The 114,134-nt window shown below is 54.9% G+C and carries 119 protein-coding genes, 3 tRNA genes, 1 other RNA gene, 1 pseudogene and 1 riboswitch (2 of these 125 running past the window's edge); of the genes and pseudogenes, 99 read left to right on the forward strand and 25 right to left on the reverse strand.

Annotation, left to right across the window (positions count from 1 at the left end; genetic code table 11):
* Both CBW65_RS07245 and CBW65_RS07250 read right to left on the reverse strand, forming a co-directional pair.
* A protein-coding gene (locus tag CBW65_RS07245; protein WP_087456301.1) for a polyprenyl synthetase family protein crosses the window boundary here: on the reverse strand, positions 1–484 show its 5' portion. Its footprint begins 326 nt before the window's first position; the window shows 484 of its 810 coding nt (coding positions 1–484); the start codon lies at positions 482–484; its stop codon lies beyond the left edge, outside the window.
* A gap of 35 nt (positions 485–519) precedes the next feature.
* Complete coding sequence (locus CBW65_RS07250; protein WP_157721824.1) at positions 520–1,554, reverse strand: YaaC family protein; 1,035 nt, start codon at positions 1,552–1,554, stop codon at positions 520–522.
* Between the two features lie 137 nt (positions 1,555–1,691).
* On the opposite strand from CBW65_RS07250, the gene guaB reads away from it, so the two are divergent.
* The 7 genes from guaB (at position 1,692) to CBW65_RS24555 (ending at position 8,830) form a co-directional block, all read left to right on the forward strand.
* A complete protein-coding gene (guaB, locus tag CBW65_RS07255) occupies positions 1,692–3,152 on the forward strand; it encodes an IMP dehydrogenase (RefSeq protein ID WP_087456303.1) in 1,461 nt (486 codons plus the stop codon).
* A gap of 140 nt (positions 3,153–3,292) precedes the next feature.
* Entirely contained in the window at positions 3,293–4,543 is a 1,251-nt protein-coding gene (locus CBW65_RS07260; protein WP_087456304.1) for a D-alanyl-D-alanine carboxypeptidase family protein, read from the forward strand.
* Positions 4,544–4,565: 22 nt separating this feature from the next.
* Complete coding sequence (locus tag CBW65_RS24790) at positions 4,566–4,700, forward strand: DUF2621 domain-containing protein (RefSeq protein WP_232463460.1); 135 nt, start codon at positions 4,566–4,568, stop codon at positions 4,698–4,700.
* Between the two features lie 108 nt (positions 4,701–4,808).
* On the forward strand, positions 4,809–5,693 hold the full coding sequence (gene pdxS, locus CBW65_RS07265; protein ID WP_087456305.1) for a pyridoxal 5'-phosphate synthase lyase subunit PdxS: 885 nt from the start codon (positions 4,809–4,811) through the stop codon (positions 5,691–5,693).
* Between the two features lie 10 nt (positions 5,694–5,703).
* Positions 5,704–6,294 (forward strand): pyridoxal 5'-phosphate synthase glutaminase subunit PdxT, encoded by a 591-nt coding sequence (gene pdxT, locus CBW65_RS07270; protein ID WP_087456306.1) that lies wholly within the window; start codon positions 5,704–5,706, stop codon positions 6,292–6,294.
* An 88-nt stretch (positions 6,295–6,382) separates the two neighbouring features.
* Entirely contained in the window at positions 6,383–7,456 is a 1,074-nt protein-coding gene (locus CBW65_RS07275; protein ID WP_087456307.1) for a glycoside hydrolase family 15 protein, read from the forward strand.
* A 210-nt stretch (positions 7,457–7,666) separates the two neighbouring features.
* Positions 7,667–8,830 carry a DUF5667 domain-containing protein gene (locus tag CBW65_RS24555; protein ID WP_198299778.1) on the forward strand — a complete coding sequence of 388 codons (1,164 nt, stop codon included), beginning with the start codon at positions 7,667–7,669 and terminating at the stop codon, positions 8,828–8,830.
* Positions 8,831–8,950: 120 nt separating this feature from the next.
* Here CBW65_RS24555 and CBW65_RS07285 read toward each other — a convergent pair whose 3' ends face one another.
* Complete coding sequence (locus CBW65_RS07285; protein WP_087456308.1) at positions 8,951–9,631, reverse strand: deoxynucleoside kinase; 681 nt, start codon at positions 9,629–9,631, stop codon at positions 8,951–8,953.
* Positions 9,624–10,268, reverse strand: a complete 645-nt coding sequence (locus CBW65_RS07290) for a deoxynucleoside kinase (RefSeq protein WP_087456309.1) — start codon at positions 10,266–10,268, stop codon at positions 9,624–9,626. Before CBW65_RS07290 ends, CBW65_RS07285 begins: the two co-directional genes overlap by 8 nt.
* A 165-nt stretch (positions 10,269–10,433) precedes the next feature.
* On the opposite strand from CBW65_RS07290, the gene CBW65_RS07295 reads away from it, so the two are divergent.
* The 17 genes from CBW65_RS07295 (at position 10,434) to CBW65_RS07430 (ending at position 26,912) form a co-directional block, all read left to right on the forward strand.
* On the forward strand, positions 10,434–10,697 hold the full coding sequence (locus CBW65_RS07295) for a hypothetical protein (RefSeq protein WP_087456310.1): 264 nt from the start codon (positions 10,434–10,436) through the stop codon (positions 10,695–10,697).
* Between the two features lie 100 nt (positions 10,698–10,797).
* A tRNA-Ser gene (locus CBW65_RS07300) sits at positions 10,798–10,888 on the forward strand.
* A gap of 4 nt (positions 10,889–10,892) precedes the next feature.
* Positions 10,893–10,969 (forward strand) — tRNA-Arg (locus tag CBW65_RS07305).
* Between the two features lie 72 nt (positions 10,970–11,041).
* The gene (gene tadA / locus CBW65_RS07310; protein ID WP_332457838.1) at positions 11,042–11,506 is read left to right on the forward strand and encodes a tRNA adenosine(34) deaminase TadA; all 465 of its coding nucleotides are present in this window, start codon (positions 11,042–11,044) and stop codon (positions 11,504–11,506) included.
* Positions 11,507–11,524: 18 nt separating this feature from the next.
* A tRNA-Ser gene (locus CBW65_RS07315) sits at positions 11,525–11,614 on the forward strand.
* Positions 11,615–11,638: 24 nt separating this feature from the next.
* An RNA gene (ffs, locus tag CBW65_RS07320) (signal recognition particle sRNA large type) lies at positions 11,639–11,902 on the forward strand.
* Between the two features lie 162 nt (positions 11,903–12,064).
* Positions 12,065–13,165: a two-component system sensor histidine kinase NtrB gene (locus CBW65_RS07325; RefSeq protein WP_198299779.1), complete on the forward strand. Its 1,101-nt coding sequence runs from the start codon at positions 12,065–12,067 to the stop codon at positions 13,163–13,165.
* Between the two features lie 130 nt (positions 13,166–13,295).
* Positions 13,296–15,113 (forward strand): DNA polymerase III subunit gamma/tau, encoded by a 1,818-nt coding sequence (dnaX, locus tag CBW65_RS07330; protein WP_087456312.1) that lies wholly within the window; start codon positions 13,296–13,298, stop codon positions 15,111–15,113.
* A gap of 26 nt (positions 15,114–15,139) precedes the next feature.
* Entirely contained in the window at positions 15,140–15,451 is a 312-nt protein-coding gene (locus CBW65_RS07335) for a YbaB/EbfC family nucleoid-associated protein (RefSeq protein ID WP_087456313.1), read from the forward strand.
* Positions 15,452–15,462: 11 nt separating this feature from the next.
* Positions 15,463–16,065 carry a recombination mediator RecR gene (recR, locus tag CBW65_RS07340; RefSeq protein WP_087459153.1) on the forward strand — a complete coding sequence of 201 codons (603 nt, stop codon included), beginning with the start codon at positions 15,463–15,465 and terminating at the stop codon, positions 16,063–16,065.
* Between the two features lie 166 nt (positions 16,066–16,231).
* Positions 16,232–23,428, forward strand: a complete 7,197-nt coding sequence (locus CBW65_RS24135; protein WP_198299780.1) for a polymorphic toxin-type HINT domain-containing protein — start codon at positions 16,232–16,234, stop codon at positions 23,426–23,428.
* Between the two features lie 2 nt (positions 23,429–23,430).
* Positions 23,431–24,066: an SMI1/KNR4 family protein gene (locus tag CBW65_RS07405; RefSeq protein WP_087456314.1), complete on the forward strand. Its 636-nt coding sequence runs from the start codon at positions 23,431–23,433 to the stop codon at positions 24,064–24,066.
* A gap of 113 nt (positions 24,067–24,179) precedes the next feature.
* On the forward strand, positions 24,180–24,590 hold the full coding sequence (locus tag CBW65_RS07410; RefSeq protein ID WP_087456315.1) for a hypothetical protein: 411 nt from the start codon (positions 24,180–24,182) through the stop codon (positions 24,588–24,590).
* Entirely contained in the window at positions 24,550–25,002 is a 453-nt protein-coding gene (locus CBW65_RS07415; protein WP_232463461.1) for an Imm30 family immunity protein, read from the forward strand. Before CBW65_RS07410 ends, CBW65_RS07415 begins: the two co-directional genes overlap by 41 nt.
* A gap of 44 nt (positions 25,003–25,046) precedes the next feature.
* On the forward strand, positions 25,047–25,688 hold the full coding sequence (locus tag CBW65_RS07420) for an immunity protein Imm33 domain-containing protein (RefSeq protein ID WP_087456317.1): 642 nt from the start codon (positions 25,047–25,049) through the stop codon (positions 25,686–25,688).
* A 28-nt stretch (positions 25,689–25,716) separates the two neighbouring features.
* Complete coding sequence (locus tag CBW65_RS07425) at positions 25,717–26,184, forward strand: SMI1/KNR4 family protein (protein WP_087456318.1); 468 nt, start codon at positions 25,717–25,719, stop codon at positions 26,182–26,184.
* Between the two features lie 23 nt (positions 26,185–26,207).
* A complete protein-coding gene (locus CBW65_RS07430) occupies positions 26,208–26,912 on the forward strand; it encodes a hypothetical protein (RefSeq protein ID WP_087456319.1) in 705 nt (234 codons plus the stop codon).
* 129 nt (positions 26,913–27,041) lie between these two features.
* On the opposite strand, the gene tnpC is transcribed toward CBW65_RS07430, so the two are convergent.
* The 3 genes from tnpC to tnpA are packed head-to-tail and all read right to left on the reverse strand — an operon-like array spanning position 27,042 to position 29,360.
* A complete protein-coding gene (gene tnpC, locus CBW65_RS07435) occupies positions 27,042–28,640 on the reverse strand; it encodes an IS66 family transposase (protein ID WP_087456260.1) in 1,599 nt (532 codons plus the stop codon).
* Positions 28,641–28,698: 58 nt separating this feature from the next.
* Positions 28,699–29,055 carry an IS66 family insertion sequence element accessory protein TnpB gene (gene tnpB, locus CBW65_RS25340; RefSeq protein WP_087456259.1) on the reverse strand — a complete coding sequence of 119 codons (357 nt, stop codon included), beginning with the start codon at positions 29,053–29,055 and terminating at the stop codon, positions 28,699–28,701.
* Positions 29,049–29,360, reverse strand: coding sequence for an IS66 family insertion sequence element accessory protein TnpA (gene tnpA / locus CBW65_RS07445; protein ID WP_087456258.1), 312 nt, complete (start codon positions 29,358–29,360; stop codon positions 29,049–29,051). Before tnpA ends, tnpB begins: the two co-directional genes overlap by 7 nt.
* Positions 29,361–29,490: 130 nt before the next feature.
* Between tnpA and CBW65_RS07450 the strand changes: the two genes are divergently transcribed.
* The 7 genes from CBW65_RS07450 (at position 29,491) to CBW65_RS07480 (ending at position 34,916) form a co-directional block, all read left to right on the forward strand.
* Positions 29,491–30,420: an Imm30 family immunity protein gene (locus CBW65_RS07450; protein WP_087456320.1), complete on the forward strand. Its 930-nt coding sequence runs from the start codon at positions 29,491–29,493 to the stop codon at positions 30,418–30,420.
* 109 nt (positions 30,421–30,529) lie between these two features.
* A complete protein-coding gene (locus tag CBW65_RS07455) occupies positions 30,530–30,826 on the forward strand; it encodes a YaaL family protein (RefSeq protein WP_198299781.1) in 297 nt (98 codons plus the stop codon).
* Positions 30,827–31,267: 441 nt separating this feature from the next.
* Positions 31,268–31,534 (forward strand): pro-sigmaK processing inhibitor BofA family protein, encoded by a 267-nt coding sequence (locus tag CBW65_RS07460; RefSeq protein ID WP_087456321.1) that lies wholly within the window; start codon positions 31,268–31,270, stop codon positions 31,532–31,534.
* Positions 31,535–31,667: 133 nt separating this feature from the next.
* The gene (locus CBW65_RS07465; RefSeq protein ID WP_198299782.1) at positions 31,668–31,874 is read left to right on the forward strand and encodes a sigma factor G inhibitor Gin; all 207 of its coding nucleotides are present in this window, start codon (positions 31,668–31,670) and stop codon (positions 31,872–31,874) included.
* 378 nt (positions 31,875–32,252) lie between these two features.
* On the forward strand, positions 32,253–32,723 hold the full coding sequence (locus CBW65_RS24795; RefSeq protein ID WP_087456323.1) for a DUF6431 domain-containing protein: 471 nt from the start codon (positions 32,253–32,255) through the stop codon (positions 32,721–32,723).
* Positions 32,724–32,767: 44 nt separating this feature from the next.
* The gene (locus tag CBW65_RS07475) at positions 32,768–34,123 is read left to right on the forward strand and encodes a DDE-type integrase/transposase/recombinase (protein ID WP_087456324.1); all 1,356 of its coding nucleotides are present in this window, start codon (positions 32,768–32,770) and stop codon (positions 34,121–34,123) included.
* Complete coding sequence (locus CBW65_RS07480) at positions 34,116–34,916, forward strand: ExeA family protein (RefSeq protein WP_087456325.1); 801 nt, start codon at positions 34,116–34,118, stop codon at positions 34,914–34,916. The genes CBW65_RS07475 and CBW65_RS07480 overlap by 8 nt, the downstream gene beginning before the upstream one ends.
* A 307-nt stretch (positions 34,917–35,223) precedes the next feature.
* Here CBW65_RS07480 and CBW65_RS07485 read toward each other — a convergent pair whose 3' ends face one another.
* Together CBW65_RS07485 and CBW65_RS07490 are read right to left on the reverse strand one after the other, a co-directional pair.
* Entirely contained in the window at positions 35,224–35,751 is a 528-nt protein-coding gene (locus tag CBW65_RS07485) for an ImmA/IrrE family metallo-endopeptidase (protein WP_087456326.1), read from the reverse strand.
* Positions 35,741–36,082: a helix-turn-helix domain-containing protein gene (locus CBW65_RS07490; protein ID WP_087456327.1), complete on the reverse strand. Its 342-nt coding sequence runs from the start codon at positions 36,080–36,082 to the stop codon at positions 35,741–35,743. Before CBW65_RS07490 ends, CBW65_RS07485 begins: the two co-directional genes overlap by 11 nt.
* A 216-nt stretch (positions 36,083–36,298) precedes the next feature.
* Between CBW65_RS07490 and CBW65_RS24560 the strand changes: the two genes are divergently transcribed.
* Positions 36,299–36,469 (forward strand): hypothetical protein, encoded by a 171-nt coding sequence (locus tag CBW65_RS24560; RefSeq protein ID WP_198299783.1) that lies wholly within the window; start codon positions 36,299–36,301, stop codon positions 36,467–36,469.
* A gap of 292 nt (positions 36,470–36,761) precedes the next feature.
* Positions 36,762–37,451: a hypothetical protein gene (locus CBW65_RS07495; protein ID WP_087456328.1), complete on the forward strand. Its 690-nt coding sequence runs from the start codon at positions 36,762–36,764 to the stop codon at positions 37,449–37,451.
* A 53-nt stretch (positions 37,452–37,504) separates the two neighbouring features.
* Here CBW65_RS07495 and CBW65_RS24140 read toward each other — a convergent pair whose 3' ends face one another.
* Positions 37,505–37,681 (reverse strand): hypothetical protein, encoded by a 177-nt coding sequence (locus tag CBW65_RS24140; protein ID WP_157721826.1) that lies wholly within the window; start codon positions 37,679–37,681, stop codon positions 37,505–37,507.
* 17 nt (positions 37,682–37,698) lie between these two features.
* Positions 37,699–39,129, reverse strand: a complete 1,431-nt coding sequence (locus CBW65_RS07500) for an NAD-dependent malic enzyme (protein WP_087456329.1) — start codon at positions 39,127–39,129, stop codon at positions 37,699–37,701.
* 194 nt (positions 39,130–39,323) lie between these two features.
* On the opposite strand from CBW65_RS07500, the gene CBW65_RS07505 reads away from it, so the two are divergent.
* From CBW65_RS07505 to CBW65_RS07565, 13 genes and pseudogenes are all read left to right on the forward strand, one after another.
* Entirely contained in the window at positions 39,324–40,724 is a 1,401-nt protein-coding gene (locus CBW65_RS07505; protein ID WP_198299784.1) for an aminotransferase class I/II-fold pyridoxal phosphate-dependent enzyme, read from the forward strand.
* 24 nt (positions 40,725–40,748) lie between these two features.
* The gene (gene tmk / locus CBW65_RS07510) at positions 40,749–41,378 is read left to right on the forward strand and encodes a dTMP kinase (RefSeq protein WP_232463462.1); all 630 of its coding nucleotides are present in this window, start codon (positions 40,749–40,751) and stop codon (positions 41,376–41,378) included.
* 16 nt (positions 41,379–41,394) lie between these two features.
* A complete protein-coding gene (locus tag CBW65_RS07515; protein WP_087456332.1) occupies positions 41,395–41,724 on the forward strand; it encodes a cyclic-di-AMP receptor in 330 nt (109 codons plus the stop codon).
* Positions 41,725–41,754: 30 nt separating this feature from the next.
* Complete coding sequence (locus tag CBW65_RS07520; RefSeq protein ID WP_087456333.1) at positions 41,755–42,201, forward strand: YaaR family protein; 447 nt, start codon at positions 41,755–41,757, stop codon at positions 42,199–42,201.
* Positions 42,202–42,220: 19 nt separating this feature from the next.
* On the forward strand, positions 42,221–43,192 hold the full coding sequence (gene holB / locus CBW65_RS07525) for a DNA polymerase III subunit delta' (RefSeq protein ID WP_157721827.1): 972 nt from the start codon (positions 42,221–42,223) through the stop codon (positions 43,190–43,192).
* A gap of 5 nt (positions 43,193–43,197) precedes the next feature.
* Positions 43,198–43,839 (forward strand): annotated as a pseudogene (locus CBW65_RS07530) (PSP1 domain-containing protein); the annotation flags it as partial.
* Positions 43,840–43,920: 81 nt separating this feature from the next.
* The gene (yabA, locus tag CBW65_RS07535; RefSeq protein ID WP_087456336.1) at positions 43,921–44,253 is read left to right on the forward strand and encodes a DNA replication initiation control protein YabA; all 333 of its coding nucleotides are present in this window, start codon (positions 43,921–43,923) and stop codon (positions 44,251–44,253) included.
* 39 nt (positions 44,254–44,292) lie between these two features.
* Positions 44,293–45,543, forward strand: coding sequence for an MFS transporter (locus tag CBW65_RS07540; RefSeq protein ID WP_087456337.1), 1,251 nt, complete (start codon positions 44,293–44,295; stop codon positions 45,541–45,543).
* A gap of 61 nt (positions 45,544–45,604) precedes the next feature.
* A complete protein-coding gene (locus tag CBW65_RS07545; protein WP_157721828.1) occupies positions 45,605–47,335 on the forward strand; it encodes a GAF domain-containing protein in 1,731 nt (576 codons plus the stop codon).
* A gap of 45 nt (positions 47,336–47,380) precedes the next feature.
* The gene (locus CBW65_RS07550; RefSeq protein WP_157721829.1) at positions 47,381–47,752 is read left to right on the forward strand and encodes a tetratricopeptide repeat protein; all 372 of its coding nucleotides are present in this window, start codon (positions 47,381–47,383) and stop codon (positions 47,750–47,752) included.
* Positions 47,753–48,026: 274 nt separating this feature from the next.
* Positions 48,027–48,683 (forward strand): hypothetical protein, encoded by a 657-nt coding sequence (locus CBW65_RS07555; RefSeq protein ID WP_087456340.1) that lies wholly within the window; start codon positions 48,027–48,029, stop codon positions 48,681–48,683.
* Between the two features lie 77 nt (positions 48,684–48,760).
* The gene (locus CBW65_RS07560) at positions 48,761–50,599 is read left to right on the forward strand and encodes a hypothetical protein (protein ID WP_087456341.1); all 1,839 of its coding nucleotides are present in this window, start codon (positions 48,761–48,763) and stop codon (positions 50,597–50,599) included.
* The gene (locus CBW65_RS07565; RefSeq protein ID WP_087456342.1) at positions 50,592–50,876 is read left to right on the forward strand and encodes a hypothetical protein; all 285 of its coding nucleotides are present in this window, start codon (positions 50,592–50,594) and stop codon (positions 50,874–50,876) included. Before CBW65_RS07560 ends, CBW65_RS07565 begins: the two co-directional genes overlap by 8 nt.
* A 55-nt stretch (positions 50,877–50,931) precedes the next feature.
* Here the strand turns inward: CBW65_RS07565 and CBW65_RS07570 are convergent, their stop codons facing one another.
* Positions 50,932–51,264, reverse strand: coding sequence for a hypothetical protein (locus tag CBW65_RS07570; protein ID WP_087456343.1), 333 nt, complete (start codon positions 51,262–51,264; stop codon positions 50,932–50,934).
* 114 nt (positions 51,265–51,378) lie between these two features.
* Between CBW65_RS07570 and CBW65_RS07575 the strand changes: the two genes are divergently transcribed.
* Together CBW65_RS07575 and rsmI are read left to right on the forward strand one after the other, a co-directional pair.
* On the forward strand, positions 51,379–52,140 hold the full coding sequence (locus CBW65_RS07575) for a tRNA1(Val) (adenine(37)-N6)-methyltransferase (protein ID WP_087456344.1): 762 nt from the start codon (positions 51,379–51,381) through the stop codon (positions 52,138–52,140).
* Positions 52,140–53,042: a 16S rRNA (cytidine(1402)-2'-O)-methyltransferase gene (rsmI, locus tag CBW65_RS07580; protein WP_087459156.1), complete on the forward strand. Its 903-nt coding sequence runs from the start codon at positions 52,140–52,142 to the stop codon at positions 53,040–53,042. Before CBW65_RS07575 ends, rsmI begins: the two co-directional genes overlap by 1 nt.
* Positions 53,043–53,149: 107 nt before the next feature.
* Here rsmI and CBW65_RS07585 read toward each other — a convergent pair whose 3' ends face one another.
* Positions 53,150–53,389, reverse strand: coding sequence for an AbrB/MazE/SpoVT family DNA-binding domain-containing protein (locus tag CBW65_RS07585; RefSeq protein ID WP_038088386.1), 240 nt, complete (start codon positions 53,387–53,389; stop codon positions 53,150–53,152).
* Between the two features lie 517 nt (positions 53,390–53,906).
* On the opposite strand from CBW65_RS07585, the gene metG reads away from it, so the two are divergent.
* The 10 genes from metG to CBW65_RS07630 all read left to right on the forward strand — a co-directional run bounded on the left by metG (position 53,907) and on the right by CBW65_RS07630 (position 64,467).
* Positions 53,907–55,976, forward strand: a complete 2,070-nt coding sequence (gene metG, locus CBW65_RS07590) for a methionine--tRNA ligase (RefSeq protein ID WP_087459157.1) — start codon at positions 53,907–53,909, stop codon at positions 55,974–55,976.
* Between the two features lies 1 nt (position 55,977).
* A complete protein-coding gene (locus CBW65_RS07595) occupies positions 55,978–56,769 on the forward strand; it encodes a TatD family hydrolase (protein WP_087456345.1) in 792 nt (263 codons plus the stop codon).
* Between the two features lie 101 nt (positions 56,770–56,870).
* On the forward strand, positions 56,871–57,890 hold the full coding sequence (locus CBW65_RS07600) for a hypothetical protein (RefSeq protein ID WP_157721830.1): 1,020 nt from the start codon (positions 56,871–56,873) through the stop codon (positions 57,888–57,890).
* A complete protein-coding gene (locus tag CBW65_RS24145; RefSeq protein WP_157721831.1) occupies positions 57,887–58,051 on the forward strand; it encodes a hypothetical protein in 165 nt (54 codons plus the stop codon). The genes CBW65_RS07600 and CBW65_RS24145 overlap by 4 nt, the downstream gene beginning before the upstream one ends.
* A 156-nt stretch (positions 58,052–58,207) precedes the next feature.
* Complete coding sequence (locus CBW65_RS07605) at positions 58,208–59,404, forward strand: FtsW/RodA/SpoVE family cell cycle protein (RefSeq protein ID WP_157721832.1); 1,197 nt, start codon at positions 58,208–58,210, stop codon at positions 59,402–59,404.
* Between the two features lie 53 nt (positions 59,405–59,457).
* Positions 59,458–60,036, forward strand: coding sequence for a ribonuclease M5 (gene rnmV, locus CBW65_RS07610; RefSeq protein ID WP_408646536.1), 579 nt, complete (start codon positions 59,458–59,460; stop codon positions 60,034–60,036).
* Positions 60,033–60,899: a 16S rRNA (adenine(1518)-N(6)/adenine(1519)-N(6))-dimethyltransferase RsmA gene (gene rsmA / locus CBW65_RS07615; protein ID WP_087456348.1), complete on the forward strand. Its 867-nt coding sequence runs from the start codon at positions 60,033–60,035 to the stop codon at positions 60,897–60,899. The genes rnmV and rsmA overlap by 4 nt, the downstream gene beginning before the upstream one ends.
* A gap of 73 nt (positions 60,900–60,972) precedes the next feature.
* On the forward strand, positions 60,973–61,452 hold the full coding sequence (locus tag CBW65_RS07620) for a ribonuclease H-like YkuK family protein (RefSeq protein ID WP_087456349.1): 480 nt from the start codon (positions 60,973–60,975) through the stop codon (positions 61,450–61,452).
* 220 nt (positions 61,453–61,672) lie between these two features.
* Positions 61,673–63,247, forward strand: coding sequence for an esterase/lipase family protein (locus CBW65_RS07625; protein WP_087456350.1), 1,575 nt, complete (start codon positions 61,673–61,675; stop codon positions 63,245–63,247).
* Positions 63,248–63,351: 104 nt separating this feature from the next.
* On the forward strand, positions 63,352–64,467 hold the full coding sequence (locus tag CBW65_RS07630; protein ID WP_087456351.1) for an acyltransferase: 1,116 nt from the start codon (positions 63,352–63,354) through the stop codon (positions 64,465–64,467).
* A 31-nt stretch (positions 64,468–64,498) separates the two neighbouring features.
* Here the strand turns inward: CBW65_RS07630 and CBW65_RS07635 are convergent, their stop codons facing one another.
* Positions 64,499–65,521 carry an anti sigma factor C-terminal domain-containing protein gene (locus tag CBW65_RS07635; protein ID WP_087456352.1) on the reverse strand — a complete coding sequence of 341 codons (1,023 nt, stop codon included), beginning with the start codon at positions 65,519–65,521 and terminating at the stop codon, positions 64,499–64,501.
* A complete protein-coding gene (locus tag CBW65_RS07640; RefSeq protein ID WP_087456353.1) occupies positions 65,508–66,011 on the reverse strand; it encodes an RNA polymerase sigma factor in 504 nt (167 codons plus the stop codon). The genes CBW65_RS07635 and CBW65_RS07640 overlap by 14 nt, the downstream gene beginning before the upstream one ends.
* A gap of 137 nt (positions 66,012–66,148) precedes the next feature.
* Here CBW65_RS07640 and CBW65_RS07645 point away from each other — a divergent pair, with 137 nt between their 5' ends.
* A complete protein-coding gene (locus tag CBW65_RS07645; RefSeq protein WP_087456354.1) occupies positions 66,149–67,084 on the forward strand; it encodes a DMT family transporter in 936 nt (311 codons plus the stop codon).
* Positions 67,085–67,252: 168 nt separating this feature from the next.
* A complete protein-coding gene (locus CBW65_RS07650) occupies positions 67,253–68,185 on the forward strand; it encodes a DHH family phosphoesterase (RefSeq protein WP_087456355.1) in 933 nt (310 codons plus the stop codon).
* A 53-nt stretch (positions 68,186–68,238) separates the two neighbouring features.
* Here CBW65_RS07650 and CBW65_RS07655 read toward each other — a convergent pair whose 3' ends face one another.
* Entirely contained in the window at positions 68,239–69,030 is a 792-nt protein-coding gene (locus CBW65_RS07655) for a glycosyltransferase family 2 protein (RefSeq protein ID WP_157721833.1), read from the reverse strand.
* Positions 69,031–69,132: 102 nt separating this feature from the next.
* Between CBW65_RS07655 and yabG the strand changes: the two genes are divergently transcribed.
* The 32 genes from yabG (at position 69,133) to CBW65_RS07810 (ending at position 98,022) form a co-directional block, all read left to right on the forward strand.
* The gene (yabG, locus tag CBW65_RS07660) at positions 69,133–69,993 is read left to right on the forward strand and encodes a sporulation peptidase YabG (protein WP_087456357.1); all 861 of its coding nucleotides are present in this window, start codon (positions 69,133–69,135) and stop codon (positions 69,991–69,993) included.
* Between the two features lie 191 nt (positions 69,994–70,184).
* Positions 70,185–70,472 carry a biofilm formation stimulator Veg gene (veg, locus tag CBW65_RS07665; protein ID WP_087456358.1) on the forward strand — a complete coding sequence of 96 codons (288 nt, stop codon included), beginning with the start codon at positions 70,185–70,187 and terminating at the stop codon, positions 70,470–70,472.
* A gap of 112 nt (positions 70,473–70,584) precedes the next feature.
* Positions 70,585–70,767, forward strand: coding sequence for a small, acid-soluble spore protein, alpha/beta type (locus tag CBW65_RS07670; protein WP_087456359.1), 183 nt, complete (start codon positions 70,585–70,587; stop codon positions 70,765–70,767).
* 166 nt (positions 70,768–70,933) lie between these two features.
* Complete coding sequence (locus CBW65_RS07675; RefSeq protein ID WP_087456360.1) at positions 70,934–71,782, forward strand: cyanophycinase; 849 nt, start codon at positions 70,934–70,936, stop codon at positions 71,780–71,782.
* Positions 71,779–74,430, forward strand: a complete 2,652-nt coding sequence (gene cphA / locus CBW65_RS07680) for a cyanophycin synthetase (protein ID WP_087456361.1) — start codon at positions 71,779–71,781, stop codon at positions 74,428–74,430. Before CBW65_RS07675 ends, cphA begins: the two co-directional genes overlap by 4 nt.
* A gap of 122 nt (positions 74,431–74,552) precedes the next feature.
* Positions 74,553–75,401, forward strand: coding sequence for a 4-(cytidine 5'-diphospho)-2-C-methyl-D-erythritol kinase (gene ispE, locus CBW65_RS07685; protein ID WP_087456362.1), 849 nt, complete (start codon positions 74,553–74,555; stop codon positions 75,399–75,401).
* 24 nt (positions 75,402–75,425) lie between these two features.
* The gene (locus CBW65_RS07690) at positions 75,426–76,142 is read left to right on the forward strand and encodes an NTP transferase domain-containing protein (RefSeq protein WP_087456363.1); all 717 of its coding nucleotides are present in this window, start codon (positions 75,426–75,428) and stop codon (positions 76,140–76,142) included.
* A gap of 40 nt (positions 76,143–76,182) precedes the next feature.
* A complete protein-coding gene (gene purR / locus CBW65_RS07695; RefSeq protein ID WP_087456364.1) occupies positions 76,183–77,010 on the forward strand; it encodes a pur operon repressor in 828 nt (275 codons plus the stop codon).
* Between the two features lies 1 nt (position 77,011).
* Positions 77,012–77,392 carry a RidA family protein gene (locus tag CBW65_RS07700; RefSeq protein WP_087456365.1) on the forward strand — a complete coding sequence of 127 codons (381 nt, stop codon included), beginning with the start codon at positions 77,012–77,014 and terminating at the stop codon, positions 77,390–77,392.
* Positions 77,393–77,608: 216 nt separating this feature from the next.
* Positions 77,609–77,893, forward strand: a complete 285-nt coding sequence (gene spoVG, locus CBW65_RS07705; protein ID WP_087456366.1) for a septation regulator SpoVG — start codon at positions 77,609–77,611, stop codon at positions 77,891–77,893.
* Between the two features lie 199 nt (positions 77,894–78,092).
* Positions 78,093–79,478, forward strand: coding sequence for a bifunctional UDP-N-acetylglucosamine diphosphorylase/glucosamine-1-phosphate N-acetyltransferase GlmU (gene glmU, locus CBW65_RS07710; RefSeq protein WP_087456367.1), 1,386 nt, complete (start codon positions 78,093–78,095; stop codon positions 79,476–79,478).
* 14 nt (positions 79,479–79,492) lie between these two features.
* The gene (locus tag CBW65_RS07715; protein ID WP_087456368.1) at positions 79,493–80,446 is read left to right on the forward strand and encodes a ribose-phosphate diphosphokinase; all 954 of its coding nucleotides are present in this window, start codon (positions 79,493–79,495) and stop codon (positions 80,444–80,446) included.
* A gap of 215 nt (positions 80,447–80,661) precedes the next feature.
* Positions 80,662–81,291: a hypothetical protein gene (locus CBW65_RS07720; protein ID WP_157721834.1), complete on the forward strand. Its 630-nt coding sequence runs from the start codon at positions 80,662–80,664 to the stop codon at positions 81,289–81,291.
* A gap of 102 nt (positions 81,292–81,393) precedes the next feature.
* Positions 81,394–82,014, forward strand: a complete 621-nt coding sequence (locus CBW65_RS07725; RefSeq protein ID WP_087456370.1) for a hypothetical protein — start codon at positions 81,394–81,396, stop codon at positions 82,012–82,014.
* 112 nt (positions 82,015–82,126) lie between these two features.
* Positions 82,127–82,777 carry a 50S ribosomal protein L25 gene (locus CBW65_RS07730; RefSeq protein ID WP_232463465.1) on the forward strand — a complete coding sequence of 217 codons (651 nt, stop codon included), beginning with the start codon at positions 82,127–82,129 and terminating at the stop codon, positions 82,775–82,777.
* Between the two features lie 81 nt (positions 82,778–82,858).
* Positions 82,859–83,422, forward strand: a complete 564-nt coding sequence (gene pth / locus CBW65_RS07735; protein ID WP_087456371.1) for an aminoacyl-tRNA hydrolase — start codon at positions 82,859–82,861, stop codon at positions 83,420–83,422.
* A 111-nt stretch (positions 83,423–83,533) separates the two neighbouring features.
* Positions 83,534–83,767 (forward strand): anti-sigma-F factor Fin, encoded by a 234-nt coding sequence (locus CBW65_RS07740; RefSeq protein WP_087456372.1) that lies wholly within the window; start codon positions 83,534–83,536, stop codon positions 83,765–83,767.
* Positions 83,768–83,855: 88 nt separating this feature from the next.
* On the forward strand, positions 83,856–87,401 hold the full coding sequence (gene mfd / locus CBW65_RS07745) for a transcription-repair coupling factor (RefSeq protein WP_087456373.1): 3,546 nt from the start codon (positions 83,856–83,858) through the stop codon (positions 87,399–87,401).
* 60 nt (positions 87,402–87,461) lie between these two features.
* A complete protein-coding gene (locus CBW65_RS07750; protein WP_087456374.1) occupies positions 87,462–87,737 on the forward strand; it encodes a hypothetical protein in 276 nt (91 codons plus the stop codon).
* Positions 87,738–87,977: 240 nt separating this feature from the next.
* Positions 87,978–88,520: a stage V sporulation protein T gene (gene spoVT / locus CBW65_RS07755; protein ID WP_087456375.1), complete on the forward strand. Its 543-nt coding sequence runs from the start codon at positions 87,978–87,980 to the stop codon at positions 88,518–88,520.
* Positions 88,521–88,662: 142 nt separating this feature from the next.
* Complete coding sequence (locus tag CBW65_RS07760; protein WP_087456376.1) at positions 88,663–90,285, forward strand: putative polysaccharide biosynthesis protein; 1,623 nt, start codon at positions 88,663–88,665, stop codon at positions 90,283–90,285.
* 25 nt (positions 90,286–90,310) lie between these two features.
* A complete protein-coding gene (yabN, locus tag CBW65_RS07765; protein ID WP_408646537.1) occupies positions 90,311–91,777 on the forward strand; it encodes a bifunctional methyltransferase/pyrophosphohydrolase YabN in 1,467 nt (488 codons plus the stop codon).
* 123 nt (positions 91,778–91,900) lie between these two features.
* Positions 91,901–92,173 carry an HU family DNA-binding protein gene (locus CBW65_RS07770; RefSeq protein ID WP_087456378.1) on the forward strand — a complete coding sequence of 91 codons (273 nt, stop codon included), beginning with the start codon at positions 91,901–91,903 and terminating at the stop codon, positions 92,171–92,173.
* A 3-nt stretch (positions 92,174–92,176) separates the two neighbouring features.
* Positions 92,177–92,476: an RNA-binding S4 domain-containing protein gene (locus tag CBW65_RS07775; RefSeq protein WP_087456379.1), complete on the forward strand. Its 300-nt coding sequence runs from the start codon at positions 92,177–92,179 to the stop codon at positions 92,474–92,476.
* A gap of 115 nt (positions 92,477–92,591) precedes the next feature.
* Positions 92,592–92,891, forward strand: a complete 300-nt coding sequence (yabP, locus tag CBW65_RS07780; protein ID WP_087456380.1) for a sporulation protein YabP — start codon at positions 92,592–92,594, stop codon at positions 92,889–92,891.
* Positions 92,892–92,915: 24 nt separating this feature from the next.
* Positions 92,916–93,605, forward strand: coding sequence for a spore cortex biosynthesis protein YabQ (yabQ, locus tag CBW65_RS07785; RefSeq protein ID WP_087456381.1), 690 nt, complete (start codon positions 92,916–92,918; stop codon positions 93,603–93,605).
* An 18-nt stretch (positions 93,606–93,623) separates the two neighbouring features.
* Positions 93,624–93,968, forward strand: a complete 345-nt coding sequence (locus tag CBW65_RS07790; protein WP_087456382.1) for an FtsB family cell division protein — start codon at positions 93,624–93,626, stop codon at positions 93,966–93,968.
* Between the two features lie 88 nt (positions 93,969–94,056).
* The gene (locus CBW65_RS07795) at positions 94,057–94,557 is read left to right on the forward strand and encodes a S1 domain-containing RNA-binding protein (RefSeq protein ID WP_087456383.1); all 501 of its coding nucleotides are present in this window, start codon (positions 94,057–94,059) and stop codon (positions 94,555–94,557) included.
* A 224-nt stretch (positions 94,558–94,781) separates the two neighbouring features.
* Positions 94,782–94,976: a hypothetical protein gene (locus CBW65_RS07800; protein WP_087456384.1), complete on the forward strand. Its 195-nt coding sequence runs from the start codon at positions 94,782–94,784 to the stop codon at positions 94,974–94,976.
* A gap of 173 nt (positions 94,977–95,149) precedes the next feature.
* Complete coding sequence (locus CBW65_RS24150; RefSeq protein ID WP_157721835.1) at positions 95,150–95,287, forward strand: hypothetical protein; 138 nt, start codon at positions 95,150–95,152, stop codon at positions 95,285–95,287.
* Between the two features lie 417 nt (positions 95,288–95,704).
* Positions 95,705–96,244, forward strand: coding sequence for a DNA-directed RNA polymerase subunit delta (rpoE, locus tag CBW65_RS07805; protein WP_087456385.1), 540 nt, complete (start codon positions 95,705–95,707; stop codon positions 96,242–96,244).
* 170 nt (positions 96,245–96,414) lie between these two features.
* A complete protein-coding gene (locus tag CBW65_RS07810) occupies positions 96,415–98,022 on the forward strand; it encodes a CTP synthase (RefSeq protein WP_087456386.1) in 1,608 nt (535 codons plus the stop codon).
* A 44-nt stretch (positions 98,023–98,066) separates the two neighbouring features.
* On the opposite strand, the gene CBW65_RS07815 is transcribed toward CBW65_RS07810, so the two are convergent.
* Both CBW65_RS07815 and CBW65_RS07820 read right to left on the reverse strand, forming a co-directional pair.
* A complete protein-coding gene (locus tag CBW65_RS07815; protein ID WP_087456387.1) occupies positions 98,067–98,246 on the reverse strand; it encodes a hypothetical protein in 180 nt (59 codons plus the stop codon).
* Positions 98,247–98,307: 61 nt separating this feature from the next.
* A riboswitch (cyclic di-GMP riboswitch) is annotated at positions 98,308–98,409 on the reverse strand.
* Positions 98,410–98,523: 114 nt separating this feature from the next.
* Complete coding sequence (locus tag CBW65_RS07820; RefSeq protein ID WP_087456388.1) at positions 98,524–98,901, reverse strand: helix-turn-helix domain-containing protein; 378 nt, start codon at positions 98,899–98,901, stop codon at positions 98,524–98,526.
* A gap of 310 nt (positions 98,902–99,211) precedes the next feature.
* On the opposite strand from CBW65_RS07820, the gene CBW65_RS07825 reads away from it, so the two are divergent.
* The 6 genes from CBW65_RS07825 to CBW65_RS07850 all read left to right on the forward strand — a co-directional run bounded on the left by CBW65_RS07825 (position 99,212) and on the right by CBW65_RS07850 (position 103,668).
* Positions 99,212–99,742 (forward strand): hypothetical protein, encoded by a 531-nt coding sequence (locus CBW65_RS07825; RefSeq protein WP_087456389.1) that lies wholly within the window; start codon positions 99,212–99,214, stop codon positions 99,740–99,742.
* Between the two features lie 21 nt (positions 99,743–99,763).
* On the forward strand, positions 99,764–100,339 hold the full coding sequence (locus CBW65_RS07830) for a signal peptidase I (RefSeq protein ID WP_087456390.1): 576 nt from the start codon (positions 99,764–99,766) through the stop codon (positions 100,337–100,339).
* Between the two features lie 103 nt (positions 100,340–100,442).
* On the forward strand, positions 100,443–100,958 hold the full coding sequence (locus tag CBW65_RS07835; protein WP_087456391.1) for a TasA family protein: 516 nt from the start codon (positions 100,443–100,445) through the stop codon (positions 100,956–100,958).
* A gap of 79 nt (positions 100,959–101,037) precedes the next feature.
* A complete protein-coding gene (locus CBW65_RS07840) occupies positions 101,038–101,922 on the forward strand; it encodes a TasA family protein (RefSeq protein WP_087456392.1) in 885 nt (294 codons plus the stop codon).
* A gap of 117 nt (positions 101,923–102,039) precedes the next feature.
* Entirely contained in the window at positions 102,040–103,044 is a 1,005-nt protein-coding gene (locus tag CBW65_RS07845; RefSeq protein ID WP_087456393.1) for a hypothetical protein, read from the forward strand.
* On the forward strand, positions 103,045–103,668 hold the full coding sequence (locus CBW65_RS07850; RefSeq protein ID WP_087456394.1) for a class D sortase: 624 nt from the start codon (positions 103,045–103,047) through the stop codon (positions 103,666–103,668).
* Between the two features lie 26 nt (positions 103,669–103,694).
* On the opposite strand, the gene CBW65_RS07855 is transcribed toward CBW65_RS07850, so the two are convergent.
* The gene (locus tag CBW65_RS07855; protein ID WP_087456395.1) at positions 103,695–105,833 is read right to left on the reverse strand and encodes a 5'-nucleotidase C-terminal domain-containing protein; all 2,139 of its coding nucleotides are present in this window, start codon (positions 105,831–105,833) and stop codon (positions 103,695–103,697) included.
* Positions 105,834–106,070: 237 nt separating this feature from the next.
* Between CBW65_RS07855 and thrS the strand changes: the two genes are divergently transcribed.
* Entirely contained in the window at positions 106,071–108,014 is a 1,944-nt protein-coding gene (thrS, locus tag CBW65_RS07860) for a threonine--tRNA ligase (RefSeq protein ID WP_198299786.1), read from the forward strand.
* A gap of 57 nt (positions 108,015–108,071) precedes the next feature.
* Here thrS and CBW65_RS07865 read toward each other — a convergent pair whose 3' ends face one another.
* The 6 genes from CBW65_RS07865 to CBW65_RS07890 form a co-directional block, all read right to left on the reverse strand.
* A complete protein-coding gene (locus tag CBW65_RS07865; RefSeq protein ID WP_087456396.1) occupies positions 108,072–108,944 on the reverse strand; it encodes an ABC transporter permease in 873 nt (290 codons plus the stop codon).
* Positions 108,916–109,881: an ABC transporter ATP-binding protein gene (locus tag CBW65_RS07870; RefSeq protein WP_087456397.1), complete on the reverse strand. Its 966-nt coding sequence runs from the start codon at positions 109,879–109,881 to the stop codon at positions 108,916–108,918. The genes CBW65_RS07865 and CBW65_RS07870 overlap by 29 nt, the downstream gene beginning before the upstream one ends.
* An 86-nt stretch (positions 109,882–109,967) precedes the next feature.
* Entirely contained in the window at positions 109,968–111,155 is a 1,188-nt protein-coding gene (locus CBW65_RS07875) for an anti-sigma factor family protein (RefSeq protein WP_087456398.1), read from the reverse strand.
* Positions 111,152–111,676 carry an RNA polymerase sigma factor SigX gene (locus CBW65_RS07880; RefSeq protein WP_232463466.1) on the reverse strand — a complete coding sequence of 175 codons (525 nt, stop codon included), beginning with the start codon at positions 111,674–111,676 and terminating at the stop codon, positions 111,152–111,154. Before CBW65_RS07880 ends, CBW65_RS07875 begins: the two co-directional genes overlap by 4 nt.
* Before the next feature lie 114 nt (positions 111,677–111,790).
* Entirely contained in the window at positions 111,791–113,122 is a 1,332-nt protein-coding gene (gene dinB, locus CBW65_RS07885) for a DNA polymerase IV (RefSeq protein ID WP_332457834.1), read from the reverse strand.
* A 31-nt stretch (positions 113,123–113,153) separates the two neighbouring features.
* Positions 113,154–114,134, reverse strand: the 3' portion of a protein-coding gene (locus CBW65_RS07890) for a YheC/YheD family endospore coat-associated protein (RefSeq protein WP_157721836.1). It continues 72 nt past the right edge of the window; only the last 981 of its 1,053 coding nucleotides appear in the window; its start codon lies off the right edge, out of view — the gene reads right to left on this strand; the stop codon is at positions 113,154–113,156.

Here is a 114,134-nt window from a genome sequence, read left to right on the forward strand (position 1 = left end):
CCGCAAACAGCGCCGACCGCGAATAGGCCCGCTCCAGATACGCCCGCTCCGTCAGCTCCGGCCAAGCGCCGTGCTGCTGCCGCGTCTTTTCCTGCAGCAGCTGCCGGCACAGCTCCGCAAACGACTGCACCACGCCCGGCGGCAGGTCGGCGCACAGCGACAAGGCCTCCGTCTGCAGAAAACTCCCTGCCAGCAGCTTCCCGCGCGCCGCCATTCCGTCCTCCGCCGTCTCCTGTCCCTTGATCGCCAGCATCAACAGCTCCATGGAGACCGAAGCGAGCAGCGCCTCCTCTTCCCGCGCCTGACCCGCATCGGCCGTCAGCATCACAAGCAGCGCGTACAGCCCGCACTTCGGATCGGACAGCAACTCCTGGGCCATGCTCTGCGGCACGCCCGCCACACGGCCAAGCGCCGTCTGCAGTTCCTCCTGAATCACCAAGAGGCGCGAGGCAAACGGATCGTGCAGGTTGATACACATCGCCATGAAGAGAAGCCTCCTTTGCGACAGTATTTGCAAACTTAATGCGGATGATGAGGCGTGTAAAAAATCGTCCGCTCTCGGCACAGCTGATCGAGGATCAGATTCGGAAACTTCCGCATCGACACATTTAGAAAATCATTGATCACAAACGTATCGTGCGACGAAAAGGTCAGGATCATCTCGCCCCACCGCTCCGTCTCATAACGGCAGAGCATGCCGAGCACAAACATGATCATGTAGTGCACCGTCAGCTCCGGCAGCAACAGATCTTCCCCGTGCGGAAAGCGCAGATGCGGCCGTCCGGAGAAATCATACAAGATCAGCGGATGCCCCGCGTCTTCGCCTTCCACCGCCACGGCGAACATCCCGGCTTCCTCCCCGTCCTCAGGATAGAAAAAGCGGGTCTCTTCCCCGCTGTACCGGTTGAGGATGTCGACCAGCTCATCGCGCGTCTTGTCACACCCTGCGACGAACGTCCGCTGCAGCTTCCACCGTGCGCGCCGCTCCTCTTCCCGCAGGATATCCAAGGTGCCCACCTTCGCCTGGCCGTACAGCCGCTGATAGGTCGGGATCAGCTCCGGAATCACCGCCAGCAGTTCCTTCATCGCGAACCGCTGCTGATTTTCCAAAGGCGGTCCGCCCAGCGTCTTGTGCAGCACGTGAAAAATGCCGTCCTTCTGCACCCGCACCTCATCGTCGGCGAATGCGTACTCCTCGCGCTTCAGCTTGCGGGTGGACAGCCCGTGCTTGAGGACGCTGGTCGTCGACGGGTAGTCCGGGTCGTGCGAGGTGATCAGCGCCTTTGAAAGCGCCATCATTCCGTAATAGAGCAAAAGAGGCTTTGTCAAAATGTCGCACGCTTCTGCCGCCCGGTAGTATTCTCTCGCCTGCTTGATGGAGAAGATAAACTTCGGGGTGGCCTGGTACACGTGCTTCTGGACATTTTCAAAGCCGGATTCCGTATAGCGATTTCGCAAAAATTCACTTGTTGTCTGTTCGTTCTCAAAATACACGAACGTATCCCATAGCTTGCGGTAAGGCTGTTCCGTCGGAATGCGGACCGTGGCCTGCATCGAATTCACAGACCTCCTCTCTCCAAGGGATAAGATTAGTAAACACGGCTTGACTGCGAAATAGGCTCTTGCTAAACTAGCCATAATATCCACGGTCAAGGGAAAAACTATACAAAAAGTTGGGGGTAGAACACGGAATGTGGGAAGACAAATTTGGCAAGGAAGGCCTCACGTTTGACGATGTACTGCTGATTCCTGCGAAGTCGGAAGTGCTGCCGCGCGATGTGTCCGTGGCAAGCCGCATCACACAAAAGGTCAGAGTGAACACGCCGATCGTCTCGGCCGGCATGGACACCGTCACCGAGTCGAAAATGGCGATTGCGATGGCCCGCGAAGGCGGCCTCGGCATCATTCACAAAAACATGCCGATTGAAAAGCAAGCCGAAGAAGTCGACCGCGTCAAACGCTCCGAATCGGGCGTCATCACCAACCCGATCTTCCTCTCTCCGGACCACCATGTCTATCACGCAGAAGAGATGATGGCGAAATATCGCATCTCCGGCGTGCCGGTCACCGATACGGACGGCAAGCTGGTTGGCATCATCACCAACCGCGACCTGCGCTTCGAGACCAATTTCAACCGCAAGATCTCCGAGGTCATGACGAGTGAAAATCTGGTCACCGCTCCTGTCGGCACCACGCTGCAAGAAGCGCAAGGCCTTCTGCAAAAGCACAAAGTGGAAAAACTCCCTCTGGTCGACGAACACAATCACCTCAAAGGCTTGATCACGATCAAAGACATCGAGAAAGCGATCAAGTTCCCGAACGCTGCGAAGGACGAAAAAGGCCGCCTCGTTGTTGGCGCTGCTGTCGGCGTAACCAAGGACACCTTTGAGCGTGTGGAAGCGCTGGTCACGGCCGGCGTCGATCTGATCGTCGTCGATACCGCACACGGCCACTCCCTTGGCGTCATCAACACCGTACGTGAAATTCGCGCACACTATCCGGAGCTGCAGATCGTCGCCGGCAACGTGGCGACGGGCGAAGCGACCCGCGATCTGATTGAGGCAGGCGCATCGGCCGTCAAAGTCGGCATTGGGCCGGGCTCGATCTGCACCACCCGCGTCGTGGCAGGCATCGGCGTGCCGCAGATCACCGCGATCTACGACTGCGCATCGGTGGCGCGCGAATACAACATCCCGATCATCGCCGACGGCGGGATCAAATACTCGGGCGACATCGTCAAGGCACTGGCTGCCGGCGCTGACGTCGTCATGGTCGGCTCGCTCCTCGCCGGCACGGAAGAATCACCGGGCGAAATGGAGATCCACCAAGGCCGTTACTTCAAAGTCTATCGCGGCATGGGCTCGATGGGCGCGATGAAAGAAGGCTCCGGCGACCGCTACTTCCAGGAAGACGCGAAGAAGCTCGTTCCGGAAGGTATCGAAGGCCGTGTGCCGTACCGCGGCGCTTTGGCTGACATCATCTATCAGATGGTCGGCGGCATCCGCGCAGGCATGGGTTACTGCGGCGTAGCGACGATCGACGCGCTGAAGAGCGACACCCGCTTCATCCGCATCACCGGGGCCGGCCTCAAAGAAAGCCACCCGCATGACGTGCAAATCACCAAAGAAGCACCAAACTACAGCCTTTCTTAATGAAAACTTTTGTCTATCGAGTGAAACCGGAGTCTTTCAGACTCCGGTTTCTTTTTTTCTGTGTTATAATCAAATTTGCATGTTTATGATCAAAAAATAGGGAAAACGAAAATAGAAGAAGAAGGGACGAGGAACGCAACATGAAAAAATCGGGTTTCTGGAAAAAAAGTGCCTCGGGTGCCCTGATCGCAGCAATGCTGCTGGCATCCTCGCTGCCGGCTGCCCAGCCGGTTGCACCGCTCTCCTTCGTATCGATCGCACACGCGGAAGGCGAAGTGAAACAAGCGGCCAAACTTGAGATCCAATCCCCGGTCGGCCTCTTGATGGACGCGAAGACCGGTCAGATCCTCTGGGAAAAAGAGATGCATGCCAAGCGCTTCCCGGCATCGGTCACCAAGATCATGACGATGATGCTCGCTTACGAAGCGGTGGCAAAAGGTGAAAAGCAGCTCACCGACATCGTGCCGATCTCCGAAAACGCCTACCTCGTCGAAGGCTCCAGTGTCTGGCTTGACCCGAACGAGAAGTTCACCTTGCAGGAGATGCTCGAATTTATCGCCATCCAGTCTGGCAACGATGCCTGCGTGGCGACCGCCGAGTTTATCGCCGGCAGCGAAGATGCGTTTGTCGCCCGCATGAACAAAAAAGCGCAGGAACTGGGCATGAAAGACACGCATTTTGCCGACACCAACGGCTTGCACCACCCGGAACACTACACGTCCGCGCATGACATCGCAATCATGGCGCGCGAACTGATCACCAAGTACCCGCAGGTGCTCGATGTGACCAAGATGCAGAGCAAGACGATCCGCGACGGCAAGTTCAAGCTCGAGAACACCAACCACGTGCTTGGCACGTATGACGGCCTCGACGGTCTGAAGACCGGCTTCACCGATGAAGCGGGCTACTGCCTGGTCGGCACTGCTGAGCGGGGTGGCTTCCGTCTGATCTCGATCGAACTTGGTGCGCCTAACGATGCGGTGCGCGTATCCGACTCGGTGAAGATTCTCGACCACGGCTTCAACAACTACAAGTCTGAGCCGGTGATCAAAAAAGGCGAGGCGGTAGCCGAACTGGCGCCGATCACCTCCGGCAAAGAAAAAGAGATCGGCACGGTTGCCGCCGGCGATCTCAATGTGGCTGTGCTCAAAGACGGCGGCGCATTCACCAAAAAAGTGGTGTACAATGAAGTCACCGCGCCGGTGAAGAAAGATGCGGTTTTGGGACAGCTGCAAGTGGTGCAGAATGAAAAGGTCATCGCAAGCGTCGACCTGCTCGCTGCGCAAGATGTAGAAGAAGGATCTTGGATTCGCCTGATGTTCCGCGGAATCGGCAATTTCTTTGGCGGCTTGTTCGGAGCGATCGGCGATTTCTTCGGCGGTTTATTTTAAATCTGACAAGTGAGGGATCGTCATGTATAACGTTCCGTCTTGGTACCTGATCACGTCGCTGATCTTGTTTATCATCCTGATTCCCGGGGGCTTCTTTATGTTCCGCGCATTCCTGCGCCGCATGGCTCCCGAGAAGCCAGATCAAAACCAGGGGTAATTCCCCTGGTTTTTTGCGTTTCCTTGTCACTCTCTCTTCACTCATGTAAAATGGGACTTAGTTGTGTTTTATTTAAATCGTACTAAGCGGCACAGGAGGAACTTCCAAATGATCGAAACTGGTACCACTCGCGTAAAACGCGGTATGGCAGAAATGCAAAAGGGCGGCGTCATCATGGACGTTGTCAATGCAGAGCAGGCGAAAATTGCTGAAGAAGCGGGCGCAGTAGCAGTTATGGCGCTGGAGCGCGTTCCGGCTGACATTCGTGCAGCGGGCGGCGTAGCTCGTATGGCAGATCCGACCATCATGGAAGATGTCATGAACGCGGTCTCGATCCCGGTTATGGCGAAAGCTCGTATCGGCCACTTTGTAGAAGCGAAGATTCTGGAAGCGATGGGCGTTGACTACATCGACGAATCTGAAGTGCTGACTCCGGCTGACGATAGATTCCATATCAACAAGCGCGACTTCACCGTTCCGTTTGTCTGCGGCTGCCGTGACCTTGGCGAAGCGCTCCGCCGCATCGCAGAAGGCGCATCCATGCTCCGCACGAAAGGCGAACCGGGCACTGGCAACATCGTAGAAGCTGTTAAGCACATGCGTATGGTGCAAGCTCAAATCCGCAAAGTCGCTGCGATGGCAGACGACGAGATCGTAGCAGAAGCGAAAAACATCGGCGCTCCGGTTGAACTGCTCCTGCAGATCAAAAAAGACGGCAAGCTGCCGGTTGTAAACTTCGCAGCAGGCGGCGTCGCAACTCCGGCTGACGCAGCTCTGATGATGCACCTCGGCGCTGACGGCGTATTCGTAGGCTCCGGCATCTTCAAGTCGGACAACCCGGCGAAATTCGCAAAAGCGATCGTAGAAGCAACCACGCACTACACCGACTACAAACTGCTCGCAGAACTGTCCAAAGACCTCGGCGTCGCGATGAAGGGCATCGAACTGTCCACCCTGCGCGAAAACGAGCGTATGGCAGAGCGCGGCTGGTAAGCAAAAGCGTATGAAAATCGGCGTATTGGCGTTGCAAGGTGCCGTTGCTGAGCATATCAAAAGCTTGCAGCAGGCCGGTGCTGACGAAGTGGTTGCGGTCAAATGGCCGCAAGACCTCGAAGGCCTCGACGGTCTGGTGCTGCCGGGCGGCGAGAGCACGACGATCGGCAAGCTGATGAACAAATACGAGCTGATGGAGCCGGTTCGCGAGATGGCGAAGCGCGGCGTGCCGATGTTTGGCACCTGTGCCGGTCTCATCCTGCTCTCGAACCGCATCAACGGCCAGGACTGGGCGCACATCGGCGCGTTAAACGCGCTGGTCGACCGCAACTCGTTTGGCCGCCAAGTGGATTCTTTTGAAGCGGACCTGAATGTGCGAGGGCTGGAAGGGGAGGAGCCGTACCCGGCTGTCTTCATCCGTGCGCCGCACATCATGGAGGTAGGCGACAACGTCGACGTGCTCTGCACGTACAACGACCGCATCGTCACCGCGCGCCAAGGCAACCTGCTCGGCGCGTCGTTCCACCCGGAACTGACCGACGATGTCCGTCTGCACAAGTATTTCCTCGGCATGGTGCAAGAGGCGAAAGCAACCGTATAACCCAGCATCAAAAAGAGAGGAGCGTCATTTCGACGCTCCTCTTTTCGTATAGTTAACCATCCTGCGTTTGGAAACGGAGGCTGGGATGATGAACTTATACGAATTCAGCGTGGGGCTGATCAAACAACACCAACAGGAAAACGGCTCGTTTCCGGCGTCGCCCGCCTTTTCCACCTACCAGTACTGCTGGCTGCGCGACGGCACGTTTACCGCCTATGCGCTCGATGTGGCGGGCGAGGGGGAAGCGGCAGCCAACTACTACCGCTGGGTTGACAAGACGATCATCCGCCACCTGCACAAGTTTTACACGTTGCTGGCGAGACGAGAGCGCGGGTGGCCGCTGCACTCGGATCTCTTTTGGCACTGCCGGTTTACGATCGACGGGCAGGAAGGCTCCGAGCCGTGGGGCAATTCTCAGCTGGACGGCTATGGCACCTATCTCTGGGGAGCGGCGGAGCATCTGCAGCGCCGGGAAGATAGGGACGTGTTCCTCGCCGAGATCAAAGAGAGCCTGGAGATGACGGTGGCGTACCTGCTGGAATTTTGGCAAGAGCCGAACTTCGACTGCTGGGAGGAACATGGCGACCGGGTGCATCCCAGCACGCTGGCGGCTGTGTACGGCGGGCTGCAGGCGATCTCCGGTGTCTTGCCCAACCCCGATCCGCGGATCGAAAGGACTTGTGCGGAGATTCGCGCGTATGTGGAGCTTCATGGCGTGGCGAACGGGCGGTTTATCAAGTCGGTGGAGAACCCTGCGGTCGACGCCAATCTGCTCTGGCTGACCGTGCCGTTTGGCATGTTTGCGCAGGGTGATGCGCGGATGGTACGGACGGTGCAAGCGATCGAAGCGGAGCTCTGCACAGGCGGCGTGCACCGCTACCGGGACGATGTGTTCTACGGAGGCGGCGCGTGGCCGCTCCTGACGGCGTGGCTGGGCTGGTACTATCTGCAGGCGGGACATAGAGCGCGGGCCGAAGAGCTGCTGCACTGGGTGGAAGCGCAGGCGGATGAGCAGGGCTGTCTGCCTGAACAGGTGCCGGAAGGGCTGTTTTTCCCTGAGGAGCGTAAACGGTGGGTCGAGACGTGGGGAGAACCGGCGCAACCGCTGTTGTGGTCGCATGCGATGTATGTGGTTTTGAAGAATGGGTTTATGATAGACTAGGAAAAGCTTACAAATCTGCTCCTGACCATTGCGGCGGAAGACGGCTCGGTGCTGATTCCGTATATGGGCGGCGTGAAAAAGATCGAGAAGAAACCCCTGTAAATCAGGGGTTTTTTATTTTTTTCAGAAGGTACACCCACAAACTCGCAGACTATTCTCGTAGTTATAAGCGACAAAGACAACGCATGATTGAAAGGATGAACTCTTACTATGAAAAAATCGAAAGCTCTGCTTACTTCTTCCGTACTGATCGCATCTCTGGTGCTCTCGCCGATGGCTGCATTCGCAAGCGGCGACGCAAACACCACAACGACGACGACCAGCACCACCACAACTGACACCACTTCGACCGACACCACGACGTCCACCGAAACCGAAGTGACCGAAGAGCAAGTTGGCCTCACCCCGGACAACTTCTTCTACTTCTTCAAGCAACTGATCCGTGACGTCAACCTGATGTTCACGTTCGACGATACGAAAGAAGCGGAACTGCTTCTGAAATACGCAAACGAGAAAGCGGCTGAGCTGAAAGTTCTGGCTGAGCAAGGCAACACCGAATACGACGCTGAGCAAATGAAAGAGATCGAAGAACTGCTCCTCGAAGCATCTGCCCTGATCGGCGGCGAAGAAGACGGCACGACCACTGAAGACGGCACGACCACCGAAGACGGCACGACCACCGAAGATGGCACGACCACCGAAGACGGCACGACCACCGAAGACGGCACGACCACCGAAGACGGCACGACCACCGAAGATGGCACGACCACCGAAGACGGCACCACCACCGAAGACGGCACCACCACCGAAGATGGCACCACCGCACCGACCGAAGAGCAGCAACCGGCTGAAGAAGCACAATATGGCCCGCACCATGCGCTGGAAGTGCTGAAAGCCCTGCTCGACAAGTTGCCGGAACAAGGCCGCAAAGGTGTAGAAAACGCGATCAAGCACATCGAGAAGAACATCGAGAAGCAAGAGAAGAAAAAAGCGAAACACAAGAAACACCAGGAAGAGCAAGCGCCGACCACCGAAACTCCGGCACCGGCTGAAACCACTCCGGAGCAAGACGGCACCACCGAACCGCCTCCGACCACCGAGCCGGCAACTGAAACCGAAACCACGACCGATGGCACTGTAACCACCGAACCGGTCGTCATCCCGGCTCCGGTGCAAGCGAAAGAAGAAGTCCTCGTTCCGCAAGCAAAAACGACCGTAGAACCGAAGAAAGAGCAATCGAACAACGGCAACCACTACGGCCAGCAAAAGCAAAAAGAGCAGCCGAAAAAAGAAGACCACAAGTCTTCCCAAAACAAAGGCAACAACGACAGCAACAAAGGCAAGTCCGAAGAAAAAGGCAACGGCAAGAACTAAGCCCAAGCCGATCCTATAGAAAAGACGGTCATCGCAGCAGATGACCGTCTTTTTTACTGCTCATATGCACGATACAAAAAAGCACCGGAGGGGCTCCGGTGCTTCGCTATTGCTATTTGCTTATACCCGTACGGTCTGGCGAACTTGGCCGATGCGCTGTGCCACTTTTTCCAGCACATGATGGATCGAGTCCTTGTCCTTCAGCACGTCGTATTCGTTGATGTTCAAACGAATCACCGGGCAGGCGGTGAAGTTGTTGATCCACTCTTCATAACGCCCGTACATCTCTTCCCAGTAGGCGATGTCGGTGTTCTGCTCCATCGGACGGCCGCGCTCCTTGATGCGGGACAGCACATCATCAAACGTGCCTTCCAGGTAGATCAGCACATCCGGGTGCGGGAAGTACGGCGTCATCACCATCGCTTCGAACAGCGAAGTGTATGTCGAGTAGTCGGTCTGGCTCATCTTGCCCTGATCAAACAGCATCTTTGCAAAAATGCCGGTGTCCTCATAGACCGAACGGTCCTGCACAAAGCCGCCGCCATATTCAAAGATGCGCTTTTGCTCCTTGAAACGCTCAGCGAGGAAATACACCTGCAGATGGAAGCTCCACTTCTCAAAGTCCGCGTAAAACTTGTCCAAATACGGGTTGGTATCCACTTTCTCCAGCGACGTGCGGAACCCGAGCGAGTCGGCCAGCGCCATCGTGATTGTCGATTTGCCAACGCCAACCGTACCGCCGATCGTGATGACCGCGTCGCGGGGGATGCCGTATTTTTCGCAAAGGGAATGATTAAGCATGTTCGAGTTGCTCCTTGTTCATAGTTTCTTCAATCATACGGAACACGTATTCCATATCTTCCGGACGCTCCACAAAATCCAACTCGTCCCCGTCCAATTGCAAAATTGGCACATCAGGGTGCAGGAGGCGGTAACGCTCCAAGAACAATTCATAGTCATCGCGCAAGTTGCGAATGTAGTCAGGATCGATGTTATTTTCGATGACGCGCCCACGCTTGGCGATGCGCTTCATGATCGTCTCCACGCTGGCATTCAGGTGGATGATCAGCGTCGCCTTGGGCATGTCACAGGTGAGGATGTCGTAGATCTTTAAATATTTGTCCAGCTCCGCCTTGTGCAGCGTGCGCTGTGCAAAGATCGTATTTTTAAAGATATTGTAGTCCGAGACGACCGATTGCCCTTGTTTTAAGTAGAAGTTCGAGATATCAGTCAATTGTTTAAAGCGGTTGCAGAGAAAAAACATCTCGGTCTGGAAACTCCATTCCTCGATGTTGTCATAAAAGCGGCCGAGGAAAGGATTTTCCTCTACAATCTCTTGAAGGAGATGGTAACCGTACCGCTGGTTGACGGCCCTGGCAAGCGAAGTCTTGCCAATTCCGATCGGCCCTTCAACCGTGATGAATTGGGGTAAAGGCATCGAAGTCCCTCCTGCAAACGTGATCAGAGTGCAATTGTAACACATTTCATAGACACATAGAATGGCTTGGCAGAAAATGAAAAGTCGTCAAACTCATTCGCGGCATCCTGCAAAAATGTGTATAATAGTCAAGGTAGATTGTACGGCAGAGAGGAAGGTTTACGCATGAGTCCAAGTACACTTTTTGTGATCAACATCATCGTGTTTATCATTTGCATCCTGCTTCAATATAAGGCATTCCACCGCAAAGCGTTCAATCGCGGCCTGTTTATCCAGATCTCGATGTTCGTCGTCACCGGCCTCATCTACATCGCGCCGAGCGCGCCGCGCTGGTTTGTCTGGCTGCTCTTTATCGTGATTTGGGCCTTTACGCTGCTCATCACGTCTTCTTCGATCCGCCACCTGATTCACAACGGCAAGAAGAAGTAGTTGTATGGAAAAGAGCAGCGGAAGATGCCCGCCGCTCTTTTCTTGTTTTTGGGACTTGCAAGAAGCGATGTTTTCGGATATGATAAATACTGTTCTTCACGGAGAAGTGGCCGAGTCGGTCGAAGGCGCTCCCCTGCTAAGGGAGTATACTGGAAACAGTATCGAGAGTTCGAATCTCTTCTTCTCCTCCATTTTGTGCCCATAGCTCAGCTGGATAGAGCGTTTGACTACGAATCAAAAGGCCGGGAGTTCGAATCTCTCTGGGCACGCCACTTTTACAAAACACAGACCTCACCTTCTGCTTCTTGCTCAGGTGAGGTTTTTTGCAACCTGCTCCCCTGGAGGTGTCCGCCGTGCACGAGTCGTACATGCGTGAAGCGATGAAAGAAGCAGAGCTTGCCGCCCAGTACGGCGAAGTGCCGATCGGCGCGGTCATCGTTCGCGACGGCGAGATCATCGCCCGCGGCCACAACATGAGGGAGATCTGGAAAGACCCGACCGCCCATGCCGAGCTGATCGCGATTCGCGAAGCTGCCCGGGTGTTAGGGGGCTGGAGATTGACAGATTGCACGCTTTATGTTACCTTAGAACCATGTCCGATGTGTGCTGGCTCGATCATTTTATCCCGTGTGGATCATGTGGTGATCGGTGCGATGGACGCCAAGGGCGGCGCCGTTGGCTCGGTGACGAACATCGTCGAGACAGACCTGTTCAACCATCGACCAGAGGTTACCACTGGCGTTTTGGCTGAAGAATGCGGTATAATGTTGAAGGAGTTCTTCCGTGGACTTCGCAACAAGCGCAAGTGATCTGAATAATTTCGTTACGGAGAGATGTCTGAGTGGTCGAAAGAGCTCGCCTCGAAAGCGAGTGTGCCTTTGCGGGTACCGTGGGTTCGAATCCCACTCTCTCCGCCATTTTTATGTTTGCAACCAAGTTTGTCGTGCTAGACGGGGAGGTAGCGGTGCCCTGTAACCCGCAATCCGCTATAGCGGGGTTGATGTCTGGCCGAGGGTCTTCGTTTGTGGAACGGTCGGTCGTAAGTGGTGTTGAGGATCGGGTCCTGCGCGACCAAGCCTCCTGAACCGTGTCAGGTCCGGAAGGAAGCAGCACTAAGGGAATCGCTTGTGTGTGCCGCAGGGGTGCCTGGTCTGAGCTAACTGCTGCCGACTCTTCATCGGCGGGATTCGAAGCCAGATGCACGGCTATAATTTTAATAGAAGTTCTCTCAAAAAGACTCGTGCTTTCGCACGGGTCTTTTTCTTTTTTGTTACAAATGCCGCTTCGACAGAAAGAGACAACGTTCATCAAAGGAACTTCCTGCTTCCAAGGAGAAGTTTCCTGTAATGACAGGGGGGACTTGGGAGATGAAACAAACCTCCGAATTGGACGAAAGAAACGCAGGGCTGAAAGCGCCAGATTTTCGTGTGGAAGGGCTCAATGTCGAGTCGTACCATGACGGCGTGCTTGTGCTTGATTTTGCGATGAATGTGCTGTCTGTGAACAAGGCGGCTGCCGATTTCCTGCCCGGCGACTGGTCGGGCGAGTTTCCGAAGCAGCTGGGGGAAGTATTCCCGGAGATGACCGAGGAGTATGATTGGCTGTCGCGTCTGGTGCGGGAGCGCTGCTGTTTCCGCAACCATATCATCAACTTGTCGCGGGACGGCAAAATGCGCACGCTGTTGACCGACAGCTCGTTTTTGCGGGGACCTGACGGGGAGCAGGAAGCGATCTGCCTGTTTTTGAAAGACATCGGCAACATCGTGTCGCTGGAGCAGAAGATCCAGCACAACGAGATCCTCGCCACCGTCGGGAAAATTGCGGCCGGGGTCGCGCATGAGATTCGCAATCCGCTGACTTCGATCAAAGGATTTCTGCAGATCATGCGCCATGAGCTGGACAAACAGGGGATGCAAAAAGAGTTTAGCTACACCGATGTGATGTTAAGCGAGATCGACCGGGTCAATGAACTGGTCGGCGAACTGCTTTTGCTGTCCAAGCCGAGGGAGCTGCGCATGGAACAGTTGGAGATGGAAGAGCTGATCATGGCGATGGCGCCGCTGATCTCGTCGGAGTCGATTTTGAACAACATCGAGTTCCACCTCAGCCTGAAGTCGGTGCCGAAGGTGTATGCCGACCCGGAGATGCTGAAGCAGGTCTTCCTCAACCTCGTGAAAAATGCGATCGAGTCGATGAACGAAACGGAAGGCGGCAAGATGGTCATCGCGACCGATTACATGCCTGCCGAGCGGATGGTGCGGATCGATGTGCAGGATTCGGGGCCGGGGATTCCGCATTATTTGGTGGATCGGATCTTCGATGCGTTTTTTACGACGAAAGAGACGGGAACAGGCCTTGGCCTGCCGATCTGCCAGCGTTTGGTCAACGACTTGGGCGGGCGGATCAAGGTCAAAACGAAAGGCTACGGCACGACGTTTTCCGTGTTTTTGCCGGCGATGGCGGAGTAGATTTTGGGACGGTCGATACATCGAAAAAAGGGGCTCTTCACGCGAAGAGCCTCTTTTGCGTTCGTCCAAAAACTGTGATACTCTTAAAGTTGAACATCTATGTGTTTTACTAGGGAGGGGTTCGCTTACTATGGCTTATATTGCGTTATATCGGGAGTGGCGGCCCCAACTTTTTCGAGATATTGTCGGGCAGGAACACGTGACGCGAACGCTGCAAAATGCGATTCGGCAGCACCGCTTTGCCCACGCCTACCTGTTTAACGGTCCGCGCGGGACGGGGAAGACGTCGGCGGCGAAAGTTTTGGCCAAAGCGATCAACTGTGAGCTGGGGCCGGCTGAAGAGCCGTGCAACGAATGCCACGCCTGCCTTGGCATCACCAAAGGCACGATCATGGACGTGATGGAGATCGACGCCGCGAGTAACCGCGGGGTGGATGAGATTCGCGACCTGCGTGACAAGGTGAAATTTGCGCCGACCGAAGTGCGTTATAAAGTCTATATCGTCGACGAGGTGCACATGCTGACGACGGAGGCGTTCAACGCGCTGCTCAAGACGTTGGAAGAGCCGCCGCATCACGTGATGTTTATCCTTGCGACCACCGAGCCGCACAAACTGCCGGCGACGATCATCTCGCGCTGCCAGCGTTTCGATTTCCGCCGCATCTTGGGGCGCCAGATCGTCGACCACCTGCGCCACGTCGCCGAGCAGAAGGCGGTGGAAGTAGAAGAGGAGGCGTTTTGGCTGGTCGCGCGCGCCGCTGAGGGCGGGATGCGCGACGCCTTGTCCATCTTTGATCAGATGATCTCCTTTGGCGACGACAAAGTGCGCGCCAGTGACATCATCGCGATGGTTGGCGCGATCGGCACCGACGTTTTGGCCCGCCTCGCAGAAGGCGTGGCGGAGCATGATGCGCCTAAGGCGCTGGGCATCATCGGGGAGCTGATGGACAAGGGCAAGGATGTCGGGCAGTTGCTGAATGACATCGTGATCTATTTCCGCGACCTTTTGATGTTCAAGACGGTGCCGCATCTGGAAGAAGTGCGCGACCGTGCCAACTACGACCGTGATTTTGTCGACGTGGCCGGGAAGTTTGAAACAACGCTTTTGATCCAGCTGATCGAGCAGATGACACAGGTGCAAAACGAGCTGAAGTGGCAGTCGCAAGGGCGATTGCTGCTCGAAATGCTGATGGTGCGCCTGTGCCAGATGCAGTCGGTTGATCCGGAATCGCTGTTGAAGCGCATTCAGGAGTTGGAGCAGAAGATCGCGAACGGCCTGCCTGCCGCGCCGATGGGACAGCCGATGGGCGGCCACATGCAGCAGATGCAGCCGCCGCCTGTGCAGTCTGCACCGCCGATGCAGCAACAGGCACCGCAACAGCAAATGCAGCCGCCGATGCAGCAACAGCCGCCGCGCCCGGCACCGGCTGCCATGCCGCCGCAGCAGGCAGCGCCCGCACCGACCGCAGCTGCTCCGGCGCCTGCACCTGCGCCGCAGGGAGGCATCCTGTCCGGCGGTTTGGATAAGGTTGTGACACATCCAAGCCCCGAAGCGCTCGCCCACGTGCGCCAGTTCTGGCCGCGTGTGCTCGACGATGTCAAAGCGCGCAAGATCACCGCACAGGCCTGGCTGCTCGCCGGCAATCCGGTCGCAGTCGACAACGGGTATATCGTGGTGGCGTTTAAGAGCCCGATCCACAAGGAGACGGTGATGAAGCCGATCCACCGCGAGATCATCGAGCCCGTCTTTACCCAATTGATGAACGGAACGCCCCACCAGCTGTTTGCCGTGATGGAGACGGAGTGGGACAAGTTCCAGGCCCATTTCCAGGCGAACGCTCCAGCCGAAACGCAGGAGCCGGCAGCCGCTCAGGAAGAAGCGAAGGACGAACTGGTCGAGAAAGCCCAGGCGCTTTTTGATTCTGAGCATCTTGAAGTGGTCGAATAACATAATCTGTTATGAGGTGACATGAGATGAAAAACATGCAACAGCTGATGAAGCAAGCGAAGAAAATGCAAGACGACATGATGAAAGCACAAGAAGAACTCGGCAACAAAACGGTCGAAGGCTCCGCTGGCGGCGGCGTTGTGACCGCTGTTGTCACCGGCCACAAACTGGTGCAGGCGATCAACATCAAGCCGGAAGCGGTCGATCCGGAAGATGTGGAAATGCTGCAGGACCTGGTGCTGGCTGCCGTCAACGATGCGATGAAGAAAGTGGACGAAATGACCGCTGCATCGATGGGCAAATACACCAAAGGCATGAACATGCCGGGCCTGTTCTAAGCTGACCCATGCTGTATTATCCGGAACCGATCTCCAACCTGATCGACGGGTTCTCCCGGCTGCCGGGCATCGGGCCGAAGACGGCCCAGCGCCTCGCGTTTCATGTGCTCGGGATGAAGGAAGATGACGTGATGGATCTGGCTAAGGCGCTGGTCAATGCCAAGCGCCACCTGCATTACTGCTCGGTCTGCCAGAACATCACCGACATCGACCCGTGCCGGATCTGCTCCGACCAGAGCCGCCGCCGCGAAGTGATCTGTGTCGTGCAAGACCCGAAAGACGTGGTGGCGATGGAAAGAACCCGCGAATTCGGCGGACTGTACCATGTGCTGCACGGGGCGATTTCGCCGATCGAAGGGGTTGGCCCCGATCAGATCCGCATCGCCGAACTGCTGCGCCGTCTGCAAGACCCGGAAGTGGAGTGCGACGAGATCATCATGGCGACTAACCCGAACATCGAAGGGGAAGCGACCGCGATGTACCTCTCCCGCCTGCTCAAGCCGGTCGGCATCAAAGTAACCCGCATCGCCCACGGCCTGCCCGTCGGCGGCGACCTCGAATATGCGGACGAAGTGACGTTGTCCAAAGCATTGGAAGGCCGACGCGAGTTGTAAGAATTTATTTAAATGAAATGAAAAAGAGCCAACTTCTGTGTGTGAATGCAGAGTTGGCTCTTTTTTTAATTTGGCTAATTTTCTAGTAGGACTTTGTCACCCCATGACGAAAAAGATAGTAGGCATTATTACCTATCTATACCTAATCATGGGAGGGACAAAAGGAATGGGTAAACGACTCAAACGGCAGGTCTTGTCGGTCTTTTTGATCGTGACGCTTGTCGTGACATCCCTGCTCCAGGGCTTTGCCACACCGGCCAGCGCTGCGGCAACGGGAGGCGAGTGGGACCCGCTGCTCGATTGGCTGCCGGAAAACGGCCAGACTTTCGACCCGGCCGGAGAGATCATGAGCTCCGCTGTCAGCGGACAAAACCACACCACCGGCGGCACGGGCAACACGCCGATCGTCGATGTGGCAGATCCTGCGCCGGTGACGCCGCAGGAGCCGGTCAACATCGCCACCGGGGCGTTGGTGCTGACCGAAAAAGATTTTTCCTATACGTCGTATGGGCCGGTGCTGGAAATCGCCCGCTCGTACACCAGTGACAAGACGGACAACGAGACGATGTTTGGCCACGGCTGGTCGATTCCGCAGGAGCGCCGGCTGCAGATCTTCGCTGATTTTGCGATGGCCGACTTGCAAGCGAACGGCACGACCGAATCGTACGTCTACACGAAAAACGATCCCGACATGATCGTCGAGACGTATGACGGCGACGACACGATCTGGTATCCGCTGCACCTCGGCAGCTATGCGGCGCAAGACGCCTCCAACAAAAAGGAGCTGGTCCGCCGCGGTCCGACCGACTATCTGCTCCGCGAACCGCTGGGCGGCACGAACTACGCATTCCACGGCTACTACGCCAAGTGGCGCACCGACGCGCCGAAGACGGCAGGCAAACTGCTGCGCTATGCGGACAATGTGACCGGTCTGACCATGTTCATCGACTACGATGCAGAAGGCCGGATGAAGAAACTGCAAGGCAACACCCGTCCGTCCCTGGCGTTTGGCTACCAGGGCGCTTCGTCCCTCGTCTACAGCGTCACAGACCTCGGCGGATTGGTTTACTATTATGGCTATGACTCCAATGAAAACTTAACGAAAGTCACCCGTCCGGACGGCTCGAAGGTGGAATACACCTACGATGGCAGCCACCGCATCACCTCGCGTGCGGAAAACGGCGTGGCGACCTATTTCGAATACAGCGGCGGCAAAGTCTCCGCGATCAAAGATGCGAAAAAACGCACGATCTATTCCTACGCCTATGCAGGCAACCAAGTGACCCGCACCGATTTTGACGGACATCGCACTCTCTACACGATCGGCGCGAACAAGAAAATCGCGCAAAAAGTCGATCCGGACGGCACGACCACGTCCTACGCATACAACGCGGACGGCAAAGTCACAACGCTTACGACACCCAAAGGCACCACAACGATGGAATACGATGCGAAAGGCAACATGACCCGCCGCGTCGAGCCGATGGGCCGCGAAACGCGCATCCAATACCATGCGGTGTTCGACAAGCCGACCCGCGTCGAACAGCCGGGCGGCGGAGTTTGGGAATACACCTACACCGACCGCGGCGCTGTGCAGTCGGTCAAAGAGCCGAGCGGCAAAGTCACGACCAACGAAGTGTCGTGGTTCTGGCAGGTTGTCTTGTCCCGCACAGACAACGCCTCCCGTGTAAGCACATTTGACTACAACGACTATGCCGAACTGTCCGACATGACCGACCCCAAAGGGCAGGTCACCACTTTCCTGTACGACAATTCCAACCGTCTGAAGGAAGTGAACTACCCGGGCGGCAAAAGCTTAACCATGGAGTATCAAGGCGGCAACCTCAAGCCTTCCGTCACCACCGGCCCGATGGGGCTGAAGACGCGGGCCGAGTATGACAAAGGCCGTCTGGTCCGTGAGTACGATGAGCAAAACAACGCTACCGAGTATGAATACAACGACTTGGGTCAACTGGCGAGAAAAATCGAACCGGGTGACCGCACCACCTCGTACACCTACACGCCGCTGGGGCAGCTGGCTTCGGCCACCTATCCGGGCGGACGCACCGTCACTTACAAATGGGATGAAAACGGCCGCCTGGAAAGCAAATCCGGCACCGGCGTCATCGCCACCACTTATGAGTACGACATCTACGGCAACGTTGCCGCGCTCACCACGCCCAAAGGCACCACGCGCTACGAGCGTGACGCGCTGGGCCGCGTGACCAAAGAGATCAACCCGCTGCAGCAGGAGACGAAATACGCCTACAACGCGGCTGGTCTCGTGGAGACGGTCACCGATGCCAAGAACCAAAGTGTTTCCTTCACTTATGACGCCGACGGCCAGGTGCTGACCAAGAAAGACCAGGCCGGCCGCACCGAGACCTACACCTACGACGATCTCGGCAACCCGCTGACCGTCACCGATGCCGAAGGGCGAGTGACCAGCTACAAATACAACGTCATCGGGCAACTGGAGTCGGTCACCGATCCGCTGAACCGCACCACGACATACACGTATGATGTGACGGGGAACAAGACCTCCGAGACATTTGGCGGCTTAACCACCCGTTACGAATACGACGAAGCCGGCCGGATGAAAAAGCAGATCAACCAAGCCGGCGGCGAGACCGAGTATGCGTATGACAAAAAAGGGCAGCTGCTCTCGACCAAAGACCCGCGCGGGAAAACGACGACCTACACGTACAACCCGTCCGGGCAGATGCTCACGCAAAAAGATCCGCTGGGCAACGTCTACACCTTTACCTATGACGATGCCGGACGTCTCTCCGGCGTGGAAGATCCGAAAGGGCACAAGGTCACCTACAACTACGACCTGACCGCCCGCACCACCGAAGTGGTCAAAGACGAAAACCTGAAAGTGCGCTACCAATACGATGCAGTGGGCAATCTGGTGTCGTTCACCAACTCGCGCAATCATGAGACGCGCTATGAATATGACGCAGCCAATCGCCTGACCAAAACGGTCACGCCGGACGGCGAGATCGCGTTTGCTTATGACGCACTTGGCCAGCTCACCACAGAAACCGACCTCCTGAAACACACCACGCGCTACACGTATGATGCGCTGGGCCGCGTTTTGACGGTGACCGACAAAGAGAACGGCGTCACCACTTACACGTATGATCCGCAAGGCCGCTTTACCGAAGTTCGCTTGCCCAACGGCGCGACCGAACGCACCGAGTACAATTTGGTCGGGCAAGTTATGCTGCAGAAAGACGCGGGCAACGGCGAGACGAAATTTGAGTATGACACGCTGGGCCGTCTGACCAAAAAGACCAACCCGCGCGGCCATTTTGCCCAGTACCAGTACGATGCGCTGGGCCGTCTGACCGAAGTGACCGATCCGAAGGGCTACAAGACGGCGCTGACGTATGACAAGAACGGCAACCTGCTCACCCGCACCAACGAGCTGGAGCAGACGTGGAGCTACGTCTATGACGATGCCAACCGTCTGACCGCGGTGAAAAATCCGCTCAACCAGCAGACGACATACGAATACGACAAAAACAGCAACCTCACCCGCATCGTCGACGTGATGAACCGCGAGACGAAGCTGGCGTATGACAAGCTGAACCGCCTGACCGCAACGACCGACACGGGCGGTTTTACCACCAGCTACGAGTACGATGGGGAAAACAACCTGCTGCGCGAGATCGACCATGACGGGGTGGCCAAAGAGTACACCTACGATGCGTCCAACCGCGAAGTGGCAGTGAAAGACCGCGAAGGCAAGGTCACCACCACCTCCTATGACGCCATGGGCAACGTGACAGGCATGGTCGATGCCAACGGCGTGGCAACGTCCTACGCGTATGATGCACTGGGTCGCCTGACCACCGTCACCGATGCGAAAAAAGGCGTCACCGCCTACCGCTACGACGCGATGGGCAACCAGACCGAGCAGATCGACCCGCTCGGCCAGACCACCGTCTGGACGTATGATGCGATGTCGAACGTCACGTCTGAAAAAGACGGCGAAAACGGCATCACCCGTTTTGAGTATGACAAAATGGGCAATCAGACCGCCCGCATCGACGCGCTCGGCAAGCGTACCGAGTATGTGTACGATGAGCGCCAACTTTTGACTCAGATTCAAAACCAGAGCAAGACCCCGTCCGTCTTCGAATACGACGAGATCGGCCGCCTGACCCGCGCGAAAAACGGCGCGCTGGAAGAAGTTTACGCGTATGACCAGCTCAACCGCATCACCGCAGTCACCAACCCGCAACTGAGCAAAACGGTTGCCTACGAGTACGACGCAGTTGGCAATCGCACGAAGCTCACCGACCCGGAAGGCCGCGTCATCGCTTACACCTACGATTCGCGCAGCCAGATCCAGTCGATGACCGACCCGGAAGGCCTGGTCACCTCGTACACGTACGACCCGTACGGCCAAGTGACGGAGATCAAAGGCGGCGACCAGACGGTCACCTCCTACACCTACGACCACAACCGCCGTCCGACCAAGATCCACACGAAGACGACGACCGGCGTGCTGTCGACGTTTAACTACACCTACGACGGTCTCGGCAACATCCTGACCCAGACCGAAGAAGACGGCGCGGTGACCCAGTTCACCTATGACGAGCTGAACCGCGTGGTCGAAGCGCTCTACCCGATCGAAAAAATCAAAACCATTCGCAACACCTACTACACCCCGCCGCTGAGCAAGCTCTTCCCGGTCGGCGCAGACGGTTCCGGCGATGTCGACACCGCAGCTCCGACCGTCCCGCAAGCAGCCAAAGGCGGCAACAACGCTGGCGAAGTCAAAACCCCCGGCGGCGGCAAACCTGACACTGGCACCAACAACGGCAACGGTGGCGGAAACGGCAATTCCGGCGGCAAACCCGACACGCCGGGCAATGGCAACGGAAAAGGCAATGGTAACGGCGGCGACAAAAATCCGAACAGCAACGGCAACGGCCATGCGTACGGCAAAAACAAGCGCACCGGCACCGACATCAGCGATTACTCGCCGCAGATCCTTCAGGAGCTGGGCTATCCGGCCAACTACGTCCCGGAAGACCCGGACTTCTTCCTGAACCCGGTCGAGCGCGTCACCTACACCTACGACGCAGCAGGCAACCGCACCAGCATGACCGACGACTACGGCCTTGTCACCTACAGCTATGACAAAGCCAACCGCCTGACCGACGTCGACGGTGACAGCTACACCTACGACGCCAACGGCAACCTGACTTCGAAAATGACCGCGTACGGCCAGGTCAGCTACAAATACAACGCGGACAACCTGCTCACCGAAGTCAACTACCCGGATCAGACGTACGTCCACTACGACTACGATGCATTCGGCCGCAAAGTGTCCCGCGAAGAGCAGTACTACGACCTGAACGGCCCCGGCGCCTCGATGGGCCAAGGCGGAACGGGCACGGCTGCCGGCGGAGCTGGCAACAACGGCAACGCCTACGGACATGACAAAAATCCCAACCCGGGCAACGGCAAAGGCAACGCCAACGGCCGCGGCAACGGAAATGGGAACAACGGCAACAGCAACGGAAGTGGCAGCACTACCACCGCAGGCACAGGCGGTGTGATCAAAAACTACCACCTGAAGCAAGAGCTGACCAATTACCTCTACGACGGTAACAACCTGCTCAGCGAGTACAACGGTGCGACCGGCGAGACATTTGCCCAGTACTACCGTGGTGCGGATGACCAAGTCGTCTCCCGCATGATGTTTGGCTTCCAAGGCCGCAAAGAGCAAGGTTACCTCGGTAACCTGCGCGACCGCGGACACCACCTGTTCTACCACTATGACGGCATGGGCAATGTCACCGACCTGACCGACTACCTCGGCAGCGAAGTGCTGAAGTACCGCTACGATGCGTTCGGCGGCGTATTCACCCAGCTTTGGACGCCATATAACCAAGTCGGTCTGACCGGCAAAAGCTACGACATCAAAGCCAGCCTGATGGACTACAGCGCCCGCTGGTACAGCCCGTCTGTCGGACGTTTCACGACGCAAGACAGCTGGACGGGTCTCGGCGACCTCCCGCAGACGCTGAACCGTTATGCGTACGCCCTGAACAACCCGATCAACATCACCGACCCGAGCGGCCATGCGCCGTGCTACGAAGACGACAACGGCGACCTCCGCTGCGGCTACTCCCCCAACCCCGACGACTGGGGCAACCGCGGAGGCGGCGGTGGTACAGGCAGCAACGACGACGGCTGGTATCCGCCACCACCCCTGCCGGACAACCCGGACGAAGTAGAGCCGCCGCCACTTCCGGCTTGGATGAACAAAGACGGTCGTATCGCGTCTCTGCTCGAGAAGGCAGGTATATCACCTCAACAGATGTCGATCATTCTCCAACTGCTATCTGCAGGTGTAGATTCGATCCCAGTCTTAGGCAACATCAAGTCTGCCATCGAAGCGATCACTGGTTACGACATCATCACCGGTGAAAAGCTCGGCTTCTGGGAACGCGCCGCCTCCGGCGTCACTGCTCTCATCCCAGGCGGAGGAGCCTTAAAGAACGCGCTCTCAGCCGGAATGAAGTCAGCCAAAGCCCTCGACAAAGCGGTGAGTCTGGAGAGGAAACTAGACGACGTCCCCATAGGCTGCGGCAACTGCTTCACCGCCGGTACCCTGATCGAGACGGAGAACGGCCAAAAGCCGATCGAGGAAATCGACGTCGGCGACAAAGTCCTATCAAAAGACGACGCCACCGGAGCCGTCACCTACAAAGAAGTCAACGGCACCTTCCAAAGAGATGCCGAAGAGATATATACTATCCAAGTAGGCACAGAAACGCTGACCACCACCGGCGAGCACCCCTTCTACGTCCACAACCACGGCTGGGTGCGCACCAAGAACCTCAAGGTCGGTGACCAGCTCGATACGGCTTCGGGTATGACGCTTGAAGTAAAGGACATTCAGGTGAAGCAAGTGACCACCCGTGTCTATAACTTCAGTGTTACGGACTATCATTCGTATTTTGTGACGGATATAAAGATCTGGACGCATAATACAGGAGTTTGCCCAATTGGTCAGGAGATTTTATTACTACCAGAGCCTACAAAAGTTGCAGACCATCATATTATTCCAAAGTTTAGAGGAAAGAGTAAGCCATATGCTGATTTCATTGCAGAAAGAGGTATCGATGTAGATCAGTACACAGTAACTCTTTCACATGGTAAAGCGAGTCACCATCTGAAATTTATCCATGGTGACGCAAAATGGAATCAGAAGTGGATGGACTTTATTGATGGAAATCCAAATGCAGGGGCAGAGGATATCTATAAATTTGCTGGGAAGATGATGGATGATCATGGGCTCTCAGGAATTACAATACATCCTTATGGGAAGAGGTAAATATGAACTATCTTGATCATTTAGAAAGTGTTGTGAGAGGACTACGGGAAATTGATGGGATCGAAATTGAACGTTTGGTGATTTCTGATCCAACAAACCTTGATGAAATTACGAATGTTGAAAACAACTTAAGTTTTCGCCTACCAGAATCACTAAGAAATCTGTACTTAGAGAACGCTGCCTCAATTCATCTTGTCTGGACTGCCGAAAAAGAGGTATTTGGAAGTGAATGTAAAAGGGGTGAAATTCGATTACTTTCACCGAGTGAGATTTACGAGTATTATCAGGACATGATTGCAATTGTCCAAGAGTACACCTTACACGACAATGAGAACAGTGAAGGTGTCGAGGCTTTAATAACCGATTGGCCCGGGTGGCTCCCACTCTTTATTTTCCCAAATGGCGATTCCTTCTGCCTTAAAAAGGACGGTGGGCAAGTCATGTTTCTAGAGCATAATGTGATGGACGATGGGCCAAATTTGCATGGGTTATTAATCGCTCAAAGTTTTGAAGAACTAATGAAAAAATGGGGAAGTGTAGGATACGTTGATCTATACGATTGGTATGAGGGAGTGGATGACTCAGGAATTGATTTGGGCAAAGGTATCTACTCTAAGCTGATTGAAAAATTACACTAGAACCATCGAAATGAGGGGTGCTGAGAATTCAGTGCCCCTTTTTTAAATGACAACGACCTGATCACCGGCGAAAAGCTGAAGAATGACAGAATTTAGAGCAAAAGAGGTGTGTTATGGAGTTCGCAATTACTGCTTATCGTAGTGCTGGCCCAATTCAATTTGGTATGCCGAGGGCGGATGTCCGTCGGGTACTGAATGAGAGTGTCTCCGAATTCAGAAAATCGGAGCCCTCTGTGGCTTTGACCGATGCGTTTGAATGGTGTCATGTTTACTATAAATCTTCAGAACTATGTGAAGCGGTTGAATTTTTCGAACCTGCTGACCCGACTTTTATGGGGCGAAAGCTGATCGGTCGACCGTTTAGGGAAGTAAGAGAGTTTTTTCAAGAGATTGACGATTCAATCGAAGTTGATGAGTCGGGTTTCATTTCTTTTCGGTATGGAATCGGGGTGTTTGTAACACTTTTATCGCAAGAGGCTCCAATTGACGGGGTTATTGTTTTTGAGGATGGGTATTACGACTGAAGAGCTATATTTGAGGGACTTTGAAGTAGCCATCGAGTCAATGATGAATCTCGGTGAAGAGAGTTTGATCTCGGATCTGTGTTTGGGTTTTGATGACTCAGCCGAACATGATGAAATAATGTTTGGGCTTGTTCATGCGATCGAGTGCTTAGATAGAGTTTTTGGACAAGAGGTCGCGCTTAGAAAACTGGCCGTCTCATTGCCAACGTTGTTTCCTCATGCAAAAGGTTGGGCAGTGATCCTTAACAAAAGAATCTTAAATCACGCTCCAAGTCTAATCATCTACGCGGAAGTGGTAAAGAATCTTGATCCTGATAAAAAAGAGTTAATTACTAGTTTGATTCGCGAGATTAGAGATGAACCTTCAAGAAAGTTTGAAACAAAAGGGGCTACATTCATCGCGTACATGTAAAACGATTGAGCTCTCATATGTTTTGAGCGGGGGAAGGGTGCGGTATGAGGACTGTTTATCGAGAAATAGATGTCTACTTTGAGAACCGGTATATAAAAACAAATGGTCTACTAAATTGCATTGGTAGGGAATTGAAAGTAGTCGTTGGGAAAGAAGAGGGTCAGGATTATATAGAAGTATTAAAATACTTAGTGGATTATATACTCGACTACAATCCTACGATAAAGCCTGATCAGACAATCGCGTACTATTCGTGGATTTTGAAATTGAATTCTGATGATGCCCCCTTCTATAACCTTTGGGAGGCCGACAGCAATGGAGATGGTTATATTCAAGGTGTCGATTACTCAATTCAGGTCATTAGGGAGCAAGGAGAGGAGTGTAAAAAACACAATGTTACTCCGAGCTTCCCAACTTTCGCACAAAATATTGTTATTTCGAAAGGGGTATATGAAGGGCTTGCAGTTGATGCCGTAAGGTATCCTTCACCTAGTCACATGTCAGGGTGGTGGATCACAACTGATCTATACGATGACAACATAGATTCACTAATGAATGTGCATTATTACCACTTGGCTTTTAAGAGGCCGGATTTACTTAAGTATCTTGCCTTACCGTATGGTTTTAGGTTCTATATTTCTGAACGAGAGAAAGATGTATGGTTTTCTCAAGATGTACTAGAGTAGTTTTTTCAAATAGGAGGTCGAGACCCGGATGTCCGGTTTTTTCTTTCTTAGAAAATATGTGTTGCACGAGGGAGAAGACAATGCCAGCCAGGGGAATCATTCTTTTTACAGTTTAGAAGAATCTGAAGTTCTTGAGGCTGAATCACGAATTTCTCGAGAATTCCCAGAGGAATTACGTTCATTTTACCTAGAAATAGGGTATGGATTTTTATGTATTCAAAGCAAACAAGGCATTAATAGGATCATGGATCCAATGAGTGTGGCTGATTTTAGACTCGGTGAAGACATTTATGAATTTGATCCAGATCGTGAGCTCTACGATAATGTAAACTCACTTGTCTTTTTCGAGGTTTCGGAAGGAAGCTATTTAACCATGGATGTAAGCCAAGAAGAACATAATGGCGAATGCAAAATTTATTATTTCGGGAAAGCAATCGCAAACAACTTAGAAGAATTTCTAAGACGGATGGATGCAGAGCCGAACTACTTTATTTAGCTATAGTATTAGAGGTGATGATCATGTTAACGGAAAAATGCCGTCTTCTACTGCTCGAACAAGGTGAGGAAACGCAGGTAGAGATACATACCTCCTTTATAGGAGGAATCCCACATATCCCTTCAGACTATGAATTGCCCATTTGCCATTTGTGTGGAGAGCAGCAGACCTTTTATTTTCAAGTAGCATTTCCAGATAGCCATTTATGGGCTGGCCGTACAATGGCTTTATTCTCCTGTACATCGTGTGCGCATAAAGATTATTTAATACCTGAGATGTTGTCCGGAGAATTAACTGGAGCAGATATCCCTGCAGGATTTCTGGAAACATACCAGAAAAACTTTAGAATACTAATTTACAAAACTTCATCAGGTACAAAACGTGATGACTATAAGGAAAAGATAAAGTACAAGAAAATCAACCTTGTAGAAAATGCCGATCAGTATATTGATGCAAACAAAATAGGTGGTTGCCCAAATTGGATTTTAGACGATGAGGCGCCTGCCACGTATAACAAGGATCTAGACATGTTCTTCCTGATGCAAATATTAGAGGGGGCCACGTTCGAAATAGTCCCTGGCGCTCCTTCTCAAATAGTGTTAGGGCTATCGGGGGAGCCAGAAGCTTCGAATTCGGGATATTATGAATTATTTCTTGGCAATAACGTCTATTTCTTCGGAACAGAAAGCAAGGAAAATAAGTCGGTATATATCATTACACAAATCTAGGAAAGAAAGACTGAATCCATCATACAGTATTATTGTAAGCGTAAAACAGTCCCCACCTTGTGTCGTTTGCCGAAAGGTGGGGACTGCTTGAAAGATATTCATCGTAAACAAAACACGAATAACCTTCAGCTACGCAAGAACTGAAGGCGATTCGTGCTTTTTATTAAATACTCGGCAGATGAGCGGCAGCGTGTCCGACCACGGGAGCAAGCGATCCAGCTCATGGTGATCATGAGGGTTCGCAAGGTTGGGCAGGGTCTCGAAGAGATAGGTCAGGTAGACCAGCGGATTTACCCCGTTCGCCTTCGCCGTCTCGACAAGACTATAGATCACAGCGCTTGCCTTTGCGCCGCGTGGAGTATTGGCGAACAGCCAATTTTTCCGTCCAATCACGAATGGTTTGATGGCGCGTTCACTTCGGTTGTTGTCGATCTCCAAACGCCCATCGAGCAAAAACGCCCCCAATGCTACCCATTGGTTCTGGCAGTACTTTATGGCCTGCCCCAGTGCGCTCTTCGGTAACGCGCGGGATTTTTGAGTCTGTAGCCATACCGAAAATTCCTCCAGTATGGGCCGACTACGCTCCAAACGGGCCGTGTATCGTTCTTCCGGCGAGGCATCTTTCATCTCGCGTTCGATCGCGAAAAGACGATTGCAGAACTCGAGCCCTTCTTTCGCGGTTACAGCTGCGGTTCGGCTGGAGGCCGGCAATGCTTTCAGAGCCTCGTCGAACTTGCGGCGAGCATGTGCCCAACACCCGACCAGGGTGACGTTAGGGATCTTCTTATACCCCGCGTATCCGTCCACATGCAGGTAGCCGTGAAACTCGGACAGGAACTGTCGCGGGTGTTCGCCTGCTCGTGTCGGCTGGTAGTCATACACGATGATCGGATGACTGTTGCGCCCGGTACGGTAAAGCCAGAGATACGATGTGCTCTTGGCTGCCCGACCCGGTTCACGCAGTACTTGCAGGGTCGTTTCATCGGCATGCAGAATGTCTTGCTTCAGCATGTGCTCTCGCATACGATTCTCCAGCAGGCTCAGCCAGCGGTCAGCTGCATAGATCATCCAGTTGGCCATCGTTTGTCGCGACAGGTTTACTCCGAGAAGCATGAGTTGCTGCTCCTGACGATACAAGGGCAAGCCTTCCCCGTACTTTTGATTCATGATAAAAGCCAATGCGGATGGGGAAGCCAAACTGCCAGGATATACAGGTTGCGGCATGGGAGCTGTCAGCACGGGAGTGCTGATCTCCTCACGCTCACAACGGCGGCACGCATACACATAGCGAACATGCTTCAACACTTTTACTTGAGCCGGGATGATTTTCAGCTCTTGGCGAACCTCCGTGCTCATTTCATGGGTAGGACCACCGCAGCACGAGCAGACCTGCTCGTCTTCCGAGAGACGGTATTCCACCGTTTCAACCGGCAGGTTTTCAAGCAATTCTTCTCGCTGTCCACGTTTCTTCTTGCGGACGTATTGAATCGTTTCTGCGGTCGGCTCTGGCACGGCTGTGGAGGATTCGGATTCCGCTTCGTTGAACAGTTCCAACTGATCCGCGTTTGTCCGCTCACTTGAGGCACCGAAACGCTTCTGTTGGCTGAGACGAAACTGTTGTTCCAACCAGTTGAGCTTAGCTTTCAACTCTGCGTTTTGTATTCCAAGTTGTATGTTCTGTTTTTGAAGTTCTTCAATGGTGGTTGGGATGGCTATTGTAGGTTTCATACTTTTTTCTTCGCCTTGAAGCTCTCATTCTCCTAGTGAGAACAAGAATTTTTTCATACTAAATCACCGTCTGTGCGGTGAGTTTCGGGTGTGCCTTTCGTTGCTGAAGCGACAAGCCATCCAGAAGCCACCGCAACTCTCTTCGACTGATCTGCATCGTTGGACCAGATTTCTTTTGCGGCCATTGGAAGGTTCCTCGCTCTAAGCGGCGATAGTAGAGCCAAAAGCCGTTATGCTCCCAGTGCAGGATTTTAAGTTTGTCTCGTTGCCGATTGCAAAAGACAAACAGGCATTGGGAGAATGGATCCAGTTCGAAACTCTCCTGAACCAAGGCGGCCAAACCGTCTATCGACTTGCGAAGGTCCGTGTGGCCGCTGGCTATGTAGACACGAGTTATGTCGGTTTCGTTTAACATATCGTTTGCAAGGCAAGGACGACATCCGCCAACAGGTCTCGATTGAAACCTGGCTTGACTTCGATCACGGCAGAGCCAATTTTGACCTGCAAGCAGGAGTCGGTTTCGTTACTTGGCTGTTGGTCTGCGCAGACCTCCAACCAGCGAGGTGAAGGCATCTCAGTGTTGGAGAGCTTGCGCAGCCAATAGTAGTACTGGCGAGAATTGATCTGATGAGCTGTACACCACGCCGCTACACTTTGACCGCTGGCGCGGCAGTCAGAGATTCGAGATTCCCATACAGCTCGAAGCTCGCTTCGAGTCATAAAAAATTCCTCCTCATTTCCGTCTGAGGAGGATTATCTCATGCTCTATGTTTCGTGTGGAGGTGGGGAGTATTAGACGCTTACGTATTATTTGGCTGGAAGAATCTATTTTCGTATTGAGGTGTGAACAATGACCAGCGAGAAATACGAACACACAACCACAATCGTATTGTACGGTGAATTGGACGAAAAGGACGGCCAAGGTTGGTTGAACTGGTTGGAATATGCACAAAACTTATCTGGGAGACTTGGATTTCCAGCAAACTATGTAGGTGTGCGCGGGGAGACCTTCAAATCTGGGAAGGTGCTCACCCTTAAAAGAACGGTGAAGCGCATTCAGAAGGCAGTAGAAAATAACGAGCAAATACAAAATATCTCTTTCTATTCTTTGCCTGATGATTTTGGGACTGCGATATTCGATTATGATGTTTACCTCTCAAGGTGTAGCGATTATGCTCAAGTGCTGGTTACGATGAGCAGTGAACGGTATGCTCGCATTGATTCGCAGGAAGTGATTGATGAACTCAAGCAGCATATTCGATTCAGCTCGGGCGAGGTGTTTACGATGTCCAGAAGAGATGTACCATCACTTTATGCTGCAAAACTAAATCCTCCGGGCACACACAAATCTGTTCAGGTGATCGACCGTATGTACAACAGCGATTTGGTGAACCGGTTGTACGCGTGCCGGAAACTTCGCACTGAATTAGAGATTGCTGACTTTGAAGAGACTGTTGAGTCACTTTTGAGTCTTGGCGGGGACAATCTGACTCGTGATTTACTTGTGGGCTTCGATGATGAGACGGAACACACCGATGTGATGTTTGGACTTGTACATGCAGTGGAATCACTCGACCGGATCGTAGGAACCGAGAAAGCCCTAACAGATTTGGCTGAAGCGATGCCAAGCATTTTGCCGCATGCGAAGAAGTGGGCCATCCTGCTGCACAAACGAATTGCAAATCATGCTCCAAGCCTCGAAGTATATCAGAAGATTGTATCTCAACTGGATCACACGACGAACACAGTGGTGAGCGCTCTGTTTGAAGAAGTTCAATGAACTCCTTTATCCAAGTCTAACCGCTCTAAAAACCTGTCATATCTCCCCCAACGCTTGACTATACTTCTACTAATCTTAAAAAAGTTTAGGCAGAAGAGGAGGGGCGCTGGTGTCGAAGGAAGGGGCCGGGGGGAACTGGAAGAAGGTCGTGGATCTGATTCGGGGTCGGAGGCCGGTAGAGGAAGGGCCGACGGAGATGGAGAAGCTGCAGGTGGAGATCGAACAGGCACGGGAAGAATGGGCGATCGCGCAGCAGCACATCGATCACGTATCCGATCCGGAACTGATCGACCACGCGATCTACTACCTGGAAGCTGCAGAACGTAAATACGGGTATCTGCTCCGCGAAGCCAAGCGGCTGCAGGCGAAAGCAACTCCGCATCAGGCACAAGCGCTCCTTGAATAAAGGGGCGTTTTTGCTTGATTTTCCGTTGCGCTCCAAGGGCTGGATATGATAAGATAGCAATGTAAGGATTTCGTGAAACTACGGTAAAGATAAATTATAAATTGTGTATACAGTTTATAGAAGAGCATTTTGATCGGACTACTCATATAAAAAATGAACCTGACTTAACGGATTCCTAAGTATTAAAAAGGGCCGTTCTTTAGCCTACCTAGAATTTTGTAACATAATGGTAACATTTAGTCCTGCATATTTCGTCGAATTTCTGATATACTAGAAAGTGACCACCAAAGTTTAACATTTTGGATGGCCTCCCAGGGCGATGGCGAACGAGCCTCGCTCCATTGAGACGGTGACATTTGTCACCGCTTTTTTTTTTGCCCCTATCATGTTCCGAACTCCCTGCGCATAGAGTAGGAAGGAGGACAAGGAGGGGAAGAAACGATGTCAGCATGGCAAGTAATCGGGATGCTCGTCGGCGCAGTCGTGCTTATCTATATGATCGCTCGTTTCATGCGCGAACCGGGACAAGCGGTCATGGGGATGCTGCGCGGGCTGATCGTCGGCGTCGTGGCTTTGTTTGTGATCAATTTGATCGGGGCTTCGTTTGGCTTCCATATCGCCATCAACCCGGTCACCGCCGCGACGACCGCCATACTCGGATTGCCGGGTGTCGCAGCGCTCGTTGTGATGAACGTCTGGATGGTGTAAAGCACACTTTAACACGTATATGCAAAAAGCCGATGTTTCTATTCTTCAGAAACATCGGCTTTTTCACGTATAAAACTCTTTGAAACCGTTATAATGGATTGCTAGAAGGCTTGAGCAGAGGATGGTGGTCAGGATGGAAGAGTTGAACGTATTTGGTGACAAACAAAGCGGCGGCACTTGCATCGTCTGCGGGGAACTGAAGGAATTTGGCATCCGAATCATTTCGCAGTTCCTGTGTCACGAGTGCGAGCGAGAGATCGTCAAGACGGACGCGCAAGATGAGAAATATCAATACTATGTGGAACGCATGAAACAGATCTGGCTGGAAGCCATTTCGTAACCAGTCAAAAGCCCGTCTGGCCTAAGTGTCAGATGGGCTTTTTTTGCGTAAAATTGATTGATGATTACACATGAATAAATTCATTCAACCGTTGCTGCTACTGTTATTGGTACCGTTGTCGCGCCATAATCCGTTAAGTGTTACAGCCGATTGAAAATGACCAAAAGCTGACGCTGTTGCCTGTCCAATGGTTGACGGATATAATGACCACCATACATATCTTACAAAGGAAAAGGACGCCTCTGTATGACGTGCCACTGCTCGAACAGTTGCACCAGAGTCGTCCCCCAAAAATAGCATGATTAGTATATCAAATTATCAGCTCGAAAAAAATAGAGAACTTTTTTCGTAAGGAGTGCAGAGCAACATTTTTGCCCTTTGTGTGAGCAAGATCTGTTTGTTATCGGAAGCCGAAGTCGTATTGGGCGTAAGCCAACCGGTGAACGAATCACCTACATCATTCGTCGTCTGCGTTGCAAGTGTTGCAAGAAGATCCATCATGAATTGCCGGACTTGCTCGTTCCTAACAAACATTACGAAGCTGAATGCCTCGAATCAGTTTTGTCACATGGACAGTCCGTAGGCGTAGCTGCAGATGACTCAACCTTGCATCGCTGGCACGTTTGGTTCAAGAAGTGTTGGCAGTACTGGGTGAATTGTTTATCAACGATAGCGGCGCGTACAGGAAATCCGGTGGAGCCATTGTCCGTATCTTCACCGTCTGCACTCCAAAGGATCGGACATTATGTTGGACAAGGAGTCGGATGGCTGGCGAGACTTGTCCGACCCATCGTTCATTCTCAATTATGGGTACATACCCGTTTTGCCTTCTTGTCCGCTGTCCCTTGATGTATCGTGAATCTACATCCTATTGGAAAGGACTGTAGATTCCTATGAATAGTGAAAAAAAGGCGGAAGAAATCGCCGTTGAAAGAATGCAACTGATCTCTCCTCTTGTAGCCCAAGGGATTGACCCTGGAAAAGCCAAAGAACTGAAGAAAGCCATTTGTGAGCAAACCGGATTATCCGAGCGAACCCTCCGCCGCTATCTGTCTGCCTATCGAACCGAAGGGTTCGCAGGACTTCGACCTAAAAGAAAAAGTCAGCGGCAAACAGCCGAAGCTATCACGCCCAATCTCCTCGAGCAAGCGATACTGCTTCGCCGAGAGGTTCCCAGCCGTAGTGTCGCGCAGATCATTCAGATCTTGGAGTGGGAAGGCTTGGCGAAGCCTGGTAAGATCAAGCGCAGCACCTTGCAGGAAAAATTGATGGAGCGTGGCTACAGTACTCGCCACATGCGACTATACTCAACCTCTGGCCTTGCGGCCAGACGCTTTCAACACAAACAGCGTAACCAACTGTGGCAAGCTGATATCAAATTCGGGCCTTATCTACCGATTGGTGAAGGCGGAGCCAACAAGCAAGTCTATCTTGTTGCGTTCATCGACGATGCAACTCGTTACGTGTTGCATGCGGCTTTTTACCCAACACTCGATCAAACGATTGTGGAAGACTGTTTCCGTTACGCGATTCAAACAAATGGCGTACCTGATTCTGTCTACTTTGATAACGGCAAGCAATTTCGAACCAAAAGTATGACTCGTACCTGTGCCAAACTTGGCATACGTCTTCGCTTTACGAGACCGTATGCAGCCGAATCCAAAGGGAAAATCGAGCGTTTCAACCGGGTAATAGACAGTTTCCTAGCGGAAGCTGCGCTTGAAAAGCCCCAGACACTCGACCAGCTCAATCTGTTATTCCAAGTTTGGCTCACCGAATGTTACCAGACCAAACCCCATTCCGCACTCGATGACAACTCTAGCCCGCAGGTGGCGTTTCGAAGCGACTCGTCGCCGCTCCGACTTGCCGAAGAATCTCTCATTGCGGATGCGTTTTTACACAGCGAAACGCGAAAAGTGGACAAAGCTGGCTGTATCAGTTTTATGGGGAAGAAATACGAGGTCGGGCTTTCTTTCATTGGGCATAAGGTTGAAGTCGTCTACGACCCGCGTGACATCTCAACGATTACAATTGAGTATGGCAGCCATACACCGTGGCAGGCGAAAGAACTGATTATCGGTGAATGGGCAGGAAAACGCCCCTCTATCCCGTCGTCAATTGAACTGCTTACAGTCGAAGGTTCACGGTTACTGGACGCTGCGGAGAAGAAGAATCAAGTCAGGAAAGAACGTCAAACACGCGCCGTCTCATTCCGCAAAATTCGGGAGGAGGCGAACCGAGATGTTTGAGGCGTTTTATGAAATGGCGAGAACCCCTTTTTCTCGTGATATTCCTACCCATGAGCTGTATGCGTCGGATGTTTTGGAAGAAACGCTTGAGAGATTGGAATATACGGCCGAAAGGCAATGGTTCTCCGTTGTGACCGGCGATTGCGGAACTGGTAAAACAACGACGATCCGCCGATTCGCGGATGTGCTCGACACATCGAGATTTAAACTGTTGTACCTATCCGATTCAAAGCTAACGCCTCGCCATTTTTACAAGGGTTTGCTTGAACAGTTGGGGTGTGAAGCGAAGTTTTATCGAGGGGACAGCAAGAGACAACTGCATCGGGAAATTGAGCTGATGCGGGGGATTCATCGCTTGCAACCAGTCGTGGTGGTCGATGAAGCGCATCTGTTAGACAAAGAAATGTTTGAAGAAGTGCGGTTTCTGCTGAACTTCAAAATGGATGCCCAGAGTCCAATGGCTCTGATCCTAGTCGGACAAAATGAACTGTGGGATCGCCTTCAACTCCAGATGTTTACGGCCATTCGGCAAAGGATTGATCTACAGTGCAAACTGGTTCACTACGACCGCGTACAGGTTGGGGCGTACATAGCTCGTCATCTGGAATATGCGGGCGTTAGCCGTGACATTTTCACGGATGGTGCGGTTGATGAGATCTATCGTTATTCAAGTGGTACGATTCGCTTGGTGAATAAGGCGGCCACACATAGTCTGATCTATGGAGCAGCAAATAAGCATCGAATCATTGACGACCACATGGTGAAACGGGTAATCGCGGGAGAATTGACTTGATTCTCCCGTTTTTTCTTTCCTGTTTAACACCGCTCACGCGGTCATCTTTTCCGTCATTTCTTGGACAGCAGAGCCTATCAATTTACGGACATATTAGGGCAGTAGTAACAGTTAAGTTCTAATGACGACTTGGAGATTTTTAATGGGGAAGGGGGAAACAGGATAGAAGTTACAATTGTTATAATAGTTCAGAAAAGAGCGCCGGATATGATAACACAAATCCCACGCCCTTATATACAGATAACACTAAATAATATTTCTGATAATAAATAAATTTAATAAGTTTTTCTAGTGTGAGATGTCTGAGTCAAAGCAGGCCTAACTTTCCGAGTCGAATGCATAATGACTGGTGACTTACTCTAAACTTCCTACTTAACTCACTAATAATTTCGGTTTCTTCTTGGAAAGGATCGATACCATCGACAGCTATATTGGCCAATTCTTTCTTCACGAGCTCTTTTGGCATAAGCAATGCCGCAGCGAAAGTATTTGCTTCAATTTCTTCGATATTAGTCGCTTGGGAAGAGGTAGCATCTCTAAAATTAACAAAGAATTCTTTATCAATATGGATTGGATTTCCTTTGTGTAAGATGAAGTGCCCGATCTCATGTGCAATGGTGAATCGTTTTCTCTTTTCATGATGAAGTTTATTAACCCCTATTACAACTTGGTTCTGATCTCGATAAAGGACACCAGAAAGTTCATTTTCGAATTCTTCTTCGTGTATTTCGATTCCAAGTTTCTTTGCGATTTTCTCAACAGGAATAGGAAGTTGATTAATTTTGAGTTCCTCAAGTAACTTATATGCGCGCTTTTCAACTAGATCAAGTCTCATTCTTCTCCCCTTCTTTCATTTTTTCAATCATACTTTGGATAAATTCGAGTGCTTTCGGTGTGGCTGCATCCTTGATAGGTAAATCACCATTATCTAGAGCTAACCCAATAAGATCATCAAGTTGGGGAAGCAACTCATGCGGCGATATACTTAAAGCCCTTGCGAAGTTATAAAGCACGTGTATTTGTATCTTCTGGCGTCCAAGTTCTATATTTGTAACAGATGTCCGAGTCAAATCAACTTTTGTACTTAGATCGCTTTGAGTCCAGCTTTTATTTTCACGCGCTTCCCGTATTTTTTTTCCGATGTATTCGTACAGCGTGGTTTCCATTATAAGTATTCACCTCCTCGGTTATAACATTCGAATACTCTATTTTAAGTATTACGTATAAGAAAAGCAATGTCAATCAAGCAAACATAGCCAGATGTGTTTATATAGCAAACATTTTTGTGGTATATGATGTTTATGATGTTGACGTAGTTGTGTAGGAGTGCTACTATATTCCTGTAAGCAACTTAATCCAAATGAGGAAGGGGGGTTACTCCAATGGCTAAAAACGGAGAGCCGGGAAATGGCCGAATTGGGGCTGTAAAAGGAAGAAGCCAGTTTCAGGCAGCGAATGGCAACTGGGTAAAGCGTGACACTGAAACTGGCCGCTTTATGGATCAGAAGACAAGCAGTCCTACGCCGTTCAAAGGTGTACGTAAAGAGAAGTAAGTCAGCCGAGACCTTGCCGGTCGGAGATAGGTGATCTTCATGGGGCAAAATAAAAAGACAAGCCTTAGTGCTCGCAACACTAAGACTTGTCTGGTCTGAAGGCAACACGTACACATGTGCCACAGTGAAGGTGGAAGGTGTAGCAAAGGTCAGCAGAACCAAAAACTACAACCTACGTTTGGTACGATTACATAGTATAGATTCATATCACTATGCTTATTCGCTACAAGACTAAAAAGACCTTCCATCTTCACGATTTTTTCAAACTAATCGTGAAGGAAGGATGATTGTAATGAACATGCCAACACCGGCACAAAAAATTCCTGTAAAGTGGGTCTCGCTGACCTGCACCGTACTGTCTAGTTCGAAATACGGTTTAGATTACGACCGAGTTAAGGTGCTGCACGAAATCGGGTTGCAAAATCCTTTGCAGAAGGATGAGACTTTTTACATTCCGACGCAGGGCAAAGCAATCGACACCCGCGCTATCTTCCCCGACGGCGACATCGTAAATTTTGCAGGTCAACGGTTTGAGGACTTGCAGGATGAGCTTAACCAGTACATGGAAGCGGTCAAAAAAGGCGATGCGGAGAAGATGGATCAGTTGCACAACAGCTTCAAAGCGTTGCAAATGTTAACCCCAGTCCCTTACAAGGCAGGCACAGCGGTGCTTACTTTTGATTATGAACTCGCTCTCTACGCAAAGGACAACATCTTCAATCTGCAGATGTGGGCGCCGATGCCGAGTTTCGAGGTCGTTCAAGGCGGACAAGTTACAGCGAGCGTTCAACTCCCCAGCACTAACAATGCCGTAGGTTTTCGAGCGCGTATCTTGGAGGCAACTGGAAAACAGCTTGACCCGCAAGGTAACCAGCAGGCTGAAGTTTCAAAGGTGCTTGATCAGGACCTGGGTCTCCGCCATATGATTGTTTGGCATTGGGCGAATGATCCGCTGTTCACGGTGAAGTACCAATATCAGTAGAAACAAAAACAAGAAAAATCCCCTATTATGGGGATTTTTCTTGTTTCCTATATCTACTTCTTGCGAAACTTCTTCATCAGCTCATACGCGGCGATCCAGAGAATCCCGAGGATATCCAGCGCGAGCAGGTAGGTGTAGATGCTCATCGGATAGACCCAGCTCATCATGAAGATGACCGAGCCGATGGCGGCGAGCAGCACGATGACGAGCAGAGAGTTGGACGTGTTCATCACGAAACTCCTTTCGGCTACTGCTTGTCGCTGTAGTCGCGGTAACGGCGGCGCGCCACATTGGTTTTGTAGGCCGCTTCGATGACGGCGAGGCGGACGGCCTGCACGACTTTCTTATTGAAGACAGACGGAATGATGTAATGCTCCGACAGCTCGTCATCGCTGACGACGCTGGCGATCGCGTAGGCGGCTGCCAGTTTCATCTCTTCATTGATATCGGATGCTCGGCAGTCCAGCGCCCCTTTGAAGATGCCCGGGAAGCAGAGCAGGTTGTTGATCTGGTTCGGGTAGTCGGAACGGCCGGTCGCCATGACGCGCACATACGGCTCGGCCACATCCGGGTCGATCTCCGGGTTCGGGTTGGCCATCGCAAAGACGATCGGGTCTTGCGCCATCGACTGCAGGTGCTCGACTTTCAACACGCCAGGACCGGATACGCCGATGAAGACGTCTGCGCCTTGGATCACATCGGACAAGGTGCCTTGCAGGTTGTCCGGGTTGGTGTTTTCCGCGTACCACTGCCACATCGGATTCTCATACGGCTCGTGGCGGGAGATCACGCCCATGCGGTCGACGCCGATCACGTTTTTCACGCCGGCGAGGAGCAGCATCTTGGTGCAGGCGATCCCGGCCGCGCCGATGCCGGTTACGACGACTTTCAGATCTTCCAGCTTTTTGCCGACCAGTTTGACAGCGTTCATCAGACCTGCCAGCAGCACAACAGCTGTGCCGTGCTGGTCATCGTGGAAGACCGGGATGTCCAACTCCTGCTTCAGGCGCGCTTCGATCTCAAAGCAGCGCGGCGAGGAGATGTCTTCGAGGTTGATCCCGCCAAATGCCGGCGCGATCGCTTTGACGTGCGCGATGATCGCTTCGGTGTCTTTCGTATCGAGGCAGATCGGGAACGCGTCCACGCCTGCGAACTGCTTGAACAGCATCGCCTTGCCTTCCATGACCGGCATCGCCGCGTACGGGCCGATGTCGCCGAGACCAAGCACCGCTGTGCCGTCCGAAACGACGGCGACGGTGTTTTTCTTGATCGTCAGTTTAAACGCTTTGCCCGGATCTTCATGGATCGCTTCGCAGATCGACGCTACGTGCGGCGTGTAGACGCGCGCCAGTTCGTCGCGGTTGCGCACCGGGATCTTGGAGCGGATTTCGATCTTGCCGCCCAAGTGCATCAGCATCGTGCGGTCGGACACGTTGACGACGTGGATGCCTTCCGCCTTATCCAGCTGCTCGCGGATCACTTTGCCGTGGCGGCGGTCAAAGACGTTGACGTTGACGTCGCGGATCGATTGGTCTTTGCCCACCTGCACCACGTCGACGCCGATGATGTCGCCGCCTTCTTCGCCGATGATTTGTGCCACTTTGCCAAAGGTGATCGAGCTGTTTTGCAATTCAAGCCGGTAGATCAAAGACAGACCGGCAGTTCTTTCGTTTGCCATCTATTAGAACCTCCCATGTACTCAGTCCATAAGTGAATAAAATCTATTTTATCACTCTCGTCAATCAGAATGAAAGATTGCAAAGCCAAAAATCCGTTGTATGGTCCGATTTGGCAAGACTATAATAGGAAAAAGGAACTCGCACGGCAGATCTCGAAGTATAAGGTGATATGATGACAACTAGGATTCCCATTTTGCATGCAATCCTCTCGCATCTCCAACACAGTCCGACCGCTTTTCACGTCCCAGGCCACAAAATGGGGCGCGGGCTGCCCAGCGATTTGGGCGCGTGGCTTGGCGCAGCAGGGCGGCTCGATCTGACGGAGATCCCCGGACTGGACGATCTGCATGCGCCCGAAGGCGCGATCCGCGAGGCGCAAGAGCTGGCCGCAGCGGCGTTTGGCGCAGAGGAGACCTTTTTTTTAATCAACGGCAGCACGGCGGGCAACCTCGCCATGGTGATGACGGTGTGCCAGCCGGATGATACCATACTCGTCCCGCGCAATTTGCACAAGTCGGTCATTCACGGCTTGGTGCTCGCGCAGGCCCGGCCCGTTTTTTACAGCCCGGACGTACATGCGGAGTTTGGCATCGCCGGCCGGGTCACACCGGAGGAGATCGAGCGGGCGGTGCGGGAGCATCCGCAGGCCAAGGCCGTGTTGATCACTTCGCCGACCTACCACGGCATCACATCCGATCTGCAGGCGATCGCCGACATCGCGCACCGCGCCGGGATGCTGCTCCTTGTCGACGAGGCACATGGGGCGCATTTTGCGTTCCATGAGGAGTTGCCCCGGACGGCGATGGCAGCGGGCGCCGACATGGCTGTGCAGAGCACGCACAAGCTGCTCGGCGCGCTGACCCAGGCGTCGATGCTGCATGTGCAAGGCCCGCGGGTCGACCGCGTGCGGCTGCGCAAACGCCTGCAGCTGGTGCAGAGCACCAGCCCGTCCTACCTCCTGATGGCGTCGCTCGATGCGGCCCGCTGGCAGATGGAGACGGAAGGACAAGCCCTTTTGGAAAAAGCGATCCGGGCCGTCTCCGATGGTGCCGAGCGGCTGAAGCAGACGGCAGGTCTTCACCTGCTGCCGGCCGATGATCCGCTGAAATGGACGATTGGGGTCACCGAACTTGGTCTGACCGGGACGGACGCTTACCGCATCTTGCAGGAAGAGCACAAGATGACGCTGGAACTGTCCGACCCGTACAATGTGCTCGCCGTCCTGACCTATGCGGACGGACCCCGGCAGGTCGACCGGCTGGTGACTGCGCTGTCCAAGCTGGCTCCTCAGGGAGAACGGCTGACCGTGCCGCCATACACCGCGCCGCCTGTGGGACGGGCAGTGATTCCTTTGCACGCCGCGTTTGATCTGCCAAGTGTTACGGTGCCGCTTCGGGAAGCGGCGGGAAAAGTGGCTGCGGAGATGGTGATTCCCTATCCGCCCGGCATTCCGCTCGTCTTGCCCGGTGAGGAACTAACAGCAGACATGATAGAATATATCGAGCAGCTGCGCCGCTCGGGAGTGCGTTTTTCCGGGGCGGAAGATGCAGCGATCAATACTTTGCAAGTGATACGGCAGCATGCTGTTACTTGATAGATTGGAAGGAGCAACGTGGACGTGGGGCTTTTTTTCACGCTGGAAGGGCCGGATGGCAGCGGCAAGTCGACGCAGATCAGGCGGCTCGCTGAACGTTTGGAGGAGAGCGGAATACGATATCTTACCACCCGGGAACCGGGCGGCACACCGATCAGCGATAAGATTCGCGCGCTGCTGCTCGATCCGGACAACCGGGAGATGACGGCGAAGACAGAGGCGCTTTTGTACGCCGCCTCCCGCGCCCAGCATGTGGCGCAAGTGATTCGCCCGGCGCTGGAACAGGGCGTTGTGGTGATCTGTGACCGCTACATCGACGCGTCGCTTGCGTATCAGGCGACCGGGCTGGGACTGTCGGTCGACTATGTGCGTGAACTGAACCGGGAGGCGACCGACGGCTTGTGGCCGACGAGAACCTATCTGATCGACGTGCCGGCAGAGGTGGGCATCGGCCGCGTGGCCAGAAGCAGAGGCGCAGGGCTCGATCGCATCGAACAGCGCGATCTGCACTATCACGGCCGCGTGCGCGATCAGTTCCTGCAGATCGCAGGAGAAGAACCGGAGCGTTTTCGCGTGCTCGACGGCACCCGCTCGATCGACGAAGTGACCGACGCCATCTGGGAGGATGTCCGCCAGTTCCTGAATGCAGACTAAAGGAGTGGGTCCCAAGGTGAAACTTGTGATTGCAGTCGTGCAGGACAAGGATAGCAACAAACTGTCGAATGAACTGGTGAAGAAGGGCTTTGGCGCGACCAAGCTCGCTTCCACCGGCGGCTTTTTGAAATCGGGCAACACCACATTTTTGATCGGCGTGGAAGAACATCGCGTCGAAGAGGTGCTGCAGGTGATCAAAGACACCTGCAAAGCGCGTGAAAAGACGATCACCCCGATGTCGAACATGGGCAGCACCGGCGAAACGTTTGTCCCGTATCCTGTCTCCGTGCAGGTCGGGGGCGCGACGGTGTTTGTCATCGACGTCGAGCATTTTGCACATTTTTAGAAGGCAGCTTGAGATAGGGGAGAGGTTTTGATGAAGATCGGGAACAACCAAAGACCTTTCGTCGAAACACTCGGTTTGCGCGAGGATACACGAGCGGGGGATGTCAAATCTCCCGCTTTTCAAGATATTTTCCAGCAGGCCAACGCCAAATTGACGCGGGCCGAACTGGACAAGCTGATGCGCCAGATCGATTCGCTCGGCAGTTTTCTGGCCCGCAACATGACGTGGAAGGCGCTGCAGGATTACAAGGAGCAGGTGCGGCGCTTTTTGGAGCAGGTGGTCAAAGGCGGATTCGGCGCGAAGGAAAAGCAGGGCTTTGACCGCCGCGGCCGGATGCGCCTGTACAAGATCGTCTCGCAGATCGACGATCTGATGGCCGAGCTTGCCGAGCAGGTCGTCGCGGATGAAAAAGACCACTTGGACTTGCTGGCCAAGATCGGCGACATTCGCGGGCTGCTCGTGAATCTGTACTTTTAGATAGAAGGGAATGAGCGCGATGACCTGGCCAGTACCGGGGCCTGTGGCCGACATGTTGTCGCGCAGTCTCGCCAATGGACGGATGGCGCATGCTTACCTGTTTCTCGGCGCGGAAGGGTCGGGGCAGGCGGAGACGGCGAACTATTTTGGCAAAGCGATCCTCTGTGAGAGCAAAGGGGAGCGTCCGTGCGGCGACTGCATCCAGTGCCGCCGCTTCGAGTCGGGCAACCATCCCGACCTGATCGTGATGGAGCCGGACGGAAATGCGATCAAGATCGCCCAAGTGCGCGAGCTGCAAAAGGCGTTTTCCTTAAAATCGATGGAAGGCGCATCGAAAGTCTACATCATTCACCAAGCGGACAAGATGACGGTGGAAGCGGCCAACTCGCTGCTGAAATTCCTGGAAGAGCCGACAACGCCCGTCGTGGCGGTGCTGCTCGCCGAATCGAAGACCAAGCTCCTGCCGACGATCATCTCGCGCTGTCAGGTGATCCAGTTCCCACGCCGTCCTGTTGGCGTGGTGGCGGAGCAGCTGCAAGGCGAAGGTTTTCCGGCGTCGCGCGCGCGGTTCCTCGCGTACGTGAAGCAGTCGCTGGGTGCAGCCAAGGAGTTGGCGGCCGAAGAGCGGTTTGCGGAAATCTTGACTCTGGTGGTACAATTGACTGAAGAGGTTGCGGCGCGTCGCAACAACGCGTTGTTCACTCTGCAGGAAAAAGTTTTCAAACAAAATTGGCAAAGTCATGAGATCGACGCTTTGCTTGATGCGCTGTCGTGGTGGTATCGCGATGTGCTGCATGTGCGGCTCGGCATGGAGTCGCAGGTCGCAGCCGATGCGCATCTGGAGCGCTATCGCCAGCAGGCGATGAGCATAGCTCCGGAGCAGGTATTGTCCATGATTGATACGATATTAAAAACGAAAAAACGATTGCAGAGCAATGCCAATGTGCAACTTTCGCTTGAGCATATGATTTTGCAGTTGCAGGAGGGATAGGAGCTATGTTTGCCGTAGTCGGGATTCGCTTTAAAAAAGCGGGCAAGATCTACTACTTCGACCCGGCTGACCTTCCTATCGAAAGAGGATATTTTGCCATCGTGGAAACTGCGCGTGGTGTTGAATACGGAGAAGTCGTCATCGGCAAAAAGTCTGTTTCTGAAGGAGACGTCGTCTTGCCGCTGAAACGGGTGCTTCGCATCGCCGACGCTAAAGATGCAGCCCAGGTGGAGGAAAATAAGGTCGCCGCGAAGAAGGCGTTTACGATTTGTCAGCAGAAGATCGCTGATCATGGCATGGAAATGAAGCTGGTCGATGTCGAATACACATTTGACCGCAACAAGATCATCTTTTACTTTACCGCCGATGGCCGCGTTGATTTCCGGGAGCTGGTCAAGGACCTCGCTTCCGTGTTCCGCACCCGCATTGAGTTGCGTCAAATCGGTGTGCGCGACGAGGCGAAACTCCTCGGCGGGATCGGGCCGTGCGGGCGCATTCTCTGCTGCTCGAGCTGGCTCGGCGATTTTGACCCGGTGTCGATCCGGATGGCGAAAGACCAGAACCTTTCGCTCAACCCGGCGAAGATCTCCGGACTCTGCGGCCGTTTGATGTGCTGCTTGAAATTCGAAAGCGATACGTATGATGCAGACCTTGAGGCAGCAGACGGAAAATAGAACACAGCATGGCAGAGGCCCAAGAGCCAAGGGGATTGCAAGCGGGGTGAACAGGTGGATAAACAGGCCGTTTTTGCACAAGTAGCCAATGTTGAAGAACGAATCGGCGAGCTCTACCGCGAATTGGGGTCGCTAAAACAAAAGATCGTGGAACTGATCGAAGAGAACCAGAAGCTGCAGATGGAGAACGAAAATCTGCGCAAGCGCCTCGAAAGTCAGGAGCATGTCGCTGAAGCGGAAGGCGGGGAAAAGCTCATCCAGCTCGGCGAAGGCTATGACAACCTGGCCCGCTTGTATCAGGAAGGGTTTCACATTTGCAATCTGCACTACGGAAGTCTCCGCACCGAAGGAGACTGCCTGTTCTGTCTGTCGTTCTTGCACAAATAAATCAGTCATCTTAGAAGAGAACAAGGAGGTGCGAACCTCATGCACGAGCAGGAGGCGTATCGCAACCTTCGCCACAATGTCAGAATCAATACAATACAGGGAATCTTTGCGGTGCTGGCCCAGAATTTAACGGCACCGTTCATTCCTCTGTTCGCGATCAAAGTACTGGAAGCGTCCGATTCACAAGTCGCTTGGTTATCGTCGTTGCCGGCGTTAACCGGGATTCTCGTCTTGTTGCCGGGCGCTCTTTTTATTGATCGTCTCGTGGCGAAGAAGAAGTTTACCGGGTCGATGATTTATCTGCGTGGTCTGTTTTTTCTGTTTCTTGCCATTCTTCCGTTTCTATCGTTCGACCTGTATTGGATGGCCTGGCTGTTCGTTTTGCTGATCGGCTTGATGAACATTCCATTTTCGGTGTATCAACTGTCCTGGCAGTCGTTTATCGCCGACGTGATCCCGGCGTCGCAGCGGGCGCGGGTGTTTGGCTCGCGCAATCGCATCACACAGGGGATGGGCACGATCACGACGATCATGACCGGGGTCTTGATCTACCTCTACGGCGGGGCGGCCTGGGCGTACCAGACGATCTTTGCCTTGTCGTTTGTGGTGGGCATTCTGGAAGCGACTACGCTTCGCAAGATCAAGGAACCTGAGCTGCAAGCGGACAAGAAAGTACATACGCTTGCTGAACTGTGGAAGGCGCTGGGGCAGGAAAAGCGGTTCTTGATCTTTGCCATGGCTTCGGCGGTGTTTCATTTCGGCTGGCAGATGGCCTGGCCTCTGTTTAACATTTATCAGGTTTCGCCCGAATATGCGAACATGTCCGCCTTGTGGGTGTCGGTGATCACCGTCTGCAACTCGCTGATGGGCGTCTTGACCTATCCGTGGTGGGGCAAGGTCGCGCAAAAGATCGGGCATGGCTGGACGCTCGTCATCGGCACGGCCGGCTTGGCGACGGCGCCGCTGTTGTATTCGCTGACGATGAACCTGTGGGTGCTGGCGGCGTTTAACCTCTGGATGGGGATCTTTGTGGCCTGCACGGTGCAGACGTTGTTCAATCGCGTGCTGGAAGTGTCGCCCGATGACAAGCGAGCCTTGTTCATCGCGATGCACTCGCTGGTGATCGGGGTGACGGCGATCTTTGCGCCGCAGTTTGGCGTTTGGATCATGGGGCTGTTCGACCTCAACTTCGCGTTTTACATCTCGTCGGGCATTCGCCTGTGCGGTTCGATCGCACTGGGACTGGTTGTGATCTGGGAAATGCGCAAGCTGAGAAACGGTGCACTCTAGCAATCGAATCCGCTTCGACTTATAATTAAATTTAGTCGCATTGTGAACGGAGAGATCCTGAATGAAAGCTACTGGAGCCAGACCGGAGCAAGCGCTCACGAAGAGCATTGCCAGACAGATGAGTCGGATTATGGCGCTGCTGATCGTGTTGATTTTGGTCGGCGGCGCGCTTCTCTATTGGTTTAACCATCGCATGCAGGAGAATTTTGAACAGCAAGTGTCGGAGCTGGATACGAAGGCGTTTCTCGCCGGAGAGATTCAGCAGAGCATGTCGAGCCTGATGATCGAATACCGCGGCTATATCTCCTACCATCTGCCCGACTTCAAAGGGCGGATCGCCGAGAACCAGCGCGGGCTGATCGACGGGGTCGCCGAATTCCGCAAAGTGGCGCTGACCGAGTCGGACCGCGAGCATCTGCGCTTTTTGGAAGATGCGAGCAACCGCTATTCGGAGCGCGTCGCTGAAGGGGTCAAGCTGATCGAGGAAGGCAAGTTTGATGTGATCGAACGGCGGGCCGGGGAAGAAGGCTTCCTGACGTTTACCGACGAGCTGCGGGCGCGTCACTACAAGTTTACGGAAGAGCTGCGTCTGGAGCAGATGGCGCTGCGGGCGGAGTATGCCCGCAGAGTTGATCAGCACACGCTGTATTATGCCGAGTATCTGGTCTTGATCGCGCTGTTGATCGGACTGCTCGCTGTGCAGTTCGCGCGCAATGTCGGCGGACCGTTGCGGACTCTCGCTCTTTTTTCTGAACATTATGAAGATGCGAAAATTATCAATCTGCCGTATGACAAACGGGAAGATGAGATCGGCTATCTGACCCGGATTTTGAAGCAGATCTTTATGCGGATCAAGGAAAACGAGCGCAAACTGATCGAGCAGAGCCAGGAGCTGCGCTTGCAGCAGGATGAGATGATGGCTCAGACGGAGCAGTTGATCATCCAGCAGGACGAGCAGCATCACACGCTGGTCAAGATGAAGGAGAAAGAGAGCATTCTGGCGGCGCAGTATGAGCTGAGTTCGTCGCTGCTCAACACGCTGGATCAAGAGGAACTGCTCTTGAGCATCATTCGCAATCTGGTGCGCATCCAGCAGGCGGACAAAGGGGCGGTGGTGCTGCTGGATGCCGGTTTCCCGCATGCGTCGGTTGGCGTTGGGGCGGCCGGGATGGAGCAGTTGGTGGCGTCGCTGGAAGAAAGCATTTTGCCGAGATTGCGCGAGGAGCAGAACGCTTTTGTTGTCGAGCGGGAAGCGGTGGCGGCCGACAAAGGCTACCACGAAGGCAAGATGAAGCTGAACGACCTGATTCTGCCGGTCAGCGCCCGCGGCGGCAATGTGACGGCGTTGATCATTTTGACGCGCATCGGACGCCGTTTTGGCCCTGATGCGCTCAAGCAGGTGAGCGCGCTGGCCAATCAGATCGCGTTGTCGATCAACAAGCTGCGCGTGCGCGAGTTGAATCTGCAGATCATGGATTCGATCCGCGAAGGGGTGCTGCTGTTCAACGCCCAAGGCAAACTGGTGCAGGCCAACCGCATGTGGTCAGAATGGATGGCCTGTGAGTTCCAGGGACTGGAGCCGGCCGATGCGACTGAGCTCCTGTACGGGCAGATCGCGGTGCGTGTCCAGCAGAGCGCAGCGTTGACCCGCTTTATGCAGGACGCGCTGGACGGGCGTCTGGAAGCGGACGAGAAGTTGCTGTATCAGCTCGCCGATGAGAGCGGGCAGGCGATCGGTGTGTCTTTTGTGAAGACGGCAGGCGGGACGCTGTTCCTGCACCGTAAAGAGTAGGAGCAGTTGTCGATTGCCCGGGAAATGGAGAGGAGCTGGAGCCGGATGAGTTGGCAAGCAGAGATCGAGCGCGGGTATGAGCTGTACCGCCAAGGGGAGCATCGCGAAGTGCTGAAGAGGTTTGCGCGCCTGCGCTTGGAGTACCCGGACGTGGCGCAGGTGTGGAACGAGTCGGCGGGCATGCATGACCGGATGGGCTTCGAAGAGGATGCCGCCCCTTTGTATGAGCGGGCGCTGGCGCTTGGCCTGGAGGGCGAAGAGCTCGTCGACTGCCTGATCTGCCTCGGCTCCACATATCGCAACCTCGGGCGCGGAGGAGATGCGGTGCGGCTGCTCGGGCAGGCGCTGTTGCACGAGTCCAAAGATGCCAAGCTGCAAGGGTATCACCGGGCGTTGGGGGTGTATTTTGGAAATTAAAAAGACCTCAGAAGAGGTCTTTTTTTTATGAAAAGCCCTTGTTTTGTGCAAAAGTTTTTGAAAAGCTGCATGAAGAAGAAGAGTTCAAGCAGGTGAGCAGCAAATTTATTCAAAGTAACAAGTTTTTCTATAAAAATTCATAAAAATCTGTAACATATATGGTTTTATGGTTGACTTTGGGAAATAACAGGTTTATAGTTAATTTATATTCATATCACTTTTATGCACTTTTCGGCATTCAAGATGATGACTATTCATTTAAGGAGGTAGTACAATGTCTTTGAAAAAAGTCGTTCCTGCAATTCTCGGTTTGTCCCTCGTGTTCTCCGGTTCCGCACTGGCTGCAAACCCTCAGGTTACCGGAATTGAAAATGACACTTCGGTTAACATTTTGTCTAACACTCCGGATGATCTGTCATTCAGCCCTGGAAAATCCGTAAAGAATAAGGAGAAGTACCTTGAATCGGTAGAAAAGTACTGGAAGAAATCCCCGCAAACGATCGGTACTGAGGCACTGGTTCAGCCGGTTCTGAGCGACCAGGACGATTTGACTCACAATGGGTCAAACATGTACTCCAAATTTACCAGCAACGTGAACAATGGGTGGACAAACGTTTCTGTAAGCGGCTCTTCCCGTGCAGCTTGGGTTGGAAGCAACCCGTTCAACGCTGATTCCATCACATTGGCAGACAAAATCACCTACTCTGGTGTAAACGTCACGATCAGCGTGCCGGGCAGCTCCAGCTGGTCGATCAGTGCTTTCACAGCGTCCTGGTCCGCAAAAGTAAGCAATGACTGGGACATTGACCATACTTACTCGAACATCAACTCTACAGGCTATGATGTATACATCAAGCAGACGACCACCGGCGATTTCAAATTCGGCAGTTCCTTCTACACAACCACCGCATCTGATGGTGCTTGGCTGTAACATCTTTAAATGGCAAAATCCCTCTTTAAACAGAGGGATTTTGCTTTCCATCACATCTGACACAAAAGGAGCCTACGATGAAGCAACGAAAATATTTTAGTTTACTTCTTGTCGTAATCGTTTTCGTCTTGGCTGCATATGTTACATTTGGCTTACCGAAACAATCGGAAAGCACTGCGACCCCCGATTTCGCATCAGTTGATTCGGCCGAAGATGCTAACCTGCTGAGCTTGAACCGTTATGAAAATCAGCAAATCGCCTACTTCCATAACAATTCATATAATGCATTGGTCAAAAACCTGAATTTGTACACGATCTCCTGGTACCTCAATCTGGCCGATTTACTGGGTCAAGATGTGCCGGATGAGAGATTGAATCTCATCATGAATAATATGAATACGAGCAGTCCGGATCAGACTGTTTATCATAACTCGATTTACGATGCCAATCTTCGAGTTAATATAGAGAGGAAGATAAAAGGGCAGATATCCGAGACAAGCAAAGAACAGTACAAATCGGTCCTCCTCCGTTATCAAGACAGAGATGGATTGTTCTTTTGGAGCGATCAAGAAAAAGACACTGAGCAAAAAATCACCGCCACATATTTAGCGCTTGAGACCTTTGACATGATGCAACTTGAGCCTGCGGAATTGCAAAAAACAAAACAGACCTTGCTTGCCATGTACCAAGATGACCGATATTTCAATCGTCAACCGAATGAGATGAAGCACAACCTGGTACAAACAGGAGTTCCGCTTCTTAATTGCTTAGAACTTTTGGATGTCAACCTGGAAGTGATCGACCCTAACCTGCTGGATAAGCGCAAAGAGTGGCTGACCTATTGGATGGGGCAGCTCAATCAAAGCATCGGCAGCGAATCGAATTCAGACAATACCGCCGCTATCAATGATGTAATTCTCAACCTGAGCCGCTCTGCTTCTTATTTAAATTTGCAACTGGCCATCCCATCCGCTTACATCGATCTCTTGACACAGGATGGAATGAAGATTCTGCAAAAGTTTAACGCAAACGATCCGCAAATCACTTATAAGACACTGCAGGTGGTTCATGATTCACTCGGAGAAGTGCCGAATCGTGAGGCAGTTGCCAAGTACCTTTCCAACTTTGACTTGATCTGGTTGTATGAGGATGTACAGGGGTTTTCCTTTAAAGAGAACTACTTCGGACTCGCAAGCGCCAAATTGCTGCACGATGCTTATTCGAAAGAGAAGATGCTGAATCACTTACAGCAGGTGAAGGGCAGCAGAGAGCTGAGTATCGAAGAGATCTATTACTATGCTCTCACGATGCAGGAGTTGGGGGAGCTTGAGAAGAATTGGGACTTCATTCAAGTGGAATGGGAAAAACGCCTGTCAGAGCTGGCTGCGAAGAAAAAATTCGAAATGCAGGACGTATATTACTTGGCAAGTATCGCTCAGTTGACCGATACATCCGCCCTGAAACGTATGCGTCTTACGATGGGTCTGCAAGCCTCTTTCTTTGAAGAAGCGATTCAAAACTATCGCTATGACAAAGACTTGTATTTGGCTGTAAAGTCCGCTAAATTTCTAGACATCCCGATCAAGCAGCATGTTTCAGATGAGATCGCTGCTTTGTATGACCAAGGCACAGGCGGGTTCAAACCGAATATGGCTGAAGGAGAACCAAATCTGTACTCTACCTATCGCATGGTGGAGTTAAGCGAACTGATCGGGCGCGACCTAACAAAAGAGAAAGAAGGCATTCTCTCGTTTCTCCTCTCTTTGAAAGGAACCGCCGGTGGGTACTTTATTTCAAAGCCAGCAAGTTCGGAGTTGAAGGACTACATGGGGAATTTCACGTTGGAAGGTTTTTATGATGCTCTTTATCTGATCGGCCATTTGAAGGAGAGCAAAGGGGGTGGCACCAATGAGTAAATTGAACTTGAATACGATTTTATTAACTGTGATTGCGATCCTGTTGCTGCTTCTGTTATTGAAGCCGCAGATCCAGGGAGCAGCAGGCGACTTCCCGGCAGCAGCAGGTGAGAGCATCGTTTCTTTGGGCGAAGGAAAGATTGGAATCGTCGATTCTTCCAAGGACTCCGGCAATTACGGCAAGATTCTCATCTTCGACTTCAACTCGGAAACCAACAACTTCGTTTACAAGGGCACCTTTGATTACTCAGACTATATACGGAATCCGCAAAAATAACGAGGTTAGCGAACAAACCCCGAGCTTATTGTCAATAGCTCGGGGTTTGTTTTGGTTAGAGAATGAAATGAAGCGGGAAAAACAGATAGGCATCGTCGATGTACTTGAAGGCCGGATACCACAGCAGGATACCGAGTGGGACGGATGCGACGCTGTGCCACGCTTTTTTGTACCAGCCGAATGTAAATCCGGCTGCGAAGATCAGGAAGATAAACGTGAAGACCAGCGTGAACAGTCCGATCGACCACGAGGCGAAAAAGCTGAACACATAGGAACTGAGTGCAGCCCACCAGAAATACTTGCGGTTTTTGATGAGTGCAAATGCTACGAAGAAGAAGCTGAGCGCGAAAGATCCCCAGCACAGAAAGAGAATCAGACCACTTAACATGGGAAACACCTCCTCTCCTCCAGTATGGCATTCCTTTCCATTTTTATCTAGCCCCCCAATGTATGCTATACTTCTTTCATAAATTTTGCCTCTTGTGAGAGGAGTTTGGTGCTGATGACGTTTGAACTTCGCGAAGGGGAACGCCTTGATGATCTGCAGGTGCGGGATCTGCGGATCATTCAGAGCAAAGAGGTGTTTTCCTTTTCTTTAGATGCGGTGCTCTTAGCCCGCTATGCCACGCTGCGCAACAAGGACCGGGTGATCGACCTCGGCACGGGCAACGGCGTGATTCCGCTGCTGCTGGCCGCCCGCAGCGCAGAGAACCGGGCGGAGATCGTCGGGCTCGAGATTCAGGAACGGCTCGCCGATATGGCGCGGCGCAATGTGCAAGGCAACGGGCTGGAAGGGGTCATCAACATCGTGCACGGCGACACGCGGGAGGCTCTGCAGACGTTTGGCAGCGAATCGTTTGACCTCGTCGTTTGCAATCCGCCGTACCGGCCGGCCGGGGTCGGCGATCAGAGCTTGAACGAGCATGTGAAAATCGCCAAACACGAGATCACCTGCACGCTGGACCAGGCGATGGACGCGGCGGCCGGGCTGGTCCGCTATGAAGGCAAAGTCGCATTTGTCCACCGCCCGGACCGGCTGGCCGACATTTTTACGGCGATGCGCGCCCGCAAGCTGGAGCCGAAGCGGATGCTGCTCGTTCATCCGCGCCCGGACAAGCGTCCGAATATCGTGCTGGTCGAAGCGATCAAAGGCGGACGCCCGGAGCTGCGCATCGACCCGCCCTTGATCGTACATAACGAAGACGGATCGTACACCCCTGCCATATTAGAACTTTACGCCGGACGAGGAGAGTTGGGCACATGATGAACCATCGCTATTCCTTTCAAGACGAAGGCCGCCCCGGCGGCACTTTGTATCTGGTCGCCACACCGATTGGCAACCTGGAGGACATGACCTACCGCGCGATCGAGACGTTACGAAAAGTCGCAGTGATCGCCGCCGAAGACACGCGCCAGTCGCGCAAGCTGCTCACCCATTTTGAAATCACCGGACCGCGGATGATCTCCTACCATGAGCACAACAAAAACAGCAAAGAAGAAGCGATCCTCACGCTGCTTCGCGAAGGGGACAGCGTGGCGCTGGTCAGCGACGCCGGCACGCCGGGCATTTCCGATCCCGGTGCGGACATCGTGCGCGCGGCGGTGGAAGAAGGGTTTGCCGTCGTGCCGATTCCGGGCGCTGTGGCCGGCGTGTCCGCTTTGATCGCGTCGGGACTGCCGACCGACCGCTTTACGTTTGTTGGCTTTTTGCCGCGCGAGAAGAAAAAACGCCTCGCCGAGCTGGAATTTTACAAACACTACCCGGATACGCTGGTATTTTACGAAGCGCCACATCGGGTAGAAGAGACGGTCAAAGCCTTGCTCGACGTGCTCGGCGACCGCCACATGGTGATCGGGCGGGAGTTGACCAAACGCTTTGAACAGTTCTCACGTGGAAAATTGAGCGAGTGTTTGGAGTGGTTTTCGAAAGAAAACCCGCGCGGCGAGTTTGTGGTGATGGTGGAAGGAAACCGTGAAACAGGGGGCCAATTGGAAAATCCCTTTGTCGAATCACCGTGGTGGGAAGGGCTTAATTTGTCGGAACATGTCGAACGAGTTGTCGAAACCGGCGTGTCGAAAAAGGAAGCTGTGAAGATCGTCGCCAAAGAGCGCGGGCTGCAAAAACGCGAAGTGTACAATACTGTGATACAGGATGTAAATGAATAAATCGAAAAAAGCACACAAAAAAGCCCTTTCTCCACTTGGCAGGAAGGGCTTTTTTGCATGCTGTCGAATAGATAGCATCACAAGCAGTTCAATGCTTGTAAGTTATATTAACGGCTCATTTCGCCGATGCAGACAGAGCAGATGTTTTTGCCGCGGAAGTGGATGATGTCGTCAGCCGATCCGCAGAATACGCATGCCGGTTCATACTTCTTGAGAACGATACGCTCGCCGTCCACGTAGATTTCCAGAGCGTCTTTTTCCCCAATTCCCAAGGTGCGGCGCAGTTCGATCGGAATAACCACACGGCCCAGTTCGTCAACTTTACGTACAATACCTGTAGATTTCATTTGCAAATCTCCCCCAATTTTCATAGTTTTATTTGTTGGTTCGTTAATTCTACAATCTTCGACAAACTTTCGACATCCCTAGCGTACCAATTACTCCCATAACAGTCAATAGGTTTGGAGAAAAAATAGATTAATTGCAGCGGAAAATTTTCAACGCAGCTATACGACTTTCGAAAATGGTGAAAAAAAGACCCGTTTCTTGACACATTTCTGTATAACGTGATAGGTTGTGGTAAAGATATCTTATTGTAATGCATATGAGTTCATGCGATGAAGGAATGAGTACTTGCAAACGGGCCGTACCAGAGAGTCGGGCAGGTGGAAACCGACACGGAGACGCGCAGGGAAGATGGTTCCGGAGCTTTCGTTGTCGAGACCTTTTTTTCGAAAAGGGTTAAGGCTTCGACGGGTGCGCCCGTTACAGCGATCGAGGCCGCTTGTTGGATGAGGCGGCGAAGCAAGGTGGTACCACGGAAGCTCAAGCTTTCGTCCCTGCATGGGGGCGGAAGCTTTTTTTATGTTCACATTTCGCAGGTTCATATTTCAAAGGAGGCTGGCAGCCATGGGAAATAGCAATGCGTTTTATATCACCACGCCGATTTACTACCCGAGCGACAAACTGCACATCGGGCATGCGTATACGACTGTCACTTGTGACGCGATGGCACGTTATAAGCGGTTGAAAGGTTACGACGTGATGTTTTTGACCGGCACGGATGAGCATGGGCAAAAGATCGAAAAGCGTGCGCTGGAAGCGGGCGTGACGCCGATCGCTTTTGTCGACAAGATCGTGGCGGGGATTCAGGATTTGTGGAAGAAGCTCGACATTTCCTATGATGATTTTATCCGCACGACCGAAGACCGCCACAAAGTGGTGGTGCAGAAGATCTTTGAGCGCCTGCTGGAGCAGGATGACATCTACCTCGCCGAATATGAGGGGCTGTACTGCACGCCGTGCGAGTCGTTCTGGACGGAGCGCCAGGTCGAAGAGGCGGGGAATGCCTGCCCGGACTGCAAGCGTGCAGTGGCACCCTTGGCGGAGAAGTCCTATTTCTTCCGGATGAAGAAGTATGCGGATCGTTTGATTGCGTATTACGAGCAGCATCCGGAGTTCATCGAGCCGGAGTCGCGCAAGAATGAGATGCTGAACAACTTCCTCAAGCCGGGTCTGGAAGACCTCTGTGTGTCGCGCACGACGTTTGAGTGGGGCATCAAGGTGCCGAACGATCCGGAGCATGTGATATATGTTTGGCTGGATGCGCTCACCAACTACATCACGGCGATTGGGTATCTGTCGGAAGATCCGGAGCTGCAAAAGAAGTGGGAGACGTTCTGGCCGGCCGATGTGCATGTGATCGGGAAGGACATTGTGCGCTTCCATACGATCTATTGGCCGATCTTCCTGATGGCCCTCGATCTGCCCCTGCCGAACAAGGTGTTTGGGCACGGCTTCTTTATGTCGAAAGGCGACAAGATGTCGAAGTCGAAAGGCAACGTGGTTGACCCGGTGCCGTTGATCGACCGTTACGGGCTGGATGCGTTCCGCTATTTCCTGCTCCGTGAAGTGCCGTTTGGGCAGGACGGGGTGTTTACGCCGGAGTCGTTTGTGACGCGGATCAACTCCGATCTGGTCAATGACTTGGGCAACCTGTTGTCGCGCACGGTGGCGATGATCGAGAAGTATAACGAAGGCGTTGTTCCCCAGCCGGGTGAAGCTACGGAGCTGGATGGGACCTTGCATGCTTTGGCGGCCGATGCGGTGCAGCGTTTTGAAGAGGCGATGGAGCGCATGCAGTTCTCGGTGGCGCTGGGTGCGGTGTGGGATCTGATCTCGCGCACGAACAAGTACATCGACGAGACGGCGCCGTGGGTGCTGGCGAAAGATGAGGCGCAAAAAGGGCGTTTGGATACGGTGCTGTACAATCTGGCGGAGTCGCTGCGGATCTCTTCGATCCTGATCCAGCCGTTCCTGACCCAGGCTCCGGCGCAGATCTGGGCGCAGCTGGGCCTGACCGAAGGCGAAGCGACGACGTGGGCGAGCTTGTCGGCGTTTGGCAACCTGCCCGTCGGCGGGAAGGTCGAGAAGGGCAATGCGCTGTTCCCGCGTCTGGATGTCGCGGCAGAGACGAAGGCGATTGATGAGATGTTGGGAGGGACTCCTGTGGAAGAGAACGTACAAACAGAAGCGGCAAATCCGGTAGCCAAACCAGAGGCTGCCAAAGCAGAAGCGAAGCCGGAAGCGGCAGGCGCAACTGAAGGCATCGCGCTGATCGGCATTGATGACTTTACAAAAGTTGACCTGCGCGTGGCAGAAGTGGTGGAGTGCGAGCCGGTGCCGAAAGCGGATAAACTGCTCAAGCTGATCCTGCAAGTCGGCAAAGAGCGCCGCCAAGTCGTATCGGGCATCGCGAAATACTACCAGCCGGAACAACTGGTCGGGCAAAAGGTCATCCTCGTCGCCAACCTCAAGCCGGTCAAACTGCGCGGTGTTGAATCGCACGGCATGATCCTCGCCGCATCCTCCGGCGACGACCTCGTGCTGGCGACCGTAGCCGGCCCGATGCCGTCCGGCGCAAAGGTGAAGTAAGATGAGCGAGATCAACCTGTTCGACACGCACTCTCACCTCAACTCGCCGAAGTTCCGCGAAGAAAACGGCGACGAAGTTGCGCAACTGATCGCCGATGCCCGCGCCAACGGGGTGCAGCGCATCGTGATCCCCGGCTATGACTACGAGTCGAACCTCCGGTCGCTGGAGATCGCCGGGCAGCACGAAGGCATCTACTGCGCCGTCGGCTACCATCCGTGCGACTTGAACGACCTGAACGACGACCACTACCAGAAGCTCTATGAGTGGGCGAAACTCGACCAAGTGGTCGCGATTGGCGAGATCGGCCTCGACTACTACTGGGACACGACGACGCCGGAGCTGCAGCAGCAGATGTTCCGCAAGCAGATCGCAATCGCCAAAGAGCTTCACCTGCCGATCGTCATCCACGACCGGGAAGCGCACGGCGACATCCTCAAGCTGCTCAAAGAGGAAGACGCCGCGAAGATCGGCGGGATCATGCATTGCTTCTCCGGTTCCTGGGAGATGGCGCAGGAGTGCCTGAAGCTGAACTTCTACATCTCCTTCGGCGGCCCGGTCACCTACAAAAACGGCAAGCGCCCGCAGGAAGTGGCAGCCCAAGTCCCGTTCGAGCGCTTGCTCGTCGAGACCGATGCGCCCTACCTGACCCCGGAGCCGCACCGCGGCAAGCGCAACCAACCGGCCTACGTGCGCCACGTCGCCGAGAAAATCGCCGCCCTGCGCGAGATTTCCCTCGAAGAACTGGCCGCGCAAACCACGAAAAACGCGTGCGAGCTGTTCCGCCTCACATAAAGCAAACAGAAAAGAGCCCAATCGGGCTCTTTTTCATTTGTAAAATAAAATTGACGCAACCGTGACTTGAGGGTAAAAATAGTAGGAAAGGGGGCGAGATGGTGAGATCGAGACTTGTGACATGGCTCTTTCTGTCTTGGGCTGTCATTTTCCTGATCAATATCTGGTTTGAAAATGGGACAGGTGATCTGTATAACTCTTACTTTGCCGATGTATTGAAGTACCCCGTCCCTCTGATTTATTTGCTGTTAGCCGGCGTGGTGGTATTCTCGATATTCGATGAGCGAGCCCGACGGCATCAGGATGAGGTCAACGATCTAAAAGAGCATCTCAAAGACGAAACCCGCATCGTGATTCAAAATTATAAGGAATTGCACAGGTTCAAAACTCAAGAAGCGATCCAGGAGACGATGGAGCGCTTTACGGTCAGCCACCCGTATGTAATTGCTACGCAGCTCTACGAGTATTCAATCAAGCGAATGAGAAAAGGCACCACCGTTTCGGTGCGGCATGTCAACGGACATGTGATTGAGACGGAAGACCTGAACGCGATGCTTGGTATGACGTATCGGATCAAAAACGATTTGTATAAGGATTACGAGCAAGTTGCAGCCGGGTTGCTGCAGGAGGACCGAGACAAACTGTATGCCATGATTCGCAGGGACCACGCTCGTTTAGCGGTGATGAAGCCGGAACAATATACCGAAGAAGATGCGATCATCTATTCACTGCTTCAACTGGGTGTACAAGCCTCGTTTAAACCGGAGGAGTTAGTCAGAACCGTTTCTTTCCTGAAAGAGGAGCAGGAGGCGGAACTTGAGGATCTCAAGCGTGCAGGAATCTTAAAAGGGATTCTGCACACGGTATTGTTTAAGCGCCATTTTTATCTGTTCCGTTATGAAAAAGAGGGTGAAAAAAAGGGCCGTGTCTATCTGACGAAGAATATAACGATCAAAGGCAAACCCTATGTGTTTTTGCTCACACTAAGCCCGGAAATCGCGTATGAAGAAGATCAGTATGAGCAGATCAAGAATTTGGGCGATACTTTTCTGGAGATGCTGATGCAAAATGGCATCGGGATTGAGTATAATAGTCGTAATGAAGGAGGCGATACTCCATGAACGAGAAAAAGGCCATCGATACAACGACTCATGAATGGGTTGAGAAATTGAAAGAGATCGGCATCATCGTTGAACTTGGGGTGAAGCGGCCTCTGGACGGAGAAGGAAGCGTTTCATTTTCAATCGGCGGGATCGATAACAAAAAATTAGTCATCAAATAACGGCCACAGCATTCTGTGGCTTTTTTTATTGCATATCCTTTTTCTGACAAGGGAATTCTACGGAAGTGGGTGCGCCCTCTCCTTTTTTCGGTGTACGTTTGCTATAATGGGACGGGTACTGACTTGTCAAGACTACAAATGGGAGAGGTAAGCCCGATGAGCAATAATAGATTGCGCTGGTTGAAGGACCTGGATATATTTTTGATCTTTGTGATCATTGCGATCTGCTGTGCTGGACTGCTTGCGATCTCCAGTGCAACGCGGTCGTTTGACGGCGGGAGTCAATCGTTTGTGATCAAGCAGGGCGTGTTTATGGTGGCGGGGTTAATCGCGATGATCGCGTTGATCCGCACCGATTACCGCTTTTTGATTCGGTACGTTGAATACGGCTATTGGGCGGTCATCGTGCTGCTTGGCGTCGTCTTCTTGTTTCCCGCCGTCGCCGTAGAGACCGGCGCGTACGGATGGATTCCGCTGCCCGGCGGCTTTAACTTGCAGCCGTCCGAGTTTTTCAAGATCGTCTTTATCCTGATGATGGCCAAGTACCTAGCCAATGAACAGGAGGACGAACACGGCAATTTGCCAGATCCGTTGCGCGGATACATCATCCTCGCGGCAGCGACCATTTTGGGCATCGGCCTGATCGTCGTGGAACCGGACCTCGGCCAGACGATGATGCTGATGGCGGTCATCGGCACGGCGATGTTTGTGCATTTGCCGAAAAAGTGGTTCTGGTCGATGTTTGTCACGGTCTCCATCGTGGTGGCGCTGTTCTTCACGGCGACGATGGCTTACCCGGATCAGTTCCTGAAAGGCCTCGATGTGCTGGTCGACAAAGGCGTGCTCAAGGAACACCAATACGGACGTTTCTTCTCCTTCATCCACCCGGAAGAAGACCTCGCCGGAGAAGGCTATCAGGTCTATCAGGCGAAAGTCGCCATCGGCTCGGGGATGATGTTTGGCAAAGGGCTCTACCAAGGCTCGCAGACGCAAGGGAACTGGGTGCCTGCGCAGCACACCGACTTTATCTTTACCGCGATTGGCGAAGAGCTGGGTTTTGTCGGCGCCGTCGCGTTGATCTTCCTGTTCTTCCTGATGCTCTACCGCATCGTGATGAACGGGTTCGCGGCGAAAGACCGCACCGGGATGTACATCTGCGCGATGGTCGCCGGGATGTTCACCTTTCAGATCTTCGAGAACATCGGGATGTCTTTGCAGCTGATGCCGATGACCGGGGTCACGCTTCCGTTTATTTCCTACGGCGGCTCCTCGATCCTCGTCAACTTCATTCTGATGGGCATCGTGCTCAACATCGGCTTCCGCAGACGCAAACTGAGCTTCAGCAATAACTAACCTGCGAGTTCCAAGACGGGACTCGCTTTTTTCAAACACCGAAGGGATGGAAAATGATGAGAATCAAGGAAGTGATCGTCGTCGAAGGCTACCACGACAAACAGGCGATCGACACGGCCGTCACCGCCGACTGCCTGATCTCGGGCGGCTCGGCGGTGAACGAAATCTTTCTGCGCACGGTCGAGCGTGCGGCCAGAGAGCGCGGCGTGATCATCTTCACCGACCCGGACTACGCGGGAGAGCGCATCCGCCGCATCGTTTCGCGCCGGGTGCCAGGCTGCAAGCACGCCTTTTTGCCGCGTGAGGAAGCGACCGCCAAAGACGGCGACATCGGCATCGAAAACGCCAAGCCGGACTCGATCCGCCGTGCGCTCGATGCGGTGCGCACCGACTGGACAGGCAGCGAGCCGGAATTTTCGTGGCAGGAGATGACCGAATACGGCCTGACCGCACATCCGCGGGCTGCCGAGCGGAGACAATACATCGGAGACAAGCTTGGCATCGGCTACGGCAATGCCAAGACGTTATGGAAAAAGCTCAACATGCTTGGCGTGTCGCGCGAGGAATTTGAGCAGGTCTACCAGGAAATCGAACCTTCGTTTCAACTTCAAGGAGGAGAACGCACAACATGACAAAACGCCTCGTCCTGCCGTCTGTCACCCGCGATGTGGTGACCCGGCACGGCTTTTCTTTTAAAAAATCGCTTGGCCAGAACTTTCTCATCGACGGCAACATCCTCGACAAAATCGTCACCGCCGCCGAACTCGACGACCAAAACGGAGCGTTGGAAATCGGCCCCGGCATCGGCACGCTGACTCAGGAGCTCTGCGAAAACGCCCGCCAAGTTGTCGCCGTGGAAAAGGACAACCGTCTGCTCGCCGTCCTGGAAGAGACCTTGTCCGACTACAACAACGTCCACGTCCACCACGCCGATGTGCTGGAGGCCGACCTGCATGCCCTGTTCCAGCAATGGTTCTCCGGCATGGAAGTCTCCGTCGTCGCCAACCTGCCCTATTACGTCACGACGCCGATCGTCATGAAGCTGCTCGAAGAACGCCTGCCCCTGCGCCACATCGTGGTCATGGTGCAGCGCGAAGTCGCCGAGCGCATGGCGGCCAAACCGGGCGGCAAAGACTACGGCACGCTCTCCATCGCCGTGCAGTACTACACCGAGCCGGAGCTGGTCACCCGCGTGCCGGAGTCGTCGTTTATGCCAGCGCCCAACGTCGAGTCGACCGTCATCAAGCTGAAAGTGCGCAAAGCGCCGGCCGTCTCTGTCCAGGACGAAAAGCTGTTCTTCCACCTCGTGAAAGCGTCCTTCGCCCAGCGTCGCAAAACGCTGCTCAACAACCTGCAGAACAATTTGCAGCCGAAACGCGAAAAAGACACCATCTTGGCCGCGTTGGAGCGTACCGGCATCGAGCCGTCGCGCCGCGGGGAGACGCTGTCGCTGGAGGAATACGCAAAATTGGCAGATGCGTTAGTAATTTCTTAAGACCAGATGGGCGCCCGTCTACATGATTCCACTCACCGCCGAATAAACTAACACCATAAGGCGGTGAGACCTCATGGACTTTGTAAATCCGACCAAAGGAAAACTCACGTTGGCGCTGGTCGCCCAAGATTTGCTGGATTACATTGCAGAAGAGCCTCAGGAAGACTATAAGATCATCATCGGTTCCGATTCGCAAAATAAAGAATCGCGGTTAAAAACCACGTTTGTAACCGCTCTGATCGTGCATCGGGTCGGCAAAGGAGCCCGGTACTATTTCCACCGGCGCAGCAGGCCGATGGTGAGAAACATGAGACAGCGCATGTTCACCGAAGCATCTCTGTCCTTGATGCTGTGCGGCGAACTGCGGGAACTGCTCCATGATCAACAGCTCGTGCAAAATCTCGAAGTGCACCTGGATGTTGGACAAAATGGTGCGACCGAGCCTTTGATCAAGGAACTGGTGGGCTGGGTGGAAGGCAGCGGGTACGAAGCGCGCATCAAGCCCGACTCGTTTGTCGCTTCGAAAGTTGCCGACCGATACACGCGGATTTAACAGCTTTTTGTCGGTTCTTGTCTCACGTATCCTATCCATATGAAGCAAAGCCTTCGCTCATGCCACTTGAGCGGGGGCTTTTTTTGTGCTTAAACTGACTCGGTAGTATAAAATGTTTTACAATAATTTATAAGATTCTATATTTACTTATCACCTGCATATGATAAAGTGGGAGTATGTTATAAATAATAATTTTACAGGGTCAGGGGTGTGTTAATTTATGGCAAACAAGATTACAAAAATTGTCACGGCGGCAGCAGTACTCGCAACGCTTGTCGCACCGCAAGCTGCATTCGCAGCAGCACCGGCACCGATTTTGAAAAACGATGGCGCAGCAAAAGCGGGCGACTGGTATGTAGGGGCAACTCCGCCAAACGTGGATTACAACAAGCCGGTCATCCTCTTCGTGCAAGGTCTGCATTCGGACTACACGACGTGGTATACATCGGACGGTTTCTATGACGCAGCATACAACGCAGGCTACCGCACGGCGTTTGTGCAGCTGTACGATGCGGACGGCACCGGCCAGGATATGTGGGACAACGGCTACCTGCTGTCCGGCTTGATCAATAAAGTGAAAAACTACTACGGCGTTTCCAAGCTCAACCTCGTCGTCCACTCCAAAGGCGGGATCGACACGCAGACCGCGCTCGTGCACTACGGCGCGTACCCGTATGTCAACGTCGTGCATCAGCTGTCCACGCCAAACCAAGGTTCGGAATTGGCCGACATGGCGTACAGCTCCTGGACCTGGTGGCTGGGCGCGCTGATGGGACAGCAGGATGACGCGGTCTATTCGCTGCAGACTTCCTATATGGACTACTTCCGCTCGGTGACAGACGGCCGCGCGGAAAACAACTACACCCGCACCTACATGTCGGGCGGTACGGGTGATGACGGGTTCTTCTCCGCGACGTACTACTCCCGCGCGGTCCTGCCGGGTGAAGATGACGGCGCGGTGGCGATCTACTCGGCGTTTGGCTTGCCGAACGGCTACTACGGCTTCACCGACAACGGGTCGGAGCGCCTGTCGCACACCAAGATGCGCTGGGCATCGAAGACCTGGTGGCAAGTGCGTCCGAAGCTGACCACCTACAACTACTACGGCGTATCGGGCAGCACGCTGGCGGCGACCACCACGTCCTACATGGCGAAAAAATCGGTGGACGAGACGACTTCGAACATCATGCGCGGCGGCGCGGTGAACGGCCAGGCGGTCGACACCTTCACCATGGAGAGCGGCGTGCAAGCATCGGTTGACGTGATGACTTCCAAGTCGGCGACCAAAGTAAAGCTGGTTTCTCCGTCCGGCAAAGAGTATCTCCCGACCACCGGACAGGCGCAGCAGGATGAAGCGGTGCTGTTTGCCGATGCGGTGCACAACACGTTTGCGATCACCGGCGAAGCGGGCACCTGGTCCCTGGTGGCAGAAGGCGACTCCGACGCGTACTTCATGCTGGCAACTGTTGACGGCGGCACAAAAGCGGACGTGAAAGCGGCGAAGAAAGTGTTCAAAAAAGGCGAGAAAGTCGACCTCGCAATCAACCTGCAAGGCGGCAAAGCGGACAAGAAAGTAAAGAAAGCCAAGCTGACCAAATCGGGCAAAACTTCCGCGCAAGACGTGGCACTGACTGTAAACGGCGACGGTTCCCTGGCGTCTTCCTTCACCGCACCGACCGAAGCAGGCGTGTACAACGTTTCCTTTGACGTGGAAGGGGTAAACGCGAAAGGCGAGAAGTTCACCCGTTCTGTGAACTACAACTTCGCAGTTCTCGACGAGAACGGCAAGCTGTAACCGGCAGTTTAAAAATATGGAAAAAGGCGGCCTGCAAAGGTCGCCTTTTTTTGCTGCTTTGGGGTAGAATGTGCAAATAGAGGATTGGGAACGAGGAGGGAACGATGAGGAAAGCGAAGATCGAAGAAATCGAAATGCTGCGTGCGCTCGCCTTTGTTGCGGTGGTGGTGCAGCATGCGATCGCGCATTACACCTACGATCCGGGGATGACGCCGGGGGACGGTGCGGTGATCGGGCTTTTGCTTTTGGCGGTGAAATTTGCGGTGCCGTTGTTTGTGTTTATCACAGGACTGGTGCTGTTTTATAACTATGACGGAAAGATCGCGTACGGAGATTTTGTATGGAAGCGGTTCCGGGATATCATCGTGCCTTATTTGGTGTGGACGGGCTTTTATTTTCTGATGTACCACGTGTGGAGCCATCCGGACTGGTCGGCGCTCTGGGAGTTTGTGCGGCTGGCGGTGACGGGCAAGGCGTCGTATCACTTGTGGTATGTGGTGATGGTTTTTCAGTTCTATCTGCTCTTCCCGCTCTTGCGCGGTGCGTTCACCGGGCTGAAACGGCGGTTGACGGCACCTTGGCAGGTGTATGGCCTGCTGGTCGTGACGGCGGGGCTGTATGTGTATGTGATGACGCTGGTCTGGCCGCTGAATTTGCTTTTTGACCGCTGGGATCTGCCGGTGCTGACCCCGCTGTTTACGAAATTTGCCGATCGCAATGCGTTGTATTTTGTCTATTACTTCGCGCTGGGTGCAGTCGCCGGGCTGGCGCTGACGCAGTGGCGGGCGTTTTTGCTGAAGTATTGGGCGGTGATCGTCGCCGTTTTTGCCGGGATGTTTGGGTATTTTGCCTATCGGGTGATGGGCAGCTATCAGTACGAGCCGGCGTTTCGGGTGAATTTTGACTACCTGTTCCTGTTGCGCCCGTGGATGGCGGTGTTTTTGATCGTATCGATTCTGGCGTTTTATCTGCTGGCGATGCGCCTTGGCACAAGCAGACTGGCGGCGGTGATCGGGCGTTATTCGTTTGGCGCGTACCTGATGCATGCCTATGTGCTGCGCCAGACCTACTTCGTCACCGACGGACTGCTCGCCGGGCAAAATGTGACCGTGCGCACCGTGATCGCTGCAGTGCTCTGTGCGGCGGTGTCGATCTTGGCGACGATGCTGCTGGCGAAGACGCCGTTTGGGAAAGTGCTAGTGGGGGTAAAAGACAAGTGATGAAGGCGACCCGTTGGGGTCGCCTTTTTGATTACGGAAGATCCACCGTGACGCCAAGCACGGATGCTTTCAGGTAGGGGGCGCCTTCGAGCTTTTGCAGGTCTTGAGCGGTGCCGGTGACAACAACGCCGAGGATTTTCACGTCGGCAGTGGTCGGTTTTGTTTTGTCGCCGCGGAGGTAGTTGTAGATGCGCTCGAATTCATCGTGGTGCATGTGGTTGATCGAAAGGCCGAGGTCTAAGGCTTGAAGAAAATTCGCTTCCGTTTCGCCGGAACGGGCGTCGAAACCGTAGACGGAACGGGCATGTTCGGGGGAATCGGTGCGAACCGTCTGCGGGACTTTGAAGACGGTGCCGTCCGGGCGTTTGACGTCGACTTCGATCTCGTGCGGGAGGAGGGTTGCTTTGTTGTAGTAGGCATCAACCCAGTACCACTGCGGGTGTACGCCTGCAGGCAGCATGGCTTCAATCTCGGCCACGGTGTACGGCTTGTCGAAGGACAATGACAGCTCAGCAGCCTGGCCATCCATTTTGGCGAGCAGGGGCAGGTCGTTTTGATACTCCTTGTAGGTCAGGAACGGCAGGAAAAACTCCAGTTCGCGCTGGAACGTCTGCGGGTTGTAGTTGGCGTTGATCTCCGACGTGCCTTCTTCCAGCGTGATCGACAGTCCCCGATTGAGCTGCTGGAACGAACCCCACAACGAATACTCATACATCTGCGTTTCCCAGCGCACCGGGATGCCTTCGATGACTTTGTACGTCTGGATGGAGAGCCCGTTATGTAAAAGCCCGGCAGCGAACGGAGCGGGAGTTTGCAGCATGTGCTCCACGTTGGGCTGGGTGATCTTCGTGATCGTTTCCAGATCAAAAAAGGTGCGGTCGCGATTGTAGGAGTCGATCCGGATATAGCCAAAGAAGCCGCCAACCACCATGACCAAAGTGACGCTCGCCGAAATCAGCGCCGTCCGCAGCGTGTTTTTCCGCTTGGCTTTTTTCAGCAGGCCGGACATGGTTTTGTCGTCGAGATCGAAAGAAAACTCTTCATGTTCGTTCATGGTTCAACCTCCCGTAAGCTTCTCGGAAGCGATTTCTCGCCCGGAACATTGAGACTTTGACATTGTCCTCCTTGAGGCCAAGCACTGCGGCGATCTCGCGGTAGGACAGGCCGTATTCATATTTGAGCAGGAGCATATGGCTGTAGGCCGGGTGCATGCCGTCTAGGACACTGTGGATCTCATCTTGCAGTTCGCGGGTCAGCACGGTATCGTCGAGCGTCTTTTGCGAGATCAGCGTCACCGACTCCAGAGGCAGTTCACTGCGCCGCTTTTTCTTGCGCAGGTGGTCGATGTGGGTGTTGTAGGCCACGCGAAACAGCCACGGCGTGAACTTGTCGACGGCGATGGTGTCGAGCACCTGCAGGAATTTGACCAGCGTTTCCTGCACGATATCCTCGGCGTCCGCCCGGCTCAGTCCCAGCTTCATCAGATAGCGGAAGATCATCTTGCTCTTGTCTTTGAGCAGCTGATCGAGATTGTCATCGTCCAAACTCTTCCTCCTTTCCGGCCGCCTTTTCTATGTAGAACACGTTCGGGAATCCAAAAGGTATACACACCATGATATAATACATTCACAACTATTACGGAATACGAAACAATCAGGCAACTGGATAGGAGTCGAGAAACATGGGAGAGCAAGAAAAAGGCAGCTCGCGCAGCATTTATTTTCTGTTGCTGCTGGTGCCGCTGTTTTGGGGCGGGGCGTTTGGATCGGGGAAGCATGTGCTGACGGAGATTCCGCCATTTTTGACGGCGACGCTGCGCTTTGGGCTGGCCGGGCTGATATTGGCGGTTTGGCTGACGTATAAAAAGGGCTGGGATTTTGCGATGCTCAAGGAACGCTGGAAAGGGCTCCTGCTCTTGTCGGCGACCGGGATCTTGGGCTATAACGCGTTCTTCTTTCTCGGCTTGCAGTTCACCTCGGCTGCCAACGGTTCGCTGGTCGTGGCGATGAACCCGGTGTCGACGACGCTGGCGGCGGTGATTTTTCTTGGCGAGGCATGGAGCAAACGGCTTGGTCTCGGGATGAGCCTGTCCCTGATCGGTCTGTTGGTCGTCATCACCGGCGGGTCGTGGGAGACGGTCCGCACCATGTCGTTTAACACAGGCGACATTTTGCTGCTCGGGGCGGTGGCGAGCTGGTCGATCTACTCGGCGGCGGGCAAAGTGGTCATGAAAGGCATGTCCTCGCTGTTTGTGACCACGGTGACGATGCTGGTCGGCACGGTTGGGCTGTTCATCGGATCGCTGTTTGAAGGCGGCTGGGGGCAGGTGACCGGGCTGTCTCTGCAGTCGGTGGCAGAACTGGTGTATATGGCGGTGTTTGCGTCGGTTATCGCCTTTGTGATCTGGAACATCGGCATCCAGCGCATCGGAGCGTCAAAAACGAGCGCGTACGTCAACCTGGTGCCGATCTGCGCGACGACGATCGCTGTGCTGCTCTACGGAGAGCATGTGACATGGGCGCATGCGATCGGCGTGGTGCTGACCGTATCGGGCGTTTTGATCACCACCTCCTCGCCCGCACCGCGAAAACTTGCGTCTGTGCGTGAAAATGTGTAAATTGTGGCGGGAGTTGGATATGATAAGCCATGAACCGTTTCCTTCGCAGACTCATATCCTATATAATAATGTTGCAATCTGTAGACGAGCGTGATTGACGACGGTTTACGAGAGATTTGAACAAGGGAGCCCGGATGGGTTTCGTATATAGGATGGTGCAACTGTTTCATGAAGTTTTCGGAGACGATCGCCAATATGAAAGGCAGGCAGAATCTCGTGCTCTGCCATGACCAGGCCGACAGCGACGCCGTCGGGGCGGCCTATGCCTTGTCGCGCTTCATCGGCGCCGAGATCGGCGTGCCGCAAGCGGTGGCGACGCATACGCACAAATTGCTTGAGGAGTTGCAGATCAACATCCTCATCGGCCCGGACCCGGGCACATATGAGAATGTCGTGGTCGTCGATGCGGCGGCGCCGGTGCAGCTGGGGAAGTCGCTGCCGGAGCGTTACTGGTTCATCGACCACCACCCGATCAACACGCTGCAGGACAATGCGCAGGGCGGGCTGTATGACCCGGTCTCTTCGACGTGCCAGCTCGTGTTCCGCCTGCTCAAAGAGCTGAACGCGCCGTTCGACCGCGCGATCGGCATGGCGCTGGCGGCGGGGATCATGACCGACACGATCAACTTCCACAAAGGCGACCCGGAAGCATTCCGCGCGTTTGGCGAGATCCTGGAGCTGTGCGGGCTGACTTACGAAGATGTGCAGCGCCTGTACATCGTCGACGAGCGCAAAGACCGCGGCGCGATCTGCCAGGCGGCATTAGACGCGGAAAAATACACCTTTGGCGGCTACCATGTCCTCGTGACGGAGATCGACTCCAACATCCCGACCTTCGCGGCGCGTGCCTTGTTTGACTTGGGCGCAGACGTGTCGGTGGTTGGGTTTGCGAAAGGCGAAGAGGTGGAGATCCGCATGTACATCCGCCAAGAGCTCGCCGAGAAGCACCACCTCGACGCCGCCGAGCTCTTCCGCACCATGCCCGGCATGGGCCAAGGCACCGCCTGGGGCTACGCGCTGTTCGGCGGGTATCGGGCGAAGGGTGAATTGGGTGTGCTGTTGACGAACATCGTGAAGCGTTTTGAAGATTTGCTCGGATAAATCGGAGAAAAAGAGACCCTCGCAGTGAGGGTCTCTTTTTGCATGTCCGGATTCTATTTGGCAAGCCCTATCAAAAACTTATCCAACAAATCAAACCGCCGCTCCGAGTGATACCCGTCAAACATCTGCCCACGGAACTCCCGAGTCCTTTCACGTCCTTCCAGCAAACAATGCGCCTCTAACAGATCCCCGATGATCGTTTCGCGGATCAGGTCGTAGTGGGCCGGGCCTTTATGCGCGGAACCGAGCCGGGAGTGGGGGATGTGGGCGAGTGTGTCCACCTTCAGGCGCTCCTGCTTGGCGTAGGCGAGCACCAAGGGCGGGATGGCGAGGTAGTGGGCCGGGATGTCGCGCAGGAGGCGGCGGGAGACGACGTGAGGGCCGTGTGAGGGGCTGCTGAGGCCGATGCGGGGCTCGAGGCCCAGTTTGCGGTTGAGCGAGCTTCTCAGGCGCAGGAGCGGGTTTCTGGCCACGTCCAGGCGGTGTGCGGTGCCATAGGTGTCGGTCAGGCTCAGATCGAGTCCAAACCGCACTGTATCCTCCAAGAGCTTCTTCAGCTCATGGCGGTGGTGTCCGATCAGGTCGCCGTCATAAAACAGCACGTGCTCCGCCCCTTGGCGGTAGGCATACGCCGCTCCCACCGCACGCGGAACGTCAAAGCCGAGCGGCTCGCGAAACGAGATCACCGTCATCCTGTCATCCCGCAGCGCGCGCACCTCCTGCAGCGTGCTGTCCTCACTGCCGTTGACGACAACGATGATCTGCTCCGCCCCGGCGAAGCGGACATTTTGAATCGCCACCCCGATGCGTTTGCTCACATTGCGGGCCGGTATCACGGCATACACAAGCACTCACCTCCCCGTTTCCGTCATGATATGCAGAAAAACCCCCGGCAAGTGACCAAACCATGGGGCTCTTCATAAAATACTGCGAAAGGAGGAGCTGCCATGTGGAAAGTTGGCGACCTCGTCGCGCGGAAGTCCTATGGAAAAGACATCTGCTTTCACATCGTTGAGCTGGACAAAAACGGCCAGTCGGCCGTGCTCAAAGGCATCGAAGTGCGCCTGCTTGCGGATGCTCCCTGCAGCGACCTGGAGAAGCTCAGCGACAAAGAGCTGCAGGACTACATCGCCGGCTACACCCGCGAAGAGGATGACGTGCTGCGCCTGATCCGCTCCCGCCGCGTGATCGAGGAAGAAAAGCGGTTGATGCGCTCTGACATAAAGTTTCGCGACAACCATGATTTTTTTGAGAAGCCGGGACGGGTTCTACACCTGGACGGAGACGGTTCCTACCTGGAAAAATGCCTGATGTTCTACGAGGAACTCCGCATCCCGGCGATCGGTCATCACGTGCCGGAAGCGCGCATGTCGGAAGTTCTGCCGCACTTTCTCGAACAATACCACCCGGACATCCTGGTCCTGACCGGCCATGACGGCCTGCTGCGCAAAGGTCAGGATTTGTCGAATGTCTTCAACTACCGCAACACGGAAAATTTCATCAAAGCGGTCAAAGCCGCCCGCAAATACGAACGCTCCTTCGACGACCTGATCATCTTCGCCGGGGCTTGCCAGTCGCACTACGAATCGCTGCTTGACGCCGGTGCAAATTTTGCCTCCTCGCCGCACCGTATTTTGATCCACGCCCTCGATCCGGTGTTCATCGCCGAAAAAATCGCCTACACGCCGATCAACCAAACGATCAATATTTTCGACGTCGTAAAATCGACAATCACAGGCACCGACGGGCTCGGAGGCGTGGAATCACGGGGAAAATACCGCATCGGACTGCCCCGCTCTCCGTATTAAAATGAAATGAGGCGAAACTTAGAGCATAAAGGAGAAGAACGAACTTTCTGATAACTCATTGGAAATAAATGATTAGAATTCCTACGTAAAGCCCATTGACAGTTTTTTTGGCTCGCTGATATAATTATTAACTTTCTTTGACAAAGTTCGGCAAACATGCTACACTGTTACTTGGAAAGAGGTGGTGTGTGTTGTCAGCGAAAAACGCACTAAACGAGATTAAGCGCAGCCTTGACCGTCATGTTGGTGAGAAGATTTTGCTGCGCGCCAATGGCGGACGCCGCAAAACCATCGAACGTACCGGCGTTCTCGAAGAGACATACCCTTCTGTATTTGTTATCAAGTTAGATCAGGAGAACTCCTTTAAGCGAGTCTCGTACAGCTACGCGGACATCCTGACCGAAACGGTTGAACTGATGGTCTGCAACGATGATGGTCATGTACGCCTGACCTATTCGCAAGGGATCTTAGAAGCATAAAATGATGGGGAGATTCTTCCCCGCCCAAGCCTTTCACATTCGGTGAAAGGCTTTTTTCTTTTTGGGCAAGCTACCAGGGAACGTCAACACAGCCAAGGGAGGGGATTGGAACATGGGACGCAGACGCGGCGTGATGAGTGAATCGCTGAAGTACGAGCTGGCCAAAGAGCTTGGTTTTTACGACACGGTTCAAAAAGAAGGATGGGGCGGCATCAAAGCCAAAGATGCAGGGAACATGGTCAAGCGCGCGCTGCAACTGGCAGAAGAAGCGATGGCGCAGCGCAACAATCACTAGCCTTAGGATGACGATGGCGTTCCGGGACCAGGGCCTTTTTTGCCCTGGTCTTGCCATGTACTTTTCGTGACGGGATGAATAAGCGTTCCGCTTCTCTGGGCAGACTGTCATCCTGAAGCAGTATTTCCAAGTACCAGCAAACAGGGACGTAAGGAGGCAAAACTTCGTGAGCAAACGACCCGGCAAGTTGGTCATCATCGGCGGCGCAGAGGATAAAAAAGGCGATATGGAAATCCTCCGCGAAGTCGTGCGGCTCGCAGGCGGGAAGCATGCGCGCATCGTCGTGATGACGGTCGCCACCGAATTGCCGATCGAAGTCGGCGCCGACTACATCGAGATCTTTGACAAGATCGGCGTCGCCGATGTGCGAATGTTTGACGTGTCCACCCGCGAGGCTGCCAATGCAAATTCGGCGATCAAAGCGGTGGAAGACGCCACTTGTGTCTTTTTTACCGGTGGTGATCAGGTGCGTGTGACGAAACTGCTTGGCGGTACGCGGATGGACGCTGCTTTGCATAAGCGGTATGAAGAAGGAATGGTGCTGGCCGGCACAAGCGCCGGCGCGTCGATGATGTCGAACACGATGATCGTGTCGGGCGTCGGCGAAACCAATCCGAAGATCGGGATCGTGGAAATGGCGCCCGGCATGGAATTTGTGCCCGGCGTGGTGATTGATCAGCATTTCGCCCAGCGTGGACGGTACGGCCGGTTGTTCTCCGCTGTGGCGCAGTATCCGCACCACTTAGGCCTTGGCATCGACGAAAACACGGCGATCGTGGTCGACGGCCAGGAGTTTGAAGTGATCGGGGAAGGCGCTGTCAGCGTGATCGACGCGGGAAGGCTCTCGTATACGAACTTGGAACAGGTGCGAACCGGCGATGACCTGGCGCTTTGCGGCGTCACGGTGCACATTTTGCCAAAAGGTCACCGCTTTCATTTGCGCGACCGCGCACCGCTACTACAACAGGACAAAGCCAACACGTCCGAACCAACACGAGGAGTGGACAACGAATGAAAATCGAGGATATTCGGTTCATCCCTGGACCGAATCTCTATTTGCATCGTCCCGTCATGGTGATGCGCTTACATCTGGAAGAGAACGCCGGGAAGGAATCGTATGAGTTTCCCGGTTTTGTCGACCGCCTGCTGAACCTCTTGCCCGGCCTGCACCAGCATCATTGCGCCAAAGGCGAACCGGGCGGCTTCGTAGAGCGTCTGCACGGAGGTACATATATCGGCCATGTGATCGAACACACGGCCATCGAACTATCGCAGCAAATCGGCATTGGCGTCAATCGCGGACAGACCCTGTACGCAGACGAAGGCGTCTATGACGTCATCGTCGAGTGCCAGAACGAGGCAGGGATGGAAAGCCTGCTCCGCACCGCCTATGAGCTGGTGCAATCTCTGATCGACGACGTGCCGTTCCCGCTGGAAGAGCGGCTCACAGCGGCGAAAAAGCTGGTCGACCGCACCGCGCTTGGCCCGAGCACCCGCGCGATCGTCGAAGCGGCAGAAGAGCGCGGCATCCCGTACTATCGCTTAAACGACAGAAGCCTCGTGCAGCTTGGCACCGGGCGTTATTTGAAGCGGATTCAGGCGACGATCACCGAAAACACGTCCTGCACGGGCGTCGACATCGCGTCTGACAAAGAGATGACCAAGCAGTTGCTCGACATGGCGGCGATCCCCGTGCCGCACGGGGGCGTAGCGTATACGGAAGAAGAGGCGCTGGAGCTGTGGCGCTATTTGGGCGGCGCGCTCGTCGTCAAGCCGCTCGACGGCAACCAAGGCAAAGGCGTTTCGATCAACCTGGTCAGCGAGGCGGAAGTGAAAAAAGCGTTCGCCATCGCGCAGGAATATTCGGACGGCGTGATTCTTGAAGATTACATCGACGGCCGCCACTACCGCATTCTTGTCGTCGGCGGGCAAGTTGTCGCCGCCTCGGAGCGCGTTCCAGCGCATGTGGTCGGGGATGGCAAGAGCACGATTTTGCAGCTGGTCGAAAAAATCAATCAAGATCCCCGCCGCGGCGACGGACATGCCAAGGCGCTGAGCAAAATCAAAGTCGACGATGTGGTGAAAGCGCAGCTGAAGCGCGACGGACGCGCGATCGACGACGTGCCGCATGCGGGCGAGATGGTGCTCCTGCGGGATAGTGCCAATCTCTCCACCGGCGGCACGGCAGCCGATGTGACCGGGCAGTTGCACCCGACGATCGCCGATGTAGCGGTGCGCACCGCAAGGATCGTCGGGCTTGATGTCTGCGGGATTGATTTTGTCTGCCCGGATATCGCACAGCCGTTTGACGAGCGGCGTTCGGCTGTGATCGAAGTCAACGCGGCGCCGGGCATCCGCATGCACCAGTCGCCGACTTCCGGCCAGCCGCGCAACGTCGGAGAAGCGATCGTCGACATGCTCTATCCGCCTGGTGCCAAAACGCGGATTCCGGTGATCTCGATCACCGGCACGAACGGCAAAACAACGACGACGCGGATGATCGGGCATGCGATGCTGACGACTGGCAAGACGGTCGGCATGACCTCGACCGACGGCATCTACATCGACGGAAAATGCGTAGCCAAAGGCGACACGACAGGCCCGCGTTCGGCTCGTGCCATCCTCTGCGATCCGGGCGTGGATGTGGCGGTGCTGGAGACGGCACGGGGCGGGATCGTGCGCGCCGGGCTGGGTTTTGACTACGCGGACATCGGCATCATCACCAACATCCAGCCCGACCACCTCGGGCAGGACGGGATCGACACGGTGGAAGACCTGATCTCCGTGAAAACGCTGATCGCCGAGCGCGTGCGTCCGGGCGGCACGGTGATCTTGAACGCCGACGACCCGCATTTGAACCGGCTGCCGAAAACGATGAAAGAGCGGCACAGCAAAGGGCGCACATTTATCTTCTTCACGCTCGACGACACGTCCCGCGTGCTGCGCCGCCATCTGTCGGAAGGCGGCACGGGCTATTTTTACCGTGACGGGATGATTTACGAAGCGACAGGCGACACGGCACGGCAAGTGATGCGCGCCGACGCGATCCCCGTGACGATGCTCGGAGCGGCGCACTTTCATGTCGCCAACGCGATGGCGGCGATCGCAGCTTGCCGCGCCTACGGGATGTCTTGTGAAAAAATCGCCTCGGCGCTCTCCGGCTTTCGCAGCGACGTGCACAATCCGGGGCGCGTCAACCTCTACCAGGTCGGGCGCGGCTACGTGCTGGTCGACTACGGGCACAACCCGCATTCCTTCCAGGCGATCTGCGAGATGGCCGGACGCCTGCCGAACCGCCGGGTGACCGGAGTGGTCGGCGTGCCAGGCGACCGCAACAACGACATCGTCTCGCAATCGGGGCGGGTCGCGGCGACCGGGTTCCACCGCCTGTTCGTCAAAGAAGACCTCGACCTGCGCGGGCGGGCGCGGGGCGAGATCGCAGGCCTGCTCAAGCGGGCGATCGAAACGGAAACACCCGACAAAGAGTGCCGGGTCATTCACAATGAATGCGACGCGCTGGAAGCGGCCTTGCAGGAGCTGGAAGACGGAGAACTGATCGTCGTCTTCTACGAAAAGCTCTCGCCGATCCTCGACGTGCTGAAACGTCACGAAGCGGTCAGCGTCTCGCACATGGCGCTGCCCAAAACACACGCAAAAGTGTAAAAAACAGGGAAAAAGCGTAATTTCTACGCTTTTTCTCCGTGTTTGGCAGGAAAATGACCTATCACATGGAAAGACTAAGCCAAAAGCAACCCACGATTCGTTATGAAGGTAGGTCATCTCTCATGTGGACTGAAAAAGCGCAAGCCAAAATCAATCTGACCCTCGATGTGCTCCATAAGCGTCCGGACGGCTATCACGAAGTCGAGATGGTGATGCAGACGGTGGATCTGTCTGACCATCTGACCTTCACGCCGGTCGAGCAAGGGGAGATTGTTTTGTCTTGCACGGTGCCCTACATCCCGCTGGACAGCCGCAACCTGGTCTATCAGGCGGCGAAGCTGGTCAAGGACACGTTTGGCATCAAGAGCGGCATCCGCATTCATATCGACAAGCGGATTCCCGTCGCTGCCGGCCTTGCAGGCGGCTCCAGCGACGCCGCAGCGACGCTGCGCGGCCTGAACCAGGTGTGGGGACTCGGACAAAGTTTGGACCAGCTCGCCGAGCTCGGGGCGAAGATCGGATCAGACGTGCCGTTTTGCATTTACGGCGGCACGGCGATCGCCCGCGGGCGCGGCGAGGTGATCACGCATCTGCCCAAGGTGGCGCCGACCTGGGTCGTGCTGGTCAAGCCGCCGATCGCCGTTTCGACGGCCGACGTGTACGGACGGCTTGATGTGGCGGAGATTGAGAAGCACCCGAACACCGGCGCGATGGTCGAGGCGTTGACCACAGGCGATGTGCGCCTGATCTCGTCGCACCTCGGCAACGTGCTGGAAAAAGTGACATTTTCGATGTACCCGGAAGTGGAACGGCTGAAGAGCCAGCTCCTGAAGTTCGGAGCGGTCGGCGCTCTGATGTCGGGCAGCGGTCCGACCGTGTTTGCGCTCGCCGACAAAGAGCACCGGGCGACCCGCATCTACAACGCATTGCGCGGGTTCTCCCGCGAAGTGTACCTCTGCCGCTTCTACTAGGGTTCACCCAGGAGGCAGAACAACATGGACGTGTTGGTGCTGGCGGGCGGTCAGAGTCCTGACCTGCCCGTTTTGCAAAAAGCGGACCTGCTCATCGGCGGCATTTCGATGGCCGAGCATGTCGCGGCGGCGTTTCGGCAGGTGCCTGCTGTAGGCACCGTCCGCATCGAACGGGGAGCGCATGACTCGCTGGTCGCCAACCTGCTCGACGCGGTGGAGCGGCTGCAGCGTGACGGGAGCAGCGAATACCTGCTCATCGCTTCCTGCGACATTCCGTTTCTGACGGCGGAGGCGGTGACCGACTTTTTGGCGGCCTGTCCGCCAGGGTTTGATTTTTATTATCCGGTCGTGCGCAAAGAGATCTGTGAACAAAAGTTTCCCGGCGTCAAGCGCACCTGCGTGAAGCTCAAGGACGGCACCTTCACCGGCGGCAACCTGTTCCTTGTGCGGGCCGCCGTGCTGCCGCCGCTGCGGGAGCGGCTGAGCCGGATTTTTCAGCATCGCAAGCGGCCGCTCTTGCTGGCGCGGGAGTTTGGGCTTGGCGTGGCCCTGTCCTTTCTCTGCTCGGCGCTGCTCGGGACGTTGACGATCGGGCGGCTGGAACGGGAGGCGGAGCGGATCTCCGGGATCAAGGCCAAAGCGGTGATCTCGGAGCATGCGGAGATCGGCACCGACATCGACAAACTTTCCGATTTGGCACTCTTGGAACGGGTTGTCATAAACACGAAAGAAGTGATATGATTTAAGTATCAATGTTCGTGTTTCGGAAGGGGACAGGTGGGTGAGTAAAATGCGACGCAGTGAGCGTATCGTGCGACTGACACAAATACTGTTGGAACAGCCGCACCGCGTGCTGTCGCTTACGGAGATGGCTGACAAGCTCTCCTCGGCAAAATCATCGTTGAGCGAAGACTTGGCGATCATCCGCGAAGTGATGGAGTCCGAAGGGCTCGGCACGCTGGAGACGCAGGCAGGCGCTGCGGGCGGCGTGCGTTATGTGCCGGGGTTTCGCGAAGACCTCGGTCTGGAGTATGTGCGCAAGGTCGGCGCATTGCTTGGCACCGGGGAGCGGATTTTGCCGGGCGGCTTTTTGTACATGTCGGACGTGCTCGGCGACCCGATGCTGCTCGACACGGCGGGCAAGATGTTTGCCGCCCGCTTTAAGGACGCCGGGGCCGACTATGTGGTCACCGTCGAGACCAAAGGCATACCGCTTGCGGTCGCCACGGCGCGCTATCTCGGCGTGCCGATGGTCGTCGTGCGCCGTGACCACAAGGTGACGGAAGGCTCGTCGGTGTCGATCAACTACGTGTCCGGCTCGCGGCGGATTCAGACGATGTCTCTGTCGCGGCGCTCGTTGCCGGAGAAGTCCAAGGTGCTCGTTGTCGACGACTTCATGAAGGCGGGCGGCACCGTCAAGGCTCTGGTCGACCTGATGAAAGAGTTTCAGGTCGAAGTGGTTGGCACCGGCATCTTCATGTCGACCGAAGAGCCGCAGGACAAGATGATCTCCGGCTACGTTTCCTTGGCCACCCTGCGCGAATTTGATGAGCAGGCGAGCCAGGTGGAGATCGTCCCCGGCACTTATTTTAGTCAGGAGGAATTGTAAAATGGAAAAGAACATCATCTCGACAGAAAACGCTCCGGCGGCGATTGGCCCGTACTCCCAAGCGGTGAAGGTAGGCAACATGCTCTTCACGTCCGGCCAGATCCCGCTCACTCCGGCAGGCGACCTCGTCACCGGCCCGATCAAGGAGCAGACGCACCAAGTGTTTCAAAACCTCAAAGGCGTGCTGGAAGCTGCCGGCGCATCGTTTACCGACGTTGTGAAAGCAACCGTTTTCATCGCCGACATGAACCAGTTTGGCGAAATCAACGAAGTGTACGCTGAGTATTTTGGCGACCATCGTCCGGCTCGTTCCACCGTACAAGTGGCGCGCCTGCCGAAAGACGTTGGCGTGGAAATCGAACTGATCGCGTTTGTTAAGTAGTAAATGAAATCAAAACGCCCTCTCGAAGGGCGTTTTTTATTTTGTGTGAAGTATTTATATCAACCTCTAAGTATAATCATAAGAGCCAGACTAAACTTATATGTAGTGGTTTTAAGAAATTTTGATCTGTAAGAAGGAATTAAGCGATGAAAGGTCGTATTATAAGATTAAGTTAGGCAACACGTAAAAACACAAACGTTTAAAGAGGTGACAGATGTGCAAATCACTGATGTTCGTCTTCGCAAAATGAACACAGAGGGCCGCATGAAGGCCATTGCATCCATTACGATCGACAACGAATTTGTTATTCATGACATCCGCATCATTGACGGTAACAACGGCATGTTTGTCGCAATGCCGAGCAAGCGCACTCCGGACGGGGAATTCCGCGATATCGCGCATCCGATTTCGTCCGAGACCCGTCAAAAGATTCAAGACGCGATTTTGAATGAATACTACCGCGTAGAAGAAGAGAGCGCAGAAGAAGCAACGATCGCCTAATGGCTGATCGACTCCGTACATAACAGACCTCGTAAAGCCCCCGCTTACGAGGTCTGTTTTTTTATCGGATATTTTATTTCGATCCTGTGAAGTTGGTTGAAATGGGGAATCTTATAAGATATAGTTTGTGTTGGACAATCCCTGTAAACTTGAGTTTACAGTTGATAGATATGAAGTTCCCGGACGAGGAGGATGGCAGATGGCAGGTACATACGCGGTAGTCTTGGCTGCGGGCATGGGCACCCGCATGAAATCGAAAAAGCACAAAGTCTTGCACGAAATCTGCGGCAAGCCGATGATTCAGCACATGCTGGATACGCTTACGGCGACCGGTTTCGACCGCAAAGTGATCATCGTGGGCGCTTCCAAAGAGCAAGTGATGGAAACGCTGGGCGAGCAGGAGTACGCGGTGCAGGCCGAACAGCTCGGAACGGCGCATGCGGTGATGATGGCGCAGGACAAGCTGGGCCATGAAGAAGGGCTGACGCTGGTCTGTGCAGGCGACACCCCGATCATCCGCCAAGAGACGCTGGAACGCATGCTGGACGCGCATAAAGCGAGCGGGGCGGCGGTGACGGTGCTGACCGCGGTGGTCGAGAATCCGTTTGGCCTCGGGCGCATCATCCGCGACGCTGAAGGCAACGTGCTGCGCATCGTCGAGGAGAAAGATGCGAGCGAGGAAGAGCGCAAGGTGCGCGAGATCAACTCCTCCGTCTTCCTGTACGACAACAAACTCCTGTTCCACGCGCTGGGACAAATTGATAACAACAATGCGCAAGGGGAATACTACCTCCCGGACTGCCTGGAAGTGCTGCGCCGGGAAGGTCACAAGGTCAACGCATTCGTGACCGACGACCCGCGCGAGATTCAAGGCATCAACGATCGCGCACAGCTGGCGATCGCTAACGAAATCATCCGCGAGCGCATCGCGCTTACTCATATGAAAAACGGCGTCACCTTCATCGATCCGAAAAACACGTACATCGATGCAGGCGTGGAGATCGGCGCAGATACCGTGATCTGGCCGGGCACCGTGCTGCAAGGCGCTACGGTGATCGGCGCGGAATGCACGATCGGCCCGAACTCGCACTTCGTCAATGTCACCATCCACGACGGCGTCACCGTCAAGCACTCGGTGCTGACCGACGCGGTGGTGGAAAACGACGCGACCGTCGGACCGTTTGCGTACCTGCGTCCGAAGGCGCACATCGGTGTGGGCGCGAAGATCGGCGATTTTGTCGAGATCAAAAACGCGAAGATCGGCGCAGGCAGCAAAGTGTCGCATCTTTCCTACATCGGGGATGCCGAGGTCGGATCGGGTGTCAACGTCGGCTGCGGCACGATTACCGTCAACTATGACGGCGTGAACAAGCACAAGACGATCATCGGCGACAACACGTTTGTCGGCTGCAACTCCAACCTCGTCGCGCCGGTGACGCTTGGCCAAAACGTCTACGTCGCAGCCGGCTCCACCGTGAACAAGGACGTCCCGGACGGGGCGCTGGCGATCGCGCGGGAACGCCAAGTGAACAAAGAAGGCTATACGGAAAAATTAGCAGCGCGCCTGAAACAGCAAAAAAGGTAGGGGGCAAGTGGACCATGACGCCATATAAGGACAAGAAGCTGAAGATCTTTGCAGGGAATGCCAATCCGGAGCTGGCTCGAGAGATCGCCGATCAAGTCGGCGTGCCGCTCGGTTCTTCCACCGTCATCCGCTTTAGCGACGGCGAGATTCGCACCAAGATCGATGAAAGCGTGCGCGGCTGCGACGTGTTTGTCGTCCAGCCGACATCGGCGCCGGCCAATGAGCACATCATGGAACTCTTGATCATGGTCGATGCGCTGAAGCGCGCCTCGGCGAAGAGCATCAACGTGGTCGTGCCGTACTACGGCTATGCGCGTCAAGACCGCAAGTCCCGCGCCCGCGAGCCGATCACCGCGAAGCTGACCGCCAACCTGATCCAGACGGCAGGCGCACACCGCATGATCACGATGGACCTGCATGCCGGCCAGATCCAAGGGTTCTTCGACATCCCGGTCGATCACCTGCTGGCGGAGAAGCTTTTGGCTGACTATTTCGCGCAAAAAGACCTGCAAGATGTCGTCATCGTCTCCCCAGACATGGGCGGCGTCACCCGTGCCCGCGGCATGGCGGAGCGCCTCGGCGCCGGCATCGCGATCATCGACAAGCGCCGTCCGGAGCCGAACGTCTCGGAAGTCATGAACATCATCGGCAACATCGAAGGCAAGACGGCGATCATGATCGACGACATGATCGACACGGCAGGCACGATCACCCACGGCGCTGCGGCGCTGATCGAGCGCGGCTGCCGCGAAGTCTACGCTTGCTGCGTGCATCCGGTGCTGTCCGGTCCTGCGATCACCCGCCTTCAACAGTCGGTGATCAAAGAAGTGGTCGTCTGCAACACCATCGCCCTCGACGAAGAGAAGCTGGACGGCTCCACCAAGATCACCCAGCTGTCGGTGGCGTCCCTGATCGGCAATGCGATTATGAAAATCCATGAAGAAGAGTCCGTATCGACTTTGTTTTAATAAAATCGAATTATTTACCTAAGAAAAACCCTCCTATGAGGGTTTTTTTATTTCCCCATATTATTTAAAAGTATACTAATAAAGGTATTGCCAAAATAGGAAATATATACTAATATAGTCTTATTGCTGAAAGAGGAAAACTATACTTTTCTAATTTCTAATTTAACTTATTCAGGTATACTGTTTGATATATACAAACTTGGGAGGGAACGAATTTGAGCGTGAAACGATCACTGATTGTATGTTGTGTAGTGGTTGCTGCTTTTTTTGTCGGTATGTTCAGCAATTCGGTGTTCATGAAAGAAGAGGCGACATCAAATGCACAGGAGAACCGCAAGGTCGGCGACACGGGGAAAGCCAGCGGTCAGTATGAAAACCTGATCAAAGAAATCGGGCAGAATTTCAAAGTGGATGGTTACCAAGAACTCATCAAAGATGCAGATTCGATCGTTCTGGTACCGGATAGTGTTGCCGGACCGCAATATGGCGACGGCGGTCTGTATCCCCGACAAAAAAACCTGATTTACAAAAATAAATCGAACGGCGCTGTGATTTTGTTAAGCATTAGCAAAACGGACAACTCTGTTCAAGGAAAACAGTGGTCACACAGCATTGGCTACAATGCCAAGCTTTACAATTCTCCGGAAGGCGACTACAAAGATGCCTATGATGAAATCTTCCCGAGCACTGATGTCTATTTGTATAGTTTTGAAGGTGCAGGTTACAGCATCAGTTTGACTTCACTGGCGCAACCGATGATGGCCGAAGAGGGGATTCTCGCATTGAATCAACTCGCACAATTTACAGACAAACTTAACGCATTTCTGAAAGAGAAGCATTTCTAAGTTGCTATAGAGGTGCACATACGGGGCGGGCAGACAAAATTAATGCACTTTTATATAAATAAAAAGGCCGCCAACTAGGTGCCAGAGAAGAGGAGAAATAAAATGAAAAAGCAAGCAGTAGCACTCTTGATGTCGGCAGCACTCGTTTCCACTTTTGCAACCAATGCGGCGTTTGCAAAAGCACCGGATCGCCAAGTAGGTTCCTACTCCCAGACGACACCGACGATCCAGCCGGAAGATTCCTTTACCGTATATGAGGCGAACGGCTTTATTTCCAACACCGCATACGGTGTAGCATCGTATGTCGATACCAAGTACCACTTGAATCATCGCGCAGATATCACCGTTCCGTCCGGCGTTACTGCGACCTATGAGTTCAGCCAAACGATTCAACAAACTTCGACCCGCCAACATACTTGGAGCGGCGGCATCTCTGGCTCCATGACTATTGCTCAAATTGCGAACGTTGATGCATTTGTAAGCTACAACTATGTATCTTCTACAACTATGACGTATTCGAAAGGTTACAAGTCGAATCTGAACGTTTCTTCCCCGGGCACCTACACTGCTTACTGGTACAACGAAGCGCAAGTGTATAACATCTACGGCAAATGGTGGGGTTATACCTATGACGCACCGTCCACTCGCAAGCAACTCACTCGTTACCTGAGCGATGTGAAAGAGCCGAAGCAATGGGAAAACATCGAAGTTATCAAAAAGTAAGGCTTGATACCCCTGATCATTCCGGTCGGGGGTTTTCTATGTTCTAGAGTGTACTTTCAGCGTATTATGGGCATCCTAATCCAGTAATAGTGAAACGGGAGGTTGGATACGAATGGCGATGAACCGTTTGAACCTGGAAGCACATCCGAGAACGAGCTTGACCAAAGGCGAGCGCAACAGCATTCGCCGCCGCGGCGACGTGCCGGGCATTGTGTATGGCAAAGAGATGGCACCGCAGGCGATTTACATAACGAAAGAATCGTTCAAGCAGCTGCGCGGCCACGGCCGGATGCTGGTCGAGCTGAACCTCGACGGCGGCCGCATCTCCGCGATGGTGCATGAAGTGACCCGCGACATCATGAACAAGCAGCCGCTGCACATCGACTTGCACGCGGTCAATCTGGCCGAGCCGATGCACGTAGAGATCCCGATCTTCCTCGACGGCCTGGAGACGGTCGAGAAGAAAAAGAACGGTGTGATCCAGCAGCAGACCCGCGACGTGCTGGTCAAATGCCTGCCGACCGATGTGCCGGAGTTTATCCTGCACAACATCTCGGCGCTCGACATCGGCCAAAACGTCACTTGCGGCGATCTGGCCCTGCCGGCGGGCGTGACCCTGCTCTCCCCGGCCGACGAAGTGGTCTGCTCGGTCATCGCGGCGAAAAACGCGCCGGCCGATACGGAGATCGAACCGAAAGAGCCGGAACTGGTGCATGACACCGAAGGCAAAGGCAAAGACGCGGCCGACAAAGTGGCCCGTTAAGCCCGTTTTCCAAAAGCCGCCCTTGATTGGGCGGCTTTTTGCGGTAAAATAAGGACAGTTGAGTACTGGGAGGACACCCGCGTGAAACTTTTTATCGGACTGGGCAACCCGGGGCCGAACTATGAGCTGACCCGGCACAACATCGGGTTTTTGGCGATCGACCGTCTGGAAGATGAGCTGGGAATCCCGGTGAACAAAAGCAAATTCAAAGCGCTGTACGGCGAAGGCACTTACAAAGGCGAAAAAGTCGTGCTCTTGAAGCCGATGACTTATATGAACCTCTCCGGCGACGCGCTGTCCCAGGCGATGGCCTGGTACAAGCCGGATCTGGAAGACATCTTTATCATCTATGACGACATGGACACGCCGCTCGGGCGGATGCGTCTGCGCACCAAAGGCAGCGCGGGCGGGCACAACGGCATCAAGTCGATCATCCAGCACCTCGGCACGCAGGAGTTCAACCGCATCCGCTTGGGCGTCGGCCGTCCGCATCCGGGCACCGATGTGATCAAGCACGTGCTGACCAACTTCCGCAAAGAAGAGATGGAAGATGTCGAAAAAGTGGTCTTAAACATGAAGAGCGTCATAGATTGTATCCTAGACGAAGGCTTCATGAAGGCGATGAACAAGTTCAACACCAAGTAAGTGATGGCAGTGCGGTAAAAAGTGGGTATGTGCGTCACCGCACGTGTGCATACTAGGACGGTAGGCAATGAACCGTTCAGTACCAGTATGCGCACAGGGGGTCGAACTCACATGAAGATCATTTACTACTGCCGCCACTGTCAGAATCGGCTCGGCGAAGTGGACGGGAACCACACGAATGAAGCCAGACTGGGCTTTGGTTCCTTGACGCCGGATGAAGCCGCCGATATAATTACTTATAATTCAATTGAGAACTCAACTTATGTTAAAACAGTGTGCGAATACTGTCAGGAAGCCCTGGAGGCACATCCGGAACTAAACCTGCTGTCCAATCCGCTGCAATAGTTTTCCAAGCTTCGGGATGCACAATGCCTTGGCGAGTGGCTAAGGCTTTTTTTGCTCTTATTGGTTTTGTTCTTACGGAGGGGATAGAGTGCAATCTTTAGTTCGAATTTTAAGTTCGGATGGCGATTATCTGCGCACCGTGCAGAATTGTCAGGACGGCATCCGCGACCAACTGATCACAGGCCTCACCGGTTCAGCTCAGCATCTCTGGCTTGCAGGGATTCGGGGCTCTTTGGCGCGTCCGCTCCTGATCGTCACCCACAGCATGGGCCGCGCCCAGCAGGTGTTTGAAGACCTGCTGGAACTGCTGCCAGGCGAGGAGATCCGCCTCTTCCCCAACCGGGAAATGGGGTACGCGGATGTGCTCGCCTACTCGCCGGAGCTGGCATCGTCCCGCCTGTCGGTGCTGGAGTCGCTGGTGCGCGGGGAGAATTTTATCACCATCGCCCCGATCGCCGCGCTCCATGAAACGCTGACCTCTCCGCACGAGTTTTTGCAAGCCGGCAAGACCTTGCAGGTCGGCGACGAGATCGAGATCAACGACCTCGCCGCTCACCTCGCCTACCTGGGCTATGAGCGCGTGGAGATGGTCGAGTCCAAAGGCGAATTTTCTGTGCGCGGCGGCATCATCGACGTCTTTCCGCTGACCCGTGACGAAGCGGTGCGCATCGAGCTGTTCGACGTCGAAGTCGACTCGATCCGCACGTTCGACCCGGCCGACCAGCGCTCACAGGGCAAGATCGACAAAGTGTCGTTCTGGCCGATCCGCGAAGTGATCGCGCCGCCAGCGCGCATTCAGGCGGCAGGCACCGAGCTGCAGAAGCGCCTCGAAACGCACCTCGCGAAGCTCCAAAACGCCGAAGTGGCTGAGAAGCTGCGCGAAAACATGGGCGCAGACCTCGACCAGATGGAGCAGGGCAACTGGTTCCCCAACCTGCACCGCTATTTCGAGCTGATCGATCCGGAGCCGTTCAACCTGCTCCGCTATGTGCGCCAGGACACCGTGTTTATCTATGACGAGCCGAGCCGTTTGAAAGAAAGCATCAAAGCGCTGGAAAAAGAGGACTTGGAAAACATCACAACCGCCCTCGAATACGGCGAACTGCTGCCCGGCCTCGTCGCGGAGAAGAAGCGCAACAACATCTTCACCGACAAGAGCCGCACCAAGCTGATGTTTTCCCTGTTCACCCGCGCCGTGCCCGGCATCACTCCGCAGGCGATCAGCAACGTCGACACCCGTTCGATGCAAAATTTCCACGGGCAGATGAACGTGCTGAAGTCCGAATTGGAACGCTGGGCGAAACTGTCTTACCAAGTCGTCTTTTTGGCGGCGACCGAAGAGCGGGCCGAGCGCTTGCACCGCGTGCTTGAAGACTACAAGATGCGCGCCGACCTGCTGCAGGACTGGGACGGTGCGCGGCGCGGTCCGTTGATTCTGATCGGCAACCTCGCGACCGGCTTTGAGCTGAGTTCGCTGCGCCTTGCCGTGATCACCGAGACGGAAGTGTTCACCAACAAAAAGAAAACCCGCAAGATGAAGACGCTGTCTGACGCGCAGAAGATCAAGTCCTACCAGGACCTGAAAGTCGGCGACTACGTCGTCCACGTCAACCACGGGATCGGCAAATACATGGGGATCTCGACCAAAGAGATCCTCGGCATCCACAAAGACTATCTGCACATCAAATACAAAGGCAAAGACGAGCTGTTTGTCCCCGTCGAGCAGATCGACCTCGTCCAGAAATACATCGGTCAGGAAGAGAAAGAGCCCAAGATCTACTCGCTGGGCGGCTCGGAATGGCAGCGCGTGCGCAGCAAAGTGCAGTCGGCGGTGCAGGACATCGCGCAGGACCTGATCAAGCTCTATGCGGAGCGCCAGGCCACGCCGGGGCACAAGTTCACAGAAGACACGCCGTGGCAGCGCGAGTTTGAAGCGATGTTCCCGTACAACGAGACGGACGATCAGATCCGCTGTATCAAAGAGATCAAGAAAGACATGGAGATGACTCGCCCGATGGACCGCCTCTTGTGCGGCGATGTCGGCTATGGCAAAACGGAAGTCGCCATCCGCGCCGCCTTCAAAGCGGTGATGGACGGCAAGCAGGTTGCGGTGCTGGTGCCGACGACGATTTTGGCGCAGCAGCATTTCCAGACCTTCAAAGAGCGCTGTGCCGGCTTCCCGGTCAACGTCGAGCTGGTCTCCCGGTTCCGTTCCAAGGGGCAGATCACCGAAGTGACCAAAGGCATCAAAAACGGCTCGGTCGACATCGTGATCGGCACGCACCGCCTGCTGTCGAAAACGATGGATTTCAAAGACCTCGGGCTGTTGATCATCGACGAGGAGCAGCGATTTGGCGTCTCGCACAAAGAGAAGCTGAAGCAGCTGCGCACAAACGTCGATGCCTTGACCTTGACGGCGACGCCGATTCCGCGGACCTTGCACATGTCGATGATCGGCGTGCGCGACCTGTCTGTGATCGAGACGCCGCCGGAGAACCGTTTCCCGGTGCAGACGTTTGTCGTCGAGCAGCAGGACGGGATCGTCCGCGAGGCGATCGAACGGGAACTGGGGCGCGGCGGGCAGGTATACTATCTGTTCAATAAGGTCAACGGGATTCAGGAGATGGCCAATCATCTGAAGCAGCTCGTGCCGGATGCGAAAGTGCTGGTCGGACACGGGCAGATGCCGGAGGAGGAATTGGAGCGGACGATGCTTGATTTCCTGCAGGGGGATGCGGATGTGCTGGTGTCGACGACGATCATCGAGACCGGCCTTGACGTGCCGAACGTGAACACGCTGATCGTGCATGACGCCGACCACCTCGGCCTGTCGCAGCTCTACCAGCTGCGCGGGCGCGTCGGGCGTTCCAACCGCATTGCGTACGCTTATTTTACCTACCAGCGCAACAAAGTATTGACCGAAGTGGCCGAGAAGCGCCTGCAGGCGATCAAGGAGTTCACCGAGCTTGGCTCCGGCTTCAAGATCGCCATGCGCGACCTGTCGATCCGCGGCGCAGGCAACCTGCTGGGTGCGCAGCAGCACGGCTTCATCGCGTCGGTCGGTTTTGACCTGTATTCGCAGATGCTGTCGGAGGCGATCGAGGATCTCAAAGAAGGCGTGGAAAAGGTGGAGAAGCTGCCCGATCCGACGGTGGAACTGTCGGTCGATGCCTACATCCCGACGACGTACATCACCGATGCGATGCAGAAGATCGAGATCTACAAAAAGTTCGTCGCCGCCCGCACCTTGGAAGACGTGCGCGACCTGGAGGAAGAAGTGGAAGACCGCTTTGGCGACATCCCGGTCGAAGTGCGCAACCTGCTCTGCGTTTCGCGCCTCAAGGCCAATGCGATCCGCTACGGCATGACGGAGATCAAGCAGACCCCGCAAGGCGATGTGATCATCCGCCTGCAAGAAGACCAAAGCAAGAAAATCGACGGGGAGAAGCTCTTCTCGCTGACCCGCGAGTTCCCCAATCGCATGAAGCTCACCGCCCAGCAGCAGATCGTCATCACCTTGAAGGTTAAAGGCCTCAAAGAGGCAGAGTTGCTGCAGATGCTGGAGAAGTTCATGGACGTCTACCAGATCGTGCCCAAGCGCGAGCAGGATGCGGTCGACAACATGGCTTTATAACACCTAAGAAAGCAACAGGCATGCCCGCCTGTTGCTTTCTTTTGAATTGGAGTTGTCTGAATGAATAAAAAATACTTGCTGTTGGCTGCCTTGTTCATCGCGCTGCAGTTTACCGCCTTTTTCCGGGAAGCGGAAGCCCGATTTACGGCCACCATATACATGACAATCAAGCACAGCGACAAGCAGTTGGACTATCAGGGACTGCAGTACGAGCCGCATTTTGACCAGTATATGGTTACGTATCAAGATGAAAACGGGAATACGTTCAGCATTGCGATTTTCTCCAAACAGCTGCCGTTCGTCGTGATCTACGATCCATTGGATCAACCTGTCTAGTTGTGCATAAACATTCCAACCTCGCTCCATACTAACCTCACTTTCCCATCCGAAAAGAGAGGAGGCGACACCGAAACCACAGTCTGCAACCACAAAGTACCAATGGTAAAATTCACAGTCGGTGGACAAGATAATCCCAACAGAAGATAGCTATCTATAGAAACACATACAGATAGAACCAGATACCTATCCATAACCTTACTAAAAATCTTCCACGGAAAGAGAGGTCGAATCGAAGACATGAAAGCAACTGGTATTGTACGCAGAATCGACGATTTGGGCCGTGTCGTTATTCCGAAGGAAATCCGTAGAACGCTCCGCATTCGTGAAGGTGACCCGCTGGAGATCTTTGTTGACCGCGATGGTGAAGTCATCCTCAAGAAATACTCGCCGATCGGCGAACTTGGCGATTTTGCCAAAGAGTACGCAGAGTCGCTGGCTGAAACGCTTGGGCACATCTGCCTGATCACCGACCGCGATGTGATCATCGCCGTCTCCGGTTCTTCCAAGAAAGACTTCATGGAAAAACCGATCGGTGCCGATGTGGAAAAAGCGATGGATGATCGCAAGACCATCACCGGCTTTACCCCTGGTGAATATGGCATCACCCGTGACAAAACGGAAACGTTCTCCGCACAGGTGACCGCACCGATCATCGCCGGCGGCGACCCGATCGGCACCGTGATCCTCCTCTCCCGCGAAGAGAACGTCAAGATGGGCGAACTCGAAACGAAACTCGCTGAAACCGCAGCCGGCTTCCTCGCGAAGCAAATGGAGCAATAATCCCATAGCCTTATGAACACTTGGACAGGTTGTTTTGGGCGACCTGTCTTTTTCTTGACCATGTTTGTCCCCCGAGGTGTCCTAACTCGTCCCTTCCCTTCATACCTTAGAAAGAAATGGTATACTTAGGGAGGAGACGCAGATGACGGAAAAGAACCTGTTCCTGCGCGGGGCTTTGGTGCTGGGACTCGCCGGCATCTTGTCCAAAGTGCTGGGATCTGTCTATACGATCTTTTTACAAAACATCATCGGCGACCGCGGCATCGGCCTGTACCAGATGGCCTACCCGATCTATTCGACGCTGCTGATCTTGTCCACGGCCGGCTTTCCGGTCGCCGTTTCCAAATTTGTCGCCGAACATATTGCCCTCGGCGATTATGCAGGTGCAAAAAAAGTGTTCCGGGTCTCATCTGTCCTGCTTACCGCGTCCGGCATCGTCTGCTTCCTGATCCTCTTTTTTGGCGCAGACCAATTTGCCGTCTGGTTTGGCGACACCGATGCAGCGCTGGCGATCAAAGCGATTGCCCCCGCCCTGCTCGTCGTGCCGATCATGAGCGCGATTCGCGGCTATTTTCAAGGCTGGCAGCGCATGGAGCCGACGGCGATCTCGCAGGTCACCGAGCAGTTTATCCGCGTCGGCACGATTCTCGCCGCCGCGGTGATCTTGCTGCGCTGGGGCTATTCAGAGGCGCACGCGGCAGCCGGGGCGGCGTTTGGCGCGTTTACCGGCGCGGTGTTTGGCTTCCTGATCCTGCTCGTCTACGCCTGGCGCAAACGCGAGCTGTTCCGCCACGATGTCAGGTTTAAAAACAAAGTTCCGCCGCAGCGGACTTGGGTACATATCAAAAAGCTCTGCTGGTACGCCCTGCCGATCTCGCTTGGCGCGCTTGTCGTCCCGCTGATGAACAACATCGACGTGGTGACGGTCGTCAACCTGCTCAAAGCATGCGGCTACTCCCAGCAGCAGGCGACCGAGATGTTTGGGCTGCTCACCGGGCGCGCCTTTAAGCTGATGCTGCTCCCGACCACCTTCGCGTCGGCGATCGGCACGGCGCTGCTCCCGGCGATCGCAGCGGCAATTGCCTTGAAAAACAACCGTCTCGTCGCCCATCGCATGGAGATGGCGATGCGAATGACCGTCTTGGTCGCGCTGCCCTCTTCGGTCGGGCTGGCTCTCTTGGCCGCGCCGATCGACATCATGCTGTTCAAAAACACCGAAGGCACGCAGGCGATCATCGCGATTGCGGCGGCGACCTTGTTCTCGTCGATCCAGCTGACGACCAGCTCGATCCTGCAAGGGATCGGCGTCGTCTACATCCCGGTGCGCAACCTGTTCATCGGAGCGCTTGCCAAGCTTGGGCTGAACTTCCTGCTCGTGCCGATCTGGGGCATCAACGGAGCGGCTCTGGCGACGGTGGCGTCCTACCTGCTGGCAACGATGATGAACCTGTACAGCCTGTATCGCCGCACCGGCGTGGTGTTCGATCTGCGCGCGATGCTGTTCCGCCCGCTGCTCGCCACCTTTTTCATGGCGGTGGCCGCCTACTCTATCGTGCGCGAGCTGTGGCCGTATCTGGCACAGCAGCTCGACTCGGAGCGGATGGCAGCCGCAGCGGTGGCGCTGGGGGCGATCGCAGCAGCGACGCTGGTCTATACGGTGGCGCTGATGGTGACCGGCTCTGTGACCCGTCAGGACACGATGTCGATCCCCAAGGTCGGACCGAAGCTGACCACCCTGTTCTCGAAACTTGGATTGATCCGCTGACAGCGGCAAGGAGTGAATGAAAACGATGGCAAAAGTGACAGTCGTAGGGCTTGGCCCCGGTGCATGGAGCGGGCTGCCCCTCGGTACTTATACAATTTTAGAAGAACAACAGCGGACTGGCGGTGCGGTGTATTTCCGCACCGAACGCCATCCGGTCGTGGACGATCTCCGGCAAAAGGGGATCGTCTTTGCTGCGCTTGACCACTTTTATGAGCAGGCGGAAAATTTCACAGACGTGTATCAGCGCATCACGGAGCATCTTTTAAAAGAGGCTCTGGAAAAAAGCCACATCGTCTACGCCGTACCCGGCCATCCCGGCGTGGCGGAGACGACCGTGCAGAACTTGCGCCGCCAGGGCAAAGCGGCCGGCGTGGAGGTCGTGATCGGCCCCGGCCACTCCTTCCTCGATGACCTGCTGGTCGCAGTTGGCGTCGACCCGGCCGACGGGATGCTCCTGCTCGACGGGACGAGCCTCCTGCCCCGCCAGCTCAACCCCAGCCTGCACACGGTGATCATGCAGGTCTACTCGCAGGACGTGGCGTCCGACATCAAGCTGACCCTGATGGAGCAGTACAGCGACGAGTACGAAGTGACCGTCGTCCGTGCCATCGGCGTCCCCGGCGAGGAAAAAGTCGTCACCGTGCCGCTGTATGAACTCGACCGGCTGGATTTCATCGATCACCTCACCTCGCTCTATGTGCCGAAGACAGAGGAAGAAGCGGTCGTCAATCGCCAACTGTGGAAGTTCGTCGAGATCATCAAAGCCCTGCGCGACCCCGACACAGGCTGCCCGTGGGATCTCAAGCAGACCCACCAGTCCCTGCGCAAATACCTGCTGGAGGAGGCGTACGAAGCGGCTGACGCGATCGATCAGGATGACCCGTACGCGCTCGCCGACGAGCTCGGCGACGTGCTGCTGCAGATCGTGCTGCACGCGCAGATCGGCGCCGAAGAAGGAACGTTTGATATCTACGAAGTGATCCGCTCTGTGTCCGACAAGATGATCCGCCGTCATCCGCACGTCTTTGGCGGCGGGATGGAAGCGGACACCGCCGAAGCGGTTGTCGCGAACTGGGCGGAGATCAAGGCGCAAGAGAAAGAGGAAAAAGGCGAGGTCCCGCAGTCGATCTTGGACGATGTGCCCCGTTCGCTGCCTGCGGTCACCGCCGCCTTGAAACTCCAGAAAAAAGCCGCCAAGGTTGGGTTTGACTGGGATGACATCCACGATGTATACAGCAAGGTCAAAGAAGAAATAAATGAATTACAAGAGACGACCGACAAATCTGACGAATTTGGCGATGTGCTGTTCGCGATGATCAATTTGGCGCGTTTCTTAGACCTCGACCCGGAAGAAGCTCTCGCCGGCACCAACCGGAAGTTCCGTGATCGCTTCCAGTACATCGAAGCACGCCTGCGTGAACAGGGCAAAAGCCCGGAAGACAGCACCTTGGAGGAAATGGACCGCCTGTGGAACGAGGCCAAAAACCGCTAGATTTACCGTCTTTTCGGCAAATTTAAGCGCGGTTGCAGGAATTTCGCAAAGCCAGCACGAAATACCACTTGGAATTTATAACCCAAAACACCATTGGCTTTTGGAAAGGGGCACATTTTCACCATGAACAAAGTTGAACTCATCACCGCAGTTGCTGAAAAATCCGGCCTGAAAAAGAAGGATGCAGAACTCGCGGTTAACAGCTTTTTGGAAACGATCGAAGAAGCGCTGGCAGCAGGCGACAAAGTACAACTGATCGGCTTCGGCACTTTTGAAACCCGCAAGCGCGCAGCTCGCTCCGGCCGCAACCCGAAGACCGGCGCTGAGATCACCATTCCGGAGTCGGTTGTTCCGGCATTCAAACCGGGCAACAAGCTGAAGGAAGCGACGAAGTAATTCATGCGCCTTGATAAATTCCTCAAAGTGTCCCGCCTGATCAAGCGGCGCACCCTGGCCAAAGAAGTTTGCGACCAGGGCCGCATCTCGATCAACGGACGCCCGGCCAAAGCAAGCACCTCCGTCACGGCAGGTGACGTGCTGACCGTCACGTTCGGCCAGAAGATCGTGGAAGCGCGTGTCGAGGTACTGCAGGAATCTGCGAAAAAGGACCTTGCTGCCCAGATGTATACGATCCTTTCCGAGACGAAACGTTCGGGCGAGCCCGACCTGGACGACGACGACGAAGAGGATGAAGCGTAGAAATACGTAAGAAGCACCGGATTCGAATTTCGAGTCCGGTGCTCTTTTATTTTAGTATTAGGAGGACGACCCCTCGCATAGATTGTACCAAAGGAGTTATGAGGAGGAACAGTCGATGCCTGATGAACGTTTGCGCAACAAAAATTACCCGCAGCATGAAGTCATCCTCCGCAACAGGCAGAACCTTGAGGTGACCGGCGTGCTCAACGTCGAGAGCTTTGACGCTCAGGAGTTCGTCCTGAAGACGCAGTACGGCTTCCTGGCCATTCGCGGAGAAAATTTGCACATTAAAACGCTGAACCTGGAAAACGGGATTGTGGCGATTGAAGGCTTGATCTTTGACATGGGGTACTTTGACGAAGGGATGTCAGCAGGTGAGAAGGCAAAAGGCTTTTTCAGCAAACTCTTCCGTTAGGGAGACGGGAAAGGGGAGACTGAGATGAGCCTGCAGATGCAGTATCTCACCATACTGGCCATGAGTCTAAGCGGCGCCGTGCTCGGTGCCGTTTATGACGTCTACCGGACGATCCTGCAGGAGTGGAAATACCTGCGCTGGCTGGGCCCGGTGCTCGACTTTGCGTTTTGGGTGTTCGCCCTCCTGCTCGTGCTCTGGGCGCTGCATGGCGCGAATCACGCCGATGTCAGATTATACGTCTTTTTGTTGCTTGGGATCGGTCTCGTACTTTATCGGCTGCTCCTGCGTAAACTGGTGGTGGGCAGCACTGTCAGAATGGTGCTGGCGATTACGTATTTTATGAAAATGCTGTATCGCTTTTTCCTGCTCACCGTCATCGGGCCGCTCGTCTGGCTCTGGACGGCGCTGGTCGGCTTCTGGCGGATCATCGACCGTCTGGCGCAAAGCATCGAGCGCATGATCCTGTGGCCGTTTCAGCCCCTGCTGCGCATGGTCTCCTGGCTTGGGCGCACACTATATGGATGGACGGTCCAACCGTTGATCGAACCGGTGTTGAAACCTTTGCGCAAAAAAGTCAACACCTGGCTGGCTCCTGTTCGAAAATTTAGCGGTCAGGCGCGCAGAAAATGGAAAGGATTTCTGCGTGCTGTGGCGAATTGGTTAGTCGACAAAGATGAGGACGAAAACGACACTACCAAACCGCCGAAGCGCTGATGAACAGGAGGAGAACACATGAAGCAACCGGCTCGCAACAAAGTCTTGCCCATGCAGCAGGAACCGGAGAAGAAGAAAAAGACCTCTCCGCGGAGAAAATGGAACATCCGCAACCTGTTCCTGTTCGCCTTTCTCGCCTGGGCCGGCTATGTGTTCTTTTTCGTGCAGGCACCTGACATCGACCGGCTGCAACAGGATCAGCAGCAGTTGGGCACGGAGATTCAGCAGATGAAGGTGACCAATCAGGATCTGAAAGCCAAAATTGAGCAATTAAACGATCCCGATTACATCGCAGAACTGGCCCGCAAGAAGTACCTGATGGTCAAAGATGGAGAAACCCTGTTCGTGCAACCGAAACAGTAAACTTCTCCCTTCTTGATATATTGGGGTTCTCTCGTTATAATTTTAGTTGGAAACTTGTGTTCACCCTTAAGGAGGAGCTTTCTCGAACATGGCCATTGAATTGGGCAGCAAATTGGAAGGGAAAGTAACCGGCATCACCAACTTTGGTGCATTCGTGTTACTGCCCGGCAACGTTACAGGTCTCGTGCACATCTCGGAGATTGCAGACACCTACGTAAAAGACATCAACGATCATCTGAAAGTCAACGATGAAGTGACCGTCAAAGTCATCAATGTAGACAAAGACGGCAAGATTGGCCTTTCGATCCGCCAGGCGAAAGAGCCGCAGCCCGGCCAGGCAGCACCTGGACCGAAGCGCGACTTCAACCGCGGCGGCGATCGTCCTCCTCGTCCCGACCGTCCGCAAGGTGGCGGCGGTGACAGACCTCGCGGCGGCAATCGCGGCGGTGGTCGTCAACAGGGCGGCGGCGGAGGCCGTTTGAACTTTGAAGACAAGGTAGCTCGTTTCATCAAAGAGAGTGAAGACCGTCTGTCTGCACTCAAGCGTCATGAATCGAAGCGTGGCGGCCGTGGCGGCCGACGCAGCTAACCCACACATCGCGTACAACAACAACGGCATCTCCGATCGCTGGAGATGCCTTTTGTTCTGTGCGTTTGGGAAATTTTTGTTCACCGGAAATACATAAAGTTCCCCGTTTTGACACAACATGTAGTTGTTCATTATAATAAAATAGACTGTGGTACGGTCTCTTCTATTGGTATGCCTTTTGGTATCGTTGTTTTTCATCATCTGAAGTTAAGAGGTGACAGATTATGATGTTGTTCGAAGGAATGACGCTCCATCCGTATTCCATCGCGTTTGTTTTCCTGGTCTTCGCTGTACTGAGCGTTTTCACCATGGTATCTATGATCAAGCAGCGCAAAATGGGCCTGGCAGGATTTATGCTCATCTCTGTTGTTGTCATGGTAGCGTCTGCTGTGATTTCGTCCCAAGTATCCCCGTCCTAATCGGGTCGATCACCGGGGACATCCGAAAAAACCTTCTCCGTCTGAGAGGGTTTTTTTATTTTTACTTATTTTCCGAATTGTTTTACTTTAGTAAAGCCGTTCACATCTCCCTCCCTTCGACATAAGGTATATCGTCAGCCGGTACCGGTAAGGCAAGGGGAGGGAATGCAAAAGTGGGTTTTAACTTGAACGACATTCAAGAGTACAACCTCGAGAAATGTCACGAACTGCGGATCAAGGAAATCGAGCAGTATTGGTCGCGTGTTGGATATTGGCTCGCACTCGTCGCGAAATACAATAAAACCAAGTAAGTCCGGCGCCAAAAAGCCACCCCGTCGCGAGGGGTGGCTTTTGGCGCTTTGTGAGCGGTTATTTGGCTTTTCGGCTATACTTGGAATACATCCACCAGATCGTCGCGCCGCCAAGCGCTGCGACGGCGAGAGCGATTCCGACATAGGACCAGACGATATCTGCAGGCATGTTTCCGCCTCCTTGGTTCTCGTTGGAGGTAGTATGCCCAAGTTTTTTGAGCACCCCCTTTTACCTTGTGCAATATTTGTGCTATAATCGGTCTTGCTCTCTGTTTTCGGATGAATATTCTTCCTGTTGGTGGCTAGACTAGAGTATTGGACTCGCTCACTGCAGGATGTGCTGAATTTGTACATACATGAAGTGCTGAATTTGAAGTGCTGAAAATGAATCGTTGAAACGGAAAGGAAGTGCTGGCCTTGTCCGAACAAGCATTGCATCTCTCGCCGCAGCAAATTGCGGAACTGTCTCTTGTCGACCTGACCTATCAAGTACTGCGCACGACCAATAAGCCGTACCATTTTCGCGATCTGATGGCGGAACTGGCGCGTCTGAAAGGCTTCTCGGAGGAGCAGGTGAACGAAGTGATCGCGCGCCTGTACACCGAGATCAACATCGACGGCCGCTTTGTCTGCATCGGCGCCAACGTGTGGGGCCTGAAGCGCTGGTACCCAACCGATAAAGCCGCTCCGGAGAAAGCTGCGACCGGCAAGAAGTTCGTCCGCAAAGACATGGACGAAGACGACGACTTCTACGATGATGAAGACGATTCCTTCGAGGAAGAGATCGATGAAGACGACACCTTTGGCGACTATGCCGAAGAGGACGTCGATGCTGCTGCCGAAGACGGCGATGAAGAGGCGGCCGCTGACGAAGAGTTCGAAGACGAAGAGCTGGAAGAGGCCGAGGAAGAAGAGGAAGACCTCGATACGTACGAAGAAGACGAAGACGATTTTTAAGCTAACCGATATAACGAACAAAGCCGCGAACCTGAAAAAGGGCGCGGCTCTTTTTGCTGGTCCTCTATTGACAACATGGAAACGGAAGGCTAAGATACTAAAGGTATTTTAGGAAACGGATTGTGGAAACTACATACTAACCACGCAGTACATAGGGGGCACAGCAAGGCATGGCTAAGTACATTTTTGTCACAGGCGGCGTTGTATCTTCGCTAGGCAAGGGGATCACCGCAGCGTCTCTCGGACGCCTTTTGAAGAATCGCGGTCTGAAAGTCACGATTCAGAAATTTGACCCGTACATCAACATCGACCCGGGCACGATGAGCCCGTATCAGCACGGCGAAGTGTTTGTCACCGACGACGGGGCGGAAACGGACCTCGACCTCGGCCACTACGAGCGTTTTATCGACATCAACCTGTCGAAGAACAACAACATCACAACGGGGAAAGTGTACTCGTCGGTCATCGCCAAAGAGCGTCGCGGCGACTACCTCGGCGGCACGGTGCAGGTCATTCCGCACATCACCAACGAGATCAAAGAGCGCGTGTTCCGCACGGCGAAAGACACCTCGGCCGATGTGGTGATCACGGAGATCGGCGGCACGGTCGGCGACATCGAGTCCCTGCCGTTCCTCGAAGCGATCCGCCAGATCAAGTCGGATGTTGGCCGTGACAACGTCATGTACATCCACGTCACGCTGATGCCGTACCTCGGCAAAGCGGGCGAGATGAAGACCAAGCCGACACAGCACTCCGTCAAGGAACTGCGCTCGATCGGGATCACGCCAAACATCATCGTCTGCCGCACCACGATGCCGCTCTCGCTCGATGTGAAGCGCAAAATCGCCCTGTTCTGCGACACCGACCCGGATGCGGTCATCGAGTCCCGCGATGCGGACACGCTCTATGATCTGCCTTTGATGTTCCAGGAAGAAGGCCTCGACGATCTCGTCGTTCGCCATTTCGGATTCAACACTCCGCCGGCCGACATGTCGGAGTGGATTCAGCTGGTCAACAAGGTCAAGAACCTGCAGCACACGACGAAGATCGCCCTCGTCGGCAAATATGTGGCGCTGCGCGACGCGTACATCTCGGTGGCGGAAGCGCTGCACCATGCCGGGTTTGCAGCCGATTCGAACATCGACATCGACTGGATTCCGGCAGAAGAAGTCACCGAAGAGAACGTGGACGAGCTGCTTGGCAGCGCGGACGGCATTCTGGTGCCGGGCGGCTTCGGCGATCGCGGTGTGGAAGGCAAGATCATCGCGACCCGCTATGCCCGCGAGAAAAACGTTCCGTTCCTCGGCATCTGCCTTGGCATGCAAGTGGCCTGCATCGAGTATGCGCGCGGCGTGCTGGGCTATGACGATGCCAACTCCAGCGAGATCAACGAGCTGACCGAGCATCCGGTCATCGACCTCTTGCCGGAGCAAAAGGACATCGAGGATCTCGGCGGCACGCTGCGCCTCGGCCTCTATCCGTGCAAGCTGGAGCCGGGCACGAAAGCGTTCGAAGCGTACGGCGAATCTCTGATCTATGAGCGCCATCGCCACCGTTACGAGTTCAACAACGAGTACCGTGAAGAGATGAAGCAGCAAGGCTTCCTGTTCTCCGGCACCTCTCCGGACGGCCGTCTGGTCGAGATCGTGGAGCTGAAGAATCACCCGTGGTTTGTCGCGTCGCAGTTCCACCCGGAATTCACCTCGCGCCCAAACCGTCCGCAGCCTTTGTTCCGCGAATTTGTGCGTGCAGCGCTCGACTTGCGCCACAACCGATAAAACGAACGGACTTTTAAAATGAAAAAAGAGCCGGTCTCCTGGTATCAGGAGATCGGCTCTTTCATTTGGTGCCGCATCGTCACGAGCAAGGCCGGACTTTGCGGCTGCTGGCCGATCCGTAACAGGGCCGGCACCGTGAGCGGGCTGATCACCTTGTTGACCGCTTCCGGTTCAACAAGCTGCTGCTTCATGGTGAAGCGAGTGAGAAATGCGGGCATTTGCATTGGCGTTCCGTTCCCCCTACCCCTGTTGAAACGTTAAGTCCCTCTGCGAAACACCAGCTGTTTCGGCAGCCCGGCTGCCATCGTGAGGATGACCCCACATCTTCCCCACCTAAGGCCCGAAGCTTTGTGTCCCATGTTTTCACATGGTTTACCTTTGACGCCTGGCGGTACTACCGTTACCAAGATTATGGAGCCGGACAGCTTCATAGACCAAAAGTACCAAAAAAACCGCTCCTTTTTGCCTACACGAGCCCAAGGCAAAATGAACGGTTTTGGTTTAGTCGCCGGACGCTTGTGTGGCCTTCCAGCGCGCGTATTCGATAAACTCCTGGAACTGCTCTTTGGTCAAGCCGCTCGCCGCCGCCTGCTGGGTCAGCTGCAGCCAGCCGAGGTCGAGCTGTTTGACCAGTTCCACCATCTCCGGCGCCAGTTCGCTGGCCAGCATTTCGGCTGTGGTGTAGCTCTTATCTAAAAAGAATTCGGTCGGCACCTCCAGCACCAACGCGATCTTCTCAATGAACTGGATCGATGGATTGTCACGGACACCGCGCTCGATGTCGCTCAGGTAGCTCTTCGCACAATCGGCACGCTGGGCCAATTCGCCAAGACTCAACCCTTTTTCTTTTCGAAGTTGTCGTATCTTCGCCCCGAGCAATGCTCTCCCTCCTTCTCCTCATCTCCACCCACTTCTATTGTAGCAAACCCGCAAGCGAACGGTAAACATGTATGACTAGTAGTTATCCTATGTCGGCTTCTATAAATATAGTCCAGAGACGTTAATTAAACCTTTAAGAAATCGAAGGAATTTGTTCGATATAAAGTGTGATTTCGCGAGGTAGCAGGAGATCGGAGTCGATATATAGGACTTTTTGTTCGATAAATAGGGAAATAGGTCGAAAGGAGTAGTTCTTTGTTCGTTATATAGGTCATAAGGTAGTGGTGTAAGACGACAGCGAGGCTGAGAGATGAAGGGGGTGAACGTCATCGAGTCAACGATTGAAGAAACGCGTTTGGAACGCGGAAGGCGCCTGCGCAAAGAAAAGCGCAAGCAGTGGGGGATGCTCACCGTCACCGCGATGACCGCATTTTCGACCACGATCCTGCTGGGACATGAGAATACACGGCTGACCAATTCGCTGTTCACAGCGGAAGTCGCCAATGCGTCGAGCGTCGGCGCGGCTGCCGATTTTTGTGCGGAAGAGACGCACCGCAACGGCGACGATCACAAGCCGCATCCGCCCGGCAACGGGTATGGGCACTGCAAGCCGCATGACAACAACGGCGAAGGCAATGACGGCCAGGCGGTCCCGGAAGAGATTCCCGATCCGCCGCCTGAGGAGAACACCGTTGTGGCTCCTGAGGAGATTCCGGACCCGCCGCCAGAAGAGAACAACGCGCCGGCTGAGCCGGTCTCGTATGCACCGCCGCTTTCCTCGATGCCGGCACCCGCTGCCCTGCATCTGCAAAGCTCCACAACGCCTCCTGCCCTGGCATAACCACACTCAAGGAGGACTGTTATGAAAAAGGCAATGAACATCACAGGCAAAATCATCTCCGGCTTCCTGATCGTCGTACTCTGTCTCAACCTGTATTTCGTGCTGGCGTCGAAGATCTCCGGCGGCGAACCGAAAGTGTTTGGCCACACGCTGATGAAAGTGCTCTCCGGCTCGATGAGCCCGGTGTTTGAGACGGGCGACCTGATCGCCGTGAAACCGGGTGATCTGAACACAAAATACGAGGTTGGCGACGTGATCACTTTCCGCTCGGCCGAAAACTCTTCGATCATCATCACCCACCGCGTCCTCGAAGTGAAGATCGAAGACAGCTTCCCGGTGTATGTGACCAAAGGGGATGCCAATGAAGCGGTTGACCCGGAACCGGTGCGCCAGGCGCAAGTGATCGGCTCCTACGCGAACTTCCACATTCCGATGCTTGGTCTGTTTTTCGACTGGGTGACCACGAAAATCGGCCTCGCCATCATGCTGATCATCCCAGGCGTCATCCTGATCGCCGGCCCGATCATCTCCTTGTTCCGCGAACTGATGAAAAAGGAACAGGAGCAAGAGCAAGAGCAGGAGACATCCAACGCGTAAAACGTTTTCTCAATCTGCAAGGAGGGGTAGGGGGATCTCCGCTTCTGTGACAGATCGGGAAACCAACCATATATCTCTGTCCATTAAAAGGAGGAAGTTTGTTATGAAAAAGAAGATCGCATTGGCAATGGTTACAACCGCACTGGGTGCAACGCTGATTGGCGCAGGTTCCTTCGCGCTGTTCACAGCTGAAACGACGAACACCAACAACAACTTCACCGCTGGCACCCTGACCTTGCAAGACCTGTCCGGCGGCCCGATCGCATCGCAAGCGGTTAACTTCAGCAACCTGGCGCCTGGCGACAACGGCGTGGTGACGATGACGGTGAAAAACAACGGCTCGCTCGATGCATGGGTACGCATCAACCAAGCCGCTTCCAACGCATCCCGCACCGGTGATCTGTTTGGCGGAGCAACTCCGCTGCAACTCGCTTGGGACGCAGATGTGGTAAAAGTTCCGGCAGGCGGCACCACCACGTTTGATGTCGGCTACCTCTTCCCGCTGGCGGCAGATAACTCCTACCAGGCGGACACCGGTTCTTTCAACGTGGTGGTGCAAGCGGTGCAAGCGCGCAACAACACCAACGCGGCGAACAACGGCCCGATCGCTTGGAACTAATCTGAGCGGAACATCAAAAGGGTGATGGACACATCACCCTTTCCCTCATTTGAACGCACTTGAGAGGAGCCTTCAGCTCATGAAAAAGAACAAACTGGCGATGCTCGCCCTGTCTGGCGTACTCGCAACGTCGCTTGTGGTTGGCGGTGCGACCTACGCGCTGTTCAGCAGTTCGGTCAGCAACGAAAACAACGTGCAGGCCGGCACGGTCATCATCACGTCACACCGCGACGATGTGCCAAATGTAGGCCCGATGTTCTATACGCAGTCGGTCGCGGGTCAAGTTGGCGCGATGCCAACCGGGGAATGGGCGCCTGGCGACAAGCACACCCGCGGGCTGTTCCTCGAAAACACCGGCACGCTTGGCGCCAAGCTGCGAACGTTGACCGTCCTGCCGACCAACTCGGCATCCCAGCCGGTCTCGGCCGCTTCGACCGGGGCTGACCTGCAGGCGTACAACGATGCGATCCTGTTTGCGAATCAGTCGCGCGTGAAGATCTGGGAAGTCAAAGAGTATGACCCGACGCGCGGTTTCGTTCCGTTCACCCGCATGGACGGCACCGACATGGACCTCGTGATGGACATCATCAACGAAGGCTACAAGATCTGGCGCTTGGCGAACCCGTCTGCCGATCTGGAAAGTCAGGAAGAGGTGGCGCGCCTGCTCAACGCGGTGAACGCTTACCTGTTGGAGCGGTTGAACGACCGCAACAGCAGCGTTGACAACCGCCTGTTCAACGTTGTCAAAATGTATGACCAGCCGTTGATCAACTTCGTCAACACGCCGTATAACGCCTCGCCGTTCGCGATCCAGCTGCAGCCGCAGGAAGCGACGCTTTTGGCATACACGGTGGAAATGGGCTTGAGACCGCCTGCTGGTTCGGGTATCGACCCCAACTCGTTCCAAGGCAAATCGGTCTACTTCACCTTTGGCTCCAAGTGGGAGCAGTCCGCCCACAACTAAGCGGCATCGAAGTTCCCCACCCCTGTGTTTTTATAATGGCTTAGACTGCGGCAGGGAGTTGTCGCAGTCTCAAGTCGTGCCGGGGACGGAACGGGTGCGGAGGAGGTGAAGGAGACGTTGAGGAGTGGGAAGGGCCGCAAACTGCAGGTGTTGGCCGGGCTCGTGCTGCTCGTCTGCATGCTGCTCGCCGGGGGGACGTTTGCGCTGGCCAGTTTGGCGCAGGTGAATGTCGCGCCGGAGCGGGAGATGAGGACGCTGGCCGTCGAGGTGTCGGCCGAGCCGATTTTCGCCGGGGCGCAGCATGTGGGGAATCTGGCGCCGGGCGATGTGGAAAACGGGTCGCTGACCGTGAAAAACGGGGGTTCGCAAAAGATGCGGGTCTATCTCCGGCACGATCTGGAAGGTGCGATTTTTGGACGTTTTGCGGAGGACGACCATCCGCTGCAAATCTCCTATTCGATTCAGATTCGCAATCGTTTTGGCGTGCCGGTGGGCGTGAAGATCGAAGTGCCGGTCTTTTCTGCCGATCAGACTTCGCCGAGCTTTGTTTTGCAGCGCAATCAACATGCCGATATCATCTATACCTATGCCATGCCGATCGATGCCCGCAACAGCTATCAAGGCGCCAAAGGGCAGATGGATGTGACGGTGGTGACCCGCGCCATCGAAGACCCGCCGCCGTCGTGTGAAGAGCTAGAGAACTGCCCGCCGCCGACGTGCGAGGAGTTAGGGAACTGCCCGCCGCCGACGTGCGAAGAGTTAGGGAACTGCCCGCCGCCGACGTGTGAGGAGTTGGGGAACTGCCCGCCGCCGACGTGCGAGGAGTTGGGGAACTGCCCGCCGCCGACTTGTGAGGAGTTAGGGAACTGCCCACCGCCGACCTGTGAGGAGCTGGGCACCTGTCCTCCGCCCGATCCTGATCCTGATCCGCCGGTAGATCCGCCACAGGAACCGGAGCAGCCGCAGCAGCCGCCTCATGAGCCTCCTTCATCGGGCGAGATCCCCGGCGGCACCGATCCTGAGACCGGGGTAGCGGTCGCAGGCACGGCGCTGCAGGGAGCCGCGCTGCTGCTGGCAGGCGGACTGCTGCTTCTGCTGGCCCGACGCAAGCGGAAGCCGTAGATGAGCGCACGGCGCATTCTCACCATCAGCGGCGTCATCCTCTTGCTGGCCGGCACCGTCTGGCTGCTGCAGATCCCGTATTATTTCCACCGCTCGGACACGGTCGGAGGTGACCTGCTCCACAAGGCACAGGCAGTCGCCTCGGCCGAACCGAAAGATCTCCCGCAAGAGCCGGAGCCTGCCCAACCGGCCGCACAGACTCCGCCCACGGAAAAAGGGACCTCTGCTGCCCCCGATCCGCTCGGCGTCCTGCACATCCCCGCCCTGGAGCTGCAGGCGCCGATCGTCGAAGGCACGGAGGAGAGGCAGATCTCCGTCGCGGTCGGCCGCTTCACCGGCAGCGCCAAACTGGGCACGTCCGGCACCACGCTGCTCGCCGCACACAATGCGACCTGGTTTCGCCGCCTCGATCAGCTGCAGCGCGGCGACACCGTACAGGTCTCCACCAGAGAAGGCACGTACAGCTATGCTGTGACTGGCGCGCGCATCGTCCACGTCGATGACGGAGTGGCCGCGATGAACGGACCCGGCCTTGTGCTGGAGAGCTGTTATCCGCTCGATGCCCTGCGCCAGACGGAGTACCGCTATCTCGTGTACGCAACAGCAAAAAAGCCGGGAGCATAAGCTCCCGGCTTCTTTTTGATCGAAACTTACTCCTTGTCCAAGTCGGTGCGGATGTCGCGGCCGTCCGGAGCGATGTTCAAGGTCTTGCCTTTGACGTCTGCGATCCAAGCGTCGAGCAGCACGTCGCCGAGCTGCCAGTCCTTCACTTCGCCGAAGACGACGTAGCCGTCACCGGTGCCGGTTGCCATGAAGTCGTTGGTGGTGACTTTGAAGGTGCGGTCGGTGTTGTACTTGCCGTCCACGAAGACCGGGGTGCCATCGAGCAAGGTGATCTTGGTCACCATGCTGCCTTTCGGAAGCGTGCCGTCCCATTCTACCTTGATGCCGGACCATTGGGTCGCGATCACGTTGGAGTATTTGTCCGGAACGTCAACTGCACGCTTGACTTGCTCAGCGGTCATCGTGCCGGTCATGTTGGTGTTGCCAAACGGCAGAACTGCGAACATTTCGCCGTAAGTGATCTCGCCCGCTTCCACGTCAGCGCGGATACCGCCTGCGTTGGTGAAGGCGATGTCAGCGCCGGTTGCATTGCGCATTGCGTCGGTGATGGACATGCCGAGCGCGGTTACGCCGTCGCGGTCCTGATTGCCGTTTTTCGCCATGCGGTACGATTTGCGGGACAGAGCGGTTGCAGTTTCGCCTTGCACTTCTGCTTCTTTCACTGCCACTTGGTCTTTGTAGCCTTTGACGATCTCTTTGACTTCTGCGTCGCCGGTGGTCAGGTTGGTGTAGGTCTCGAGCAGGCCAGCGTTGGAGGAAACCACGTCTTTGCTGTCCTTGTCCACGAACAGCTGGATGTGGCCAAGCGCCCAGGTCCACTGCGAAGCTTCAACAACCGGAATGCCGTTGACGATGCCTGCTACGCGCTGGTGGGAGTGGCCGCCGACGATTGCGTCGAGCTGGCCGGTGCCGGTGCCGTTTGCGAGGTCAACCAGTTCGCCCATGATTTCTTTCGTTGCTGCTGCCTGTTCGCCCGGCAGGTGAGAGGTGACGACGATCACGTCGACGCCTTGCGCCTTCAGCTCAGCAGACAGTTTTTGTGCGATCGGAGCCGGGTCCGGGAAGGACAGGCCGGTGATGTTGGTCGACTTGGTGGTCGTTTCGGTCTGCGGGGTGGAGAAGCCAATCACGCCGACTTTCACGCCGCCTTTGTCGAGGATCACGTACGGCTTGGTCCAGTCGACCAGCTTGCCGGTCGCATCGTCGATCACGTTTGCGGAGATGATCGGCACGGAGGACTTCTTGATGTTGTTGATCAGCACGTCGCGGCCGAAGTCGAACTCGTGGTTGCCGATCGCCATTGCGTCATACTTGATGTCTTCCATCGTCTCGATGACCGATTCGCCGTTGAACAGGTTGGAGATCAAGGTGCCTTGCCAAGCGTCGCCGCCGTCGACAACAACGGTGCCGTCCGGGTTGACGGAGCGGAAGTCGTTGACGATGCCGCCGATGGTTTCCATGCCGCCTTGGTCTTTGTTCACGCGGGTGTCTTTCGTCACTTCGATCTTGCCGTGGATGTCGTTGGTGGACAGGATGTCCAGCACGTCGAACAGCAGGTACTTCAGCGCTTTCGCCGCTTCGCCGCGGGTCATTTTTTCGTTCGGGTTGAAGTTGCCTTCTGCGTTCGGAGCAAACACGCCGGCGATGGTGGTTTGCGCCACGAACGGCTTGGCCCAGTCAGCGACGGTGTCTTTATCATTGAAATAGTTGAGGACGTTTTGGTTCACGGTCGGAACTTTGCCGCCGTTCATCGAAGCGCCGACGATGACTGCCATCTCCTGGCGGGTCACTTCGCGGTTCGGTTCGAATTTGCCGTTGCCAACGCCGGAGATCAGGCCGGCAGCAACTGCGTTTTCAACGATCTGGGACTGCCAGGCAGCCAGGTCTTTAAAGGAAGACTTCTTCACTTGCACGTTGCTCAGCTTGAGCGCTTTGTTGATCATCGCAACCAATTCTGCGCGGGTGACGTATTTGTCCGCTTTCAAATCGGTGGTGCCCGGGTAACCGACGACAGCACCCTTCATTTGAGCGAGTTGGATATCGGATTTTACAACCGGTGCTGCAGTGGTGGTTGCACCCTCAGCCATTGCCTGCGGAGCAGCCAGAGTTGCGAACAGCGATGCGACGACCGCCATCGCGCCAAACTTAAACGAATTCTTTTTCATAGCGAAATGTGTCCCCCTAATCTAGTTAAGAAGATGATAATCTGACATCATTATACTAGATTAGGATGCATAATTGTTAGGTTTTTCGAATGTTTTTTGTAAATTATGATTTACGAAAGTAATATATTTCCAAAAATGTCGTCAACCCTTGTCGTTTCTTGACATTGCTTGCTTGCGATCCCTATAATAAAAAGAATGTACAAAGGTTGGCAGATCGCTGATTAGGAGGGGTTAGCAGTGTCCATTAACATTACTTTGCCGGATGGAAGCGTGCGTTCTTACGAGGGCGGACAAGTGACACCGGCAGAGGTGGCTGCAAGTATCGGCAAAGGGCTTGCCAAGGCAGCTCTTGCCGCAAAAGTTGACGGTCGCCTCGTGGATCTTTCGCATGGGATCAAACAAGATGCAGAGATCGCGATCGTGACCTGGGATTCCACAGAAGGTCATGAGGTGTTTTGGCACACCTCGACACACATCATGGCACAAGCGGTGAAACGCCTGTTCCCGGATGCGCAGCTGACTGTTGGCCCGACGCTTGACGAAGGCTATTTCTACGACATTGACACCCCGCGCACGCTGACGCCGGAAGATGTGGAGAAGATCGAAGCGGAGATGAAGAAGATCGTCGACGCCGATTTCCCGATCGAACGCAAAGAGCTGTCCCGCGAGGACGCGATTGCGTACTTCACTTCCATCGGCGAACTCTATAAGGTAGAGATCATCAAAGACCTGCCGGAAGACGAAGTGATCTCCGCCTACACCCAAGGCGAATTCACCGACCTCTGCTACGGCCCGCACTTGCCGTCGACCGGCAAGCTGAAGGCTTGGAAGATCACCAACATCGCAGGCGCTTACTGGCGCGGCGACCAAAATAACAAACAGCTCCAGCGTCTGTACGGCGTATCCTACCCGTCGCAGAAGGAGCTTGACCAATACATCTTCCGCATCGAGGAAGCGAAGAAGCGCGACCATCGCCGTCTGGGCAAAGAGCTTGGCCTCTTCTCCCTGCGCGAAGAGTCCCCGGCGATCCCGTTCTGGCTGCCGAAGGGCCGCGTGCTCTGGAACACCTTGCGCGACTGGTCCTACAAGACCCAGCTGCGCCTCGGCTACCAGGAGATCAACACTCCGCAAGTGCTCAAGGTCGACCTGTTCCATCAGTCCGGCCACTATGACTTCTATAAAGAAAACATGTATTTCATGAACCAGGACGGCACCGAGTACGGCTTGAAGCCGATGAACTGCCCGGCGCATTGCCTCGTCTTCTCCGAAGGCGTGCATTCCTACCGCGACCTGCCGATCCGCTACTCCGAGTATGAGCGCCTGCACCGTTGGGAGTATTCCGGCGCGGTCCACGGCCTGATGCGCGTGCGCGGCCTCTGCCAGGACGATGCGCATCTGTTCTGCACCGAAGACCAGATCGAGTCGGAGATCATGGGCGTGCTGAAGCTGCTCGAACAGACCTACACCACGCTGGGCCTGAAGTTCAAAGTGAAGCTGTCGACCCGTCCGGAAGAGTTCATGGGCGACATCGAGCTGTGGAACAAGGCGGAAGCAACCTTGGAGCGCACCTTGAACGACATCAAGGCAGACTGGGTGCTCAACCCGGGCGACGGCGCGTTCTACGGTCCGAAGCTCGACTTCGACGTCACCGACTCGCTGGGCCGCACCTGGCAGTGCGCAACCCTGCAGCTCGATTTCCAGTTGCCGTTGCGCTTCAACCTGTCCTACGTTGACCGCGATGGCAGCCAGAAGGCGCCGATCATCATCCACCGTGCGATCTTCGGCTCCATCGAGCGCTTCATCGGCATCCTGATCGAGCACTTTGCCGGCGCATTCCCGACCTGGCTGGCTCCGGAACAAGTTCGCATCCTCGCGATCGCCGACCGCCACGTGGAATTTGCTGAGCAGGTCAAAGAAAAGCTGCTCGACTACGAGGTTCGCGCGACTGTCGACTCCGACCACGAGAAGATCGGCTACAAGATCCGCAACGGCCAGCTGCAAAAGGTGCCGTACATGCTTGTCGTCGGCGACCGCGAAGCGGAAACGAACTCCGTCTCCGTGCGCAGCCGCGAAGCGGGCGACCTAGGCAGCAAGTCGGTCGATGACTTCGTTGCCGACATCCTGCAAGAGATCAAAGAAAAGCGCCTGTCCCAGTCCCACCTGCAAGCGACCGAAGCATAAGCGTAGTAAAAAGGCACTCTCCATCGTGGAGAGTGCCTTTTTGTGTGTCCGATTCTCTTACACGTCGCGCTTGGAGAATTTGCGCACCGCATAAGCCAGCGTCAGTACGCCGTAGAGCACCGTGTAGAACAGCATGACTTTGTTCGGGGCGCTTGCGCTGCCGAACAGCCCTTGCGAAGCGAACGACAGCGGGTTGTCGGCGATGTCGAACAGTTGGACGTTCATCGACCGGAACAGCGAGTCAACCGGGAAGGCCAGCGAGGAGAGAATGCCGATGTTGGCCAGTGCCTGATTGCCAAACATCACGCCAAACTGCTCCATAAAGCCGCCGATGAAGCCGATCCCGTACATCACGATCATGATGATGCCGCCGTTGATCGTGGTCAGGCGCGTGGACAGCCAGAGTCCGATCGCCGTCACCAGGAGCGGAATCAACATGAAGTACATCGCGCCCTTGATGATCTGAGAAGCTTCAAAATGCATGACCAGCGAGCCGCCAAACAGCCGGTTCATCAACAGCACACCGAGAAAAATGAACAGGGAATAGACCATCATCAAACCGCCGAGCCCGATAAATTTACCCAAGATCACATCGCGGCGCTTGATCGGGCGGGCGAGGATCGTGTCGATCTGGTGGTTTTCGATCTCAGCTGACACGGAGCCCACCGTGGACAGGATCGTAAGCAGCATCGTGATAAAGTTCGCAAAAAACAGGCCGACCGAGAGAATTTGCACCGTCAAAAACGTTTTCTGGAGCAGCGTTTGTCCGACATCCATCCCGGCGAAGTTGAAGTTTTCGGTCAGGTCTTTAGATGCGAAGTGGTTGGCAACGCCAAAAAATGCGAGAAACGCAAGCGTCATCAGCACCGCGATCAGAAAGATCTTCTTGTACAGCGTCTCCTTAAATGACAGCTTGGCGATTGTGAACATGCTCTTGCTCCTTTCGGTTGACCCAATACATGAAGACGTCTTCCAGATGCGGCTGCACCGGCAACAGCTCATAGAGCATCACGCCGCGCTGGCTCAAGGTGTTAACCAGTTCCGGAATCCGTTCTTCCCCGGTCAGGTGCAGCAGGAAGCGCCCGGTGCCGTCGTTCTGGTGATATTCAAGCGGCTCCCAGCCGGTGACCATCCCGTCGAGGCTGGCCCAGACCGCAGGCGTCATGCCGCCGGCGCGGATCGAAACTTTCGCTTGCACTTCGGTCAGTTTGCGCCATTCGCCTTGCACGATCAGCTCGCTTTTGTGGATGATCGCCACATGGTCACAGACCGACTCCACCTCCGACAAGAGATGCGAGTTCAGAAAGACGGTCTTGCCTTCCCGCCGCAGGTCGGCCATCAGGTCGCGCACTTCGCGGCGGCCGATCGGGTCGAGCGCCGATGTCGGCTCATCGAGGAAGATCAGATCGGGTGAAGAGATCAGCGCTGCGGCGAGACCGATGCGCTGCTGCATACCTTTCGAGTAGCCGCGGATCTTTTCATTTTCCCGGCCGTTCAGCCCTACGCGCTCGACCAGGTCGTCGATGCGCTTTTTCCGTTTGTCGCGCGGCACTTTCGCCAGTTCGGCATGCGTCTCCAAGAGCTGGCGTCCGGTCAGCCATTCCTGATAGCGGAACAGCTCAGGCAGATAGCCGACTTGGGCCCGCGTTTCATGATCGCCGATCGGGCGGCCGAGCAGTTCGGCCTTGCCGCCGGTCGGATGAATCAAGCCGAGCATCGTGCGGACAAACGTACTTTTCCCCGCGCCGTTCGGGCCGAGAAAGCCGTAGACCACACCGCGCGGCACGGTCAGCGTGATGTCTTTGCAGCCCGCTTTGCCGTCATATTGCTTCGTGAGATTCCACGTTTGGATCACTGCGTCATTCATCGAGTTGCTCCTCTCCAAAACAGAACGGGACAAGAGCAGCCGTCGTATCGGGTGCCCTTGTCTTCGATCTGTAAGTTCGTGCTGGATTAGTTGTACAGTTTTGCCGTTTCCAAGAGGAACGCTTTGGTCTTTTGCGTCAGATCCTCATCGGTCTCGCTGTAGTTGTAGGATTCGAGGTTGTGGATCTTGCCGCCTTGCTCCCAGATCAGCGCGCCGCCGTCATGGTTGTTCGATTGAATGAACAGCCCTTTGTGGCCGCCTACGGTCACGTCTTCCACTTTGTCTTGCCCCTCGATGAACGGGATCGGCAAGGTGCTCTTCCAGTCTTTGATCGAGGCGAGCTGCTTGCTGACGCCGCTCGGAATCAGCGGGGAGGACAGGATGGTGCGGCGCAGTTCTTCCACATCCACGTCAGCCGGCACATCCAGCTGCAGCGAGCCGATCACCTGGTACGAGTAGCTCCAAGGCCCGCTGGAGAAATGATAGTTGGTCGTCTCCGGCATGGTCAGCGCGAACGTCTTGCCGTTGAGCTTGTTGTCAAACTGCACGCCGGCGCCGAGTTGGTTCAGCATCTTGTTTGCCTTCTCCGTGTCGAGTTCCATGCGGACGGTAAAGGACGGGTTATAGCTGCCGGAGGTAAATGCGAAGCCTTCCGGAGCCGGAACGACCGGGTAGCCGGCCGCTTTCATGTCTTCAGCCTTTTCGAAGCCTTGGTGTTCGATCGGTTTCTCAACCGAGAATTTACCCAAGCCTTTGATCGTCTTCTCGCCGCCTTCTGTGCCGTGGAAGACCTGTTCAATGCTGCGCAGTTCTTCTGAGTTGATCTTGACCGCTTCAAAATTGTTGACGCGGAAGATCGAAAGCAGATCGCCTGCTGCTGCCTGCACTTGCGGAATTGTCATCGCGGAAACTACTACTGCTGCTGCGACAGCGCCTGCCGCCCATTTTTGATATTTTTTTGCCATGGTAAACCAGCTCCGTTTCGGTTGGGATGGGATTGTTTGCGGTTCTTCAAAAGTGGTGGCCGGTGCGGCCAAACGGGTCTGGAACTTCGTCCAGGCCGCTTCGACATCGATCTCTGCTTCCTGCGGGAGCGGGGACAGGCTTTCCTGCAGCGACACGTCGCTCCACGCCGCGAGCCGCTTCAGCTCAAGCAGCATTTGTGTGCAGAGGGTGCAAGTATCGAGATGTCGTGCCAGCTCTTTGCGTTCATCACGGGACAGTTCGCCGTCCAGATAGCTCTGGATACGTTCTTCCTGCGGACATTGGTTCATCGTTCAGCCCCCCTTTTGCGTTGATAGAGATCACGGAATTTGCGTCGGGCGCGGGCGAGCAGCGTGCCGACCGAGCCGGACTCGACGGCGGTCGCTGCCGCCAATTCCTGATAGTTGTAGCCGGAGTATTTCATCAGGAGCAAGGTGCGGTCGCGGTCATCCAGCGACATCAGCGCTTCACGCACCGCTTCGATCTCCTCCTGTTTCAGCCAGCGCTCTTCGGTCGACGGCTCCAGCCATCGTTCCGAAGTGTCCTGCCCTTCATCGCGGGTGACACGCCTGCGCTCGCTGCGCAGGTGGTTATAGGCGGCGTAGATGCCGGCTTGGGTCAGCCAGCCGCCAAGATTGTGGATCTCTTGCAGATCCTGATCGTACAGCTTGAGGAACACGTCTTGCGCCAGGTCTTCCGCCGTGGCCTGATCGCGGGTGATCCGCATGATTTGCCGGACAACCTGCGGATAATAGGCGGTAAACACTTCCTGAAACGGCAGTGCCGTCTGCGGACTTGGGCGTTTTGCCATAAGTGCGGTACCCTCCATTCTGCGCCTCCTTTCCTGCGTGCTTCTATCTGTATGAAACCGCCGGGGTCGCTTTTGTGACACGTAAATAGAAAAAGACGCAAAAAAGTTGCGTCATCAATCGTCGCGCTTGATCAAGCGGGCGCGGGTGAGGATCTTTTCGCCAAATTTATCGCGGAGCTTGTCCGCCGCCCGGGTCAGCTCCTGCTGTCTGGGATCGGGTGCGGCGAGCGGCGCGGCTTCTTCGAACAGGCTGAGCTGCTGCGTGTGTACGGCCGCTTCGCCTTCTTTGCCCAGCCCGGAGACGGAGACGCCGATCAGCCGGATCGCGTCCTGTGCCGTGAGCGCGCATTTGGCGAGCAGGGACTTGACCGTGTCGTAGATGACGATCTCCAGATTGGTCGGCAGGGGGAGCGTATGGCTGCGCGTGATCGTGCGAAACGGGGCGTAGCGCAGTTTTAAGGTGACGGTGCGCCCTTCCATTCCGGCGCGGCGCAGGCGGCGGGCGACTTTTTCGGCCTGGCCGAGCAGGGTGGCTTCAAGGAAAGCTGTGTCGCGGACATCTTCGGCAAACGTGGTTTCGTGCCCGACCGATTTCGCTTCGCGCTCCGTTTCCACCGGGCGGTCGTCAATGCCATTGGCGAGCAGATAGAGATGATCGGCAAAATCGCCGAGGTGGATGCGCATGCGTTTCAGGTCCATGTGCGCGACATCGCCGATCGTTTTCAAGCCGAGGCGGAGCAACTGCTCCGAGCTCTTTGCGCCGACGCCCCAGAGCCTGGTGATCGGCAGGTGATGGATGCGGGCGGCGACGTTGTCTGGCGTGAGCACGACGAGGCCGTCGGGCTTCTCCAGATCGGAGCCGAGCTTGGCGAGAAACTTGTTGTAGGCAACGCCAACCGATGCGGTCAGGCCAAGCTCTTCGCGGATCTCGCGCTTCAGACGCTTTGCGATCGTCACCCCGTCGCCAAACAGTTTGCGGCTGCCGGTGACGTCGAGGAACGCTTCGTCGACGGAGAGCCCTTCGATCAGCGGGGTGTAGCGTTCGAGGATGGAGAACATCTGGCGGGAGACCAGGCTGTATTTTTTCATATTGGGGAAGAGGAAAATGCCGTCCGGGCAAAGCCGCTTGGCCTGCGCGGTCGGCATGGCGGAGCGGACCCCGAACTTGCGTGCTTCATACGAGCAGGTCGAGACGACCCCGCGGCTGTCTGCCGAGCCGCCGATGATCACCGGTTTGCCGCGCAGCTCCGGCGCGTCGCGCTGCTCGACCGACGCAAAGAAGGCGTCCATATCCAAATGCAAGATCGTGCGCTCCATGACTCTTCCCCTCCGAACAAACGTTTCTATACTGCAAGAATAACAAAAAAACCGCTCCGACTCCAGTCGGGAACGGTTTTTTCTTCCAGATCGAATCAAGTTATAGCGGCCACACGGACAGGTGTCCAATGCCGAAACACAAATCTTCCAGCTACTTGGTTCAGAGCAGGGTCTTACAAAAGCCGATTAGGTATTTGTAAGCATTTCGTCTGTCTTCCATAGAAAGCACTTGTCTGCCTGGACGCGGGTTGATGTCGAGCGCGTAGAGCCGACCGTCTGTGGTCATCCCGATATCAATGCCCAGAAAAGCAAGCGTCGGACGAATTGGCGTGAGCGCTTCGGCGGTCAAGATCGCGACTTGCTCGATCTGCTCCCGGGTCGGCATCGTCAGGCGTTGTTTGCGCAGCTCTTCCCGCAGCCACTCCAGCGTTTCGGTGCGGCCGCCTTGGGCGAGGTTGGTCACCGCCTGGCCGGTTTGGCCGACGCGGGGCACGGTGGCGACGGGACGCCAGTTTCCCGTGCCGTCGCGGTAGAGCACGACGCGCAGGTCGATCTTGCTCCGGTCAACTTCGATGAGGGACAGCCCTTGCTGGATCAGGTGCCTCTCCCGCTTCAGCCGGGCTGCCACCATTCGCCGCAACGCCGCAGCTCCCAGCACCTGTTCGCGCCCGTCCGTGACCGCATACCGCCCGTCCGCCATGTGCGTGATCCGCGCCACGCCGCGCCCTTTCGAGCCGCGCACCGGCTTGAGAAACACGCTCTCATGCCGGTCGAGCCAACGCTCGACTTCATCTGCTCCCTGTAGCGCTGCCGTCTCCGGCAGATGGGGCCTTACTGCCGCCGATTGCAACAGCGTCCGCCAGACCCCGCGCTTGTCGGGCAGGCGCGGGTTCACGACCTGGGCGCCTTTTTGCAATAACGTTCGCTTGGTCGCCGCATAGCGGACATCGGTGCGCGCCAGATGCACAAACACGTTGTCGATGACCACCTGCGGCAGTTTCGCTGTGCCGTGCCGCCATGCGCCGTTTTCCCCGAGCAGATAGCCGCGCACCGTGCTGCTGCCCGCCTGCACATGATGTGGGTGGAAAAACAGCACCGGCCAGCCTGCCGCACGTCCTTCTTCGGCGAGCAGAAGCCAGGT

The organism is Tumebacillus avium (genome assembly GCF_002162355.1).
GTDB classification, from domain to species: Bacteria; Bacillota; Bacilli; order Tumebacillales; family Tumebacillaceae; genus Tumebacillus_A; species Tumebacillus_A avium.

What these genes read in the sequence shown, in the direction of transcription:
- CBW65_RS07605 (WP_157721832.1), top strand. Translation starts at nt 58,208, where the DNA reads ATGAGCAATAATAGATTGCGCTGGTTGAAGGACCTGGATATATTTTTG.
- CBW65_RS07550 (WP_157721829.1), top strand. Translation starts at nt 47,381, where the DNA reads ATGAGTTGGCAAGCAGAGATCGAGCGCGGGTATGAGCTGTACCGCCAA.
- CBW65_RS07645 (WP_087456354.1), top strand. Translation starts at nt 66,149, where the DNA reads ATGGGAGAGCAAGAAAAAGGCAGCTCGCGCAGCATTTATTTTCTGTTG.
- CBW65_RS07620 (WP_087456349.1), top strand. Translation starts at nt 60,973, where the DNA reads ATGGACTTTGTAAATCCGACCAAAGGAAAACTCACGTTGGCGCTGGTC.
- CBW65_RS07650 (WP_087456355.1), top strand. Translation starts at nt 67,253, where the DNA reads ATGAAGTTTTCGGAGACGATCGCCAATATGAAAGGCAGGCAGAATCTC.
- CBW65_RS07815 (WP_087456387.1), bottom strand. Translation starts at nt 98,246, where the DNA reads ATGCAAATGCCCGCATTTCTCACTCGCTTCACCATGAAGCAGCAGCTT.
- CBW65_RS07715 (WP_087456368.1), top strand. Translation starts at nt 79,493, where the DNA reads ATGACGCCATATAAGGACAAGAAGCTGAAGATCTTTGCAGGGAATGCC.
- CBW65_RS07880 (WP_232463466.1), bottom strand. Translation starts at nt 111,676, where the DNA reads ATGGCAAAACGCCCAAGTCCGCAGACGGCACTGCCGTTTCAGGAAGTG.
- holB (WP_157721827.1), top strand. Translation starts at nt 42,221, where the DNA reads ATGACCTGGCCAGTACCGGGGCCTGTGGCCGACATGTTGTCGCGCAGT.
- CBW65_RS07795 (WP_087456383.1), top strand. Translation starts at nt 94,057, where the DNA reads ATGGCCATTGAATTGGGCAGCAAATTGGAAGGGAAAGTAACCGGCATC.
- spoVT (WP_087456375.1), top strand. Translation starts at nt 87,978, where the DNA reads ATGAAAGCAACTGGTATTGTACGCAGAATCGACGATTTGGGCCGTGTC.
- CBW65_RS24140 (WP_157721826.1), bottom strand. Translation starts at nt 37,681, where the DNA reads ATGAACACGTCCAACTCTCTGCTCGTCATCGTGCTGCTCGCCGCCATC.
- CBW65_RS07790 (WP_087456382.1), top strand. Translation starts at nt 93,624, where the DNA reads ATGAAGCAACCGGCTCGCAACAAAGTCTTGCCCATGCAGCAGGAACCG.
- CBW65_RS24790 (WP_232463460.1), top strand. Translation starts at nt 4,566, where the DNA reads ATGTATAACGTTCCGTCTTGGTACCTGATCACGTCGCTGATCTTGTTT.
- yabN (WP_408646537.1), top strand. Translation starts at nt 90,311, where the DNA reads ATGGCAAAAGTGACAGTCGTAGGGCTTGGCCCCGGTGCATGGAGCGGG.
- CBW65_RS07410 (WP_087456315.1), top strand. Translation starts at nt 24,180, where the DNA reads ATGGAGTTCGCAATTACTGCTTATCGTAGTGCTGGCCCAATTCAATTT.
- metG (WP_087459157.1), top strand. Translation starts at nt 53,907, where the DNA reads ATGTTCACATTTCGCAGGTTCATATTTCAAAGGAGGCTGGCAGCCATG.
- CBW65_RS07850 (WP_087456394.1), top strand. Translation starts at nt 103,045, where the DNA reads ATGAGCGCACGGCGCATTCTCACCATCAGCGGCGTCATCCTCTTGCTG.
- tnpA (WP_087456258.1), bottom strand. Translation starts at nt 29,360, where the DNA reads ATGACTCGAAGCGAGCTTCGAGCTGTATGGGAATCTCGAATCTCTGAC.
- CBW65_RS24560 (WP_198299783.1), top strand. Translation starts at nt 36,299, where the DNA reads ATGGCTAAAAACGGAGAGCCGGGAAATGGCCGAATTGGGGCTGTAAAA.
- pdxT (WP_087456306.1), top strand. Translation starts at nt 5,704, where the DNA reads ATGAAAATCGGCGTATTGGCGTTGCAAGGTGCCGTTGCTGAGCATATC.
- CBW65_RS07335 (WP_087456313.1), top strand. Translation starts at nt 15,140, where the DNA reads ATGAAAAACATGCAACAGCTGATGAAGCAAGCGAAGAAAATGCAAGAC.
- CBW65_RS07490 (WP_087456327.1), bottom strand. Translation starts at nt 36,082, where the DNA reads ATGGAAACCACGCTGTACGAATACATCGGAAAAAAAATACGGGAAGCG.
- CBW65_RS07500 (WP_087456329.1), bottom strand. Translation starts at nt 39,129, where the DNA reads ATGGCAAACGAAAGAACTGCCGGTCTGTCTTTGATCTACCGGCTTGAA.
- CBW65_RS07875 (WP_087456398.1), bottom strand. Translation starts at nt 111,155, where the DNA reads ATGAACCAATGTCCGCAGGAAGAACGTATCCAGAGCTATCTGGACGGC.
- CBW65_RS07485 (WP_087456326.1), bottom strand. Translation starts at nt 35,751, where the DNA reads ATGAGACTTGATCTAGTTGAAAAGCGCGCATATAAGTTACTTGAGGAA.
- CBW65_RS07730 (WP_232463465.1), top strand. Translation starts at nt 82,127, where the DNA reads ATGGCGATGAACCGTTTGAACCTGGAAGCACATCCGAGAACGAGCTTG.
- yabG (WP_087456357.1), top strand. Translation starts at nt 69,133, where the DNA reads ATGTGGAAAGTTGGCGACCTCGTCGCGCGGAAGTCCTATGGAAAAGAC.
- CBW65_RS07840 (WP_087456392.1), top strand. Translation starts at nt 101,038, where the DNA reads ATGAAAAAGAACAAACTGGCGATGCTCGCCCTGTCTGGCGTACTCGCA.
- CBW65_RS07855 (WP_087456395.1), bottom strand. Translation starts at nt 105,833, where the DNA reads ATGAAAAAGAATTCGTTTAAGTTTGGCGCGATGGCGGTCGTCGCATCG.
- rnmV (WP_408646536.1), top strand. Translation starts at nt 59,458, where the DNA reads ATGATGAGAATCAAGGAAGTGATCGTCGTCGAAGGCTACCACGACAAA.
- yabP (WP_087456380.1), top strand. Translation starts at nt 92,592, where the DNA reads ATGCCTGATGAACGTTTGCGCAACAAAAATTACCCGCAGCATGAAGTC.
- CBW65_RS07450 (WP_087456320.1), top strand. Translation starts at nt 29,491, where the DNA reads ATGACCAGCGAGAAATACGAACACACAACCACAATCGTATTGTACGGT.
- CBW65_RS07635 (WP_087456352.1), bottom strand. Translation starts at nt 65,521, where the DNA reads ATGAACGAACATGAAGAGTTTTCTTTCGATCTCGACGACAAAACCATG.
- CBW65_RS07595 (WP_087456345.1), top strand. Translation starts at nt 55,978, where the DNA reads ATGAGCGAGATCAACCTGTTCGACACGCACTCTCACCTCAACTCGCCG.
- CBW65_RS07465 (WP_198299782.1), top strand. Translation starts at nt 31,668, where the DNA reads ATGGAAGAGTTGAACGTATTTGGTGACAAACAAAGCGGCGGCACTTGC.
- CBW65_RS07700 (WP_087456365.1), top strand. Translation starts at nt 77,012, where the DNA reads ATGGAAAAGAACATCATCTCGACAGAAAACGCTCCGGCGGCGATTGGC.
- tnpC (WP_087456260.1), bottom strand. Translation starts at nt 28,640, where the DNA reads ATGAAACCTACAATAGCCATCCCAACCACCATTGAAGAACTTCAAAAA.
- CBW65_RS07830 (WP_087456390.1), top strand. Translation starts at nt 99,764, where the DNA reads ATGAAAAAGGCAATGAACATCACAGGCAAAATCATCTCCGGCTTCCTG.
- CBW65_RS07575 (WP_087456344.1), top strand. Translation starts at nt 51,379, where the DNA reads ATGACGTTTGAACTTCGCGAAGGGGAACGCCTTGATGATCTGCAGGTG.
- dnaX (WP_087456312.1), top strand. Translation starts at nt 13,296, where the DNA reads ATGGCTTATATTGCGTTATATCGGGAGTGGCGGCCCCAACTTTTTCGA.
- CBW65_RS07460 (WP_087456321.1), top strand. Translation starts at nt 31,268, where the DNA reads ATGTCAGCATGGCAAGTAATCGGGATGCTCGTCGGCGCAGTCGTGCTT.
- CBW65_RS07690 (WP_087456363.1), top strand. Translation starts at nt 75,426, where the DNA reads ATGGACGTGTTGGTGCTGGCGGGCGGTCAGAGTCCTGACCTGCCCGTT.
- CBW65_RS07420 (WP_087456317.1), top strand. Translation starts at nt 25,047, where the DNA reads ATGAGGACTGTTTATCGAGAAATAGATGTCTACTTTGAGAACCGGTAT.
- CBW65_RS07430 (WP_087456319.1), top strand. Translation starts at nt 26,208, where the DNA reads ATGTTAACGGAAAAATGCCGTCTTCTACTGCTCGAACAAGGTGAGGAA.
- rsmA (WP_087456348.1), top strand. Translation starts at nt 60,033, where the DNA reads ATGACAAAACGCCTCGTCCTGCCGTCTGTCACCCGCGATGTGGTGACC.
- cphA (WP_087456361.1), top strand. Translation starts at nt 71,779, where the DNA reads ATGAAAATCGAGGATATTCGGTTCATCCCTGGACCGAATCTCTATTTG.
- guaB (WP_087456303.1), top strand. Translation starts at nt 1,692, where the DNA reads ATGTGGGAAGACAAATTTGGCAAGGAAGGCCTCACGTTTGACGATGTA.
- CBW65_RS07295 (WP_087456310.1), top strand. Translation starts at nt 10,434, where the DNA reads ATGAGTCCAAGTACACTTTTTGTGATCAACATCATCGTGTTTATCATT.
- CBW65_RS07750 (WP_087456374.1), top strand. Translation starts at nt 87,462, where the DNA reads ATGAATAAAAAATACTTGCTGTTGGCTGCCTTGTTCATCGCGCTGCAG.
- CBW65_RS07810 (WP_087456386.1), top strand. Translation starts at nt 96,415, where the DNA reads ATGGCTAAGTACATTTTTGTCACAGGCGGCGTTGTATCTTCGCTAGGC.
- CBW65_RS07425 (WP_087456318.1), top strand. Translation starts at nt 25,717, where the DNA reads ATGTCCGGTTTTTTCTTTCTTAGAAAATATGTGTTGCACGAGGGAGAA.
- pdxS (WP_087456305.1), top strand. Translation starts at nt 4,809, where the DNA reads ATGATCGAAACTGGTACCACTCGCGTAAAACGCGGTATGGCAGAAATG.
- CBW65_RS07770 (WP_087456378.1), top strand. Translation starts at nt 91,901, where the DNA reads ATGAACAAAGTTGAACTCATCACCGCAGTTGCTGAAAAATCCGGCCTG.
- CBW65_RS07290 (WP_087456309.1), bottom strand. Translation starts at nt 10,268, where the DNA reads ATGCCTTTACCCCAATTCATCACGGTTGAAGGGCCGATCGGAATTGGC.
- CBW65_RS07250 (WP_157721824.1), bottom strand. Translation starts at nt 1,554, where the DNA reads ATGCAGGCCACGGTCCGCATTCCGACGGAACAGCCTTACCGCAAGCTA.
- rsmI (WP_087459156.1), top strand. Translation starts at nt 52,140, where the DNA reads ATGAACCATCGCTATTCCTTTCAAGACGAAGGCCGCCCCGGCGGCACT.
- CBW65_RS24135 (WP_198299780.1), top strand. Translation starts at nt 16,232, where the DNA reads ATGGGTAAACGACTCAAACGGCAGGTCTTGTCGGTCTTTTTGATCGTG.
- CBW65_RS07495 (WP_087456328.1), top strand. Translation starts at nt 36,762, where the DNA reads ATGAACATGCCAACACCGGCACAAAAAATTCCTGTAAAGTGGGTCTCG.
- CBW65_RS24145 (WP_157721831.1), top strand. Translation starts at nt 57,887, where the DNA reads ATGAACGAGAAAAAGGCCATCGATACAACGACTCATGAATGGGTTGAG.
- CBW65_RS24555 (WP_198299778.1), top strand. Translation starts at nt 7,667, where the DNA reads ATGAAAAAATCGAAAGCTCTGCTTACTTCTTCCGTACTGATCGCATCT.
- CBW65_RS07555 (WP_087456340.1), top strand. Translation starts at nt 48,027, where the DNA reads ATGTCTTTGAAAAAAGTCGTTCCTGCAATTCTCGGTTTGTCCCTCGTG.
- CBW65_RS07725 (WP_087456370.1), top strand. Translation starts at nt 81,394, where the DNA reads ATGAAAAAGCAAGCAGTAGCACTCTTGATGTCGGCAGCACTCGTTTCC.
- CBW65_RS07570 (WP_087456343.1), bottom strand. Translation starts at nt 51,264, where the DNA reads ATGTTAAGTGGTCTGATTCTCTTTCTGTGCTGGGGATCTTTCGCGCTC.
- CBW65_RS07670 (WP_087456359.1), top strand. Translation starts at nt 70,585, where the DNA reads ATGGGACGCAGACGCGGCGTGATGAGTGAATCGCTGAAGTACGAGCTG.
- CBW65_RS07740 (WP_087456372.1), top strand. Translation starts at nt 83,534, where the DNA reads ATGAAGATCATTTACTACTGCCGCCACTGTCAGAATCGGCTCGGCGAA.
- CBW65_RS07405 (WP_087456314.1), top strand. Translation starts at nt 23,431, where the DNA reads ATGAACTATCTTGATCATTTAGAAAGTGTTGTGAGAGGACTACGGGAA.
- CBW65_RS07865 (WP_087456396.1), bottom strand. Translation starts at nt 108,944, where the DNA reads ATGTTCACAATCGCCAAGCTGTCATTTAAGGAGACGCTGTACAAGAAG.
- CBW65_RS07560 (WP_087456341.1), top strand. Translation starts at nt 48,761, where the DNA reads ATGAAGCAACGAAAATATTTTAGTTTACTTCTTGTCGTAATCGTTTTC.
- CBW65_RS07565 (WP_087456342.1), top strand. Translation starts at nt 50,592, where the DNA reads ATGAGTAAATTGAACTTGAATACGATTTTATTAACTGTGATTGCGATC.
- CBW65_RS07275 (WP_087456307.1), top strand. Translation starts at nt 6,383, where the DNA reads ATGAACTTATACGAATTCAGCGTGGGGCTGATCAAACAACACCAACAG.
- ispE (WP_087456362.1), top strand. Translation starts at nt 74,553, where the DNA reads ATGTGGACTGAAAAAGCGCAAGCCAAAATCAATCTGACCCTCGATGTG.
- CBW65_RS07480 (WP_087456325.1), top strand. Translation starts at nt 34,116, where the DNA reads ATGTTTGAGGCGTTTTATGAAATGGCGAGAACCCCTTTTTCTCGTGAT.
- CBW65_RS07260 (WP_087456304.1), top strand. Translation starts at nt 3,293, where the DNA reads ATGAAAAAATCGGGTTTCTGGAAAAAAAGTGCCTCGGGTGCCCTGATC.
- yabQ (WP_087456381.1), top strand. Translation starts at nt 92,916, where the DNA reads ATGAGCCTGCAGATGCAGTATCTCACCATACTGGCCATGAGTCTAAGC.
- CBW65_RS07540 (WP_087456337.1), top strand. Translation starts at nt 44,293, where the DNA reads ATGCACGAGCAGGAGGCGTATCGCAACCTTCGCCACAATGTCAGAATC.
- CBW65_RS07775 (WP_087456379.1), top strand. Translation starts at nt 92,177, where the DNA reads ATGCGCCTTGATAAATTCCTCAAAGTGTCCCGCCTGATCAAGCGGCGC.
- CBW65_RS07325 (WP_198299779.1), top strand. Translation starts at nt 12,065, where the DNA reads ATGAAACAAACCTCCGAATTGGACGAAAGAAACGCAGGGCTGAAAGCG.
- CBW65_RS07625 (WP_087456350.1), top strand. Translation starts at nt 61,673, where the DNA reads ATGGCAAACAAGATTACAAAAATTGTCACGGCGGCAGCAGTACTCGCA.
- glmU (WP_087456367.1), top strand. Translation starts at nt 78,093, where the DNA reads ATGGCAGGTACATACGCGGTAGTCTTGGCTGCGGGCATGGGCACCCGC.
- CBW65_RS07545 (WP_157721828.1), top strand. Translation starts at nt 45,605, where the DNA reads ATGAAAGCTACTGGAGCCAGACCGGAGCAAGCGCTCACGAAGAGCATT.
- CBW65_RS07585 (WP_038088386.1), bottom strand. Translation starts at nt 53,389, where the DNA reads ATGAAATCTACAGGTATTGTACGTAAAGTTGACGAACTGGGCCGTGTG.
- CBW65_RS07630 (WP_087456351.1), top strand. Translation starts at nt 63,352, where the DNA reads ATGAGGAAAGCGAAGATCGAAGAAATCGAAATGCTGCGTGCGCTCGCC.
- tnpB (WP_087456259.1), bottom strand. Translation starts at nt 29,055, where the DNA reads ATGTTAAACGAAACCGACATAACTCGTGTCTACATAGCCAGCGGCCAC.
- CBW65_RS07760 (WP_087456376.1), top strand. Translation starts at nt 88,663, where the DNA reads ATGACGGAAAAGAACCTGTTCCTGCGCGGGGCTTTGGTGCTGGGACTC.
- CBW65_RS07520 (WP_087456333.1), top strand. Translation starts at nt 41,755, where the DNA reads ATGAAGATCGGGAACAACCAAAGACCTTTCGTCGAAACACTCGGTTTG.
- CBW65_RS07800 (WP_087456384.1), top strand. Translation starts at nt 94,782, where the DNA reads ATGATGTTGTTCGAAGGAATGACGCTCCATCCGTATTCCATCGCGTTT.
- CBW65_RS07285 (WP_087456308.1), bottom strand. Translation starts at nt 9,631, where the DNA reads ATGCTTAATCATTCCCTTTGCGAAAAATACGGCATCCCCCGCGACGCG.
- CBW65_RS07825 (WP_087456389.1), top strand. Translation starts at nt 99,212, where the DNA reads ATGAAGGGGGTGAACGTCATCGAGTCAACGATTGAAGAAACGCGTTTG.
- CBW65_RS07870 (WP_087456397.1), bottom strand. Translation starts at nt 109,881, where the DNA reads ATGAATGACGCAGTGATCCAAACGTGGAATCTCACGAAGCAATATGAC.
- CBW65_RS07835 (WP_087456391.1), top strand. Translation starts at nt 100,443, where the DNA reads ATGAAAAAGAAGATCGCATTGGCAATGGTTACAACCGCACTGGGTGCA.
- CBW65_RS07475 (WP_087456324.1), top strand. Translation starts at nt 32,768, where the DNA reads ATGAATAGTGAAAAAAAGGCGGAAGAAATCGCCGTTGAAAGAATGCAA.